Origin of the sequence: Aneurinibacillus uraniidurans, from assembly GCF_028471905.1 — a bacterium.
In the GTDB taxonomy this organism is placed as follows: Bacteria; Bacillota; Bacilli; order Aneurinibacillales; family Aneurinibacillaceae; genus Aneurinibacillus; species Aneurinibacillus uraniidurans.
In genome coordinates, this window is sequence record NZ_CP116902.1 from 2,029,025 (window position 1) to 2,144,367 (window position 115,343).

A 115,343-nucleotide genomic window follows, 5' to 3' on the forward strand; every position below is an offset into this window, starting at 1 on the left:
AATTACCTTCCTCATAATGGAACTATACACTCGTATCATGAACTGAATATGAACTGGCTCTGAAAAACTCACGGACGTTTCCTTGTGATATTCTCCTTTCGTGATGTGAGTGAGTATGTGCCCTCCTATGTACAAAAAAATACCGCCAAATGGCGGTATTTCTGTGATCACTGTGGCAGTTTTACTTCGAATGTTGTACCCATCCCTAGTTTACCTGATACTTGAATATCTCCTTGATGCATATCAACGATTTGTTTAACAATCGATAAACCAAGACCATTTCCTTTAACAGAAGAATTGCGTGCTTTGTCTACTTTATGAAAAGGCTTAAAAATATCCTCCTGTTCTTCCTCCGGAATGCCAATCCCGTTATCTGTGATAGATACTGTGTTCTGATTGTTTTTCATCATCGTTTTAATGAGAATCTTACCGTGGACAGGCGTGAACTTTATACTATTGCTCAGTAAATTAACCCATACCTGACTGAGCTTATCTTCATCGGCCTGAACGAGTAAAGACTCCAATTGAAGATCCATTTCAATTTCTTTTTCACTCCATTGTGGCTCAAGCGCAATGACGACTTTCCGAAGCTGCTCATCGAGTCGATACGTGTTGATATTTAGCGGCTGACTGTCCTGTTGAAGATGAGATAACTGCAGTAAATTTTGACTTAACCTAGATAACCTCTCACTCTCCTCTTCAATAATGGTCAAATAGTGAATCCGACTCTCCTCACTTATCTGCTTATGCTTCAATGCCTTAGTAAATCCAGAAATAGAGGTTAAAGGCGATCCGATCTCATGTGAGACGTTGGCCACAAAATCTCGCCGCATTCGATCCAGCTTACCGAGTTCTTTCGCCATCTGGTTAAAGCTAGCACTTAAAACACCGATTTCATCCTTGCGTTTAGTAGGAAGCTCGATATCAAATTGTCCTTTCGCCATGTTTCGGGTAGCTTCCGTCAAACGGAGGATGGGATTTACAATATAACGTGCAGCAATAAGAATAAGAAAACTTCCAAAAAACAAAATAATAACGTACATCAGATGAATGGAATTCATCGTTTCGTCCCCCGCGCTATTCTGCTTCACGGTTACACCTAATACGTATGGCTGCCCATTCGCTTGAAAAGGAATGCCTATGACAGGTAGAGGAACAGAATACGCATGAGGCGAGGAGTCTGAACCGTCTGCCTGGTTGATAACAGTAGCCTTATCCCTTGCGATCACACGTTCAATATCATGAGGCTGAATCTGAAACGTCCACTCTTTTTCGTTAAGAAGAGATTTCCCCTCCTTGTTATAAAGTTGAATAAGGGTAAGAGAAAGTCCGGATAGGTTTTGCATAAACGGGATTACATCCGCAGAAGGTGTCGATTGATACGTTTTTATCATTTGATTGCCGTTCGAGATAAGAACTTCTTGAATCAAATCTTGTGTTCGGTCTTGATATACCCAGGAAGCAAAGAGAAAGGCCACAGTCAGACTTAACATTACGATCGAGACGAATATGAGCACAACGCGAGTATATAGCGACTTAATCTTAGTACACCTCCAACCGATACCCCAAACCACGAATGGTGACAATCCGAAACTCAGATTCAAATTCGGCAAATCGTTCCCTTAACCGTTTGATATGAACATCCACCGTTCGCTCGTCACCTTCATAATCGATCCCCCAGATCTGTTCAATGAGAGTATCCCGTGTAAACAACTGACTCGCGTAGCTCCCCAGTTTGTACAGCAGCTCAAATTCCTTCATGGGAATCGTTATAGCCTTACCATCTGTATATTCCACCTGATAACTCTCACGATTTAGCAACAAGCTTCCGAGTTTTATTTTATTAGAAATAGAAATACGATATCTTCTTAACAGGGCTTTCACGCGGAGAACAAGCTCTACCGGATCAAATGGCTTTACTAAATAATCATCTGTCCCAAGCTTAAACCCATGAATTCGATCCTGTGCTTCTCCTTTTGCAGTGGTCATCAAAATAGGCATATCCCCAAACTCTCGAAGTTTTGTACATAAAACCCAACCATCCATTTGCGGCATCATAATGTCCAAAATCACCAAATCAATGGAATTATTTTCCGCATAGTCCAATGCCTCTACCCCGTTTGATTTTTCAACAATATCAAACCCCTCATCTTTTAAGTACAATGAAACCAACTCACGAATGTGAGGTTCGTCATCCACGACTAATATCCTTACCAAATGTAATCCTCTCCTTTTATCTCTACCATAAAAAAGAACAATAGCATTTAATTTCAAGAAATCCCTTATAAAATCCTGTAGGAAAGCTGAAAGAACAGACCTGCATGTGAAAAATGTCAGTCTGTTCTTTCCTTTAGTCTCGTCAAAACATGTCACCTATTGAACAATCTTCCAATCCGGCACCTCTAGGGATACTCTAAACCAGGTTCATGAACTGAATTATAGAAAAATTTAGAAGTTAACTTCCATATCTTCGTACACTCCAGCGGTGCATTTCCTGTCTCAAATTGTTCAGTCACCATGCGTATGGGAAAGTTATGCATCTTTTTAAAGACAAGGCTCTGTTAAAGAATATTGTTGATATTTGATGACTTACCGAAATCTTGGTATAATAATTATGAGAACAAGTATTCGGTGGAGGGTGTCAAAGTGAGCAAAGCGTTCAGTAACTTTTTAAAGTATATCGACAAATTACCACATACCCAAAAAGAGCAGGTATATCAATGGGTAAAACGTTATGTTGACCCTGCATCCTCCGTTGGTGGTCGGTTAATTAATGAAATGCGAGAAACCCGTTTTAAAGATGGTTTTGAATGTCCTCATTGTGCTTCTGAACACGTTGTCCGATTCGGCAAAGTCAAAGGTCGTCAACGCTACCGTTGCAAATTTTACCGATACCACTAATACAGTTCTCTATCGCACCAGAAAAGGTGACGAATGGATTACATTTGTGGACTGTATGTTCAAAGGCTATTCCCTGCGAAAATCGGCTGAAATCGTAGGGGTTACTTGGGTTACGCTTTTTTTACTGGAGACATAAATTGTTATCCGCCTTAAAACAAATGGATTTTGACCATTTTGAAGGTATCGTTAAAGTTGACGAGACCTATTTCTTATACTCTCAAAAGGGGCAACGTGGCATTACAGAACGGAAGCCTCGAAAGCGTGGAGGAAAATCCAAACACAGAGGAATCAGCCACGAACAAGTATGTGTCCTTGTTGCCAGAGACCGTACAAAAGCAACTGTGTCCAAAGTTTCTTGTATGGGGCGTATTGTGAAACCCAAAGTTGAAAAAATCATTGGCTCTAAACTTTCCTCCAACAATGTGCTTGTAACTGATGCTTGGAGAGCCTACAAAACCTATGCGAAAGAAAAAGGATTAGAGCATTACCGAATCAAGTCAGATGATGGAAAGCACGTTATTAAAGGCTTATATCACATTCAAAATGTCAATAGCTTTCATTCTCGGCTGAAGAAATGGATTGACCGTTTTAAAGGTGTCGCTACAAAATATCTCGACAATTACCTTGCTTGGTTCTTGTTTATTGATAGTCGCAGTAACGAAAGCACTAAGCAACATATTAAAGAGCTTTTACTAACATCATTTTTATTTGAAATGACAGATACTTATGATAGTTTAAGGTTGTCAAAGTTCAGTGCTTAAAAATAGTGAGGTGAAATAATGTTTAACCCAATTACCGATTATGATTTCAGGATTATTTCAAATGATAAATCCTCTCACATAACCTTTACTCTTGTTGAATATATGCATCAGCGATTACCAAGTTTGTCTTGTACAATTGAGGTCTTAGATAATAAATTTACAGGTTGGAATACAGATGTATGGTTCTCTCTTTCTGATTTACATTCATTTATTGATGCTTTAGAACAGTTAGAAAAAACGAGACAGGGTAAGGCTTGTTTAAGTGCAATGACTTATGAAGATTTCAATATTACTTTTGAAAGTTACAATAAAAAAGGGGATATTGTTTCCTTATATTCCCTATCAAACTCTAAATTTAATAGTGAAATATCCATAATGAACACCTTAAATGGTGGCTTTCAAATTGACTCAGAATATTTTTCAAAATTGTTGAGTGATTTCAAGAAATTCACCTCAGTTTCCGAACTAAAGTCTGATATTGATTTCTATTAAGATTTACTTTTTAAGGATAAGGAAAGCCTTTATTGAAGGCTTTCCATTATTATATCTAAAAATCAACATTTACCTTTAACAGAGCCAAAAACAAAAAGAGCCGCAGTATTAGCGACTCTTCACAAAAAATAATCATTAATTAAGATCAAACCGGACATCAGAAACTTTCCACGTGTTTTTATCTTTCGTTAAGGTTATATAACTAGTCGTCATAACACTCTCATTAGCATAGTACGGGAAATGTTGAGTGATATAAATATTTTTCTTATCTTTGGAATAAGATATTTTAGCTTTTTTATCATTTGCCCAGTGAGCAACGTAATAGAAGTCAGCACCAGCTTCGTACATATCAAGAATATCTTGTATAGCTTCTGATGTATAATACGGAGCCATTATTTTCTTAAAAGAGGTCGGATTGGAAGGATCAGCTTTATCTTGCGCCTTCTCGATCTTTTTTAAATAGTCAATGACTTGCTTCGATGTCATTGTAGTGTCTTTCTTTTGTGTAGTTGATTTAGCTTCTACAGGCAATGTGTTGAACGAAGGTGTGATGGAAATGGTTAACGCAAGCATAGAAACGGAAACAAACTTTTTAAACATATCTCTTCCCCTCCCGTTCTTTACTTTCTCGATATAAAGATGCGCGACTCACCTTTGTAATCTCACATATTTCTTTTATCGTATATTTGCCTGTCTTGTAAAGCTCTATTGCTTGTCCTTCTAATTCTTATACGTAATCGGGAGACTGACGGAAACATGTGTCCCCTTCCTCTCCGTGCTCGTAACATGGATTTTCCCGGAATGGGCGTGAATAATCCAGTTTGCGATAGAAAGTCCCAGTCCCGATCCCTCTGAATGACGAGTTCTGGATTTATCACTACGATAGTATCGGTCAAAAATATAGGGGAGATCTTTCCTTGGGATTCCGATCCCATTATCGATTATATGGATGATCGCTCGAGAATTCTTCACACTACTCTTGACGGATATCGAGCCATTTTCCTTGGTGTATTTTATAGCATTATCTAACAAGATAACAAACAGTTGTTTTAGTCTTTCCCTATCACCTATCATTCTTATAGGGGAAATGTCAGCTGTTATTTGTATATTTTTTAGAATGGCTAAAACTTCAAAGTCCTTCACCACTTGATTAAGAATTTCATCTACCTGTACAGGTTTCTCAATAATCTGTAATTGATTGGAGTCGGAACGTGCTAACGTTAGTAAATCGTTAGTCATTTTTGACATATAGTCAATTTCTCGGATAACCTGATGAATGGTCTCGCTTTCTTGAATAATACTGGCATCTGGATGACGAAATAAGTGCTCAAGGTTCAGTTTTACAACGGAAAGAGGCGTACGCAATTCATGTGAGGCATCTGCAACAAATCGCTGCTGCTTCTCCCAGGAAACACCAATTGGAATTAATGCTTTATTGGCAAGATAGATTCCGGCTATAAGCGCAATAAACACACTCAAGAAGGAGCCAAAGCCAATCACCATGAGTAACCGGTTTAACATTTCGTTTTCGCGTTTTAGGTTATATACAATTTGTATATTCTTTACAGGGGAATAAATTTTCTTCTCTGCTACAGACATTGTTAAAACGCGATAGGACCCTTCTTCGATGGAAGTAGTTTGAAGTCCTGTCGTATTTAATAATTGAGAAAAACGTGCTGGATTAATTTTGGATAATGAATCCTGCGGAAGAACCTGATATAGCTTACTGTTATTTTCCCAAAGCAAATAGACAAGTCGATAATTTTCCTCACGCTCCGGGCTTAATTCGTCCTTTATTTTCCCCTTTTCCTGGAGCAAGTGATTTTTCTTTTCGATTATAGTTTGGTCAACTTGATGATATAAACTATAATGTGTATAAACATAGATGATAACCCCAAAGGTGTTTTGGAGAATAAAAAACACAAGTGCATTTAACATGACAAGCCGGCGTTTGGTCTTTTTAAACATTCTTCTGATCTACTCCTTTAGCATATATCCCACACCCCGGACTGTCCGAATTAGACGGTCATACTCAAAAGGAGCTAATTTTTTTCGTAAATAGTGGATGTAAAGATCAACGATAGCATTTGTTGTTTCGGATTCCATGCCCCATACTCTCTGAAAAATTTGGTCTCTAGTTAAAATTTGCTCTTTGTTTTGAATGAAATAAAAAAGTAATTCATATTCCTTAATGGTAAGTTTTAAGGCCGTATCGTTTATAAATCCTTCATGCTGATTGGTATCTACAAGAATAGGGCCGTATGTTAATTTCCCTTCCATTCCTATTTTGCCAGCTCGCCGCAGCAATGACTGAACTCTTGCTAAAAACTCTTCCGTAGCAAATGGTTTCACAATGTAATCATCTGCTCCAGAATTTAGCCCCTGTACTTTATCTTCAATCCGATCCTTGGCAGTTAGAAATAACGTAGGTGTTTGATAGCCTTCCCTTCGTAATTTTTTAATGAGTGAGAAACCATCCATTATTGGCATCATAACATCAAGAACGAGCAGATCGTACTCGGATAAAGAGGCTCTTAAATAGCCTTCCTCCCCATTTTCAGCCTGATCAACCTCATATTGTTCTTCCTCTAGAATTTTCGAAATGATTCTTCTTAATGGCAAGTCGTCTTCTACAACCAAAACACGCATTCTTCCCTACAACTCCCTACATCATTTTTTAATTCTTCATAGAGTGCTTATTGAGGTAATGATACAGGTTCCCAACAAACAATCCGATAAACAAGTACGTAAGTCCACCGAAAAGTCCGTAAATAATAGTTCCCGAGAGCGCCACGAGACATCCGAAAATAACTTGTTTTTTATATGTTGCTGGAGAAGTTGGCGGATCTGTAAGCATAAAAAAGCCGAAAAATAAAGCCGCGTTGATAAATGGTGGGCGAAGTGCATCTGGTGCATCCCCTATATGCAGTTGACCCATAAGAAACAATAAGACAAAAAGAGTAGCAAAAAATGAAAAAACTTGAGGATATTTATTCACTTTCCCGGTTACCAAGTATCCCCCAATCAAAAGCAAAATAATCGTCCATACAGGAAGGTCTCCAAAAGCTCCCCACCAGCTTTGTCCTGTATGAAAAATAAAGATAGATACGAGCAAACCAAGGGCCGCCGGATTAAAAATCGGCTTTTTCTTATACACCAGAAGATGCTTGGATACGATAGCAATCATGGCAGTTCCTGCGACAATAGGCCATGGTGTAGTAACGCTTAAGATTAATGAAATGATGAGCCCAGTAATAATAGTTCCGTCCTTGCTGCTTTTTCTGTTTGTAAACGTGCAGTACAGATAGTCTACAGCTAATGCTACACCGACAGCGATAAGTCCATTCAATATGCCTGTCGTATTTTTTGACCCGATAGAAGCGATAATTAGATAAGAGACCATGGCAATGGTCACATAGCTCTTTGGTGTAGTAGTCCATTTCTTCCCTGCCATTTAAATCCCTCCGACTTTACTAATTTGTAATTCAGGTGTAATAAGAAATCCCTTTAGATTGAGCTCTTTCAGGAGACTTCTCCCCTTTTTTACACCTAACAGAAAGGAAACAGTTGAAAAAGCATCTGCCATCATCGCAAATGGTGCGATCACACTACAGCTAGTCCACTCATTAGGGGATTGTTTGGTTTTCGGGTTCACTAAATGATGCGAACCTAGTCTGTTCGGATTCCTTCTTTCGTAGCTTCCGGATGTACAGATTGCTTCATCAGAAATTTTAATACTCCCTATGATTGTGTCTTTTTGCTGCGGATGCTGGATGCCGATGTTCCATGGATCGCCGTTTTGATCCACTCCGCCTGCAAATAGATCACCACCAGCATTGACCACGAATCCATCAAATTCCTTCAATTCTTTTGCAGCCAAATCGATGGCAAACCCTTTAGCTACAGCTCCTAAATCGATTACTAAAGGTTTTCGTAAGGTTAATGTATGTGTTTGTGGATTTAAAACGATATCTTGATAACTAACCGAAGCGGAAGAAGGGCTTTCTATAATCTTTCCTGTTACATAATGACGATTAAATCCACCCTCTTCCATTATTTTTCCTACAGTAGGATCGAATAGTCCCTCTGTCAGTTTGGCTATTTCAATAGCAAAGAAAAGAGGTTCAAAGAGAAACGGACTGATTTCAACGGGTGTACCTACTTTTTGGCATGCCTGCATTAATTCGCTTGAAGAAGTAAAACGGCTGCATGCCTGCTCTACCTTTTGAAAAGCATGAAAAGCACGATTGATTTTTGCTTCTGTTTCTTCCCTTGATTTCCGCGTAACTACCTGTATATCTACAACTGTATCCATATACAATTTTGTTTTCTTCATTTTGTTAACCTGCCACATTTTTTGCTTGATAAAGTGCGTCTTGTACAGCATCTTCAAAAGCTTTTGTACTATAAGTAGCTCCTGAAACATTCGTCACCTTGGCACTTTGATTTTGTACTACTTCATTGGGCAGTTCGACAATATCACTTTCTGAATAATGCATCTCAAAATTACTAATTTCTACATTTATAACTTTATCGTTCTTTATTGTTACGGCCACATCAATCGATCCGCGTCTGTTCGTTCCTGTTCCGATATATGTGCCATTTTTATATAAACTCTTTGGTGTTCTATTGATGACTTTATTGTTATTGGATTTATGGTATTTTTGTACGTTATTTGCTATATGTTGCATGGGTTGATCAATGGCTGCCTGGGTATCTGTACTAACATAATCAGCAGCGTAAATGGCTGCGATCGCCGTTGAACAAAGGATTACCCATTTTTTGTCCATTTTCTTCATTTGAAATTCCTCCTACCTTACTTTCTATTTACTGGAGCAGTATAGCTAGTCAATATTAGAATTTTTTTAGAATCAGTACTACATACAGTCGCTTTTCAACGTGGTTGAAACAGCATTGAATGAACTAGGTTGCAAGCTCTTTATGGATGATATGTAACTATTATTTCTTGACCAAAATAAAAAAAGTAGTTATGTTCATGTTACTGTAGAACATAACTACCCGGGGGCATGTCTCACAAAAAAGTGACATAATTTTTATTATGTTAATTAGAAAACCAATATAAAATATAATTATTTCCTCCATACTAAAAGAAGGCGGCTTACCTAGCCGCCTCTAATCCATTAGTCTTTATCACGTGGTTGTAGCACTATATTTAATATGCCATCATTCTGCACAATTCCCACTTGGTATGTACGGCTTTCTTCATCCGTCACCATATTTCCATCCATGCCCTCTATCTTCTTTTCGATTTCGGACTTAGGCTCCTGTCGCGCTAGATTCATGACCTGGTCTCCCTTATTTTCGTTCATGTCTTTCCCTCCTTACATTTTTCACATAAACCCGTAAGCATTCACATACACACGGGTAGCATAAATACTATGACTTTTATAGTATCCCCGCGATTATAATGTTTAATAAAAAAATCTCTGTCGACTCCGATTATTCGAAACCCACACTTTTGATAAAGAGCTAACTGTCCGATGCTTGAGTTTCCTGTTCCAATTTCGACTGTTTCTGGTCTAGTCGGGAGCAAGACATACACTCCTATGATTCGATCATCGACTTTAGAAACAAAGCACTGACCTCGCTGGATATAGTTTTTAATGATTTCCTCCGAAGGATCAGCTTGAAGCATTAGTTGCATAGGAAGTTTATCTTTTAGATGTAGCTGTTGTCTGAGGTACACATAAAAGCGAACGTTCATTAAATTGTGTTCCATATGCTGTACGGTCAATTACTTTACATAACTGTGTCATCTCTTGCTGAAGACCGTTCCTGTCTTCAGGCGTTAGCGTGTCGTTTGCTGCTTGTATTGTAAGCCCTCTCATTCGTTGTAGATTATCATGGATTGTCCCTAGTGCTCCTTCTACTGTTTGGATGAGAGAAATCCCATCCTGAACGTTGCGCTGCGCTTGTGTAAGTCCCTGGATTTGTGCATGCATCTTTTTTGAAATAGATAAACCTGCTGCATCATCTGCAGCTCCATTGATATGAAGTTCAGAAGAAAGGTTTTTCATGGCCTTTTTTCATGTCGGAGTTATATAAATGTGTTTTCTTCCGCCCTTACTTTTGTAACTATATTTAATTTTTACAACAATTGTATTATATTTATTTTACTATCTGAAATATAATCGTTGCAGTGAATATAAGAGATGAGGGGGGCATATATGATTGGAATCCGCGCATTATTATTAAACACACTTATTATTATTGCCTCTATTCTTTTATATCAAGTAAGTTGGTCTGATAAGAGGAAGTCGGAAGTACACAATACGTTATTCATTTCGTTACTGGCTGCAATAGCTGTTGTTTTATGTATGACGTTCCCTTTTCGTTTTTTTGAAGGATATATTTATGATTTACGATTTATTCCAATTTTTTTAAGTCTGTTTTACGGTGGATATAGAAGCTTGTTTTTTGTTAGTATCGTCTATATGGGTTACCGGTATTATTTAGGAGGAGTCGGGTTTTACGCTTCGGTCACTGTATACGGTATATTCATTCCGCTATTAATTTTCTTAAAAGCGTTTTATGCGGTATATTTCAGAAGAGGAAAAATTATTTTTGGAGTTCTCTTTTCTTTAAGCTATTCTGTTACTTTTTCTGCATTTGCAATATGGGATCAAATACATAAAGTCAATACAGTTACAAATACCCTTCTTGAATTTACTTCCATCTATATTGTTATCAACATGCTGACAATGTGGATATCCATTTATTTAATAGAAGAAATGATTCAAAATAAAAGAATAAGACAAGAAATCCAACGAGCAGAAAAAATGTATATCGTCGGTGAACTTGCGGCTGCTATGGCGCATGAGATCCGCAATCCTATTACGGTTATACAAGGGTTCACCCAGCTATTTATCAAAAATCAGATTCCAGAAAATAAAAGGGCAGAGTATTTGCAGCTCGTGGTTGAAGAATTAGGCAGAGTAGAATTGATTATCACGGAATATTTGTCGCTTGCTAAGCCAGAAAAAGAGGCAAAAACACAAATCGAAATGGGAGAACTTGTTCGTGAAGTCATTATGATTATTGAACCTTTTGGGTTATTGAAAAACGTAGAAATACAGAGTGCAGTCCCATCCCCTCTCTATTTGTCTGCTGATCCGGTCAAAATAAAGCAATGTTTGATTAATATCATGAAAAATGGAATTGAAGCGATAGAGGGGAATGGGGTATTACGGATTCATGTAGAGAAGAAAAACAACGATCTTGTGATTGAAATTCATGATACAGGGATAGGGATGACACCCGAAGAAACCAGTCAACTGGGCATGCCATTTTATTCAACAAAAAAGAAAGGGACTGGACTGGGTACCATGATTTCTTATCGAATTGTCGAGGGATTAAACGGAAGAATAAACGTAACAAGTGAAAAAGGAAAAGGAACGTGTTTTTCTATTATCCTTCCCGCAAGTCATGAAGACGAGCTACTATGCTAGGTAGCTCGTCTTCATTTTTACGATGAACGAATGTCGAATACTCCAAAGAGCGACCTTGTAAACTATGATGTACTTCTACAGTAAACCAGTTAATCTATTACCCATTTTTAACGGATTTTAAGACATATGATAGTCGCCCATCCAGACAATTGCGCATATCCTATCCTGAAAATTTATGTTGGGAGGTTTGTTCATGTCTGATGGATTTGTTGCCCGATCATTAGATGAAATTCGTTTCTGGTCCCGTATTATGAAAGAACACTCGTTCTTTATTACACTCGGTCTGCGTTGTGAGGATACTCAGCTAATAAATGAAGCACAACAATTTTTTCGTATCTTTGAACAAATTGAAAACCAGTCACATGCGCTTACGTTAAATACCGATCCCCTACAGATGGCACAATTCAATGCCGAGGTTTATAATGCCGTCTCCCATATTTGGGCTTATAAGAGAAAACTTCTCGGTCTTATTTTGCATTGCAAGTTGGCGGGAGCTAATTTATTTCCATTACTCATTGATCATATAAGCAGGGAAGCAAACTACTTTAGAAACAGACTGTTACAGTTGAACCAAGGGCAATTGGAACCTTTGCCAGATGCCATCATTGATGAAAACGTATTTTTCTTGCGTATTATGGCTGATCATGCGAAATTTATTGGCCATCTCTTGGACCCGTCAGAACGAAAACTTGTTGAGCAAGCACAAGATTTCAGTCGTGATTTTGATCAATTATTATTTCAAGCAGTAGATTTGGATTCGATGCGTCCACAATCACAAACCCATCCTCTGCTTAGCCAATTTCTTGACCAAAATAGAGTTTCTGTAAAATCTCTTCGCGATTTTAAAAAGACAGCCCGTGATTTAATTGAAGCTTGTCGTATTAAGAGTATTATCCATCCGCTGTTGGCCGACCATGTATTCCGTGAAGCAGAGAGATTCTTGGAGATTATCGATATGTTTGAAATGGCTCTAGCAGGAAAGCCTTCTGCCAGTAAATGATTAACCATTTTCATTTCCTTTGGGCTACTACCTAATCCAAAAGTAGACTTTTGCATAGAGTATGATATACGTCTACTGTAAGGAGTGAATTCATACTATGGCTATAAATAACAACAGTGCGACTCATGGATTTGTCCCCGGCCACAATCACGGCTCTGTCACCTATACCTCTATAGATCGTGACCATGTCCATCAATGTTTAGATGTAACTCATCCAGCGATTCCTACCCCGGATGGCTCACACATTCATTACACGGAAGGCTATGTACTGTTTGAAAGTGGACATATTCACTATTACAAAGCTCATTCCAGCCCTGCCATTCCTGTTGGAGATGGAAGACACGTTCATTATTATGACTTTTATACATCCGTGAACGCTGGACATCGACATCGTATTGCAGGCGTTGATATGCCAGCCCCAGGAAGCGCTTGACAAATGGAGTCGGGAAAACGAATACACCGTTTTCCCGACTCCATTTTAGAATGAAAAGTACTCTTCCTCTGTATCTACATCATGAAATTCCCTTGCATCCTCATACTCAATTGTTATTCCTTCAAAAGCTGCACCTTTTCGTAACAACTGACGCGCTCCCTTATCTCCCTGCATTTTCAAAAGAACCGGAAAAAGCTGATTAGAAAACAAAATAGGCGGCCTGAGTATCTCTTGATAGCTTGCAGCCACATAGTCACATTGCTTATTTTCTCGCAAACTCTTTTTATAATGAAAAATAAGTTCATTTATCATCTCGCAGGAGACAAATGGCTGATCCGCAAGCAGAATCATCACGGCCTTCGCCTCTCCCCTTTGTGCTTCCTGTAAGCCACACCGGAGAGAATACGCCTGCCCTTGAGAGGCTGTCGCACACGGAATCGAACACCACTTTTCACATAAGGGGGAGACTAAAAGCGAAGGATCTATCCAATCAAGCGAATCCTCTTCTTTTGTTACCACTAGTATACGATCAAGCTGCGACATAAGCGCTGTATGAAGGGCCAAACTCCCAAGGGGCATGCTCCCTAAAGGAAGCAAAAGCTTATCAAAACCCATGCGACTGCTTTTACCTGCCGCAAGATAAATGCCAAAAATCCCTCCGTTATTCATGGAGAAACCGCCTTTTTCATGCCCTGTTGTCTTAGCACACTGATTACATCAGCAAGAATACTGATCGCAATTTCCTCCGGTCCCTCGGCACCAATGGGTAGCCCCACCGGAGAATGAATCCAGTGCGGTAGATCTGCCCCATCGAGCAAACGTGCTGTCCGCTTACGCGGGCCTAGAATTCCTAGATAACACACTTCTTTTTTCATTAGCCATCGAAGGAGTTCCTTATCCCGGCCAAAATGGTGGGTCATAATAATTACGGAGTCAAAAGGAGTTAACACAAGTTTCTCCATAATTTCAGTTGGAAAGCCAAGCAAAAGCATATCAGCAGTAGGAAAATGGGCGCTACTACATAAAGCAGGCCGCCAATCGGATACGATGACTGAAAATCCTGTATCAGCTGCAAAAGAAGCAAGTGGTTTCGCATCCATACCTGCTCCAAAAATAATGAACCGCGATTTCGGCCAAAAACGATGAATGTAGGAATAAGATGATAATTCAGGAATATACTCCATCCCGCTTTTTTGCTGATGCTTCAATTGAACAGGAATTTCTCCCTGCCATTCCCCAAATGTTTGCTCATGATCGGTTATGAATACATAATCCGAAACAGATAAATCAGGGGTTAATTTTTTCACTACTATTACCGGCATTCCGCTATCAAGATACCGCTTCAATGTACCAAGATGTTCGCGTAGATTATGGTCGATTGGCTCCAGAAGCACACGAATCACTCCATTACACCCGGCTCCCTGCCCCCAGGATAAATCATCCTCCGCCCGCATATCAAAAACAAGGCTGCATGGGGTTCCTTCGTCAAAGATTTCATCCATTCGAGCCGCCAGATCTACTTCCAAACATCCTGCACTAAGCACGCCTATATGGGCACCGCTTTCTTGAAATAACATGGAAGTTCCTTCTTTTCGGTATGCCGAACCTTCTACATGGATAATCGTTGCGAGTGCACTTCTTTCGCTTGAATGTTTTATCGCTTCCAGAATACGATGAATATCATCCATTACGGTTATACCTCCCTTCCTGCATGAGCAGTTGGTTCAGACAACGATCGAAAACTCCCCACATTCCAAAGTTACTCTACGGAAAAAATCCTGGTTTAATCGGACGTTTAAGGCACATGATAATTACGTAAACGGCCGCAATTATGTTAAGGATGCGTTTTTTGGGGGAAGGGGGTTTTAAGCCAATGTCAAAACGTCTGCTCTGTTATGTACAGCAAACAAGTATCATTTGGAAAATGGCCCTTGCTTCCACGATCTCATGGGAATTAGCCAAACTGGCAGGCTCCAAACATCCTTACTTGGCACCGCTGACGGTCATTCTATGTTTACAACCGACATTGGACAAATCTGTTCAATTTACGTATCAGCGAATTCTCGGTACGATTGTTGGTGTGTTATTAACCATTTTTATCGCCCCGTATCTAGGGGAAGCTACAGGCTGGAGTATCGGGCTTTTGATTCTCGTTACCACAGGAATCGCCAAATGGGTTCACGTACAAGAGCAAGTCATTAAACAAATCTTGCTAAGCGTGCTACTGGTCTTCTTTTTTCAAAATCAGTCTCCTGCGTATGCATTCGATCGAATTAAAGATACGTTGATTGGCGCGATTGTCGTAGTTTTAATCAATTTACTTATTTTTCCGCCCGATTTAACAAAAAAAGCGCTGCACTCCATGCAGAAGTTTGCGAACGATTTAGCTGAACGGTTTTCTAGGGTAGCAAAATGGGTCGAACACGGATGTGTTGTAGAGGGAGGAAATCATTTACAAAGTGATGCGCAAAAATTGCTTGATGAATTGACACAAACAATCACGAATTTGAAGCAAGCCTCCGAAGATTTGCGCTATCAGCTTTTTGCGCGAAAAAGCCGAATCCTCTTTGATCAGCAGAACAATCAATTGGTTCATCTTTGCCAAGGTTACGTTCATCTAACAGGGATGATCCGAACCCTCATGGAATGGTCGAACGATGGAAACATGACTCGCGAAAATCAAACCGTTTGGGCAAGTTATCTACATGATATCGCTGCATACATTAAAGATTGGGAGGAAAAGATGAACACCGGCTTCTCCAGTTTGGGAAATCCACCGCTTCCATCCGCACTTCCAATGGAGCTAGAACATTACCGACATCATCTTGCCCTGTACAACGACATGATGCAAATCATTGAAGATTTTAAATAAATATCGCCCCTTACGAAGTTCTTGTGTTCGAAGGATGTTGGGCCGCCAAAACCGATTTTACAGCTTCCTGTATTTCCTCATATCCCGTACATCTGCAAATATTTGAGCCAAGCCATTCTTGTATAACTTGATCATCTGCATCAGGATGAATCCTCACTAAGGCATAGCAATTCATAATAAATCCAGGGGTGCAATATCCACATTGAAAGGCCCATTTCTCTAAAAAAGCCTTTTGCATCGGTGTATCCTTCAGACCTTCGATGGTTATGATTTCATGTCCTGTCGCTTCAACAGCAAGCATGATGCAGGATTTAATGGGCCAACCATCTACAAGTACGGTGCAGGCACCACAATCTCCATTTTCGCAACCAGGTTTAGCTCCCGTTAGCCCAAGCTGTTCGCGCAGAATATGCAGCAGCGTATCTGCTACTCTTATGGTTACACTTCTCACTTCACCATTTACATGAATATCGAGTACGAATCTTTGACTTCTCTCCACTCCCTTCTTCACTCCTCTCCCAATTTCTCCAACGTGTCGGTCAGTGTATTTGTAAGAACAAACTTTCGATATTCAGCCGAACCTTCAACATTATTTAATAAAGGGGCAGGTACATGGCTGATGGCGCGATTTACCCTTACTTCAAGCGGAACACTTCTGTCATTCAAGTCCTCCTCCATCTCGGGAGAGCGAAAGGGAAACGAACATACCCCGCTAAATGCCGTTCTAATCCGGCCCATTCTTTTTATCGCAGCAATCGTGGTAAGGGGATACTCTACCTTCTGAATTTTTGTCTTTCTCATCACAACATAAGGTAAACCGATATAGCTTTGATCCGTTATGATTTGAACAAGGAATTCCCCTTTTTCTACCTGTAAGGTTTTATTGAAAACATGATGAATCGAAACGTACTTGATTCCTTTCGGGCCTGCAATCACCACCTGGCTATTTGCTAATAAAAAAGGCAGCACAGCTTCTCGATAAATAATCCTTCCGCTTATATTTCCTCCTACTGTAATTTTATTCCGCGCCGTATGATCCGCGGCCCCGCCGGCCGCCCTGCTGAGCAAAGGAAATACATTAGCCTCCGCAAGGTGTGTCAACGTAATGACCGCGCCAATAACAAGCGTATTGTTTTGGAACTGCAAAACATTACATTCAGGGATTGCTTTTATATCAATCACTGCTTTCATCGATATATCATTCCTACGTGCCCATGTAATAATCTCGGTTCCCCCGGCATAATAGATCGGTTCTTTCCCCTGCAGATGTAACTGCTGAAATACATTCACCGCCTCGATAATGGAAGTGGGCTTATAATATTCAAAATCAAATGCGATCACGCTGATCCCCCTTTTTTGTCTTCCATATGAGCTCAGGTGTCAGCGGCAGCTGATTAAGCGCGACTCCAGCTGCTGCAGATAAGCTATTTGCCAGCGCCGCCGGTATCCCAATGACCCCCATCTCTCCAAGTCCGCGCAACCCATAAGGTCCCTCACTAGTTGGAGTTTCGACAAAATCAACGAGATACTCCGGATTCTCCCCTAAACGCATAATTTTATAGGTGCGTAATTGCTGATTTTGAATGATCCCTGTATTACTAAACGAAAAAGCCTCTCTACTAGCAAAACTTAATCCTAAGCACATTCCACCTGTAACCTGTCCGTAAGCCAAATTTTTATTTATTACCTTTCCAGCATCAATAACGGACGCTGCTCTTATAATCTTGTACGTGTACTCTTTTGTATCGAACTCTACTTCGATTGCTTGCACACCTACTGTCCAGTCCGGGCCTGGATTTCCTTTTCCTGTATTCGGGTCTAGTTCCGTTAAATGTTTCATAATATAATTACCTCGCCCGATCACCTGTCCTCCAATGGAATTTCCATTCGGATACACATAACCGTAAGCAATCTCGTTAATCTCGATGCCGATGCTAGGGTTCGCTTTTAAAAATATCCTTCCTGCCCCCACTTCCAGATCTTCCGGCGAACACCGTAAGACGATAGAAGCGGTTCTATACAGTTGTTGAATGGCATCGTCAGCCGCTGCTAGAACAGCTCGACCCGCCATAAAAAGGCTTCTGCTTGCAGCCGTTTTCCAATGTTCAGGATTTGCTTCCGTATTGACCTCCATCATGACATGAATGTAATTCACATCCATTTTCATTCGCTCAGCTACGATTTGTGCGAGTGCTGTTTTTGTCCCCTGGCCAATCTCAACTACCCCGCAGCTCAGATTGATGCTACCGTCTATATTAAAAGTCAGAACCGCTCCCGATCCGGCATCCGTAGGCGTATTAGAAGTTTTCCAAAAGCACCCGATCCCTTTTGCTCTATATTTGTTCTTTCCGATTTCGATTCTTTGACCTTCATCCCAATTGATTAAGCGATATAATTTCTCTATACACTTTGGTAAGTCTCCTATTTTACTAGCGTTAAGGGGAACTTGAGTCGGTGAGGTATCTCCCGGAGCTATCGCATTTTTCAATCGTAAGGCCAAAGGGTCCATCGTAAGCTTATTTGCTAACAAATCCATGGTTCTTTCTATAACGAAGGTAAACTCTGAATGTCCAAATCCTCTAAAGGCGGTTGCATATGGATGATTGGTGTACATACATAAAGAATCACACCACACATTTTCAATACTATAAGGGCCGGTACAACCTACAGCTGCTGCTTTGCTAATGATAGCTGCCCTGTCTGAATAAGCGCCGCTGTCAAATAAATACGTAATTTCTGCGGCTGTGATTTTTCCGTTTTTTGTACACCCGAGCTTGACGCTGGCATCGAGCCCGATATGAACAGGAGAAGTGACAAAATCCTCTTCTCTCGTGTTCACTAGCTTGACCATTCGACCACCTACAGCACGCGAAGCTAAATACGCGATCAACTCCAATTGTACAGCTACCTTCCCTCCGAATGCCCCGCCAACTAAAGGAGTATGTACGATAATTTTTCCTGGACTAATATTGAAGTAACGGCTGATTGATCTTTTGATGATAAAAGGGGATTGAGAAGCGGAATAAATGATCGTGCGTCCATCCGGTAAAATTTCTGCCCGGGCACATCGGGTTTCCATTGCGGCATGATCGGATTGGGGGAATGAAAAAGTAGCTTCTACCATTACTTCACTCTCTAGCCAGCCTTTTTCCATATTTCCTTTTCGTATTTTCGTCCGGTTTGCTATATTCGTATTGGCCTCTGGATACACATCTCCAAAATGCCGATATTGACCCAGGTTTTCATGGACTAAAGGGGCGGTGCTTTTTATGGCTTCACTGGGGGAGTTTACAACTGGCAGACGTTCATACTCTACTTTGATCATTTCGGCGGCTCTCTTCGCTTGAAACTCATGATCAGCAACGACAACGGCAACGGGTTCACCATAATATCTAACTTTATCTACTGCAATTGGAGGCCGATCTTCCAAAGGCGCCCCTGTAAGGTAAGGAAACTGCTTCCCTGTTACGATCGCTCGAACACCAGGTACTTTCCATGCTTCCGAGGTATCAATCGATTTAATTTTTGCATGGGCATAGATGCTTGTCGTCATCTTTGCATGCAAAACTCCAACTTCTATATAATCATTTGTATATGTAGCCGCTCCTGTCACTTTTTCTAAGGCTTCTTTTCTTGGGACGCTTTTTCCTATGATATCTAAATGATTCATATTCTCCTCCCATGTACCTTAGAATTTCCCCTTGAAGTACCAATGTAAGGTCACTGTTCTCCGCAAGTTGTCTGTCATATTATATTTAAGTATTTTGTACTTTATTAATTTTCTATCTGTATATAAGCAAAAGCCTACTTATGATTTTGTTTACTACAATCATAAGTAGGCTTCCTAAAAATGATTTATCCTGCTACTTTTTCAGAGAACTGACTATTGTAAAGATCTGCATAGAAGCCATTTGCCTCTAACAGTTCTGAATGTGTTCCTTGCTCGATCACTTTTCCTTGGTCCATCACAAGAATCAAATCAGCATCCTTAATCGTTGAGAGGCGATGGGCAATGACAAAACTAGTTCGTCCTTCCATCAAGCGGTTCATCGCCTGCTGGATATACGTCTCTGTCCGCGTATCCACACTTGACGTTGCTTCATCCAGGATCATGATCGGTGGATCTGCAAGGACCGCCCGCGCGATTGTAAGAAGCTGCTTTTGCCCTTGTGAGATATTCGACGCTTCTTCATTTAGAACTGTCTCATACCCTTCTGGCAGCATCCGAATAAAATGATCGGCATGAGCCGTGCGGGCAGCTGCGTATATCTCTTCGCCCGTTGCGCCGTTTTTCCCATAAGCTATATTATCTTTAATCGTTCCTTTAAAGAGCCACGTATCCTGTAGTACCATCCCAAAGTTCTTGCGCAGATCACTTCGGGACATATTCCGTGTATCCAAACCATCAATCTTAATCTTTCCGCCATTCAGTTCATAAAATCGCATCAAAAGATTAATCATCGTCGTTTTTCCAGCACCAGTTGGTCCAACGATCGCAACCGTCTGTCCAGGTAAGACCTCAATGTTCATGTCTTTTATTAATAAGTCATCGCCATATCCGAAGTCCACATGTTCAAACGTTACCGCACCTTGTGCCCGCGTTAAACTTGTAGTCGTGATTACTTCTGTTTCTTCCTCTTCGTCAAGCAGCTCAAAGACACGCTCAGCTGCTGCTACTGTTGACTGAATAATATTTGCGATATTAGCCGTTTGTGTGATTGGCTGTGTAAACTGCTTGGAGTATGTGATAAATGCCTGGATATCACCGATTGAAATCGCACGTTGCGTGACTAAAATCCCGCCGACAACACAGATCAAAACATAGCCGATATTCCCGATAAAGAACATCATCGGCATGATAATCCCGGATATGAACTGCGCTTTCCTTCCCGCTTTATACAATTCCTCATTTATTCTATCAAACTGGGCAACGGCCTTCTTCTCGTGTCCAAATGCTTTCACAACTTGATGACCCGTATACATTTCTTCAATATGTCCATTTAACTGACCAAGTGTACGCTGCTGATCGGCAAAATGTTTTTGCGATCTTTTCAAGATGGGCCGAATGACAAAGATTGAAGCTAGTAAGCTACTAATCGAGATGAGTGTCAACATCGGACTGATCGAAAGCATCATGATGACAATCCCAATAATGGTAACGATCGATGTAATAAACTGCGTCATACTTTGTTGAAGTGTGCTGCCGATGGTATCAATGTCATTTGTGACACGGCTGAGTGTTTCACCGTTCGGACGTCCCTCAAAATATTTGAGTGGAAGCTTCGCAAGCTTTGCGTTGACATCTTCTCGAAGACTGTAAACCGTTTTTTGAGCAACACTAGACATAAGATATTGTTGCACGTAATTAAAAAGACTGCTGAAGACATACAGTCCACCCAGCTGTAGAAGAATCCAACCAATTTTATCAAAATGAATGGCCGCTCCTGGTATGCCTCGCAGCTTCCCGTATGCACCTTCAAACAATTCTGTAATCGCTGTCCCCATGATTTGGGGACCAACAACCATAAAGACAGTACTCAAGATCGCGGCGAAAAAAACGGCGATTAATTGATTACGACGTGGTTCTAAATACGTCAAAAGACGTCTCAGTGTTCCTTTAAAATCTTTTGCCTTTTGCCCCATCATCATCATGTTGCCGGCACCTGGGCCATATCCCATCTGCCTACCGCCTTGAGGTTTTTGGGGATTTCTCATGCAATTTCCTCCTCTGAGAGCTGTGAAAGGGCGATTTCACGATATACGTCATTTGTCTTAAGCAGCTCTTCGTGTGTACCCATGCCTGCCATGCGTCCATGGTCTAACACGATGATTCGGTCGGCGTCGATGACCGTACTAACGCGCTGTGCAACAAGTAACACCGTCGCATATTTTGTCTCCTCTTTCAGTGCTGCACGAAGTTTGGCATCTGTCTTGAAATCAAGGGCAGAAAAGCTATCATCGAAAATATAAAGATCCGGTTTGCGAATCAGGGCTCGCGCAATCGATAGTCGCTGTTTCTGTCCTCCTGATAAGTTCGAGCCTCCCTGTTCGATTGCTGCGTGATAACCATCTTTCATTCTACGAATAAAATCTTCCGCTTGCGCAATACGAGCTGCATGTTCAATTTCATCCTGTGCTGCATCTGGTTTTCCAAAGCGAATGTTATCCGCAATCGTACCTGTAAACAGCATCGCCTTTTGTGGCACGAAGCCAATTTTCGAGCGGACTTCTTCATGTGATGCTTCTCGAATATCAACACCATTGACGCGAATGGTTCCACTCGAAACGTCATAAAAGCGTGGAATCAAATTGACAAGCGTTGATTTCCCTGAACCCGTTCCCCCAATGATCGCCGTAACCTCACCAGGTTTTGCCGTAAAACTAATATCCGATAATGCAGGCTGTTCTGCTCCTGGGTAACGAAACGTCACATGTTCAAATTCAAGCGAGCCTTTTTCACGATCTGCCTTTGCTGTGCCCATATCCTGGAATGTCGGTTCCTTATCAAGCACTTCGTTAATCCGTTTGGCCGACACGGCAGCACGTGGAATCATAATGAACATCATCGATGCCATAACAAGTGCAAACATGATTTGCATGACATACTGGATAAACGCCATCAAATCCCCAATCTGCATGTCCCCATTATCAATGCGAATTCCGCCAAACCAGATGATCCCGACAATCGTCAAGTTCATGACGAGCATCATCGTAGGCATCATGAATGCCATTACTTTATTTACTTTAATCGAGACGTCTGTCAACTCTTTATTCGCTTGTGTAAGACGTACTTTCTCTTCTGGTTCACGATTAAAGGCACGAATAACGCGAATCCCGGTTAAATTCTCTCGTAATACAAGGTTCAAACGGTCCAGTCGTTTTTGCACCGTTTGAAAAAGCGGCACCCCTTTATTCAAAATAAGTAGTACTGCACCAATTAACACAGGCATTGTGACAACAATGATCAGTGATAATTTGGCGTCCTTCGACACTGCCATAATAATTCCACCGATTAACATAATAGGTGCACTGATAACCATGCGCAGCATCATTATAACGACTTGCTGAACTTGCGCGATGTCATTCGTCGTCCTTGTGATCAATGATGCGGTTCCCATTTCGTCAAATTCTTGCAATGAAAAGTTTTCAACATGATTGAAGACTTTGCGACGAATATCACGCCCTAATCCCATGGCCGCTTTCGACGAACAGTAGCTTGCGATAACCGAGGCAAAAGCTCCTAGTGCTGAAACTAGCAGCATCCATCCGCCAATTTTCCAGATGTAAGAAGTATCTCCTGCTATAACTCCCTTATTTACAATATCCGCCATTAATGTAGGCAAAAAAAGATCTGCCATTGATTGAACAAGGACAAGACCGAAAACAGCTAAAACGATCCATTTATAAACAGATAAGTTTTTCAGTATTTTTATCATTTTGTCTCCCCTCCTTGCTCTACTATTTTTGCTTCTAAATAATTGGTAATTTGCAGATGCGTTTCTAGCAGCTCTTCATACTGCTTATCCGTCATTAATTCACTTACAAATTGAAATAGTTGATGAATACCACCTTCTTGAAGATGAATCGTTTTTAAAAGTGCTTCTCCCTTTTCGGTAATCGCGAGCTGCATCTCCCGCCGGTTACCTTCCACTTGCTGACGATGGAGCAAACCTGCTCGAACGAGTCCATCAACCGCCTGGCTCAGCGTGCTTTTCGGAAGAAACGTCTTTTCGCCCACTTTCTTTTGCGTCATTTCCTTATGGAGTGTAATGGTCATCAAAACCGTATATTGCGGAATGGATAAGCCATTTTCTACCGCTGTCTTTTGCACCAATCGCATGATATTCTTTTGCACATGCCAAAATGAACGCAATAATTGTGTGGAACGCATTACTTTTTGCTCTTCATTCTCCATCCAAACTCCACCATTCTTTCGTCTCGAAACTGTTCGGTAATGAACAGTTTGTTTTTGATCGGTTAAATTTACATCTTTTTTTTCGAATCGTCAAGCCAAAGTAAAAAAGCAGCCGGGTCATGGCTGCTTAACATGTTTTATACACTTGTTTCTTTCGCTGTCTCCTTTAGTTGTGCTAATTGTTTTTGTACCTCTTCTTGAACGGAAGGGTCAATTGCATAAGAAGAACTTGGCGAAATGTTTGATAGCCGGGTGTTAGCTTCTATTTCAGATTCCATCATAACAATTCGTTCTTCAGCACGAGCAAAGCCTCTGGCTATGTTGTCTGTATTCAAGGAAACGACTGCATTGTCTAGTTGTTTAAGCGATTGAGCTACATTAGCCCGGGAAAGCAACAGAAGTCTTTTGTGCTGTAATTCATTATATTGTTCTTTTAGCTGATTGATTTTTTCCTCCAGGAGGCTTGTTTGTCCTTTTATCATTTCATACTGCTCTTTATATAGACTTCTCTTTTTCTCCTGAAGCAGTTTTTCCTGAAGCGCCAGTGCTGCAATGTTGTCTTCTCCTTTTGTTACAGCAAGTTTTGCCTGACGCTCTCTTTTAGCCAGTACTTCCTCTGTGTCTATAATCAATGCCAGCTGTCTTTTCTCAAGGAAGATTTGCTTCGCAAGAGCGTGCTGGCCTTTTGCGATTTCCTCCTCCATTTCCCTCATATATTGATTCAGCATACTAATTGGATCTTCGACTTGATCAAGTACTTTATTTATCTCAGCCATTGTAATACTTTTAATTCGTTTTAAGATTCCCATCTTATTGTTCCTCCTTAGGTTTGTTTTGATTTTTCTCCCATTCATCCAGAAAGTCTGTCTGTGCATGGTTAGCAGAATAAGTATGGTAGAAAACAGGTTCTCCCATCGCTGAATGCTTGAGGGGACGTTTTTTCCACAGCCATTTGCACAAGATCGCCGCAACAGCTACCCAAAGAGCAAGCCCTGCCGCAAATCTAATGAACTGAAACGCTCCCATAGGATGAGGGCCATACATAAAGCGAGCTTCATCTCGGCCATAGCCTGAATGAAAGTGATGCATGGCATGCATCCCATGTCCTCCTAAAAATCTCATACTCCATTGGATCGCAAGTAGTGTGACAATCACTGCTACAATCCATAGGAAAACTTTCTTTCCTTTTGCTTTCATTGTTTCATCCTCCTCTTGCTTGTCCTTCCGATGAATTTGATTATAGGAAAGAAAAAAGAAAAAACGGTGAAAATCAATCGAGTAGAAAAAAGAAAAGCGCAGCACGTAACGGCTGCGCTTCAACATATAGAAAAACCAGTGTTTTTTGTATGTTGACTATCCATTTGCGTATCTAAGAGGAATTCTAACTGTAAATCTACTTCCTTTCCCGGGTGTACTGGAAACCTGAATCGTCCCATGATGAGCTTTCACAATCCATTTGGCAATGGATAGACCAAGACCTGTGCCGCCCAGCTGTCGGGATCTATTTTTATCGACCCTGTAAAACCGATCAAAGATACGGCCCTGTTCCTCTAGTGGAATGCCGCTGCCTGTATCCTGTACAACGATCTGCAGCGCCGGCTGTTTTTCATGTGTATCAGCAGAGAGGGTCACTTTCACTTCCCCTCCATTTGGTGTATATTTAATCGCATTATCCAGCAGGATATAAAGCAGCTGCTTAATTCGTTCCTGATCGCCATAAACCAGCAGTTCAGAAGGGGCGGTCAATTGCAGGTTCATTTCTTTAGAATGAGCAAGGGTCTGAGTAGACGCCACCAGCTGTTCAGCAGGAAGGACCAAGTCGAAGCGTTCATATTGCAAATCAGCAGCACCTGAATCGGAGCGCGCCAGTGTTAATAAATCGCTAACCAGTTTGGTCATTCGTTTAATTTCACCCTGCATATTGCCCAATACCTTTCGAGAAAAATCCGACAGATGCTCCTCTTCCATTTTAAAAACATCAAGCGACGAGTTCAGAATACTGAGCGGTGTTCTGAGTTCGTGGGAAACATCCGCCACAAGTTCCCGCTGCCGTTCAAAGGATTTGCGAATCGGAATCATGGCTCGTCTAGACATAAAATAACTAAGCAAGAAGGCAATCCCTAAAAATAAAATCCCTAGCGTCACTAGAATGATAAGCAGCCGGTGGCTTAACTCATAGTAAAAAGAAACATCTTTCCCGGTATAAAAAACTCCTACTAGCTGGTCGCCTTGATAAATCGCCCGCCCGGTCATCATCAAATCAATCGGATGTCTTTCCTCTTGAGGTGGTGGCCCCAAGTGAGCTTCATGAGGCCCCTGATGTCTTTTCGGATGAATCAGCATCGTTTCATAACGGATTTCGTTTGATTGAGGAATCCATCCTTGCAGGGCATGAAAAATGTCCGGTTGGAGCCGCTCGATGACAGCCTTCCCAAAAATCATCTGTCCTTTTGGATCCACGATCTCATAAAAGAATTGGTTTCCACTTTCCTGGAGCGCATTGATATTATCCAACTCTTCCGGACTAAGTTTGCCGTCCTGTAACGCATTCGTAAGTACGCTCGCCTGCTGGTCAGCAAGCAGCTGCAATTGCTGCTCCTGCTCGTGAGAAATTGTCGTGTTCACCAAAAAATAAACAATCGTAATAAATAGTGTAAGAAAAACCATAAGTAAGGCGCTGTATTGAAAGGTTAGTCGATTTTGCGTATGAACGAATAAATCCTTTTTCCAGTCTCGAATACGTGATCGTATATTATATATCAAGTTTATATCCCACCCCGCGAATGCTTTGAATCATGTCCTTTTGACCATGTGCATGTAATTTCTTGCGAAGCAGTTTAACCGTAGCGTCAATGGTTTTTATACCTGCATCAGAGTCATATCCCCATATTCTGTCGTAAATGATCTCACGCGACAGCACTTGTCCTTTATTACGAACTAGTAAATCTAATAGCTGAAATTCCCGGGGCGTTAATAGAATTTCTTCCTCGCCGTACGAGACCGTACGATTGGTAAGATTGACAGTAATATTTTGTATCTGAACGATTTGTTCCTGAATCGGAGCGTAGTTGCGCCGGTTTAGTGCGCGTATTCTCGCAAGCAGCTCGTCCACTTCAAACGGTTTCACTAAATAGTCATCTGCTCCCGCATCCAATCCAATGATCCGATCCTGGAGCGCGTCTTTTGCCGTTAACATCATGATGGCGCCTGAATATCCTTCTTCCCGTAGACGGCTGCACACCCGAACCCCTTCTTCGCCTGGAAGCATCCAGTCCAAAATAAGTAGATCATAATGAGAACCTGCAGCATAATCGTATGCATCATCTCCCTGCGTCACCCATTCTACTTGATAACCCCCTTTTTGTTTCAAAAGATGAGTAATCAGTTCACCTAAAAGCAGATCATCTTCCGCCAATAAAATATTCAAACCAAACACTCCTTAATATAAAACTGCGAACTGTGCCAACTTTATTGTTTTGCTATCTTTCGATTGTAAATGATTTTAGTGAAAAATGAGTTAAAAAACAAAAAGCCCATCCGTGGTTTTGGGTAATACAATCACGAATAGGCTGTTTAGGCAGTTTTGTATTCCTAACTAACGTATCACCATCCCGCCTTCTATCGGGCATCATTTCCTAAGTATTTTAACTTGTAATGACTTAACGCAAGTAAAGGCCAAATATAGCGATAACTGTGGTAATGAAAGTACGCGCCTCCCGGTAGCCCCGCTCCCGTCGGATAAGTCGTTGTCCAATCGTATTTATTCCCCGATCCAATCAAATACTGTATCCCTCGTTCAATCGCAGAAGTGGGTTCCTCTGAAACAGCAAGTAGAGCATCGACTGCCCATGCAGTTTGAGAGGGCGTACTAAACCCTAGTGGAACATATTTTTTAACAATATCACTCTTACAAGATTCGCCCCATCCTCCATCAGAATTTTGAGCCTTTATCAGCCACCGAACAGCTTTTTGAATCACAGGATGGTTGGGCGATATCCCTACAGCCTTCATTCCGGTAATCGCAGCCCACGTACCATAAATATAGGAGATTCCCCAGCGACCATACCATGATCCATTCCCTTCTTGCTGTTTCATTAGCCACTGAACCCCTCGACTGATGGTAGGATAACGAATATGTAGTCCTACATCATGTCCAAGAAACTGTAGCGTTCTCCCAGTTAAATCAGCGGACGAAGGATCCGTACCAATTGAATCGAACCCGCTGATGGAAATCCATTTTGCTAGTTCTTTATCTACGTTCTTTTCAAATGCCGGCCATCCCCCATCGTCATTTTGCATGGACAGCACCCAGTTTACTCCACGATCCCAAGCCTGACGATAGCTTGGGTCCGCCTTGGCTAACGTACGGATCGCTCTTAGCGCTGCAGTGGTATCATCCACATCAGGATTTATCGTGTTGATATCCGAAAATCCCCATCCGCCTGGTGCAGCATGTGGGTTATGAATCATCCAATCTCCGTATTTTTTATGTTGTCGTGAAAGCAGGTACTGGCCAGCCTGTTGTATCGTCCTACTTGAGCTAGGTACCCCGGCTTCTTGTAGAGCATAACTAAGTAATGCCGTGTCCCAAATGGTTGACGTAAAAATCTGCGTATGAATCTGTTCGGTTGGTTTACAAGCTAATGCTTTTAACCCGTTAATAGCATGTAAGATAACAGGATGTTTATCCGAATATCCCATTGCCAAAAAGGCGAAGATCATAAGAAAGGTTGAGCTGAAATAGCTGTATAAAGTTCCATCTGGTTCAATTCTCTCCAACATAAACTGTTCAGCACGACGTATAGCCACATTATGAATCTGATTAGGAAGATAAAGAAGATTGGTAACTCCAGATTCTATCAGCTCTAAAATTGAGCGATACTGTTTGGACGGTTGGTGTATACGTTGTGGCACGTTTATGTCTGATAGATCAGGCGTTCGTTGTGTTTTGATAAAAAATTTTCGGTCAGCCACAATTAGAATCGGTGCAACATGAACTCGGGCATACCCGACCAAATCAAAGAAATTAACAGGAAACGTCAAAGGAAGCAGCATAATTTCAGGTGGAAGTAGAGCATACTGCGACCATGAATATTGTCCTGTTAAGGCGAGCATCACTCTTGTAAGCAGATTTACCTCTGTAATGCCTCCCCTTGACAAGATAAAATGTCTGGCTGCCTGCATATTCTTGTCACTTTTCTTATGATAACCGGAAAAGAGCAGTGCATAGTAAGCCTCAACTGTAGCTGACAGATTTCCGCCCTCTTCATCATGAAATAACTTCCAGGCACCATTTTGCTCCTGTTTATCGACCAATCTTGCTGCTAATCTTCTTATTAAATCTTCATCATGAATGTTCAATGTTCGTAATAAGATGATCAGATAAGCATCTGTCATGACGCTGCCTTCTACACAATAGCGCCAGGACCCGTCACGTACCTGTTGATTTTTTACTATGGTGATCATGCGATTGATTTCTGTTTCCACTTGATTCAAACCACTCACTCCTTTTCTCGCGATGGTCAGTCTACATAATACGGAGCAAGGAAATAGATTGATTTTTTCGGGACGTTTATTCTCAGTTTTTATTGTATGAGAAGAATAAAAAAAGAAGGCCTATATTCTTGCCGTCAGTTTTACGACCAGAATATAGGATTTTTAGGTATTTAATCTATGTTTACAGTAAATATTGTTTTGGTGTAACATGTTTTTGGGAGCTGAAGCAGTGATTTTTTGTAAAGGTCGGGGTATTGAGAGGAAAGAGTTAGCCTATGAATAAGTCTTTATCGGGCAAGTTGCATCGCGAGCGCTCGATCTTTACCAAGGTTCCGGAAATTACGGCCTTCTTCTGGATCACCAAGGTGCTGACCACTGGAATGGGCGAGGTGTTCTCTGATTATCTCGTCAACCATATCAACCCGATACTTGCGGTAGCTCTCGGGGGGATTGGGCTAGTAGTCTCGTTGATTCTGCAGTTCTCAGTCCGCCGATATGTAGCATGGATCTACTGGTTAGTCGTTATTATGGTAAGTATATTTGGGACGATGGCGGCCGATGTTGTGCACGTTGTCCTAGGCATTCCATACCTTGTATCAACTACGTTCTTTGTGGTGGCGCTGGCCATCATTTTCGTTGTCTGGTATACGATCGAGAAAACCTTATCTATACACAGTATCTATACTTTTCGTTCGGAGGCTTTTTACTGGTGCACCGTACTGGCAACGTTCGCACTCGGAACAGCTGCAGGAGATATGACTGCCGCAACCATGCACTTGGGCTACTTCGGCTCCGGGGTGCTGTTTGCCGTCTTGCTTGCGATCCCTGCTCTAGGATATTTGTTTGGTCTAAATAAAATTGTCGCGTTCTGGTTCGCCTACATTATGACGCGTCCGGTAGGTGCCTCATTTTCCGACTGGATATCAGTGCCTCATAGTCGTGGCGGTATTGGCCTGGGTGAAGGCCCGGTCAGCCTCTGCCTAACGATCATCATCGTTGTCCTTGTCGGGTACCTGACTATTACCCACAAAGATGTTAAGGATGAACCCGCCCCGTCACAAACGTTGTAGTAACCTTTTTATTGCTTGTCTAAGGCATAGACTGTCGTCTATGCCTTTTTTGCTGAACAATAAACACTTATAGTACGAACATATCCTCCCACAGATACATTAATAATTCGTAATAATGGCTTAATCACGTAAAATTTAAGTAAATAGCAGTAAAGGCCCGGTACTTTAATGCTATAATCTAAAGCACATACACTACATACTTTACTTGCTTTTCTGGAGGAATCGTTCTATGAAATTGACTAGCATTAAAATGCGTACAATGGTTTCGATATTGCCCCTTACCATTGTTACACTACTTATCATCGTAGTTATCTCCTATTCTTATTCGCGATCACTTATCGAACAAGAAATCAATCAAAAAATGGAAAATCAAATGGCAAGTGTCAGTAACGAATTACAAATCAGAATTACTGCTCATAGTACGGTAACAAGAGGACTTGCTCGTGCTATTGAAGCAGCCCCTACCTCATTAACCCCTCCCCAATATACTGCACTATTAAAAAATAGCTTATCACTCAGTTCTGATACTTTCGGTACAGGCGTTTTCTTTGAACCGAATAAATACCGTCCAAATCTGAAGTATTTCTCCTATTATGCATATCGGACTGGTGACAAGGTAACCGTTACAGATGAATATAGCGATCCAAAATACGACTATCCAAGTCAAGATTGGTATAGTAGGGGCAAAAATTCTCCTCAAGCCATTGTGTACTCACCTCCATATTTCGATACCTCTACGAATGTGACAATGGTAACGGCGACTGCCCCATTTTATGATCAAAATAAAAATTTCCTTGGTGCAGCAACAGGTGATATCGATATTACAGAACTACAAAAAATAATACGTAACACAAAAGTTGGGAATACAGGCTGGGCATTCTTAGTCGATAATACAGGAACGTATCTAACAAATCCCGACGAAAAAAAAGTAATGAAAACAAAACTTGCACAAGATCCAAACAAATCATTAGCTTCGCTTTCCACGCAAATGGCTAATGAAAAAAATGGACATTCTGTTTTTGAAGATAGGAACGGGAAAAATCAGATTTTTTTCACTCGGATCCCACAAACAGATTGGGTACTTGCGCTGGTGATGCCTGAGCATGAATTATTCTCACCACTGCAATCATTGACCAAAACCCTTGCTGCGGTGAGTGTAATTGCGATTCTGATCATCATTGCTGTAATTCTGTTATATAGTCGCTACATTACGTCTAACATTACACGCATTAATCATCTATCAAAAGTAATGTCTACTGGAGATTTTACGCAAACGGTCGAAACCGATTCTGTTGATGAATTTGGACAAATGGCAGATAACTTCAATGACATGACAACAAAGGTTCGTGATATGATGCTCCAGGTAGCAAATAATTCACACCATGTTGCCTCAACTTCCGAGCAATTAACAGCTAGTGCTGAGCAAACGAGCAAAGCAACCGAACAAATTTCCGAAGCCATTCAACAGGTTGCTGCTGGTGCGGATACACAATCTGGTATTGTTACCACTACTCATACCATCGTAACGCGTGTATCCGATGACATACAGCAAATTACAGATCGTGTCCATGAAGTTAGCAAAGCATCTCAACACGCTGCACAGACATCGATCAGTGGTAGTCAAATCGTCGAAACTGCTCGTGCACATATGAATCTGATAAACGAAAAAGTTCAGCATTCTGACGATGTTATCCATGCACTCGGTCAAAAATCGGAAGAAATCGGAAAGATTGTATCGCTTATCACTTCAATTGCTGGACAAACAAATTTACTAGCGCTAAATGCCGCCATCGAAGCCGCCCGCGCTGGGGAACACGGACGTGGATTTGCCGTTGTTGCCGACGAAGTTCGTAAACTAGCTGAACAATCCGCCCATGCGGCTGAGGACATTGGGGATTTAATTACCCACATTCAATCCGAGACAGAGAAAGCTGTGCAAGCCATGCAAGAAGGAAGTTCAGCTGTTAGTGAAGGAATAGGTATGGTCGACAATGCTTCTACAGCCTTTGAAGAAATTCGTACCGCTGTACAAGATGTATCGAGTCAAATTGAAAGGGTAACGGAAGTTGTTGCTCACATTCAAACGGACACACGACAAATGATCCAATCCATGGATGAGCTAACTGACATTTCCGAAGCGGCTGCTGAAAATACGCAGCATGTTGCCGCCGCTGTTGAAGAACAAACTGCTTCTATGGAAGAAGTGGCATCTGCCTCTATTATGCTCTCTAAAATGGCTGAAGAGCTACATGAGGTGATCAATCGTTTTAAGATATAATGGCGAAAAGCCTCCCACTATCTGGGAGGCTTTTCACTATCTCTTTCGTTCGTCAACTTTTTATTCATCACGATGCCCATATGAATGGTAATGATGTGGATAGTAAGGATATGGTGGGTAGTATGGATATGGTGGATATGGCGGGTATGGCGGGTAGTACGGATACGGGTAATAATAAGGTGGATAGTAAGGATAAGGTCGAGGACGTGGGTAATAGTAATACGGACGCTCCTCTATTTGCTGTTCCACATTAACAGGTACATATTCCTGCATTTTTATTTCCTCCTATTATCTTGTATAGAGATCATCATCTACATTACCTGATATATGCCTATAGATAAAAAGTGGTGCTTGTGCACCAGGAATTATACAAACGTGAACCTCCATGTATATAAAACAAAAAGCCTGCCAGATATTTAAAAAACATCGGATTGGCAGGCTTAGACGTTCCTATACTATTTTTTTGTGTTACTAAGCTTTTTCAAAAGAGACGGGCAGGGTGTGCAAACCTCGAAATCCAATTAGGCCTCTCCATTGTGGGGTCTTTGTGTCCAGTTGCAGCGTAGGCATCCTCCGCAGCAACGTACGAATGGCAATATCCGCTTCTAAACGTGCCAACGGAGCACCTAAACAAAAATGAATACCGGTTCCAAATGCAAGATGATGATTCGGTGTTCGAGTGATATCGAGTTGGTCCGGATTAGAAAATACCTCTGGATCTCGATTCGCCGCTCCTAGTATAATATACACTTGCTGCCCTTTTCGAATGATCTTTCCACCGATTTCAACGTCTTCTGTTGCAAAGCGAACCGTCATCTGTGTCGGGCTCTCATATCGTAAAATTTCCTCAATAGCCGTTGAAATAAGCACAGGATTTTCTCTTAATTTTTCACATTGCTGAGGATGCTGTAGCAAGGAAAGCATTCCATTCCCAATTAGATTCATCGTAGTCTCATGTCCAGCAATCAACAACAAGATACACATGGCGACCAGCTCGTCTTCATTCAATCGGTCGCCTTGTTCTTCAGCTTGAATGAGCTGACTCATTAAATCATTTTGGGGATGCCGTCGACACTGCTCGATTAGACTGTGGAAGTACCCTATGAGCTTTCTAGCCACCTCTCCACCTTGATCGAGCGACTCTTCTGTTCTGCTCAAATCAATGGTACGAATCAAAACATTCGCCCACTCTCTAAACTGTTCCCGCTCGTCAATCGGTATGCCTAGCATTTTCGTAATGACAATAACGGGGAGCGGAAACGCAAACTCCGAGATGAGCTCCATTTTTCCTGTAGGCTGTATCTCATCAAGAAGCTCATTCACCGTTTCTTCGATATACGGATATAACTCCTGGATCATATGAGGAGTAAACGCTTTGCTTACGAGCATCCGCAGTCGTGTATGATCAGGGGGATTTTGGAAGAGCATCATATTTTTTTGAATGTGAGCAAGCGGTCCATACGCTTCAGAAGTTTCCGGAATTCGCATCCGCTTTTCAAAGCGACAATCTTTGAGAATGGAGAATGCCTCTTTATAACTTGTGACAAACCAGTCCTCCTGATCAATCGAGGAGACCCAGTGCACCGGAGCTGTAGCTCGAAGTGCATCGTAAAACGGATATGGATTTGTCCGAAACTCTGGTGATAATGGATTGAACCTGCTTACCTGTACGATATTTTCTGCCATTATGACAACCTTCCTCTCTTCAAACAAATGGTTATCCGATGATCCCTATTTCTTTTCCAACCTTCTTAAAACTAGCAAGCGCTTTCTCGATTTCGAAAACGGTGTGTGTGGCCATGACCGTTACCCGAATTCGACTTGATCCTTCCGCAACAGTAGGTGGTCGGATCGCTGGAGCGAATATCCCCTCTTCTTCTAACAGGCGAGAAAAACGAACTGCTTGTTTCGCATCGCCAATAATAACGGCAATAATCGGTGTGTTTCCTTCAATGAGCGTAAAGCCACATTGCTGAAGACCGGATCGTATATAAGTCGCATTCTCTCGCAATGTCTGCCGCCGTTCAGGCTCCAACTGAATGAGTTCAATCCCCTTCATTGCAGCTGCCACTACACTAGGTGAAAGAGATGTTTGAAAAATAAACGAACGCGCATAATTACGCAAATAGTTCGTGACCGATGCAGCAGCGGCTACGTACCCGCCTTCCGCTCCAATGGCTTTACTTAATGTCCCCATTGTCAGCTGAACTTTATCGCTTAATCCAAAGTGTTCCGCTGTGCCTGCCCCTGTTGCTCCGAGTACCCCGGTGGCATGTGCATCATCTACCATCACCCATGCTCCGTATCGCTCGGCTAGCTCCACAATCTCTGGAAGGGGCGCAATCGTACCGTCCATGCTGAAAATTCCATCTGTTACGATTAGTTTCTTTTTATGCTGAACAGCTTGTTGTAATTTTTCTTCTAAGTCTTGCATATTAGCATGTTGATAAATAAATGTTTGTGCTTTGCTCAAGCGACACCCATCAATAATGCTTGCGTGATTTAATGCATCACTGAAAATCGCATCTCCTTCTCTCATAAGAGCGGAGATGATTCCGAGATTCGCTAAATACCCGCTGCTAAATACGATTGCATCTTCTTTTCTTTTAAAGGAAGCAATCTTTTTTTCAAGCTGTTCGTGTAATGTAAAATTTCCTGTTGTCAGGCGAGAACCACCGCTTCCTGTCCCATACCGTTGAATCGCTTGTGCCGCCGCTTCTTTCATTTTCTGATCTGTGGCAAGTCCAAGATAATTATTCGTAGAGAACACATGAATGTTTTGGTTCTCCTCGACAACTCGAAGTGTACGAAGCAGGCCCTTGGCTTCTGTTTCACCTAGAGCATCCTTTAACGCCGCTTCAAAGGTATCCATAGCCATTTCCTCCTCACCCAATCCAGACCGGTTTTCGTTCTAGATACTCAATATATGACTCGATGTCTGTTCCTTCTTTCACAAAAAATATCCGCCCGCCAGAAAGCTCGCCCTTCCTTTTTAAATGCGAAATCCTACAATACCCCAGTTCACAGCTGCCCACATATCCTGTGACATACTCAGGATCATCGGACCAGCACAGCTCCGCTACTGTATAGGGAGACCGAGCAACTTTTGTTGCTAAAGCAATCGCTTCCGCAATACGGGAAGACGTAAAGGAAGGATGTTGATTCTGCCACAAGCGGTGCTTACTTTTTTCCCAATCCATGCGGGACACTCGTATCCCACGATCACCACGATGATCGATCCGTTCTCCGCTTTGACTGTCAAGCAGGATCGCTCCCCGCCAATTATGCGAAGAGGCAAGCAGGTCTAATCCGTTCTGAATGGCTGTATCGGAAACAAACAACTGCTTCAGTAAAATGGCTGCCTGCCTTCTTCCTTCCTCAGGTGTGTGTACGTCATATGTCGAAACAGGAAGAGGAGACAGACATTCTACTTCTTTCTGATCTACCTTTTCCATGACGATCGAGATAAAATCTGCTGTACCACGGCTATGACTCATTGCTTTATGGAGCAGTTGGCTTACGAGTGTTTCTACCTCTTCTGCTGTACTCAGCCTCTCCCCTCCTGAAATATGAAGCCCCCCACATTCATGGGCTCCTCCCTGTGCTGCACGCATGCGCAAACTATAAAGAGAAGGGTTTTCCATCGTAACTTTTCCTCCTGTTTACTTAATAAGTAGATATAAATTTTAAAATTAGGAAAATTTTCATCAAAACCGTTTTTGTTAACTTATATTTTTGTTCAGTTAACATTTATATAGATATTTAACCATGATTCCTAATTTAGCGTCAACGAAAAAAGCCAAATTCCTTGGTGTAGTAGGAATTTGGCTTCTTCAATAATTCTATACTCAACTATTAAGCGTCTCGAGAATAGAGTAAAGCTCCTCTAAATGTTTGATTTCATAATCAGGAATGACTTCATTTCGTTCCTTGTTGTGGCGGTTTATCCACACTGAATTTATGCCGGCACGAGACGCACCCAAAATATCTGTCATTAAGTTATCTCCGACCATAATTACTTCATCTTTTTGTAGGGACATCAGTGTTAAAGCATGTTCGAAAATAGAAGGGTCAGGCTTCCCTCTGCCGAATGCACCAGAGATTACAATATGATCAAAATATGGAACAATCTCTGGAGTAATCTCCAACTTTGTATTTTGTAAATCAGGTGAACCGTTCGTTAAAAGCAAGAGTTGATACTTTCCTTTTAGTTCATTTAATACGTTGAACGTTTCTTCATATACAAATGGATTCTTTCTGCGCTCAACAGGGAATTGTTCTGCTAATTCATATCCAAATTCAGGATCATCGATTCCGGCTGCTTTTAATCCTCTTGTCCATGCTTCCTTGCGATATGTCGGGACAACCGCTTTTAACTTTTTAAAATTTTCATCATCATCTAAAAAATTACCCCACAATCCTTCAAATGGGTTAATACCGATCATTTGTGTAAAGGGATACGTTTCATAGGAAGAATAAAGTTCTCTTGCTTCTTTTCGTACCGCTTCCTCAAGCGTTTCAGGATCAATATCATATTTTTGCTTTGCCGCATTGCAGGTGGCTACAAAAGCCTCTTTTACACTCTTTTGATCCCATAGTAGCGTATCATCGAGGTCAAAAATAATTGCTTTAATCATATTAAGTAAGCCTCTCATTTCTTCATGATAGTTATTATTTTATTAATTCAACATAAGGTTACATTGATTTTGACCTTCTTTCAAGTCATGAGATGATAATTTAGCTATAGAGAAAGCCTCTTCCGTCAGAGGAGAGGCCCGGTTATTATATAAAACTTCTGCTTCTGTATGATGAGTGTATTCCTTCAATCGCGTTAGTTCGATGGAACAGTCATCTTATTATGTTTCAAAGTAGTGTAGATGACGCAAGCGATAAGAATTGAAATCAGAACTAGAGAAGATCCCATCGTCCCTAGATCTAGCCCCCCCTTTTGCATGTGACTTTGTAAGCAGGTCTCCGAATGTCGCTCCAAAAGGGCGAGTTAGGACAAAGGCGATCCAGAATAAGAAGATACGAGAAATTTTGGTATAAAAAGCAGCTAAAACTATGAGCGCCAGTAAGTCCCCGATTAGCATGGCTCCTCCCGCAAATCCAAGGCCTGAACTATCAGCTAAGAAATCACCTAAAGCTGTACCCAACGTATTAGAGAAGAGGATGGCAACCCAATAAAGTACTTCAACTTTACGTGTATTAATATAATTGACATTCAATGACCGCTCACTAACGTACCAATAAGCGAATATCACCAACAAGATGCTGACTAATATCAATGACCCCTTTGCATATCCTAAGCCCAGACTGCGGTCCATAAAGTCAGACATTGTTGTGCCAGCGGTACTCGTTGTCAGAATAACCGTCCAATAAAGGGAGGGGTGATACTTTTTCGACATAAGTTGCGATACGAGACTAATCAAAAACAGCCCAAATAAAATAATGGAACTGATGGCGTACCCCACTTTCATAGTCTGTGCCAATAAGTCACCAGCTGTTAGTTAGTGTAGAGAATAAATATGATCAAATTATGATCGTTACATGAGAGATGGATGAGAATTCACTGAGAAGTAGTAGCCGATGTAAGATGGACAGTAAATACGCTCCCCTTCCCTTCGACACTTTGCACTTCAATCGTCCCATTATGCTGCTCCACTAATTGACTTGCAATCGCTAGTCCTAAACCAGTCCCACCTGTTTTCCGCGAGCGCGCTTTATCTACACGATAAAATCGATTAAATATTTTCGGTATATCTTCCTCAGGTATTCCTATACCACTGTCTTGAACACGTACTTCAACAATATCCCCATTCTGTTTGGTGAATATTTTTACATTTCCCCCTGTATTGGTATATTTCTGCGCGTTTTCAAGTAAGATCACAAGTACTTGTCTAAGTTGATCTGGATCTCCCATTGCAAAAATACTCTCGTCTACCTGACATGTTAGGGAAATGCCATTGTTATCCTGCCACGTTTCCTCCACAGCGTCTTGTATCACGGTTGCCACATTCACTTTTGTTTTTTTGGTCTGTACATGATCAGAACGTGCTAATTCTAACAGTTGGGAAATGAGCCGCTGCATTCTAAGCCCTTCTTCATCCATTGATTTAATGGATTTCGCAAAGATTTCAGGGTTATTCTTCCCCCATCGTTTTAACAGTTTAAGATTGCCTCGCAAAGCAGTGAGCGGAGTCCGTAATTCATGGGAAGCATCTGCGATAAACCCCTTCTCACGTTCAAACTGCCTTTCTAGTTCTTGCAGCATTGTATTAAAGGTACTAGACAAATTCGTTAATTCTTCCGGACCCCCTGGCACTGGAATCCGTTTACTCAGATCAGGGAAGTGCTTCATGTTATCAACGGCATCCGTAATGGCAAGCAGCGGACGCATGTTGCGGCGTGTCAAATGATAGATCAAAAAAGAGCCGATAAGCGTGCCGACGGCTGTCGTTAATCCTAGTACTTTTACGATCAAGATAAGTAAATTTTCGATATTGCTAAGCTGGACCGCAATATGCATTTGGCCCTTTTGTCCGTTTTTCTGACTCCAACTTTTCTTATCTACAAAGAACAAGCCATCCTGATCATCCCACAGCAATCCTTTAAACCATTCATGCTCAGTTTTTTGAATTTCATTGGTAAAGTCCTTCTCCCACCCTCGAGAACGCGCTACTGTTTTTCCTGCCGAGTCATTGATTTCAATAAAATAATTAGCATGATCTGGATAAAGCAATTCATCTAAAGTTTCCTGCCAGTTTAGCTGATTCTCCTGGGAAGCTACCTGCAGCTTATACTGAATGGCATCCATTTCCTGTTTCGTATTTTTAAAGAGAAAATAACTGACCGTTCCCGTCATCATGATGCCAATCAGGAGGACAACAGCAAGCAAACTCATGATATACCACACCGTAAACCGAAACATCAGTGTGTTTTTATAACGGGCGAAGTACATAGCCAACTCCCCGAACCGTTTGAATCAACTTTGGTGTGAAATCCCGGTCCAATTTATTACGAAGATAGCGGATATAAACATCTACAATGTTTGTCTCCCCCGCAAAATCGAAGCCCCAAACGTTAGATAATAGTCGTTCTCTCGTTAATACTGTACCTGCATGTTTCAATAAGAAAAGCAACAGCTCGAATTCCCGTTGCGTTAATTCAATTTGAATTCCAGCACGAGATACCAATCGTTTTTTTTCGTCTAAAAGCAAGTCTTCTATCTGTACTATTCCATCGTTGGTGGAAGCTCGTCCCTTCTTATTCCGTCTTATGTTCGCTCGTATGCGAGCCAGCAGCTCTTCAATTTCAAATGGTTTTGTAATGTAATCATCCGCGCCTGTATCCAGGCCTGCAATTTTATCTCCTACATAATCCCGGGCTGTTACGAGAATAATCGGAACCTCACTAAGTTTGCGAATGCGGCGGCACACTTCCAACCCATCGAGTTTTGGTAACATCCAGTCTAATAAGATCAAATCCCATTCTTTCTGCTGCGATAACTCTAAGCCCTGCTGACCATCGGAAGCCACCTCGACATAATACCCTTCAAATTGTAATTCTAACTGAATAAATTGTGCGACATTCTCTTCGTCTTCTACTAACAAAATGGATAATTGATCCATATGATCTTCCCCCTTCCTTTTTTGCATCGGACTGCGGGTAAGCACGAAAACGATCGTCTGAAAACAGACGACCGTTTTTCATTTTTATTTATTTGCTCCGTTTAAGATACTAAGCGAATTGGTAAGTGCAGATTTGCACTGGCTGGCATCAGGATTTGTTGAACGAACGGCTGCTAGTACATTGTCAATCGTTCCATCAATTTTGATCCATGTTGTGCTATCGATTTTCCTAAGCTTAGGCTCCGATATGTCCCATTGATGTTCCAAATCGTCAGCGCCTTTTTTCGCCGAAGTAAAGTCATTTGTGTTTACAGATTTCAGCATATCATTTTCGATTTTAACAAACCCTGTTAATTGTCCAGCTAATTTATTTTGTGGAGAATCGATTTGCGATTTTCCGCCTACTGTAGTTTGTGAAGAATTAGTTTGCGATGTTACTTTATTTGCTCCGTTTAAGGTACTAAGCGAATTGGTAAGCGTAGCTTTGCACTGGCTAGCATCAGGGTTTGCTGAACGAACGGCTGCTAATACATCGTCAATCGTTCCATCGATTTGGGTCCATGTTGTGCTATCGATTTTTCTAAGCTTAGGTTCTGATATGTCCCATTGATGTTCCAAATTGTCAGCACCTTTTTTCGCCGAAGTAAAGTCATTTGCGTTTACAGATTTCAGCATATCATTTTCGATTTTAACAAAATCCGTTAACTGTCCAGCTAATGTAGCTTGTGGAGAATCAGTTTGCGATGCGATATTATTGCTGCACCAAACATAACCGCCTATACCGGTAGCTAAGAAAATACACAGTACCACAATAGTTTGTGTCAAAACATTTTTCTTACTTTCATGTGCTTGGTTTATTGCCACTGCTTCATTTTTTGCCGTTGTATCAATTTTTGTAACAGCAAGAAAAATGATGATCGCTAAAATACCTATAAGAAAAATTACACTCGTAACGGTTGTCCCCAAACCTAACCCGCCATTAATTTTTGGTTGAGATAGGTAATCTCCTAATGATGCTCCGAGTGGACGAGTCAGAATATACGCAATCCAAAACGCTAATACTCCATCCAGTTTCAAGAACTTCCATGCCAAAAATACGCAAGCTATTATACTAACGACTGTTATTCCTGTGTTGAGATAACCAAGACCAAGTTGTTCAGAATATAAATCGCCGACTGCTGTTCCAAGCGCAAATGTGAAAAGAATGGTAAGCCAATAGAAAACTTCTCTTTTTCTTGTATAAATCGAGTGGATCGAAAGTGTTTTTTCGCTACGATACCAAAAAAGAAACGTTAATCCTAGCAGCACAGAGAAAACTACTGTACTACGCTCAAGAGGTACTCCCATACTGTCTGTTAAATTATCAGTGACCAGCGTTCCAAATACGCTTATAAGAACAACCGTTAGCCAATAAATGCCTGGAATATATTTCGTTGCTCTGAATTGAAGAAACAATACGATGAAAAACGCGATTCCCATAATGATCGTAGTGAAAGTTAAACCAAATCCAAGGCTGAAGTTTAGGAAATCAGCAAATGTTTCACCGACAGTTGTGCATAAAACCTTAATGATCCAAAAGAAAATCGTAACTTCTGGTACTTTGCTAAGTAAAATTTTCAATTTGGTCTGGTTGTCTTCCATATATTTCTTCCTTTCTTTAGCAGCGGTTTCCCACAAATTAATCTTTTGTTTTACCTGATTGTATTAAAACCAAAAGTAAATTTTATTGGACTACAAATTAAATTATATCTGATACTATCCCCCTAAAAAATGAGAATACGATGAGAATTAAATGAGATTTATGTAACGTAAATCTGAAAGACACACGTTGTCGATTCTACAAAAAAAGGCTGCCTCAATGCTGTATTACAGCTTTTGAGGCAGCCTCTCCTTATCAGTTATCCCTTCCGATGTTTTTCATCTTCGTTTCTTCTTTCTGCCTCCATGTTGAATAGCCAAAAGAACACATTCTGGAATAATACTCCCAATACCCGATCAGCCCAACCGCTACTAGGGCTGTTTGTGGTGAAAACATAGGAAAATCAAACAGTCCAGTGAGAAGCGTGACAGGAATTAAAAACAAAAAAACATCTAAAAATTCTTTGTGCGTACGACTCGCTGTCAACGTTAATAAAAGTCGGTACAATAGGACAACAACCAGCAGCAAAAATGCCATGCCTCCCACCGTACCAAAATTCACAAAAAAGTAGAGAAAAATATTATGAGGGTGAGCAACATACTGACCGATCAACTCTTTATACATGTCCTGGAATCCGTTTGGTGTAACGCCAAAAACCGGATGCTCTCTCCATATGTTCAAACTTGTTTCCCAGATCAATTTTCGATCACTCATGGATTCTCCCAGGCTTCCACTCCGCGGCAGCCATTCCATAAATAGCGGAGTACATGTCAAAAATCCGATCAGCCCCAAAAAGCGCAGCTTCAAACGAAGGCGGAAGAAAAAGAAGAGATATAACATCACCATCGCGGCAAATCCGGTACGTGACCCTGTTTCAATAATCGCTGTAGATAAAACAACCAAACAACCAATAAATAGCAGGTTAATTTTTCGTTTTTTCTGATGGATTTTATAGAGCCATACGACTAATAACAGAGCTACAGCATACAGCAGCAAAAACGAAGCAAAGTTAGGATTATACGTACTTCCGAATAGACGATCCAACTGATCATAGCCAAATAATCTTGTACCCGTTACTAAGCCCACTATTCCATCCGTTGAACATCCAATGTGAAACAATACTTGTATCCATCCTAATAAAGCAATATATAGCCCTCCGCCGATGTTAATCCAGAGCCAGTTTCGAAAAAGTTGGATGGTTCCGTGCTGTTTTACATACAGATAAAAACCGAGATACCCCAAAATAAAAAGTACGGACATTAGGTACGTCAAGTTATGAAGCTGAATGGAAGCTATCACAGTGGAAATGAACAAACTTAAGAAAAAGACAACGGTGACGGTAACATCAAGTGGTTTTCGCCCGCGGATTACCCGATATAATTGGAACAAGCCAATCAGCATGAGCCATGTAATACCAATAGGTGGTAATACATACAGCAAAATCATCCCAGCCTCAAGCTTTCCTATTTTTTTATAATGGTCCCTCTTATCCGTAAACATTCTTTATATCCTTTCCCCTTTTGAGTATCTCTCTTATACGCTTTTTAGCTGCTTTTAATTTTTTTATAAAGATTTATTAACCTATTACCTATACAATGTATTAGTAACCTTTACGTAGTTATAAACATGAAATCTGGAGGTATAGATTTTACAATGAAAAAACAACTTAAAAAAGCAGTCGTCTGCCTTGGAATCTCTTCACTTTTACCCGCAGCAGCTTTCTCTGTATGGGCCGATACCATGCCAGCGACAAAAATCCCAGCACAACAACCAGCTCCAAAGGCTGTGATCGTCGCACCTGTTCACCCGGCAACCCCAGCAGTTGTAGTTGCTAAACCTAAACTTAACACACAACAGCAAAAAGCCCAAGTTTTAAAACTTGCACAATCGCTCAAAGGAACACGCTACCTGCAGGGGGGATCTACGCCTAAAGGGTTTGATTCTTCTGGTTATGTTAACTATTTATTCACAAAAAACGGAATAAACATCCCTCGTTCTACTAATTCGCTATTTCGAACAGGGAAACCTGTCGCAAAAAACGCCTTGATCGCAGGCGATCTCGTCTTCTTTAATACAAATGTCGGCAAAGGTGCAACCGATGTCGGCATCTACCTTGGCAACAATACGTTCCTCTCCGTTACAACCAAAAGAGGTGTAGCCGCTTCGAACTTAAAAGATAAATACTGGGCATCCAAATTTGTCGGTGCAAAACGCATCTTATAAAAATAACCGGGCATATGCCCGGTTATTTTTAGTTCCTCACATCTTCAAAGCTGAATTTCAACCATTGTCCCGCAGCCAATTTCACTATTGATTTTAATTTCTCCATCGTGTGCCCAAATAATATCACGGGCAATGGCCATGCCAAGTCCGGAACCTTTATGTAATTCTCCTGTGTTAGTCCCACGATAATAACGGTCAAAAATTCTCTCCAGTTCTTCTTTCTGTATCCCCTTTCCATTATCCTTTATTGTAATGTATGTCCGTTCTTTTTTTTCGATACAGACGACAATTTGGGTGCTGCTGTCGTTATGGACGATCGCATTATAGATCAGATTATTTATCGCCCTCCGAATAAAAATCTCATCAGCATCTATTTTGATCCGTTCCTGACTACACTGAAATTCAATATATCGATTTGAATATTTGGCATCATTCAAAATATCAATGACAATACTTCGTAAAAGAGCTACCATATTAATTGCTTTTTTATGTAACGTTAATTCTTTATTTTTCAATCTTGTCGTTATGCTCAAATCTTCAACGACTTCCTTTATATAAAGGGATTTATTTTCAATAATTTCTGCGTATTCTCTCATTTCTTCTAATGAAAACTGATAGTCCGGGTCTTTCATCATTTCAGCATAACCTTGAATGGAAGCTAACGGTGTTTTGATATCATGGGATATGTTTCCGATCCATTCTTCTTTCATTTTATCTAGCTTTTTTCGTTCATTTTCATTTACTTTTAGCTGATTGGATAAATAATTCACATTATGAAAAACATCTTTATACATGCCTTTCGGTTCATAAATGACATCATAGTCTTTGTTTGCTAATCTTCTGATTCCATCTATGAGCATGCTTAATGGCTGCGTCAGTCTTTTGCTGAATAAATAGCCAATCAATAAAGCAATGAGGCCATCTATTATAATAAAGACCGTACTGCCTACTTTAAACATGTGGAGTATATCCCGATAGTCATATGACAAGACATATTTACCGATATAAGGATTTTTGATTCCAATAAAATAACTGTATTTTTTATGATTGATTTCCTTCCCACTCACAAAAACAGTCGTTTCCGCATCAATTTCTTTATACTTATACATTTGTACAATTTCTAATGGTGTATATTTCTTTTTTGCCCCTGCTGGTAGCCTGTAGCTGTATACTTCCTGGCCATTCTCATCTAAGATTTGAATCCATGCGTTGTTTTTTTGCAGCGCATTTTGTCCTTTTTCATTTATTGTCACACGATCAGCAGAAGCTATCACATAATCATCTAAGCTCCTTGTAAATGCTTCAGCGGATGTTTTATTTGCTTGAAAAATCGGCTCTTTACCTGTAGCCTGGGCTATGAGCAAGGCTAGTATCAGCAGAAAATTTATAAAAACAACGAGTATCACTACTAAAACAATGGATAATATATATCGCCCCGTTAACCGCCATTTCATCAATTATTTATCCTCTACCACAAGCTTATAGCCTAAGCCTTTTACTGTAATCAAATATTGCGGATTGGAAGGTTGTTCTTCAATCTTCTCCCGTAACCTCCGAATGTGTACCATAATCGTATTATCGAAACCGATAAATTCTTCGCCCCATACATGATCACAGAGACTTTCTTTACTAATAATTTGATTGGGGTTTTTAAGAAGATGCGCCATTAAGCCAAGTTCTTTTGGCTTTAACTCAATGGTTTTTCCGTTCTTTTTCAATTCTGCTCGTTGTTCATATAATTCAAAAGGGCCTGCTTTTAAGGGATGATTTTTGTCATCAACTTGCATATAGTCAGCCCTGCGCAATTGTGCCTTTACACGATACGCGACTTCCTTTGGACTAAATGGTTTGGTGATATAATCGTCACCGCCAATCGCAAGGCCTAAAATTTTATCAATCTCTTCGCCTTTTGCAGATAGGAATAAAATAGGCACCTTCGAAATACTTCTTATTTGTTTACAAACATCATATCCTTCTCCATCCGGCAGCATAATGTCGAGCAAAACAAGATCTGGCTGTTTTTGTTGAAATTGCGCAAACCCATCTTTTGCAGTTGTCGAAGTATAAATGGTATCGATTCCTTCTTTTGTTAATACCGTTTTTAGAATTCGTAAAATATCTTCTTCATCATCGATCAGTAAAACCTTTTTATTTTGTAATGACATATATGGCCAGCCTCCTAACCGTTTCTCTTTGTTAGTATACCTCTTCCATATGTCATAAAGCGCCATACTTTCTCTAAAGGTCCCATCTTAAAGAATACAAACCATACATTACTGTAGATGATTTGCAAAGCAAAGACTAGACAGGAAATGAGGACAACATGGTTAGGTGATACAACTTCAAGACCCATGAATGAGATGATGGCTAATCCGATAAAGCTCTGGGCTACATAATTCGTAAACGCCATCTGGCCTACACGTGACACGGGCTTACAGAAGTTTTGGATCTTCTTATTCTCCAGTATGGAAAACAATGTAGTTACGTAAAATAAAACCATCGGAATGGTGCTTATAGAAATGATTTGGCTGAGGTTCTCTGCGCTCTTTTCAGATGCTGTCCAAATCCAGAAAGAAAAAACAACAACGGCAGGAAATGTTCCAATTTGAATCCATCTAATCTGTTTTTTAAAATCGTTTATCTGCCTGATCCAATCAGCCTTAGCAGCCAGAAAGCCTGCTAAAAGCATCAGGAAGATTAACGTGGAATCACTAATAATAAAATTAATTACTCCTGAGAAACTCCCCATCGAAGGAGATGCGAGCTTTGCTATAAGTGCAACCACGTAAATCCCGGTAATCACTCCAAGCCACTTACTAATTGTATAAATGGTTGCGTGATAAAAAGGGAGAAGCAACAAACCAATCACTGCATAAGCAGGCAAGATCGTCCCCCAGAAAAATAAAACATGGATGATTCCCAACAAGAGAAGAGCCAGTAGGCGTCTTGTGAAGCGCCACCTTGGCTTATCGCCCCAGTTCTCCGCACGTGAGGCGAAGATATAAAAGCCCACGCCAAACAAAAAGGAGAAAATCGAAAAGAACTTTTTTTCCACGAAAATGGAGATCAGTGTTCGAATGATTCCATTCACTCCACTATAGTCCGGCATGGGTCCACCTTCCACCAAAACTTTGTATCCTGCTACATTGATAAACAATATACCGAATAGCGCAAGGCCACGAATAATATCTAATGAGACAATTCTTTCTTTCTGTGATATGGATGGGTTCACTCTATGCCCCCCTTTCTATACATCAATTCATTTTAATTTTTCTTTTGCTTTTCCAGGAATGTCTTCTTTTTTCACTTCTTGATACGAGGTTACTTTCTGTTCTTCTTTCACAAACAGATTGATATACGCCTCTTTGCGAAGCGGTTTCGTGCTTGTAAAGATAAGCATCTTTTCTTTCCCCTCTTGATCAAAGGCAGGCAACGTGTATTCATACGTGACAAATTTTTCTCCGCTCGTTAATTTGTCTTCTATTTTCTTTCCATTCCCCGTAATCTGCACATAATAATTGTCTGTACCGAAGCGGTTTACATTCACATTTTGCATAAAAATTAACGATCCAACGATCAAAGCAGCGATTGCCGCTAAAGATATCATCCATTTTTTCATCGTTCTTCCCCTTCATTCCATTTTATTTTGTCTTTGTCACGATCTTGTAGTACGCATTGACAGTTAAGAAGTAATACACGATATACATACATGTGTATACGCCCATACATATACTGATGGGAATAACCAGGCTAGTTTGTAAAAGTCTTGATAAAGCCGTTAACGCCACCATACAATGAGCGATTCCTACAAGCAAAGGCAAGGCAAAAATGAATAACACTTGTTTGGCAATGCTGTTTCGTAACTCCTTCTTATTCACGCCAATTTTGTGCAAAATTTCATAGCGTCCCTTGTCTGCATTCGCCTCGGTTACTTGTTTAAAGTAAATAATGCTTCCTGTTGCCGCAAGGAATACGAGCCCTAAAAAACCGCCCATGAAAATCAGTAAGCCTGTTGTTTCTAAGCCAGCCGCGTAATCTGCATAGAAGCTTGAGAAACGTGCTTGCTCCGGCATAATGGCTTGAATGTCTTTTGTTAATGACTTTGCATCCTCTTCTTTGGTAATCTTGTACATCTCCATATTCACAGGAGTGATTTCGTTTTTTAATTTTACAAACAGTTCATCACTAACTACGAGCATCGCACCCGCTGTATACAGATTGAGTACCGTATAGGTTTTCAAATGCGTAAATAAAATGTTCTCCTTATGACCGTTTACCTGTAAAGAAATCGTAGAACCGACATAGTTAGGTGACATTCCCTTCATGTATTGGGGGTCTAACATCGCTGCTTCGTTTGCTTTTAACGAAAGGACATCGTTCCTTTCTTGTGCTTTTGCCAGCTTGTTAAAATCACGGTTGGCAATCACGGTATACGCCATCTCATCGCTGGAGAACTTACTATTTAAGCTGGATACGTCTGCATCGATTTGTAGTGTAGAAATTGCTTCATGATAAACAATGTCATGAGTGTTATGCTTTGAAATCAAATCTTTAGCTTGATTGGCTATATGTTTGTCTATGGCAATAAACATCATGCTGTTTGGGTCAGCGATTTCTACATTGTTTCTAGTGTTGTAATAGATACTGTACGCGGTTCCAACAGCTATTAATGTTGTCGCACTCAGTACAGCGATGACGGTTAGCGTACGGGCATTTCCTTTGATACGGTATAGCAGTTGGGATATGCCGATTACGTTAATGCCATTCCAGTACTGCTTCTTGTTGTTTCTTACCATCTTTAATACATAAACCGTTACGGTAGTAAACAAGAAATACGTACCGAGTATAACGGAACTTAAGATAACAAGCGGCGCGATCATAAACCCCAGCTTTCTCCATGCAGCTGAGTCCAACAAGTTTTGTAGGGCAAGCCAATAACCAATGCCGATCAATACAACCGATAATAAAGCCATGATAAAAGATGCCTTTGGTTCCCGCTCCCCTTCTTTATCCGCCTGGAATAGTTCAATCAATTTAAAACGGTAAATTAAGCGATATCCCTGAAACGATGTAATCAGCGTAATAACCGTGAACACAACAATGGTGTTCATGATCGCTTCGGGTGAAATGGTGAAAGCAGCAATGGCATCATAGCCCATAACCATCATTAAAACTTCTACAAAAAACTTGGATAATACAGAACCGAGCAGAATGCCGACCACGAGAGCTAACGTTCCCATTATGAAGTTCTCATAAAAAAGCATGCGACCAATTTGCTTCTTACGTACACCGAGCAACGAGTAAAGGCCAACTTCTTTTTTGCGTTTCCGTGTAAAGAACGAGTTAGAATACCAAATAAAAATCGTTACGAAGATAACCAGAACGACAGCCGCGCTGCTAAATACCGAACTGATTTTTGGCGACGCGTTAGAAGTCGCTTGAATCGTTTGATCATACTTTAATGACACAAATGTAAAGTAAATCACAATGCTGAATATCATCGAAGCAAAATAAAGAAAGTAATTCGTCATGTTTTTCTGTATGTTTTTTCTGGCAATACTAAACAATGTCATGCTCTTCACCTCCAAGCAAGGCAAGCGTATTTAATATCTTTTGGAAAAACTCTTTGCGTGATTGCTGGCCTTTATGAAGTTCCGTAAAGAGTCCGCCGTCTTTAATGAATAATACTCGCTTACAGAAGCTTGCCGCATATGCGTCGTGAGTGACCATCATAATGGTTGCTGTATTCTTTTCGTTTAATGTGCGTAAGCTTTCAAGCAAACTTGTAGCAGACTTTGAATCGAGTGCACCTGTCGGCTCGTCCGCCAGGATTAGGCTTGGGTTGGCAACGATCGCACGGGATGCGGCTGTTCGCTGCTTTTGTCCCCCGGATATATGGTACGGATATTTATCTAAGATCTCCCGAATTCCAAATGTATCCGCAATTTCATTGACGCGTTTTTCGATTTCGTTCGGCGGCACTTTTGATAAGGCAAGCGGAAGCAAAATGTTTTCTTTCACGGTTAACGTATCAAGTAAGTTATAATCTTGGAAAATAAAGCCGAGCTTATTGCGGCGAAAGTCTGATAGTTGTTCTTCCTTCATTTTGACAATATCCTGACCATCGATGATGATGTCACCTGATGACGGTGTATCAATTGTCGATAAAATATTCAACAGTGTTGATTTACCAGCACCAGATGGCCCCATTATCCCAACAAATTCACCTTCTTGAATTTCTAAGTTAATATCCTCCAGCGCTTTATACAGATTTCCTTTAGTCCCAAATACTTTTTGTACATGTATCGCTTGTAAAATTGTTTTCATCTGGATGTCTCCTATAAAAGTTATTGATGTTTATCCTCGTCTGTAAAAGTTATTATAGTTCGCAAACCTTACACCATTTTAATGTGAACCTTACATAAACCTTAAAAAGGGGCTGCCACCTAAACGTCTACATAGACGAATAGGCAACAGCCCCTTTGCATGTTCGTTCATTTTTGATCATGAATCAGTTTTTTGTACTGTTACTTGTTTCAACCTTTCCTTTTTCTGTAACGATTGGATCTAGCAGATCCCCGCTATCTTCGACTCCCTCCTTCGTGTAATACTCATAGCTAATTCCCCCTTCCTGATCGATCACTTCAGGGATATAATACCAGTTTCCCATCCCAAAGTTTTGGGCAGCTACCCGCTTATCATGTTCATCATATTCTAAAACTGTTGGATCAGCCGGAAGCCAGCCGTACCCTGGCAAATAAAATTCAACCCACATATGGGCATAGTCTTCCTCTGTTAAATCTACATTTTTTTCATTCTTATCAAGGGCATATCCGGCCACTGTACGTGCTGGAATATTTTCTGCCCGTAATAAAGCTACCATGAGCCGAGAAAAATCTTCACACACACCGGAACGTCTTTGCAGTGCTTGAACCGCAGTACCCCATGCGTTTTTTTCCGTATAGTCCATATACGTATTCGTAAAATCAAAAATTTTCTTTGCTTTTACGTATGGATTGGTTTCTCCTTTTACAATCTCTTTTGCCTTTTTTACGATTAATGGGTGATTGCTTTCGATTTGAGGGCTTGGCACTACGTATCGTTTTACTTCTGGGGGATATGCGACTGTGCTCGCTACTTGTTTTGGGGAGATATTATACGTAACAAGAGAGGACTTTACTTTCGCCACAGCTGTATACGTTTTATCACTTGTTATGTTTTCATTCTCGATATTTTCAGAGATCGTATAAAAGAAATTTTTCTCGCTATCTGAACTGATCCCTACCTGCTTGGTTGCACCTGCATAATAATAAGGATTCGCATATGGGTGTTCTGCCCCATTTATGAGACTTCCCTTGATTGTATAGCTGCTTAGATTCGCCAGCTGTGATTTAGGAACGGTAATCGTAGCTTGAACCACAATATCGCGTGAATTTGTATAACTGACTCCCTGACTCGCCCAGACTGTACCAGGACTTAGTATGAGACACCAAGCAAGTACTGCGACAGATAAACTTCGTAACAACCGATTTAGCATACACATTCCTCCTCGTGAACATTTTACTGTTCATTTTCTTATCTTTTTCCATAGTAATATGGTATGCTGCCGAGTGCAATGAAAAGTCACGGAACAATTCCAAGGGAAAAACACCCGGTAAATAATCACCATAATTCCTTAATTTATGATTTTATTTTAATAAGTTCCAATTTTCAGTTATAATATCAAAAAAATATACTAGGAGAGCCATCGTGAAAAATATATTCAAAAAGATCAGACATCTTCACAAAGCACGATATCTTGTATTAGCAAGGAAATATCGTGAAGCAGGCGAGGCAAATAAATCCCTTAGCTATTACCACAAATTCGGTGTTACAGAGTTAAAGGATGACGATCTCATACATGTAGCAGAAATGCTTCATATTACAGGCAAAACTGAAAAAGCAATTCAACTGGTAAGCCAAATTATCGAACGTGCCCAATCAGATGCTGCTTACGAACGTAGGGCCCATTATTTTTTTGAAAATAATGAGTCAGATAAAGCACTACTTGATCTTGATGAAGCAATCCGGATCAATCCCCACTCCCCTATTTACTGGTATACGCGTGCTTTAGCTTACAGTAACCTTGGGAACTACCAAAAGGCAATTGAAGATATGGAAGAGTGTATTAAACGAGAAAGCCCCGAAGAATCGATTTCTACTCATTATGCAAAAGGTATTATCCATATGGACATAGGTGAGTATTCTGAAGCTGCCAAAGCTTTTATGATAACTGTGAAAGACATGAAGTATGCTGTACCAATTTATTTCTATAGATTATCTGAAGCGTTAAAAAGGCAAGAGAATCTCGGGGAAGCCATTCATTACCTAAGTAAGGGGAAAGAATTATTGGCTTCTTTCGAGTCGAAACTTGATCACGGCATTAAACTTTATTGTGAACGAGGCAATTTTTCTAGGCAGGCTAGTAACTCGTTTCGCGAGACTTGTCAAAACCAATATAATTTCACCTTACCTCTTGCGAAATTATATTATGCATATGGAAAGTATGATAAAGCACTAGAGCAGCTCAACGAAGGGCTCCTGGATTTTCCTCAATCGATGGAGCTTCTTGTTCGCAAAATCGTGACGTTGCAAAAAATGAAGCAGCGGACAAAAGCGCAGGAAGTAATCAATCATGCACTTCACATAGACGCCAATTCATCGTACCCTTTTCATGAATTTTCGAGTATGGCCGCACAGCTACATGATGAAGGAGAAACGGAGTATGCAATCCAACTTCTTACAAACGTAATTGAGCGTGCCGACTATGACTACGCGTATGAGCGACGAGCACATATTTTACGAGAAAGCGACGAAGATGAGAGGGCGCTGGCTGATCTAAATGAAGCAATCCGCTTAAATCCGGAGCCTAATCTGTATTGGTATACACGTTCTTTAGTTCATAGTTACTTTGGCGATAAACAGAAGGCTGTTGAAGATATGAATGAGTCAATCAAACGCCGAAGTCGAGAAGATGCCTTTTCCGCTTATTATGAAAAGGGAAGTATCTATATGGACATGGGTGCGTACTCGGAAGCGGTGCTTGCATTGAAAACTTCGGTGGAAGATCCGAATTATGCCTTTCCTGTTTATTACTATCGATTAAGTGAATCATTACAACAATTAGGTGAGATTGAGGAAGCGATTTATTACTTGCTAAAAGGAAAAGAGTTACTCACTTTCTTTGAATCCCGACATGATCAAGGCCTTTCACTTTATTACAAACGTGCTAATTACTCTGTACATGCTAGTAAACGAATGCGTCAAATCGCACAAGAAGCCTATCTGTTTACGCTGCCTCTTGCTATTTTGTATTACGAGAACAGCGATTACACCCAAGCTTTACTACAGCTTGAGGAAGGGCTTGAACACTTCCCTACATCCGTAGAGTTGCTTATTTACAAAACGATGGTTCTTCGGGAAATGAACAAACAGGCAGAAGCGAAGGAAGTGATAAAACAAGCACTCCACATCGACGAACAGTCTCCCTATCCGTTCCGTGAATTTTCAATTATTGCGGCGCGGCTACATAGCGAAGGGAAAGTGGATCAATCCCTGCAAATTCTTACAGACATAATTGAGTACACCGACTATGACTATGCGTATGAGCGACGGGCACATATTTTGCGAGAAAGTGGCGAAGACGAGCGGGCGCTGGCTGATCTGAATGAGGCTATTCGTTTGAATCCAAAGCCATATATGTATTGGTATGCGCGCGCAATCATTTATAAGGATTTCGGTGATTTCGAACAAGCAGTGGCAGATTTCAACGAGGTAATTAAGCGGGAGACTGAGGAAACCGTCATTTCTACGTACTATGAGTTAGCTCGTACATATGTACAAATGGAAGATTACCCGGAAGCCATTCGTATTTTCAAAATGACGGTAGAGGACCCATCACGTGAGATTCCGATTTATTACTATTGGTTGTCTTACTCATTAGAACAAATAGGAGAAGTGGAAGAAGCGATCCATTACTTGCAGAAAGGGAAAGAAAGCATTTCATTCTTTGAGTCTCAGCCCGATCACGGTATTTCACTTTATCAAGAACGTGCCGGTTATTCGATGCCGGCCATTGATGCGGTGCGATCTTCTTTGCAAACGCATTGTTATTACACATTACCTTTGGCCAGACTTTATCTTACACAAGAAAACTATACGCAAGCACAGGAGCAACTTGACGAAGGGCTCTCTATATTTCCTCAATCACTCAGTCTTTTATTCTGCAAAAGTGAAATACTACAAAACATGGGACGATGGAAAGAAGCTGAGACGCTTCTCCTTCAAGCTGTACACGATCATGAAGAGGAAGCACCTTGTTATGAGCTAGCCCGCCTGTATTGGGCACAAGATGAAGACGAACAGGCCTTGCAAGTTTTACTTACCTTGCACGAAAAGCATCCTCCCTCTCCCACTTCGCTTTATCTGCTTGCCGATGCTTATTATCGACTCGAAAGATATGAAGAAGCGTATGAGATAAACAAAAAACTTATTGAAATGGAAGATGATGACGTCCTTAATTTTGTTCAACAGGGGAATATTTTAGTAGGTATCGAAGATTTCGCACAGGCTAATGCCGCTTATTCACTTGCGATCAAACTGCACGATCGTGAAGATATACGCATGAAGCGAAGTTATGCTCGTTATCAAATACAGCAGCATGAAAATGCTCTTGAAGATCTTTATCAAGCAGCCGAATTAAATCCAGAGCTAAAAGAAGTTGAATATTACCATACAGCAATGGGACGCGTATTTTACGGTATGGAATTGTGGGAGCTTGCGCTGACTGAGTTTACGGAAGGGCTACGCATAAATCCAGAGGCTGCCTGGATTTATGAACAATGTGCGAACTGTCATATTCAACTTGATAAACCGAAATTAGCAATTCGAGATTGTACCCGAGGACTTGCGATTGATCCTCTCTCTGGCTCGCTCTATTGGCTACGTGGCTATCTTCATTATCAAAGCGGGAATTATGAAGAAGCGTTACTAGATACCCTCGAATATCGGACATTGCATCCAGAGCTCGATCACGCCCATTATAATCTAGGCGTTCTATACAGACGGTTAAGGCGAATCGATGAAGCACTCGAAGTTTTTACGCAATGTCTTACGATTAACCCACAGCATGGGAGTAGTTATTTGGAACGTGCCCATATTTATTATGATCATCAGCTGGAGTTTGCGCTTGCGATTGATGATATCGTACTATGGTCTCTCTATGAAGATAAAGAATGGAGTTTAGACGAACGGATTGAGCAAATCAGTGAGCTAGATGGTTTTGATGATGAGATCATTTTAAAGGCGATCAATCAATTGCAGCAGTTATATAATCCATCCCCGCATCTGCTTCAATAAGAAAAAAGCTGTCCCAAAAGAACTAGAACATGGCGGACGGGACAGCTTTTGTTGTAGAATCGACAACGTTTGGTGGTGAGGGAGAAGGAGCCGTTCGCTTCAGTACGCTTGCAGAGAAGTAGTAGCTGTCCGCTCCGGGAGCCCGACGAACTCGCCCGCAAAGAACAGCCTGCGATGCTCGTTCACTGAAGGATTGCGGGCAAAAGCCCGTTCGTCGTTCTCCCTCCGCTGAGTAGGTGCGTACAGGCGCTTGTGTTCCTCCCTTCTCCCACTCCCCGCACAACGTTTCGGTTTACAAAAAGACTCTCGTCGCTAGAATTGATTTGCTCGATAGACACTGACTTTTTGAAAGACGGTTTTCTTTATTTTTACCTGCATAGCAAAGCTCAGTATCTTGATTATTCTTGATGATGTTTAACCAAAGTGTGTTAGGAGCGGGATCGGGCGGGGCTGCGGAACGCCTGTACGTGCCTGCTTAGTGGAAGGGGGCAGACGAACGGGCTTTTGCCCACAATGCTTCACTGTAATCCATCGTGGGCATCTTTTGTGGGCGAGTTCGTCTGGCGCCTGAAGCGGACAGTTACAGCTTCTCCGTAAGCGTACCAAGTGACGAGGACCCGCCCGATCCCGCTCCTCCACCACACTTTGGATAAAAACCACCCTCAAGAAAAGAAAGAGGCTGCCTCAGTCGCTGTGTTACAGCATTTGAAACAACCTCTTTCTTATTGAATGTTATGATAGAGACTTTAATCCTGTAACACCAATTATGATCGCAACGAGACTAACAATCCGCGCAATATTCTTTGATTCTCCAAAGAAAATCATATTCACCAAAACCGCACCAGCTGTTCCCATCCCAATCCATACGGAGTACGCTACACTTACTTGCAAATAATTGAAAGATGCATATAAACATGCAAAGGCTGCTCCAAGCCCACCAATATAGATCGCTCCGTTGCGTACTGTTTTATTTTGACTATACAGCTTAAGACCAATGACACCGACCATTTCACTTACTGCCGCCAAACATACAAATAACCAACCCATGATTAAAACGTTCCTTCCATATTTTTATCGATTACTTTATTATCCGCGAGCTTTAACCCGATGATCCCCGCAATCAGCAGTGTCATAAACAGAACTTTTTCTACACTAAAATTTCCGTCAAACAAGAAAACATCCATAAGCGCCGTCCCTATTGTGCCTACGCCTGCAAAAATGGCATACACCGTTCCGGTTGGAATCGTGTCACACGCTTTCGGAAGCGTATAGAAATCAAAGAGAATAAACACGATAACCAATCCCCACTGCCACCAGGTTTCAGCCGTATTAAAACCAAACACCCAAATTAATTCAAACAGACAAGTTAAGATCACATATATCCAAGATTTATTCATTACTACCACCTCTAATGACTGATTATCATTCATTTTATTGCGTGGAATAATGAATATTCCACTTTTCTATTCCTGAACCTCTCGAACATGCAGGGCATGCTTCAAAAATTCCAAAACCTCTGCTTTTTGAACGAGCACCTTATCTTCTTGCTTGAAGTCATATAAATAAATTTGTTCAGCTGCCGATTCAATAAGACCAATTACCAACTTTGCCGTACGTTCCACATCAATCGAATCGCGGATGATGCCAGAAGTTTTAGCTTGTTGCAAAAAGTTGCGTACCCATGAACAGAAAGGCTCATAGATCGTTTCCCATTCTTTTATATATTCTGTTGCGGCAAGACCGGCATAAATAAGAGACAACACTTCTCGATAATCGCGCGTGACGATGAAAATCGCATCAATCATCTGTTCTAATTTAGTAAGGAAAGACGCTTCTTCTTGCACATGCTCTTTGACCGCAGCAATCGTCTTCTCGATCATTACTTCTGCTATGGCTGGCATAACAGCTAGCTTTGACGGAAAGTATAAGTAGAACGTACCTTGTGCAATTCCAGCTAATGTCACAATATCCGAAATTTTCGTTTTCTCAATTCCTTTATCTCGAAAAGCCTCTATCGCGGCATGAATAATTTTTTCTCGTTTGTTCATTATCAAACTCCTTACTTATATGACTGACTCTCATTCATTTTACAACTTATTTGCTATTTTGTCAAAACAGGTGCCCCACTTATTATGTAGGGCACCTGTTTATCGTCGTTTATTTATTCGTGAATGAAAACTCTTTTGGCTCACTTTGTTGGAAAAATTCCCGTATACGTGTGTAGTCACCCAGCAAATTCGGGTCATTGTGTCTTGCATGTTTCACAATGCGCAGCTGGACTGGAAGCTGGCTATTTAAGCTTAACTTTGTAAATACGAGAGCGTTATTTTGCCATCGTACTGCATGATCGCCATCTCCATGTGTGACTAGACAAGGACACGAGAACAACTCTTTATCCAATATCGCATCATTTTCAAACCAAGCATCCACTTGATTGTACGGAATGTTGTAAGCTTCCGCAATTTCGTACCCGATCCGATCGATTCCTTCTTTTTTTGTGATGTATGATCGATGAGCGGATAAGTCAAGTACGGGATTAATGAGCATAGTTGACATAATAGGAATATCGTTACCTGCCAGAATGTTCAAGCATGTTATGCCTCCCATACTTATTCCTAACATATGAACATATGGATTGATGTTACACTGTTCCACTAAAACATGATGTAAGCCTTGCATATTTTTTATCGCTTCGGGGTTTCCCCAATGCTTTTGATTGGCATGGTTACAAATTCCAATCGTATACCCTTGTTCGACTAAGTGCTGCAACAGCCCTCGTTTTTCCTCATTTTCATGAAAATCGCTCGAATTCTCCGACACATAGCTTGTACTACCACCTGCGATGATGATCCCATATCCATTGGGGACTTCCGGTCTCATAATCACACTATGATTTCCGTTTATCTTGCTAAATATTTGCATGTCTTTACCACCTCTTCATTACAGCAGAAGGTATATCCTCCTTTTTCTATCTTGTTTTACTAGACTTAATTTTAAAGAATATACCTTTTATTTGAGTTTGTAAACACAAGCACTGCCTCTTCTTTATTACTTTAACAATCAAAAGGTCGTGCGCAGCAAACGATTGATTTCTAATAATACAATGTTTACACTCAGCCATACGCCCCCAAAAACATACCCTGCTATGATATCGCTCGGATACTTTAATGCGAAATACAAATGGCTGACCCCGACAAGAATCTCAATCAGAAAGAAGCTGGTTCCAATCATCATCCTTACGATTGGATTTTCAAGATGGCGAATCAATAAGAACGCCGCAAATCCGTAAACAACCGTCACCATCAACGTATGTTCACTTGGAAAATTGTACGAAAGATGTTCCACATGCGATAAAGCGAGTGATAGATGATGAAAAATATGCTGTAGCCCTTCTTCAAAAAGTTTTGCACCGAAAAAAGTGAAGCAGAGAAAAAAAGCTTCCAGGCCTCGGTTTTTTTTCACAACGATAATCCATCCAAGCGAAAGAACAGCGACTGAAATCAGAGCCGGCCACGATGCTGCATAAGCAAACAACCGCATCCAACCTGCCCAATCTGAGGTAAACACTAACGGAACAAGCGCGCTTACAACCTCGTCGAACTGCTTAAACTCGTTCGCCAGAAAGTCTTCAATAAGACTGATCATGACAATGAAGAGAATGACCCCGATTGCGGCGACTGTCGTAACAAGAAACCGGACACGTCCTAGAGAATGAAACGTATGTACGATCCTTGTAAGTATCGTTGTCGTGATCGCTTTTAGCTGCGCTTTGTTATTTTTGTACAATAAGTAAAGAACAATCGCCACCGCAATGACAATCCCCGCAATAATGAGATACTTTTTTATCGCAGGGTGGAAATGTTTCCATTGCGATCCCAGGATTTTGCCAAGTGAAATAACAGTCCCTGCCCAAATAAAAGCACCCGTATATGCATAAAGCGCAAATTTCCGAAAAGGTAAGCGATTAATACCCGAGAAGTATCCAGTAAAATGCCGGACACCTGGAATAAAGTAAGCAATTATTAATAGCTTGTTTCCATATCGGCTGAACCATTGGGAAACTTTTTCGAGTCTCTCGGGTCCTAGATGAATATAGTGACCATATTTATGAAAAAACGGAGCACCAAGCGCAAAACCTATCCAGTAAGCGAGTGTCATCCCTAATGCACTTCCACTGAAAGCTACCAGGATGCTCAGTCCCCAATTCATTTTTCCCTGAAAAACAAGAAATCCCACATAACTCATAAGGGGTTCCCCAGGAATCGGAAGGGCGATCAATTCCAGCAAAAGCGACAAAAATAAAACGATATATCCATAATGATTCATCCAAGGTACTATATGTTCCACCAGTTCTCTTCCTTCCCATTAATCCCGTAAAGTCTATCCCGGTACTATTCGTAAATCTCAAGTAAAAGGACGAGATATTTATTAAAAAAGTTCACTGCAATGAAAAAAACAGTAAAAGCCTTCCGATTCTATTAAGAATATCATCGGAAGGCTTCTTTATTATATCTCAATTCCATGATTACTATTATATACTACATTTTAAATTTTCCAGCTAGCGCTAATAACTGTTCAGACAACAATGCCAAATCATCCGCCATCTGCACCAGTCCTTGTGCCACATTCACTTGCTGACCAGCAATCTGGCTCATCTCTTCCGATGCGGCTGCGGATTCTTCTGTAATCGAAGTCGCGTGCTGCAAATCTTTTGTCATCCGCGCATTTTGTTCATTCAATTGGCCGACCGAGTGCATAATATTATGCGAGCGTGTCGAAATATGCTCTACGTCATGCGCAATCTCACTGAATGAATCATTCACATGTTTCATCATTTTCCCGCTATCGTCTACGATGGTATTTCCGACGGTAATAACTTCGATCGCTTTTCCAATTTGTTGACGGGTCTCCCCAACAATATCGGCAATACGTGTCGCGGCAGCATTAGATTGATCCGCTAACTTGCGCACTTCATCGGCTACAACAGAGAAACCGCGACCGTTCTCACCCGCACGCGCTGCTTCAATAGCGGCATTAAGTGCTAACAAGTTCGTCTGCTCGGTAATCTCTCGGATGAGCACAACCATTTCCTCAATTCGCTGTGCATCTTCTCCTAATTGTACAATAACATCTGTTGATTCTTTCATTGTCTGCTGTAACGTATCCATCCGTTCAACAGCCCGTTCACCAAGCAAACGACCATTATGCGCTGAACTTGCCGATTTGCTCGCTGATTCATTCATGACTTTACTATCGTCAACAAGCGAGTGAACATTCTGTGCCACACGGCCCATATACTGTGTGACATTGGAAATGAGTGCCGCAATCTCGTTCGAACCTACTGCAATCTCTTCAATCGCTGTTCCGATATCTTTAAGTCCCGCTTCTGATTCTGCACTGCGTTCATGCAATTCACGCGATGCCATGGTTACGTTGTCTGACGTCCGAGTAATTTCGTGAATCATTGTGCGTAAACTCTCGCGCATATGGTTCACTTGTACACTCAGCTCACCAAGCTCATCTTTGGACAACACAGGTACTTCTTTTGTTAGGTCATTACCAGCAATCGATAGGACACTTTGTCGTAATCCAGCAATGGGACGTGTAACCCGAAATACAAGCACGAGTGTAATAATGATGGCTGCAGCTAATGCTACAAGAGAAATTAACATTGTCCAGTGCAGTGCTTGGCCAGTGATTTCTGTGACAGCTTTCTCAGACACTTCTGATACAAATACCCAATTCGATCCTTTCACTCGCTGGAAAAATACAAAATGCGTACCATTTTCGTCTATGTATTTTGCATTCCCCTTCTCTTGTTTCAGCGCCTGTTCTGTCAAAATCTTTTTCAAATCCGCGTTCTGTTCATCACGTGTTACATTACGTTTCAAGATGTACTCTTTTTTCGGATGCGTAATAACTGTGCCATCGGCCGTGAGCATATAATACATGCTATTCTCACCAAGCGGGGAATTCCCAACAAGCGAAAACATGTCTTTCAACAATACTGTACCACCAATCGACCCAATTACATGCTTATTCTCATCTAGTATCGGCTGTACGATGAGGACAATTTGTGTCGTACCGTCTCCACGTGCCACAAGCGGATCAGAAATAACTGTTTCACCCGCCATGACTTTTGGGAAATATGCTCTGTCCGCGATGCTCACGATCTTGTTATTAAGCGTTGTCCAGGCATTTCCTTTCGCATCTGCCACGAAAAAACCAAGCATCGTTCGCTGCCAGTTATCTTTCTGCCGTGCAATATAAGATCTCTGCGCGTCGATATTGCCCGTCTTAAGTGCAGTAATCAGTTCACTATTCGTACTGTATAAGCGAACATCCGACTTTCTTGCCTCCATCCACGTATCTAATGAGGTCACGACTCGGTTTTCTAACTCTATCGAGATCGTCTGGAAGTTTTTCTCTAGAAGACTGGATGTAATACTGTAGCTTCCCCATGAGGTACCAAGCAACGCTATAATAAATAGCGGAATGATAGCCCCCAATATTTTAGAACGAATAGACTGCATCTCAACCCCCCCCCTTTTATTTTGTCTATTTTTATAATATTACGACATTATACACACTATATCATTTTAGTATATTTTGAGCACATAAAATAAAGGCCTATTTTATAGTCAATATGCTATAAGATAAGCCTAATTCCCCTTATATTTATACAATAGCTGTCGTGTTAAGAAACTCCTCCGCCTGCTCTTTTCCATTCGCAAAAAAGGTGGGCGTCTCTACAAAATAGTCGAAATATCCACGGTACTCATTCGGTTGAATCATCGAAACTTGAATCGATTTATATTTTGAATCGACTAACTTCCCTTCCTTAATAAGTCGATTAATCAACTCAATACTGTTCAATTCCGCATAGATTGCATTTTTGAAAAGCATTTTTAGTTTGAAATCTTCCACATCAAAATAGCTCGTAATAGGCTTTAAAGATTTCTCAATCGTCTCGACTGTAATGAGGATAATATGATCCGCGACCGTAAGTGGACCCAACACTGGGTTATACTGGTATGCCCCGTCATACTCCCCGTTATATTCTCCATATTGTATAAGCTGTAAGCAGCTTTTAATGCCATCAGCCGACATATCTTTTACGATATAATTGTCATCCTCGCCAATTGATAGCTCTGTTTTTTCACGTGCGGCATGATTCGTGTACAGTACCGCTTTGTCTTTAGCAAAATGATAGGCATTCGCAATAATTCCAATATCCGATGACGCAAACCGATTTGCAATCTCTTCAAAAAAAGAATCAGGGCGAATGGATTCATACGTTTTAGCAGGAAACCAGAACGATAACCAATCACTCCAGGTTAATAACGGAAAGCTTGTCATATATCGTTCCAGTGGTGAAATCGTACGAAATACATCCGGCATTCCTGTAAGCGCGTACTGCATGAACTTTACTTCATCCGGTACCCCATCTTCACTCGTCTCTTGAAAATATTTCGTATAAAACTCTGCAAGTGCCTGGAGGTTTTGTTCATCTAAATAGTAATAGGCAGATAAAATCGCCCCGCTCGTTACTGACAAAATATCAGGACGTATCCCATGCTCACGAAATGTCTGCAACGCCCCGGCATTAAATGCATTCATTCCGCCAATCCCCTGTACCGCTACTGCCACCATATTTCCTGTACGATCTGTCATGTTTCTCCCTCCTTATAAAGAACCTTACCTATTACACCATTGTAATACATGGATAGGATATTATTGTCATATACGTGTGCATAATTTGTTAAATTTTCCGCCACTTTATACTTCGCACACGAAAACTTTCAAATAAGGAGTACAGAACAGGGACAAGTAATAACGTAATAATCGTATGAAACAACAGCCCGAAAATAACGACGGTCGCCAGCGGAGCTTCCATTCCGCTTCCCTCCCCGTATGCAAGTGCAAGCGGCAGCATCCCGAGAATGGCTGTTAATTTGGTCATAATAATCGGACGTACGCGATTTCGCACAGCTTCGAGAATCGCCGCTTGCAAATCCAGCTTATCCCGTGTACGAAGCAAGTTAATTCGATCAATGAGTAGAATCGCATTCGACACAACAATCCCAATGAGCATAATAGCACCGACAATTCCAAGCTCATTCAACGAACGCTGCGTTGAAACCATGCCAACAACGATTCCGACAATCGCCATCGGGATCGTAATCATAATAATAAACGGATGGCTTAATCGGTTGAATTGTGCCACCATAATTAAATAGATCAAACCAATTACCACCAGGAAAACAATCAAGCCCGTTGACAAGTTTTCTTCCTGCTGCTTGATATCCCCGACTGCCTCCACTGTATATCCGTTTGGAAGCGATAACTCCTTTATCTTTTTCATAACTTCTTTGCCTGCTGTCCCAATATCAGAGCCAATTAGTTCAGCACTTATAGTAGCCACGCGATCCCCGTCTTTGTGTGTAATAGTTGTCAGTGATTTTCCATACTTCCAGTCAACAAGTGTAGACAGAGGTACTTGTACTCCCTTCGGTGTCGTAATCATGATGGCACGTAATTGTTCAGGATGTGTTAATAAACTCTCCGGGTAGCGGGCGATTACATCGACATCGAGGTCTTCAACGACTACTTTTGTAATCGTTTGTTCATTCATCACGCTGCTGATTTGATTCATGACCATCTGCTGAGTAATGCCAAACTGCTCAAGCACATCCTGCTTTGGCAAAAGAATAACTTTTTCTGTTCCTTCATTTGTGTCATTACGCGGATTTTTTACCCCTGGAATAGTAACGAGTAATTGCTCCAGCTGTTTAGAAAGTTTAGTAATAACCTCCATGTCTCTACCTTTTATTTCAAGCTGAATCGGTGCCTTATTCTGATCTTTGCCGAAGCCGACCTGAACACGTTCCACCCCCGCAATCGCGGTAAGCCTCTGATTAATATCCAATAAAATTTCTTCTTTTGGCCGTTTCTTTTCCTGTTTTCCCTTAAGCATAATGTCAAATCTGACATTATCATCATATGCATTCACATATAAGTTTTGAATTTCAGGAACTGTACGTAGTTTCTCTTCCGCTTCGATTGCTTTCGGTAACGTTTTCTCAAGCGTTGACCCTTTTGGCATCTTCAGCATACCCGCTGCATAGTTTTCATCGATACTCTGGTTGAATAACGAATCCATTTTTACAAATGGAGCAAGCAAAACCGCCCCTGCAAATAAGCTAATTGCCAACAGTACCGTAAGCCATCTCCGGCGCAAAGCTATCAGCAGCATATTCGTAAACCATCGTACAATGCGGGATGGCTCCTTTCCGCTTTCCGCCCCTATATGCTTATCATTCTGTAAAAAACTATTTGAAAAAACAGGAACAAATACGAGAGCAGATATGGTAGAGGCAATAATCGCGGCTGTCACAGTAAAAGCAATCGTACCCATGATCGCCTTCATTTCCTCGCCACCCAAATTAGCAAGAATAAGCGGCAAAAACACAACGACAATGGTTAGTTGTGACGTTAGGACAGGGGTGATCACTTCATTCACACCAAGCTTAATAGCATCCTGTAATGGTATTCCTTTTTCTCTAAAATGATAAATACTCTCGAGTACAACAATCGCAGCGTCCACAATCAATCCCATCGCTAAACTTAAAGAAATCAGGGTCACCAAGTCGATGTTATAACCGGCTACTTTTAAACTGATAAAAGTCAGCATAATCGATAGAGGCAGCGTAGTTGAAATAACAAGCGTTACCCGCCAGTTCTTGAGGAAAAAGAAGAGAATCACAACAGCAAGAATCGCACCGATGCTTACATCACGGCTCAAATTTGTAATGGAATTTTGTACAAAAGAAGCTACTTCTTGCTGAATCACAATTGCATACTGTCCATTGGCTTCTTTATTCAATTCATTGATTACCTGTTTTACTCTTTCCACTGTACGAATTACATCGCTGTTCGATGTTCTCATTACCATCAATTGAATATATTCCTTGCCGTTATAACGGTAAACAGCATCTTTTTTCTGCGCTCGTACATCCTCAATAACCGCTATACTTGATAACGGTACGTTACCTGAAGGCGTCGGAATCAGTACCGTATTCATCTGCTGGATTGTTTTAAAAGAATTGTCAACCTCAACAACAGTAGTAAATCCAGGATTTTTTAGCGTTCCAACCGCCTGTTTGATATTGGCTTGCTGAAGGGCAGCGATCGCTTCTTTCAGTGTTATGTGATAGGCATCTAGTTTTATCGGATCAAATGTAATTTGAATTTTATTTGCAATGTTTGCTTCATCTATTTCGACTTTTTTAACGCCTTCAACGGCTTCGAGCCGATCTTTTATCGCTGTTTTTGAAAGATTATAGAGCACAGAAATATCTTTGCCCGAAACAGCTACTGCCATCAAATATTCACTATCACGATTTCCTTCCTGCTCTACTACTACATCTTTAATTCCAGAAGGGAACGTGCTGCGCAGCCGATTCACTGCATTTTGCACATCTTGCTTAACTTGTTCGCCCTTTCCTCCTAGAGCAATTACCATAATTTTCGTCGATCCCGTACTTGTATTGGATGTATAGGACTTAATATTTTCAATCGTTTCTAATTCTTTTTCAATTGGATTCGTAACTTTGTCTTCCATCTCTTCAGGCGGAAGCGCTGCCCCTGAAACAGAGATCGAGATTTGTGGAAAATTCATTTTTGGGAGCGCCTCACGATTAAAGGAAGCGATAGATACACTACCCGCTAGTAGAATGAATAACGTAAGCATATACATAATCAGTTTTTTCTGTAGGCAAAAATCAATAAATTTCCCCATTTTTACGCTCCTTTTGGCGTTACTTTTTCCCCTTCAACGAGGAAAGAAACACCAGAAGTAATCACAAGATCGCCAGGATTTACCCCTGAAAGAATCTCAATTTTATCCCCGATGATTTGTCCTGCTTCTACCTGTTGTTTTCGTACTACTCCATTGTCCACTAGTAATACATACCGCCCTTTTTCTCCAATCCCCATGCATTGAAGAGGCAGAACGATGCCCGTAGAAAGTTTGCGCGGCAGCTCGACTGTAGCAAGCATGCCTCCGCGCCATACTCCATTCGCATTAGGCACTGTAATTTCTACGTTATATTTGCCTGTTTCTGCATGAGCGAGTGGAGGTACAAACGATACCATTCCCTCACTTCGGGTTCCGTTCTCCTGAACGACCGCTATCTTTTTGCCGGGAGCAAATTGCGAAATCAAAGCAGCTTCCACCTCGACTTTTATTTTCACCTGGGATAAATCAACCAGGGTAATAATGGGACTGCCCGAAGCAGCTATATCTCCCTGATGCGAGGAGACTTCTACAACCATCCCTGAGAAGGGAGCTGTAATTTGGGAATCTTGTATATTTTTATTGGCCTGTGTCAGTCCATTTTTTGCATTGGCGATTTCCGTAGCTGTGCTCGCTAAGCGGTCAGCGTTGTTTTTATCTGCACGAATCGCATTTTGCCGCTGCTTTAGCGTGAGTTGTTTTTGCTCGATAAGCCGTTTTTTCTGTTCCTGTAAAGCAGTTAGCTGTGTCTGCTCGCTTTTTACCGTTAGTTCGCTTTGCTCCAGTTTTGTCTTTATCGTATCGAGATCTACTTTTGATAGTGCTCCGTTCGCAAACAGTGCCTCTGTTCTTTGCAGCTCCGCTTTATACTGCGCTGCATTTTTCGCTTCATTTTCCAGTTTAATTTTTTGCTTCTTTATGGAGCTTTCTGTCTCTGCTATCGAATCATCCGTTTGTTTTACGTTGCTATCATATGCATCCGTTACTTTAGGATCGCCTTGCAAAATTTTAGCTCGCTTCGCCTCAGCTTCTTTAATCTGTGCACTCGATACAGCAAGAGCACTTTGATAATTCGCTGTATCTACTACACCCAAAACCTGCCCTTGTTTCACATACATTCCCTTTTTTACGGGTAGGCTAGTAATTTTCCCGGAAGTTCCGAAGGCAAGTTGTGTTTCTACATTCGCTTCGATGATTCCTGACTTAGTCAGCAAGAGCGGTTGCTGCTGCGCTGTTACTTGTACTACATCTACTATTTTTGCTTTTTTTATTTCTTCCGGTTCCTTGGAAGCAACCGGCTGACTACATCCTGAATGGATCATAATCATAGCGATGGCGGGTATAAGAAGCCACTTCTTCACACTAACTCCTCCTACATTTTTTATTGTTCACCGTTTCAACTACGGAAGTAACTGCCAATAGAAAAGTTTTTTATCAAAAATAATGGAAGCGATTTCATTATGAAATCCTACAACGTTAAAGTCCCCACTGAAGTTGGATAATGTAATAATCGTAAGGTCATCATCGATAAACCGGTCGATACCTGCCCGTAAACCTGGAAGCGAGCCCCCATGAGAAAGATCACGATGGTAAAAAGAACTCTTTTTACTCGACTCATACCAGCCATATCCATACCCTCGTAAACCAAATCGATCTGCATCCACGTACCGGGTGTACATTTTATCCAGGGACGGTTGTGTTAACAGCCTGCCGGATTGTAACGCCTGGTCATACAAGGATAAATCTTCAACTGTTGTAATGAGACTTCCGCAAGCAAATAACAAAGAATCATCAATTGCCCCTACCGGCTGCCCATTCTCATATCCCTGTGCGATCGAAATATCGTTATTTCTGTGCAGATACGAATGCTTCATCCCTGCTTGATCGAGAATATTTTTTTGTACATAGTTTTCATAGTTCATACCAGACGCTTTTTCAATAATCGTGCCTAGCAATACATAGTTTGAATTGGAATAATCCCACTTCTCACCAGGTGTAAACTGTACTGGTCTATTTTTAAAAAGTTCAATCACTTGATCACGTGTACGAGGCTTCGTCCAATCTCCTACGATTTCCGGCTCAAGGTAGTCAGGTATTCCAGATGTTAGCGTTAGCAAATGATGAATTTTTATATTTTTCCCATTCGGATAGTCGGGAATATAGTGAGAAATAGGATCATTTACCGATAAGATCCCTTTCTCTTCTAATTGAAGAATACATACCGCAGTCAGCGACTTCGTAAGCGAGCCGGCAGCGAAGTGTGTTTCTGTTGTATTTGGAAGCTTTTCTTTTTGATTGGCCATATCATATGCTTTTTTGAATACGATCTTATCTTTCTGCCGAACGAGAACAACACCACTAAACGGGTGATCTTTTGTATACTGATCCATGAATTGCTCTAGCTTTTGTTCGGTTGACCCTTGCAGGCTAGAATGGTTTTTACCGCCATACAATAATGTTACAGCAGCTAGCCCCATAACAAAGATAAGAGCTAGCCCGATTCTCATTAACCAGCGTACGAAGCCTGATCGTGTGTGCCTGTGTCGTTCTTTTCGCGACACATGAGGAAGTCCCATCCCCTCACCCTTTCTCCTGAATTATTCCGTAACATCAGCCTTTTCAACGTTTCGTATTGATAAGTAGGCCGTGAATATACCAATGACGGCAAGCGAAATACGTATAGAAGCAATCGAATCCACCACAAAATTATTAATGGAAGAACTTAAAAATAGAACAATTACAACTGCTACTATAATGATTGTTGGAACCGATTTTTTTCGCATCCCGAAATAGAGCGGCAATAAGCTTATACACGCAGACAATAAAGCATTTGTACATGTATGTACGAGATTGGTAACGATGATTTCATTAGTCAGTTTTGTGGGAACAAGATGAAAGAAATAATCGACGACGTAAAAACCGAGTCCAATGAGTACACTAGATAGAAAAATCGTGACAAATGTAAAGCTCCCTACAATGAGTAACTTTGCGATCATTAGTTTTTTTCGCTTAATCGGATACATAAACATAAGTGCAATCGTTTTGGTTTTGTATTCGTCTATGATAAGCTTTGCTAGGAGAACAGCGGCAAAAATCATAAATGTCGCTCTCGTCATTTTCGTAATAGAAGAAAACGCCATGTCGTAATTTACAAATGTAACGGTGCCATCACTTCTATCTGCAAACTGTATGAAGCATAGCAAAAGCAAGATGATTACATCAGCGATTACTACTTTTTTGATGTACTGGTGTAATGTAAACTTTCGAATTTCTAGCTTAATGAGATGAAACAATCAAACCACCGCCGTTTATCAAGTTCAAAAAGTAGTCTTCTAATGAGGAACTTTTTTTCGTAATTCCTTCAATCATGACATCATGTACGAGTAAATCTTTGATCAAATCGTTTACAACGAGCCCTGGCTCATAAATTCTTATTTTGGCATTGTCGATCACTTTAACATTCCTCAGTAAAAGCCTATACTCCAGTACATAAACAGCTTTTTGACAATCATCGGTTAGCAATTCGATGTATTCCGTATTGCTTTCACGGATCGAATCAAGAGAAACTTCTTTAATGAGCTGCCCTTCATGGATTACTCCGATCGTATCAGCGACTTGTTCGATCTCCCCCAAAATATGACTCGACATTACAATTGCGATCCCGTATTCACGGCTCAGCGTGGTAAACAGACTCCGAAATTCGTTAATCCCGACCGGATCAAGCCCGTTAGTCGGTTCATCTAATAGAAGTAACTCTGGCTTGGTTATCATGGCTCTGGCTATTCCGAGCCGCTGTTTCATGCCAAGTGAAAGGTCTTTAACAGCTTTATGGGCACTATTTTGTAAATGGACCATTTGTAATACCGTATCAATGACTTGCTTATCGTAATAGCCCATATATTCACAATGAAGATCCAGGTTTTCTCGTGCTGTAAGCTTGTCATAAAATAACGGGTATTCAATGATACTGCCGATTCTTTTTCTTATTTCATGAGAAGTAGGGGTTAGCTTCTCTCCAAACAGCTCGATTTCTCCACTGGTCGGCTTGATCAAGTTCGTAATCATTTTTAGAATTGTTGTTTTTCCTGCCCCATTTGCCCCTAACAGTCCATAAATTTCCCCTTTTTTGATCGTCATCGTTACATTCGAAACAACTTCCTTTTCATGAAATGCTTTCGTGAGATGCTTCGTCTGAACAACATAGCTCATAAGTAAAGCCCCTTTCCTTACACATTATAGCGATGGAAATTTTCTTTTTTCTTACCTGATTCTTACGAAAATCTTACGCATTTTGCTATCACATAATGGAAGGCAAAAAAATAACCCGCATCAACGGGTATAGTTCATTTTGTTCAACTGAACAGTAAAGGTTGTTTTTTCATACGGCTTACTTACGAGCGAGATGGTTCCGCCTAATCGTTCAACAAGCCTTTTTGTAATCGTAAGACCAAGTCCACTGCCTTGATACAACTTGTTTCGTGAATCTTCAAGTGTATACATTCTTTCGAAAATCCGATCTTTATGCAGCTCATGAATCCCTTTCCCTTTATCCCACACATCAATATATACATGCTGCTCATCATGTCGTAACGTTAAGCCAATGACCCTACCATCATTCCCGTAGCGAATCGCATTGGAAATTAAATTGGCAAGAATTCGCCCTAACGCTTCTTCGTTCCCCATCCCATATATATCTTGCTCAGGAATTTCAAGCGAAACATCAAATCCTTTTGCTGTTAAACTTTCATAAAAATCTAATATATTCTTTTTACAGATCTCACTTATATTAACGCGCGTTACTTGAATATCCTTATCTCCTGATTCCAACCTTGCCAAATCAAAAAATTTATTGATCATGTCGAGTACTTCGATTGCTTTGTCATGTACCGTTACGAGTAACTTTTGCCGTTCTTCTTCGGTTACATTGCTAGAGTGTACCATCACTTCGATACAGCCTAATACAACGGTAAGCGGTGTTTTTAGATCATGTGAAATATTCGAAAGCATTTTTCTAATCGATTGCTCTGTTTTATGATAGGCGGCAATATTCTTTTGATTGTTTTCTAGCAAGCGGTTGATTTCAACTAGCAGCAATTGAAGTTCTTTATCATCCGTCATAAGGAGAAGCTTTTCACCGGTATGATTTGTCACAATACTACTCAGCTTTTCTTGCATCCTAGCGAGGTTTCTTTTTTGCGCTTTACGAGATTGAAATTGGATGTAATTGATCGTGAGTAAAAGAATAATGATGATTGATAGTAAAACTACCATTTTAAAATTCCCCTAGCTTATATCCAATTCCCCATAACGTTTTAATATAGTGGGGCTCAGAAGGATCATCTTCGATTTTCTCACGCAGCCTTCTCATATGAACATTAATGACATTCTCATCTCCAAAGTAGTCATCATTCCAGATCGCACTATAGATTTGTGCTCTCGTAAAAACACGGTTTGGATTCGTAACAAACAGCCTAAGAATATGAAACTCTTTAGAAGTAAGCCTCAACTCTTCCCCATTTTTATGGACCGAGAAATTATACAAATCAATGGTAAGCTCATTAATTTGGAGAATCCCCGGTTCTTCTTTTTGATCTGTCCGGGAATATAAGGTTGCTCGTCTTATAATTGCTTTTACTCTTGCTAGCAATTCAATCATCGAAAATGGCTTCGCAATATAATCATCCGCTCCAAAGCCAAGCCCTAACGCCTTATCTACATCCCCATCCTTTGCGGACATAATTAAGATCGGCACTAAACTTTTCTCACGGGTCACTTTCAAAAAATCCATGCCGTTCAGCTTCGGCAGCATTAAATCAAGTAAAATTAAATCGAATGATTCCCTTGCAAAAAGTCGAATGGCTTCTTCTCCGTCAAAAGCAGGTACAACATAAAAACCTTCTTTTACAAATTGATTCGTAACCATCTCGCTTATAGACCGATCATCTTCTACAAGCAGTATTTTATGCTGCATCAATCATTCCCCTTATTCGATATGCAGCGCTTCATAGTAACGAACTAATTCAATTACCATTGCGCCCATTCGCTCAATCTCTGGCACAACAATACGTGTAATGCCTTCTTCTTCTAACGCCTCTGCCGTCAGTTTCCCCACGGCCACCGCAAGTGATAACTGTTCAAATACATGCTTGATCTGACCGACACGACCAGCTTGGCGGGCATATTCAAATAGAAAGCGCACCTGGACAGCAGATGTGAAGCATATCGCATCGATTTGTCCAGCATTCAATTCCTGGCATACTTGTTCGACCGATTCAGCTGGTGGTGCAATATGACGGTACGGAAGAAGATACGTGACTAATGCGCCTCTCTCTGCAAAAAAACGTGCCAGTGCCGGAGCTGTTTCCCCATGCAGTTGGACGACGACCCGCTGACCTGTAAAATCAAACGATTCTAATGCCCGAACCAACCCTTTTGTCGTACCATCATCATCAACCGCGACAGGTTTGATGTCGAGCTTTTTTAAAGCGGCATATGTTTTATACCCGCGAGCCGCCACGTTTGCTTGTTGGAGCAAATGCATAAACGGTGCATGAAGATCACATTCTTCCGCAAGTCGAACGAGGGCATCAAGCCCCATACCTGTCGTAAAAATCGCCCAGTCTACGCCTTCTGCTATAAGATTTTTCAGTTCATTTTTGCTCTCTTCTTCTGCTAAAAACACCGTGCCCTGCAGGGAACGAACAAGTGGAATGCCTCCTTGCTTCTCAATAAGTGCTCCCCATTCTTCTGTCTTGCGCGAAGCGCCTGTTGCAATCTTTTTTCCTGCCAATACTTTTTCCATCTGACTACTCCTCTCTGCTGATCAACTATGTATAATGGCTCGTTCTTATCATAAGCTTAGACTTTTAGTGTATTATTTTTGGCAATTTTAAGCAATAGAACCATCTGTATTTTATGCCTGTCAAAGCTTATGAATGGGCACGTTTCTGCCTGGTACGCTCATAAGATGTGATTGTATACGGATATAAAAGGGAGGAGAAATATGATTCAAATTTTAGATTCATCAGTAACGAACAAAACAAGAAAACAGGAATGGCTGCTTGACTATGACCAGTTACGTATCATTGAGTGTCTGGCAAGAAGTCCGGATGTATATACGTATCCATCTCTTGACCAGTTAAAATTCGAAGGCAAGCTGCGGAGCCATATTGTCTCATCCGCCAAAAAGCTGTACCGGAGCGGCACGGAGTTTGCCGTATTTAAAGATTCCAGGTGTAATCCTCGCTACTGGACACTCACTGACAAGGGCGGATTTCGCTTGAACGAAGATGTGAAGCCATCTGAGGGGATACGAGACATTTTCATCAATGGCCATATGTATGCATTTGAATGCGCAACCGCCGTTGTAATTGTTTATTACAAAGGGGTTCTCGAATCAATCGGCAGCGAGAATTTTAATCGGCTGTTCCCCTCTATTCTCTTGTTTGATGGTGTTTATGACGAGAAACTAGGAATAACCTGGGGCAAACACGTGGAGTATCTACCGGGAGATATCCAGTATTTCAAAAACCCTGAATATAATCCGAAAACCCCTGAATGGCAGGGGGAAAACGTTGTGCTGCTGGAAAATCATCTTTACTTCGCCTACGGAATTGGCATCACAACTAAAAAACAAGTAATCGCGCATTTAAATAAAGAACGCATACCAGGCGCAACAACATCTGCCTATCTTATCGATGAAGCAGCTCGCCCTGACTTTTCGTATTTGTCGCAGTATGATCAAAGTGAGAGTAATCCACTCGCAGGGCGCACGGCTTCTGAACGTTCTTTTACAATTGCACACATTGGCACAACGCTCTTTGTCTGCAGATAAGGCCCTACACTTGGCAGAGAAATCTTGTCGTGTAAAACCTATATAAAAAAACTAAACCGTCTGAAACAAGGCGGTTTAGTTTTTTGAATTATATCCCTATATGTATTGAAGTCAGTATCATTACTTACCTGTGGTATATGTCTTAACTGTCGGAGGTGTATAAGCCTTAAATTTCTCAAGTAAACGTTCTGGATTAGAATCAACCAGAGCCATTGAACGATACTTATCCTGGAGAAATTGCTGCTCATTCATATGATCGAAAAAGGAAATAATCAGATCGTAGTAGTGATTAATGTTTAAAATGCCACAAGGTTTTTGATGTAACCCTAATTGCGCCCACGTAAACACTTCGAAAAATTCTTCTAACGTTCCCGGTCCCCCAGGTAGGGCAATAAATCCATCCGCTAAGTCTACCATTTTATGTTTTCGCTCGTGCATCGAATTTACAACAATGAGTTCTGTTAAATTACGATGTGAAATTTCTCGCTCCTCTAGTAATGTTGGGATCACCCCAATAACCTGTCCCCCTGATTCTAAGACTGTATCTGCAAGTGTACCCATAATGCCTACACTTGCCCCGCCATATACAAGTGTGATACCTTGTTTTGCTAATTCTTTACCGAGTAGAATCGCTCCTTCTTTATACGCATCCGAAGCTCCGTTACTTGAACCGCAAAAAACAGCTAATCGTTTCATAGTTATAGATGTCCCCTCGCTATAAACTTTATAGACCTGCCTTTACAAGTATAAAGAAAATTATGTTACAGTAAAAGAGAAAAGGTAGGAGGAATACATAATGGATGTTAATGAATTTCAAAAATGGGTGAAAGAATATTACGAAATAAGAGGATGGTCAGAGCTTGATATCTTTATTCGTATTGGATTTCTAGCTGAAGAAACCGGAGAAGTAGCCCGAGCAATTCGAGCATTAGAGATTGGACGAGATCGACCTGATGAACACACAGGCTCGCCCTCTGAGCTAAAACAGGAGCTTGTTGAAGAACTAGGAGATGTTTTAGGCAATATTATTGTAATTGCCAATAAATACGATATACATCTCGAAGACATTTTTAAATCACATCAAATGAAATTGAATAAGCGTTATGCTTCGATAGAGTCTTCCCAGTAAAATACAGAAAACATATGCTAAAGATAATCGGCTTAATTTTCTATTGAACAAGGGGGCGTACTATCAAAGTTATTTTCAGGGGGTAGCGTTATATGGAGCGGGAAAGCAAATGTATAAGATTTTATGAATTTGGAATTCCTAAAAATGTATTAAAGGTTGAAAATAAGAAAATTGAAAAACCTGAGCGTGGAGAAGTTCTTGTACGTATGAACGTTCGCCCTATCAACCCATCCGACCTGATCCCTATTACTGGAGCTTACTCTCATCGTATTACACTTCCGGCCATCCCTGGATATGAAGGAGTCGGTATTGTGGAAGAAGTTGGTCCGTTTGTTTCTCCACAACTTATTGGTAAACGTGTTTTGCCTTTACGTGGGGAAGGTACTTGGCAAGAATATGTTAAGGCACCAGCGGACTTAGTGATTCCTATTCCTAACTGCATTGATGATTACATAGCCGCTCAATTATATATAAACCCAATAACAGCGTGGCTTACTTGTACAGAAGTTTTACATTTAAGACCGGACGATGTTTTATTAGTCAATGCTTGTGGCTCTTCGATTGGTCGCTTATTTGCTCAACTATCTAAGGTTATCGGTTTTACGTTAATTGCCGTAACTAGGAATAACACTTATACAGAAGAACTGCTCCAACTTGGTGCTTCGTATGTAATAAACACAATGGAAACACCATTACATAAAACAGTTATGGAATTGACGAATGGACTTGGTGCAAATGCTGCTATTGATTCTGTCGGAGGGTCATCTGGAACAGAATTAGCATTTTGTATTCGTCCGAGTGGCACTTTTTTAACCATTGGTCTCTTATCGGGAACACCAGTAAATTGGGCAGATGTTACAAATAAAGCGAAAGTACATGTTAAGATGTTTCATCTGAGACATTGGAATCAACAGGTTTCTGTACAAACTTGGCAAAAAACATTTAACCATTTGATGTCTTTAATAATTGATGGGAGATTGAAACTCATGATGCCTGTGTCGTATTATGACCTACAGGATGTACATGACGCAGTTTGTTTTGCTGAGGTTTCAAGGAGGAATCAAGGAAAAATTTTTTTAACAAATTAGAAACTACTACTTTCTTATTCCGCTAAACCGAGGGATGGAAGTTGATATTATAGCAAATAAAAGCCGGTTTCCCTACACTAAGAAAGGAATTTCAATCGGAGGGTGAAGCAGATGAAATTGCGTGGGATAATCGATCGTTTTGAATCCGAATACGCAGTGATCGAAGTTGGAGAAAATACAATGGATATGAAACGCGCCCTACTTCCAGTTGAAGCCAAGCCCGGGGATACGATCATTATTGATGGAGAGACAATCGCTATTGATAAACAAGATACCCAGAAGCGAAAAGAACGAATTGAACAATTAACGAATGACTTGTGGGAGGACTAACATCCTTCCATATCGAAAAAGGTTGTCAAAAAAAAGAGTGCCTCCTTATGACTGCTAGCTGCAGAATAAAGACACTCTTTTTTAAAACAATTCGACAGTACCACTAACACCTATTCATTTTAATACACATCACGTTGGTAACGCCCTTGCTCCTGCATATCATTTAGATACGCTTCGGCCGCTTCACGGTTCATCGCACCTTCTTTTTCAATAATGCTAACAAGCGTTTCATGGACATCTTTCGCCATATATTGCTTATCTCCACAAACGTAGAAGTATGCTCCGTTTTCTAGCCATGCAAACAACTCTTTGCTGTTTTCAAGCATTTTATGCTGTACATATACTTTTTGCGCCGTATCACGCGAGAACGCAGCATCTACTCTTGTCAGCGCTCCATCTTTTTGATAGTTTTCTAACTCGTTTTGATAAAGGAAATCCGACGCTGCATGCTGGTCTCCAAAAAATAGCCATGATTTACCTGGTGCTTTATTCACGGCACGTTCCTGGATAAAGGAACGGAATGGTGCAATGCCTGTCCCTGGACCAACCATAATAATATCTTTATCTTGAGACTCTGGCAGATTAAAGTGTTTATTTTGTTGAATAAATACCGGGAGCGTATCTCCTTCTTGAAGACGTTCCGCACATAAAACAGAACAAACCCCTTTTCGTTCGCGTCCATGAGTCGTGTAACGTACGGCACCGATGGTTAAATGTACTTCCTCAGGATTAGCAGTAATGCTGCTTGCAATGGAATATAGACGTGGTGGCATTTTTCTTAATAAAGAGACGATCTCTTGGGCAGAAGCTTTCCATGGACCAAAATCGCGTAACAAATCAAGCAAGTCCCGCCCGTTCATATATTCTTTCAGTTGATCTATATTTTCATTCGATACAAGCTTTTGTAACTCTTCGTTTTCTGTTAATTCTGCTGCCTGCTGCATAATTTTTTTCGTTAATAACGTAATTTCAAAGTGTGTTGTTAGCGCTTCTTTTAATGGGAGTGTATCACCTTGCTTATTAATTATAACATCGATTTTTGTATCCCATTTCATTTCCTCAAGCAGAGAAGCCACTAGTTCCGGATCATTTTCCGGGATCATACCAAGGCAATCACCTGGGACATAGGAAAGGTCAGATCCTTTTAACGATAACTCGATATGTCTTGTTTCTTTACTAGAGCCAGCTCCATTTAAATTTACATTTTTGATAACTTTTGCTTGAAATGGATTCGTCCTAGAAAATGTTGTTGGCGCATTTTTGACTACAGTAGGTTGCATAATATCTTCACCTCAAAAAGTTATATAAACCTAGGGTAACACAGGAAGAGAAAATCAGATATGTTTTTTTCACGATCTTCCCTTATTGTGGTGCAAGAGATGGCACTTTAGTAAACATAATATTTTTACCGTCACTTGTAGAAAGGATCGTTCCTAGTTCATCCGTTCGGTAAATCTTAATGCCATTTGCTTGTAATCGCTTGATAATTTCAGCTGTCGGATGTCCATATTTATTTCCCTTCCCAGCCGAAATGACCGCATACTCTGGTTGAACAGCCGATAAAAATGCCTGGCTAGTAGAAGTATTGGCTCCGTGGTGCCCGACCTTCAGAACATTGGAGCGGATATTTTGACCAGCAGCAATCATATCTTTTTCTGATTTAACCGGTGCATCTCCGGTAAACAAAAAGGAATTTTCCCCATACGTGACTTTTACTACGGCACTCCATGCATTCAGATCGTCGCCGTATGATTTAACAGGAGCGACAAATACAGCATCCGCTCCACTTAGACCAAGGGACACTCCTGCCTTCGCTTCTTTCAACTTCAATCCTTTTCGTTTGACTGCTTTCACAAAATCCTCGTATGTAATAGTCGTATGCGTAACTTTTGGTGTATAAACAGCTTGTACCTTCATGTTATCGATCACCGTATCCAATCCACCTATGTGATCGGCATCAGGATGAGTGCCAATGACGGCATCAAGCGTATCGATATGTAACGCTTGAAGATAACGAACCACTTGCTTCCCTTTGTCGTTATTTCCTCCGTCGATCAAAACATTTTCGCCTTTATTTGTTCGGATGAGGATACTATCTCCCTGACCTACATCAAAATAGTAAACACTCAAGTTCCCGGTAGTTGAAACTTCTGGCGACTTTTGCTTCGCTCCCTCACATCCTACTAGCCCCAAAATAAGTAGCAAAGTTAAACTAAGCTTTATGAGTCTATTTTTCATCTGCTATTCTTCCCCTATGTTGTTTTATGTATCAGATTGCTTCTTCCCCATAATCTTACCTCATTTTCCTGGAAAAAGTGAAAAAACCAGGCTACATGTTATCGTAACCTGGCTTTCCCCTGTTAGCTTGCTATTCTTTTCTCAGAAGCAGCTTCTTTCTCATCCTGTAGAAAACGTCTTGTTTCCATGACAATGACCCCACTTAGTCCAACCAATCCGATTAAGTTCGGAATCGCCATCAATCCATTCGCAATATCAGCGAATGTCCATACCAGTCCCAGTTTTAAATTCGCGCCCACCGCAATCATAACCACAAAAACATAGCGGTAGTAACGAACGGCTTTTGGACCGAACAAATACTGAATGCACTTCTCTCCATAATACGACCAGCCTAACATCGTAGAATACGCAAACAACACAATCGCAATGCCAAGAATCATACCGCCTGCACTGCCGAATACAGATTGAAACGCAAGTGTTGTTGCTTCTACTCCTGTTTTACCCGAATCCCAGGCACCGGTGGTAATTAATACGAGAGATGTAATCGTACATATAACAAACGTATCAAGAAACGTTCCGGTCATCGATACAAGTGCTTGCTTGGCTGGCACATTCGTTCTTGCGGCGGCGGCTGCAATTGGTGCACTTCCGAGTCCGGCCTCGTTCGCAAATACGCCACGCGCCACCCCAATTTGAATCGCTGCGGCTACACCTGACCCAACAAATCCACCGACAGCTGCTGTACCATTAAAAGCCCCGGAGAAAATAAGCGAAAATGCCGTTGGAATTTGATCGATATGATAAAAAATAATAATCAGCCCGGCAATTACATAAAAAAGCGCTTTTACCGGAACGAAATAGCCAGTTACTCTCCCGATTTTCTTAACCCCGCCCAGAATAACGAGCGCTGTAAATATAGACATTAAGATGCCACTTGCAAGTGGAGGAATCGAAAAGTTAACGCGCATCGCCTCTGCAACCGAGTTACTTTGTACCATGTTCCCAATTCCGAAAGAAGCAGTAGCACCAAAAATTGCGAATAAAACAGCCAGCCATTTTTTCTTGAGGCCGTACTCCAAATAATACATCGGACCGCCAGAGTATTCCCCATTTTCCCCTTTAACTCGATATTTCACCGCAAGAATGGCCTCGGAATATTTCGTCGCCATCCCAAACAAAGCCGTCATCCACATCCAAAATACCGCACCAGGACCACCAATTGATACGGCGGTAGCAACCCCGGCGATGTTCCCCGTCCCAATCGTTGCAGCCATGGCGGTCATCAACGCCTGAAAGTGACTAATGTCCCCAGCCGAGGCTCCGTCCTGTGATTTCCCAAACGCCAGCTTATGGGCATCCCACAGCTTGAAGAACTGTAGTCCGCGCAAGCGCACAGTAAGCAGGATTCCTGTTCCTACCAGGAGTACCAGTGTAGGCAATCCCCAGACATAATGATTAATGAGTTCTAATACTTGACTTACCTTCTCCATCTCCATTCCCCTTTACAGAAAAAATAAAAAACCATTTCATTCATATGAAATGGTCTCTGGAGATACAAGGGATAGAAAAATAAACCGATTCGGCATCGGTTTTTCCTGTCGCTTGTCTCTGTCCTTTTACCTGAGAGATTATCTGCTGTGCAGATTTGCTCCTTCGGTGCTCTGTATCCTCCATGCCACTGGCAGGAGGGAGTCTCTCCAGAGATTCGTCCCCATGCAGTTCTACTTGTTATCCAAGACCTGAGAGTTTCAAAGCTGTCCGACCAGCTTCTTGCCCCATCGGTAGATCGGTTGATCTTCTCCTGTATGGTTCATCCGAATGCTATATGATTAACAAATAATAGTATAGACATTGATAAACAAATAAATCAAGATGTATTTTATATTCTTGCTCGATTTTATTAAAAATGATAAAATAATTACATAATTTCATGCATGGACCTTGGAGGAGCCTGTCAAACACGGGATTGTTCTATTCTTTTTTAGAGCCTGTGTTTCACAGGCTCTTTTTATGTTTTTTGGTCTACTTTCACAAACTACAACAGAAAGGTGGAAAAAGAATGCTTGTTCTAACATTAGCACTTATTTTAATCGCTTCTAAAATTGCTGGAGATGTGAGCGTACGGCTTGGTCAGCCGTCTGTGTTAGGAAAGTTAGTCATTGGAATTGTATTAGGGCCCGCTATGCTAGGCTGGATCCACGATACGGAAATACTGCATGAGATAAGCCAGATCGGGGTAATCTTATTGATGTTTATCGCTGGATTGGAAACCGATGTAGATGAATTCAAGCGATCTGGCAAAGCATCGACGTATGTCGGAATGGCAGGAATTCTGCTGCCGCTTGGGGCCGGTTATCTTGCAGGGCTATTTATGAACTATTCTTCTTTACAAGCGCTGTTTCTTGGATTATTATTATCTGCTACTAGTGTAAGCATCTCCGTTCAGGCACTGAAGGAAATGGGAAGTTTGAACACCAAAGAAGGGGTAACAATTCTCGGCGCAGCTGTAATTGATGATATTGTCGTAATTATTGCACTGGCTTTCCTGATGAGCATGGCAGGTGGCGAAGTCAGTCTAAGTATGGTTATTGGCAAAAAGGTCGCATTCTTTGCTATTGCGATTCTCGTAGGATGGAAGATCGTGCCGTGGGTGCTGAAGAAGTTTGCTCCGCTGCGCGTAACAGAATCAGTTGTGTCAGCAGGATTAATCATTTGCTTTACGTTTGCGTATATGGCGGAGTATGCAGGTATTGCAGCCATTATCGGGGCTTATATTGCCGGGGTTGCCATTAGTGTAACAGACTATAAGCATGAAGTTTTTGAGAAAGTGGAGACAATTAGTTATTCGATTTTTGTACCGGTGTTTTTCACATCGATTGGCATTGCAGTAGAATTTAGTGGCCTTGGAGACCAGATTGGTCTGATCGTAGGGTTAAGTGTACTGGCAATCGTGACGAAGCTATTCGGTGGAGCGCTTGGAGCTAAGTTGGCTGGTTTTCAATGGCGAAGTTCAATGGGGATCGGATCGGCGATGGTATCGCGTGGTGAGGTAGCATTAATTATTGCAGGGATTGGACTGGAAGCGAACCTGTTGAGTACGGAGTTGTTTTCGATTCTTGTAGTCGTTGTATTGGTTACAACAATTGTGACTCCTCCAATGATGAAGTTGTTTTTCATGAATAAAATGGGGCAGGAACAGAAGTCTTTTGACTAGTTCTACACCAATAACAAAGGACGGCATATAGCCGTCCTTTGATTCGTTAATTTTCCCCTTATCGTACATCAAGTTTTATATAAAACTTAAGCCTACTCCAATAAGATAAGGAACAAGCCAGATCCCCCAGACTGATAAGCTAAAGGTATGAAACCGGGTGACACGTTCTTTGTTTTTTGTAAAGTAAACAACCGTAGCCCACAAAGCGTGAATTAGCATAAGGACAAGGGCCGTTATTCCGGTCACTGCATGCAAGTTCAAAGAGTGAGCCGTGCTTAACTTTTCCATAAACGTTGTGCCAAGTGTATCGAATAATAACCCACCCCAGAAAAACAGAAGATGTTTTCCTTTTAACTGTCCGGCTCTCCGTTCACTCCACACACCAATTGTATACAAAACTAATGCTACATTAATAAAAACAACCGCAAATGTTAACATGTTTTCCTCTCCTGTTCATCTCTTTGTTGATAAAGGATATCTGATTGAGATCATTATAAGCTCTCAATATGAATAGAAGATGAACAGCATATTGTGATACGGGTATTTTTTTTGTTTGGGTTGTGGTTGGGAGATTGTGTGGTTTTGTTTTTGTACGCAGTATTTTAAAACTTTACCTGCTCTTCAAGATGTGTTTTTTGTTCATTTATAGTTTTTTACTAATCTAACCGTTAGCGTACTAACATTTTTCATAAAATAATCTTTTTATTTTAATTATTATCTATATATAATATAGTTGACTGATCATTCGCTCATAATTGTGTATTTATTGATTTAAGGAGGTACTTATGCAAAAGTCCCGTATCATTTTCTTTGAGAGAGAATTCCCAAGTGCAAACATGATTCTTATTCAGGATCAGCTCCCGATCCTTATTGATACCGGTTTTGGGAGTGATGCGAAAGATACAGAGCAATTAATTAAGGAAGCGGGCACTTCACCAGAGGAATTACACCTTATTGTGAACACGCATTATCATAGTGATCATGTAGGAGGCAATTTTCATCTTCAAAAAAATTATGGTGTTATGATTGCTGCTCATAAATGGGAAGCCGATTTAATTAATTCTTGTGACCCTGAAGCTTGTAGTGCAGAGTGGTTAGATCAGCCTGTAGAACCTTATCGAGTCGATATAAATCTCTCAGATAACGATGAGATCATTACAGGAAGTCGAACCTTGAAGGTCCTGCACACACCGGGACATACGTTAGGCCATATATCTTTATATGAACCTGATGAAGGGATATTAATTTGTGGAGATCTCTTTTACAAAAATGATATCGGATGGATCAATATCTTTCGAGAAGGCGTTGCATCCGTCCAACGATCGATAGAAAGTTTAGACCGGTTATCAGTGCTCCCGATTCAACAGGCTTATCCAGGACATGGTCCTCAAATAGAGAATCCTCTGGCTGCGATTGATGCCGCAAGGGAACGGTTTGAAAAGTGGCTTAGAACGCCAGAAAAAATTTCATGGCATGCCTGTAAAAGAATTTTTGCATACGCATTAATCATTAAAAACGGTTTGGCAAAAGAAGAAATCAATAACTACCTATTAAAATGTGGTTGGTTCCAAGATTTTGCCCGCTACTCTTTCCAGCTTCAGCCTGAAGAATTTGTTCATATCCTGCTCGATGAAATGGTTCGTTCCGGAGCAGCAAGCTGGCACAATAATCATTTAATCGCAACCACCCCATACCAAGTACCACCAAAGGAATGGATGAATAAAAATATAAAGCCGAAAGATTGGAGAACCTAAGATTATCTCACTTAACTAAAAGAGGAAAATAAATTCACTTCCCCTTCTACTTACGAAAAACGAGCGGCTTATCACCTGCTGAGGTATCAGCAGGTGATAAGCCGCTCGTTAAAAGCGTAGGAAAAATCGTTTTTATTCTTTTTCCTCCATTAAATCTTCCCGTACTTTTGTTAAAATTTCACCTAACCAGTTAGTTCCTAGCCATTTCGTCCGATCCAATATTCTTGGATCATCTTCACTTAATCCCACACCCCAAATTCGATCAACCGGACTTGCCTCTACAATGGTTGTTCCTGCCGTAGCCAATAATTTTTTCTTTAGCTCTACGTTTTGCGAAAACTTTGCGTAACTTCCATCATAGACAATTTGCTTGCAAGCTTGTTCCCACTTTTTTTGATCAAAATTCTTTACTTTACGACCGAGCTTCTTTTGTTCGTTAGGCGATTTCGTTTGTAATATTTTTTGAGCAATGGTTTCATCATTAAATAATTTTGCTTTTTGATACATCATATACTGCTCAGCACAATTAAACACAATATTATTCACACAAAATGTGCCTGGATACCATTGAGAAAAAGGTGATTTAGATCGCCAAAAAAATGTGAACTTCTCCATATAACTCATATCTCTCCTCTACAAATTATTTTTGCACTTCTACCCGCAGCCCATTTGGAAAAATAAGCACATACGAGCCAAAATCAAGCGCCTGCTTACAGCAACGGCTCATCAGCTTCTTGCGATTTTTCTTTTCAAGCCCGGTGAATGTCCCACAAACCGAGCAGTGCGTTTCATAGCCTTCCTGCATCGCCAATGCGTATAACGGAGCACCAATCCGCCTGCATTCTTCTTTAAAAGCAGCGTCTTCATCCCGGAATGGTTTGCCTTCGATAAACAAATGATAATGAGCCAGCTCATGTTTCAATGTAGCAATCACGTGCCGAGCACCAAACTGGTTGTACTGCCACATGCTCTGAATAATGCGCAGCGGTTTATGGGCTCGCGGATCAAACATGAAATAACCGGCCGCATTTTTCAGTGACTTATCCCACTCAATCGGAATTTTGCATGGACGTCCGTAGTAGGTAAGACTAAGCTGATTGCCGATCTGGGCCAGTTCTTTGTGATCGCTTGTATCAATCGTCTGTCTTGTGACAAGTCGTTTGAGACGATTGATATGTTCAAGAGCTTCCTCATACGAAAGCTGAACTAATAAAGAATCAGGCTTCTCCCCTGCTTCTAACACAAGAGAGTATAAGTATTTCATCATTAGGGCAGTAGGTTTTATATCATTCATACCTATTATTGTAAGAGAGCGATCTCATTCTCGCAACACATTCAACGCCTATGGTATAATCGAAACGCACAAAGAATCTAACTGAACTGAAATGGAGATGTCCATGTTACCATTTGAAGAAAAGCTCGCAGTTATTGAATCATTCCCTGAATTGCAGCGGAAAAACGTCTCGCTTGGACGAGTAAATTTTCACTATGATGAAAGCATATTTGACAAAAAAATCGTCGTGTATCATCTGCATCCGAACGGAAATGGCTTTGTTTACACCGGACAGCTGCCGGGCTATGAATCAGATGATCGAGGTTTAACAAATATTCGCGACTATTCCGCAGCGGATCTTCGCTCTTTAATCAAGTCGTCCATTGATTCCTTATCATCTCACCATACATCGGCTGTTACAGAAGATGGACAGGAAGAACGTTGGGCAGGGCCGGATCAACATATACTTGTACTTATGTATGAAAACGAGCTATGGAATGTATATACCGGATTGAATCTGGAAGCTTCTTTTGAGTCGTATGACGAAGCAGAACAATATCTACGTGAAGAAGGCTTTCATCGCCTGTAGATAATAAAAGATCCACCTGTTAGGAAAATGGTGTAGGCTGTATCAGCCCCATTTCTAGGCAGGTGGATTTTTGTTGTCATCATTATACGGTTTTCTGCACGAGCTGTAGCAACTTATCGGACGTATGCGAAATTGTATCAAAAGTTGCTTTCATTTCTTCCGATGTTGCCGCATTTTCTCGCGCATGAGCAGCAATTCGCTGAATGGATTCATTTATGTACGTGATGGAAGCAATAATATTCTCCAGCTGGTTTGCGATGTCGTCCGTTGAAGATCGACTTTGTTCTGACATTGTTTGAATTTCTTTCGCCACTACTGAGAAGCCTCGTCCTTGCTCTCCGGCCCGCGCCGCTTCAATGGACGCATTAAGCCCAAGAATTTTAGATTGTGTTTAAATTTTCTGAATAAACGAAAGCACATTATTTATTTCTTGAATGTCACTCTTTACGGATAACGAGCGATTCGATAATTCTTCTACATGAACGGCTACATCATGAGAAGCATGTGCAATATGATCGGTTGTTGAGGTCAAATCGGTAATCGCGATCACTAAGTCGCTCGAAGCTAAACGGATCGTATCCAGTTTTTCGTTGGAAACGACCGCACTAAAAATCGCAATGAGTTCCCCATTATCAAATATAGGAATAGCGGTAGATATGTAGGAAAACCCGTATTTTTCTACCCCTCGTTCTTCGCGTAATGGATGGGTAACTTTTGTACGCCATACTTTTTCCACAACTGTTCCTTTTATATTTTCGATACGTGTTCCGAGTGGGAGTTTAAAATCTAACTTTTCTCCTGGCAAATACCCGATTAGTTTTTCATGGTCATACAGCAAAAGGCACGTATCTTCCGGGTAACCGGCCTGATAAATTTTCATAACATCTATGATGCTTTGGAGTAGTGGGTTCACATTCGTCACCTTTCTATCTTTTTAAAAGTATTTAGATCATTATGCTATGATTTAATTGGTAAAGTGTAGTAATAAATTAAAAAACTAGGTATGTGGGTCTATTTACATATTGTAGTTCAAGGAAAAGTTTGTATAATATTCGAAGTAAACTTATAGTTTGATAAAAATAAACTTTCTTGACCGCAAGTTTACTCCAGGTGAACAAAGTGAAGGAGAATACCATGCAGATCGGGAAAAAAATAAAAAATTTACGCTTAAAAAAAGGACTAACGCAGGAAGAGCTAGGAGAACGGACTGATTTAAGTAAAGGATACATCTCCCAACTCGAACGGGATTTAAGCTCCCCCTCTCTCGAAACGTTTTTTCATATTCTTGAAGTGCTCGGCTGTACTCCGAATTCGTTCTTTAATGAAGAAGAACGGGAACAAAAAGTCGTGTATAGCGAAGAAGAACAAACCGGTTTCACGGATGAGGAGCGCGGCTATCATATTCAATGGCTCGTGCCAGAGTCTAATGAAAAAGAAATGGAGCCGATTCATCTGCTGCTTCAGGAAAAAGGAGAATTTAAAAAGTTTGAACCATCACTTTCCGAGACGTTCGCGTATGTACTGCGCGGGCGCATTGCCGTTCGGCTTGGTAAGCACGTATATCATGCCAAGGCCGGGGAAGCGATCTATTTCCATGCATCCGATGAACATCAGATTGTAAACGATGACACGGGCCCATCCGAACTCCTTCTCGTTGCGACCGAATCATATTTGTAAGCACAACTCTACTAATTTGAACAAGGAGTCATAGCTATGAACACAACGAACACGATTATTCGCTTTGAACATGTTACAAAGCAATATGATGAAGATGCGCCTGTGCTTGATAATGTCAGCTTTGAAATTGAGCGCGGGAAATTCTACACCCTCCTCGGCCCATCCGGCTGTGGAAAAACGACGATTCTCCGCCTTATTGCCGGCTTTACTGAGCCATCTCATGGAAACATTTATTTTAACGGCACAGTGATCAATCACGTTCCAGCGAATGAACGTCAAGTAAATACAGTATTCCAGGATTATGCCCTTTTCCCCCACCTCAACGTCTTTGAAAATGTAGCGTTTGGCCTGCGCATTAAAAAAATGAAAGAAGCTGCGATTCAGGCGAAAGTAAAAGAAGCCCTTCGCTTCGTTAACCTGGACGGTTATGAAAAACGGGAAATTAGTGAAATGTCCGGCGGGCAGCGACAACGGGTTGCAATTGCTCGGGCGATCGTGAATGAGCCGGAAGTCATCTTGCTTGATGAGCCGCTGTCCGCACTTGATCTGAAGCTTCGAACAGAGATGCAGTATGAGCTGCGTGAGCTGCAGCAGCGTCTGGGCATTACATTTATTTTTGTTACGCACGATCAGGAAGAGGCGCTGGCGATGTCCGATGAGATTTTTGTGCTCAATGAAGGTAAAATCCAGCAAAGCGGCACCCCGACAGACATTTATGATGAGCCGATCAACCGCTTTGTCGCAGATTTTATCGGAGAATCGAATATCGTGTCGGGGAAAATGATTGATGATTTCCGCGTGGAATTCGCCGGGAAGCAGTTTGAGTGTGTCGATCAGGGCTTCAACCGAGATGAACCGATTGAAATCGTGATTCGACCGGAAGACCTGGAAGTAACAACACGTGAAAATGGAAAACTTCAGGTACGAGTTGACTCCCAGCTATTCCGGGGCGTCCATTATGAGATTTGCTGCTATGATGAAGGCGGAAATGAATGGCTCGTCCACTCTACCCGCCAGGCAGTTGTCGGCGAAACGGTAGGTCTCTATTTCGATCCAGAAGCGATCCATGTTATGCGCTTCGGCGAAACAGAAGAAGAATTCGATAAGCGGCTCGAATCGTACGATGAGGTTCACCATGCAAAATAGAATTCGTAACGTATATCTCGCTCCTTATTTGCTCTGGATTGTGCTGTTTGTGATTGCCCCTCTTTTACTTGTCCTCTACTATTCGTTTTTTGACATTGAGGGGCACTTTACGCTAGCGAATTATGAGAAGTTTTTTACGCCCGTTTATTTAAAAATGACGCTGAGCTCATTCTGGTATGCCTTTCTTATTACGGCATTCTCGCTGTTGATTGCGTATCCGACCGCATATTTCTTGACCAAGACAAAGCATAAGCAATTATGGCTGCTGCTCATTATTTTACCAACATGGATCAACCTGCTGCTGAAAGCTTATGCGTTTCTGGGGATTTTCGGTACATACGGAACAGCAAACGCCCTGTTAGAAGTGCTCGGTATCGGCAAAAAACAAATCTTATTTACCGATTTTAGTTTTTTGTTTGTATCGGTCTATATTTTTATTCCGTTTATGATTTTACCGATTTTCAATGCGCTTGAGAAATTGAATCCATCGTTTATCGATGCAGCCCGCGACCTGGGAGCATCTTCATGGACGACATTTCGCCGTGTGATTTTCCCGCTGACACTTGATGGCGTAAAATCAGGCTGCCAAGCGGTATTTATTCCAGCTCTGTCATTGTTTATGATCACCCGTCTCGTTGCCGGTAACCGGGTCATTACGCTTGGGACTGCGATCGAACAGCACTTCCTCGTAACACAAGATTGGGGAATGGGCGCAACCATTGCCGTCTTCCTCATCCTTGCCATGGTGATCATTATGATCGTAACAGGAAAGCGGAAGTGAGGGTGGGTCGATGATGAAGCTAAAACGAAATCTATCAAATGTATATTTATGTGTTGTATTTGTCATTTTGTATGCACCGATCTTTTATTTGACATATTACTCGTTCAACAGCGGCGGGTCCATGCATGAATTTGAAGGCTTTACACTGAAATGGTACGAGGAAGTGTTTCATGATACGCGTTTGCTCATTATTGTGCTAAATACGCTTGTGATCGCCCTTCTATCCGCAGCGCTCTCGACAATACTTGGCGTAGCCGGGGCATTGGCTATTCACCATGTTAGACGGCATCAAGCAAAGAACATGCTGCTTTCGTTGAACAATGTATTGATTGTAAGCCCGGATATTATTATTGGTGCGTCTTTTCTCATCCTATTTACCATTGCGGGTATTAAGCTTGGCTTTACATCGGTATTATTGTCGCATATCGCCTTTAGTGTACCAATTGTGGTCATTATGGTGCTGCCGAAGCTGCAGGATATGAGCCCAACGCTGATCGATGCGGCTCGTGATTTAGGAGCAAGTCAGTGGGATGTACTGACGAAAGTGGTCCTGCCGGTTATTACACCCGGAATTTTCGCAGGATTTTTTATGGCATTGACGTATTCCCTTGATGATTTTGCGGTTACATTCTTTGTGACAGGGAACGGATTCTCAACGTTATCCGTTGAAATCTATTCACGCGCTCGCCAAGGTATCGCCCTTAACATTAACGCACTGTCCACGCTTATTTTCCTGTTTACGATTGTACTGGTCATCGGCTATTACTTCATTAATAAGCGCAGCAACGGTCGAGCGAAAGGAGCTGGATTACGTCCATGAAGCAGCTAACACGTATGTTTATCCTTTTGTTTGCCGTCGCGTTTGCCTTGATGTTTGTAACATCCCGCCTTAATTCAACACAGGGCTATACTGGTGCTAATACGCTGACGGTGTATAACTGGGGTGATTATATCGATCCAGAACTCATAACAGAATTTGAAAAAGAAACCGGAATTAAAGTCATCTATCAAACCTTTGATTCAAATGAAGCCATGATCACGAAAATCGCGCAAGGTGGAACAACATTCGATGTCGCTGTTCCGTCTGAATATACGATCAGCAAGATGAAGGAAGAGAATCTCCTTCTGCCGATTGATCATGCTAAAATTCCGAACTTGAAAAACATTAACCCGCGCTTTCTTAATTTATCGTTCGATCCAAATAATACATACTCCGTCCCCTACTTCTGGGGAACGGTTGGGATTGTATACAACCCTGAAATGCTCGGGGGTAAAAAGATTACGAAGTGGAATGACTTGTGGAGCCCGGATTTACGCAATCAGATTTTACTCGTAGACGGTGCGCGTGAAGTGATGGGCATGGGGCTGAACAGTCTGCACTACTCGTTAAATGATACGAATGAAGCGCATCTTCAGGAAGCAAAGCAAAAGCTGACGACTCTAATGCCGAACGTAAAAGCTATTGTCGGGGATGAAATTAAAATGCTGCTTGCCAATGAAGAAGCTGCTGTCGGTGTGGTCTGGTCGGGAGATGCAAGTGAAATTATGGGCCAGAACGAAAAGCTTGATTATGTTGTACCGGAGGAAGGCTCAAACTTATGGTTTGATAACATGGTCATTCCGAAAACAGCTAAAAACATCGAAGGTGCTCATAAATTTATTAACTTCATGCTCGATCCGAAGCATGCCGCACAAAATGCTGAATATGTAGGCTACTCGACACCGAATGAAAAAGCGTTGGCCTTCTTACCAAAAGATATCGCAGAAGATGAACGATTTTACCCAAGTCCAGACGTAACAGGAAAACTTGAAGTATATGAAAACCTTGGCAAGCGTATGCTCGCCCATTATAATGAACTGTTCCTGGAGTTCAAAATGCATACAAAATAAGTAAAAGCCTGACGAATCTATCAGATTTCGTCAGGCTTTTTTGGTCATATACTCTTTATCGAATATCGTTTTTATCTAAATATTTCAAGAGAAAATGGACAAGATACGCTACGATCCCGAATGAAAGCACAAGATAAATCGCTACCTTTAACAAGTTGCCAGATCACTCCTATAATAAAAAATCATGTTTGTTCCGCTTATTCTTTTCCAACATTTTAATATGGGCTTGTTTATCTCGCAAGCCTTTTGACAGAATGCTTGCAACGTTTAAACATGATTTCTTAGGCATGATCCCCGGATTTATGATTTTTTTACAGCTTTGCATTCATGATCTTCTACGATAATCTCGATCTGCTTCACGTCGCCTTCTTCAATCAACAGGTCAGCAATACGGTCTTCAATCTCCTGCTGGATGACCCGACGCAATGGACGAGCGCCAAAGGCAGGGTGATAGCCGCGATCTGCCAGCATCTCTTTCACCTCTGCTGTAACTGTGACAGCAATCCCCTGTTCGTACAATTCACTCAGGCTATCAGCAAGCATTACGTCGACAATTTGTACGAGATCTTGTTTTGCCAACTGATTAAACGAGATCACGGCATCAAAACGATTCAGGAATTCTGGTTTAAAGTAAGCTGTAAGCGAATCAGTAACGGTTGCAGGCTCCACCTTGCTTTCAGCCTCAAATCCGACTGTGATTTTCCGCTCCGCTACTCCTGCGTTGCTCGTCGCAATTACGACCGTATCTTTAAAGTTCACTGTGCGGCCCTGGCTGTCTGTCAGACGTCCGTCTTCGAGAATTTGCAGGAACATGTTCAACACATCCGGATGCGCTTTTTCAATCTCATCCAGCAGAATAATGCTGTATGGATTGCGGCGTACGCGTTCAGTCAGCTGGCCCGCTTCTTCATGGCCGACATAGCCTGGTGGTGAGCCGATCAGTTTAGAGACAGAATGTTTCTCCATGTATTCACTCATATCAAGGCGAATCATTGATTCTTTCGTGCCAAATAGCTCCTCGGCAAGCACACGGGTCAGCTCGGTTTTACCGACACCAGTCGGACCGACAAACAGGAACGAAGCAATTGGTCGATTTTTCGGCTTCAGTCCGGTGCGGCTGCGACGGATCGCTTTTGTTACCTGCTTAACGGCATCTGGCTGACCAATTACTCGTGCTGCAAGCTGTGCTTCCAGGTTCTGCATTTTTGTCTGTTCTGCGCTTTGCAATTTTCTAACCGGGATCCCCGTTTTTCGTTCAATAATGTCTTGAATATCTTCTACGGTTACATCCGTGCGTGCCACCTCGCCTTTATGACGATCAAGCTGTTCGAGAATGTGCATTTCTTCATCGCGAAGTTTGGCAGCACGTTCATATTCCTCTTTCACAGTAGCCGCTTGTTTCTCCTCGACAATCTCACGTAACCGTGCATGCTGCGCTTCTGTGTCATGCCCGGCTGTGCGCAAGTTCACTTTGGAACCTGCTTCATCAAGCAGGTCAATCGCTTTATCTGGCAGGAAACGATCCTGGATGTAACGATGTGACAGCTCAACGCAGGCACGAATCACTTCATCCGAATACGCCACTTCATGATACGCTTCGTATTTCGGACGCAGACCTTGCAGAATTTTGATCGCTTCTGGGACAGTTGGTTCTTTGACCATGACCGGCTGGAAGCGACGTTCGAGGGCAGCGTCTTTTTCAATCTGACGGTATTCTTTCAGTGTCGTTGCTCCGATTACTTGCAGCTCGCCCCTTGCAAGCGCTGGTTTCAGAATGTTGCCTGCATCCATTGAGCCTTCTGCTGAACCAGCACCGACGAGTAGATGAATTTCGTCAATGAACAAAATGACATTTTTACGTGCCTGTAGTTCGGTAATAATTTGCTTCATTTTTTCCTCGAATTGTCCTCGGATGCCCGTGCCTGCGACAAGTGAAGCGACATCGAGTGTATACACAACTTTATTGCGAAGTTTGGTTGGAACGTCTCCGTCAGAAATTCTGACAGCTAATCCTTCAGCGATCGCGGTCTTTCCGACGCCTGGTTCACCGAGTAAGACCGGATTGTTTTTCGTGCGACGGTTTAAAATTTCAATAATGCGCTCAATCTCATGATCGCGGCCAATTACCGGATCAATCAACCCGGCTTTTGCTGCTTCGCTCAAATTGCGTCCTGCGCTATCAAGAATGCCACCTTGCTGCGGTACAGCCATTGGTGAATGTTCAGCTCCCATCCCTTCGTTGGCAGGCGGCATTGAGAATCCTTTAAAAAGTGCATCCATGCCCGAGAAATTCGGGAATGACCCAGCTCCTGCTGGCATGCCCATTTTATTTGCAAATGTTGTATAGCAGTCACGGCAGAGATGCACCTTCTGCGTGTGATTTTGACGCTGCATCGTAACAAATACATGCGCCTGTTTTTGATTGCAGTTTTGACAAAGCATATGTCTGCCTCCTTTATTGTATCTGTTTTATCTGACATTGACTTTCTTTGACCTTATAGTTTGATTATATACTGACCTTTCCTGACTTTCAAGAGGTGCTGCAAAAATTGTTTATAATGAAAAACGGAGTTAGCTCCATCGTAGATACGATGTATAAGCCAACTCCGCTGCAAGTTTAAAAACGTTTTACGATCTGGAACAGAATTGTCGTAACAATAAGTGCCCCAACGGCTACAATCACAAACGTCATATATGTCCCTTCTTCCTGATAATGCTGTATTCTGCTCTTATCTTACCATATAAACATTTTATATGTTAGATTCACAGTGTAAACCGTGCCAATCCTGACAAACATATGGTTTTTCTTGCAATCAATCATATATTATCTTACTATTCTATATAATAATGAGAGAATTGGTGAGGAGGAAAGCACTTTTGAATAGGTTCAGCAAGCGATCGGTTCATTATGGTTGGATCATTCTTATCCTAATGACGCTTACCATCCTGGCAAGCATGGGGCTCGGACGCTTTTCTTTTGGTATTATGATTCCATTTATTCGCAATGATATGCAATTGTCTTACGCTTTAGTTGGCTATTTAACCACTGCACTTTTCTCTGGCTATCTTGTTGGCTCACTACTGGCGGGATCGTTTATTCATCGTTATCAGCATCGCCGGACGATTGTTTGCGGATTGTTCATCTTTTCCTCTGTACTATTTATTTTTTCACGTATAACCAGCTTTGCCGCGATGATTGTACTTGTGTTTCTACTCGGCTTCCTCATTGGTATCCTGAACATTTCAGCGCTTGGTCTTTTATTTAACTGGTTTGCAGACCGTAAAAAAGGGATGGCCCTTGGCATTGCTAATGCCGGTGGCGGTGGCGGCATGGTATTTAGCGGGATGTTTGTCCCGTATATGGTAAGCTACTCGCAGGCAGACAACGGGTGGCGGAACGCAACCTTGTTGTTTTTCGGCTTTTCGGCTGCCATCTGGCTCTTCTGTATGTTGTTTTTACGGAATAATCCTACTGAAGTGAAGCTGAGCAAAATCGGGGCAACAGATCCTTGCATACATACGGAGTCAAGTACGCCAGAACATAGCGGCGAACAGGAGGAGACTACCTTCCGCGCTTTGTTTCGCAATCCTGTATTTATGATGCTTGGGGGCAGCTATTTTTTATGGGGATTTAGCTATTTGATCTTTACTACTTTTCTAGTGGATTATTTAATGGAAGGGCTGAATTATTCCAAAATAGAAGCAGGCGGATTATTCTCCCTTGCTGGCATCTCTAGCATTGTAAGCGGATTCATTTGTGGTGCCTTATCCGATCGATTCGGGCGAGTGCGAGTTCTGACCTGGATATACAGTGTACAAAGTACGCTACTTCTACTTCTCCTACTCCCCCATCCAGTTACAATAACAGGATCTATATTTTTGTATGCGCTTACGTTATGGGGTGTTCCGACCTTAATGATGGCAAGTGTAGGCGACTTTCTCCCACCACGGGCTGTCCCGACCGGAATGGGGTTTCTGACTTTGTTTTTCAGCATCGGGCAGGCACTTTCTCCGCTTTGCACTGGCTGGGTCGTATCTGTTACCCATTCCTATACGACCTCCTTCTTCATCTCAGCTATTTGCTGCGCAGTCGGTGCATTATTGTTGATGGGGTTGGCGCGAAAACAGTACCTTGTAGCCAAAAATGATGCTCTATCTGTTTCTAAATCACTTTAAAACTCATGCAAAAAGGGGAAGCTAATTTGAAACGAATAGTTCCAATCATGTTATCGAGTGTTTTTTTACTAACAACTGGGTGTACTCCAGTTAATAAAACGAATGACAAAGAGATAAAAAGCGAAACTAAAGACAGTCAAAAGAAAAGCGATAAAAACAGTTCAGTAAATACCTCTGTCGATCGAAAACATGATTTTACCTATCTTGAACAATTACCAAAAGATAAACTAGAGACGTACAACCAATTTCTAGAGGATGGTAATCTCGATCATTTAACAGATTTCACACCAGAACAGATTGTCTTACTCTATATGAACTTAGTATTGAAACATGAAACTGATAAAATATATGCGCTAACTTACAATAATGGTCAACTTCCTTCTCTTGATAGATTCAAAGATGAATACGACCATTACTTATCTGAATATTTAAACGAAGATTATTTAGCATATCGATTTTATGACTCCATTTCAGTAGATGAGGAAACAAGAAAAAAGGACAGCCTTGTGGTCCAAATTAAAATTACGTATGGGACTACAACACGGGTTGTAAATTACGGATTAAAAAGGGAACAAAATGTTTGGAAACTGGACTTATACCATTTAGTAAAAGACTCAAAGAAAAGGGCAAAAAAATGTGAAGAAGCAGGAAGCTGATTGGTCGCTCCCTGCTTTTTCCCACTTGTATTCATCTGTTTCTAAGTTGTTTTCAATTATGAATGGTTTACAATTCGAACCGTAACAAGCTTACTTCCTACTTTTACTTGTTCCCCTGTCACTAGCTCATTACATACACGTAACGAATTCATAAGCAGGTTTTCCTGCAAGAGACTCTCGTAGCGTACCACGACTTGCTTCATTTCCTCATCCATGCTCATCTCGATATCAATCCGTAAGTTAACCGGTAACTGTAATTTCTTGCGGTATTCTTGAATCGCACGAAGTAATTCACGAACCAGTCCTTCCTGAACAAGTTCTTCTGTTAGCATCGTATCAAGAATAACGGTATATGGTCCGCTTGATGCGACAGCAAATCCTTTGTGTGGAACTTTTTCAATCTGTACATCTTCTGCGGTGATTGTAAGTGTCGTACCAGCAGGCGTTTGAAAATTAGCTTCTCCCCTATCCACAAACGATTTAGCTTGTGTATTCGTTAGACTTTGCAGCCACTGATTCACCTGATTGGTCTCCGCTCCAAACTTCGGACCTGCTTTTTTGAAATCCAATTTTAGCTTATACGACACGAAGTTCTCATCGTTTTGGATAACATGAAATGCTTTTACGTTTAATTCTTCTTTTATAATGTCACCATAAGCATCCCACTGAATGTCCTGGTTGTGCGTTACGATTAGTGACAGACTCGCTAATGGCTGCTTAACTTTTAAGGAAGCGGTATTTCGGATACTGCGCCCGACTTCCACAACCTGCAATACCGCATTCATCTCTTCTTCAAGCTTCGCATTAATTTTTGCTTCATTATAATCCGGATAGTCAGTTAGATGAACACTTCCGCCTTCGAGATTGGTATACATATCTTCAGCTATGAAAGGTGTAAAAGGCGCTAACAACTGACTTGTTTTTACGAGTACCTCATGCAACGTTGCATACGCCGCCGCTTTTTCCTCGCTCATCCCTTGCGACCAGAAACGGTCCCGTGAACGACGAACATACCAGTTACTCAGCTCCTCTACGAATGTGGCGATTTCCCGTGCTGCACTCGTAAATTGATAATCCTCCAGGCTTTCTCTAACTCGTTTGATCGTGCTGTGTAAACGGGACAAAATCCATTCATCCAGTTTAGTCCGAGCTTGCTTATATTTCTTATCTGGTTGATACTCGTCTAGGTTTGCATATAACACATAAAACCCGTATACATTTACAATCGTATCAATGACTTTGGACTTTGCTTCCTGTACGACGCGTTCAGAAAACCGTTTCGGATTCCACGGTGCGCTATCTGCTAGCAGCGCCCACCGTAATGCGTCTGCGCCAAACTTCCGGATTAAGTCAGCTGGTTCCAAGGCATTTCCTTTACTCTTGGACATTTTCTGGCCGTTCTCATCTAATATGTGACCAAGTGATAGCACACGCTTATACGGCGCTTTTCCGGTAAAGAGTGTAGATACAGCCAGCAGGCTATAAAACCAGCCGCGTGTCTGGTCAATCCCTTCGATCACAACATCAGCCGGAAATTGTTTCTCGAATTGCGCTTTGTTTGCAAATGGATAGTGATACTGTGCAAACGGCATTGATCCACTATCAAACCACACGTCAATCACTTCCGGGGTACGCGTCATCGCAGCACCGCACTTCGTACAGCACAGTTTGATTTCATCGACGTATGGCTTGTGCAATTCAATGGACTCTGTAACCGGATGAGTCGCATGATCTTGCAGCTCCTGTATGCTTTTCGGGGCGTATTGATGATCACACGCCTGGCATTGCCACACATTGAGCGGTGTTCCCCAGTATCTGTTTCGACTAATGTTCCAGTCGACCATGTTTTCCAGGAAGTTTCCGAATCGCCCGTGCTTAATATGATCGGGATACCATGTTACGCCTTCGTTATTCTGGATGAATTGCTCTTTTACAGCGGTTGTTTGAATGAACCAGCTCTCATTTGCATAGTACAGCAATGGTGCATCACAGCGCCAGCAATGTGGGTAGCTGTGCTCGTGTTTTTCTTTATGGTACAGCAGACCTTTATCTGCTAAATAACGAATGATATCGACATCACAGTCTTTTACAAACCGGCCCTGGAATAAAGGGACTTCGCTCGTGTATCTTCCCTTTCCATCCACTACATTTACGAAAGAAAAGCCATTCTCGCGAATCACTTTGTAGTCATCTTCTCCGTACGCTGGCGCAATATGAACGATGCCAGTACCGCTTTGTTCTGTGACATAATCAGCCGTTACTACTTGATGTCCTTTTTCCACATTAACAAAGTCAAATGGCGGTACATAAGCAAGACCTGCTAGTTCCTTTCCTTTGTGCTCGGATAATACCGTATATTCCTGCTGTAAAACTTGTTCAGCTCGTGCCTTCGCAACAATATAAATGCAGTCTCCTTCTTTGACTCGTACGTACTCCAGATCAGGATGAACAGCTAGCGCTACATTTGCCGGAAGTGTCCATGGTGTTGTCGTCCAGCCTAAAAAATACTCATTCTTGCGGTCTTTCACTCTAAATTTAGCAGTAGCCGTTAAATCTTTGACGTTCTTATAGCCTTGTGCCACTTCATGCGAGCTAAGAGACGTTTGGCAGCTTGGGCAATACGGAGATACTCGGTGCCCTTTATATAATAAGCCTCGCTCATGCAAGGTTCCAAGAATGTTCCAAACGCTTTCGATATACGCATTATCCAGCGTGATATATGGGTTATCCATATCTACCCAGTATCCGATTTGCTCGGTAAAATCACGCCATTGCTTCTCGTACGTGAATACACTCTCCTTGCATTTCTCAATAAACGCTTCGACTCCATAGTTCTCGATTTCATGCTTACCCGAGATGCCGAGCTGCTTTTCTACACCAAGCTCAACCGGTAATCCATGCGTATCCCAGCCAGCTTTGCGGATGACTTGATGACCTGTCATCGTTTTGTAGCGCGCCACTACATCTTTAATGGTTCGCCCTAATGCATGCCCGACATGAGGAAGCCCGTTTGCTGTTGGCGGCCCTTCATAAAATACGAAGGATGGTTTCCCTTCCCGATTTTGAATCGATTGTTGAAAGGTGTTTTGTTCTTTCCATTGCTCATGAATCCGCTGTTCTCGCCCTGTGGCTGACTCTTTTACATTGACCTCTTTCATGTGATACCACTCCTTTTTGGGATTACAAAGCACACAAAAAACCCGCCCCTATGACTAGGGACGGGTTCACCCGCGGTACCACCCTGGCTTCTATCGATGACAAACCGTTCATCAATAGCACTCAGCAACGTACAATCATACGCGTTCTTTTTAACGGTAGAATCCCGTTCAAGCTTACTCGTATTCAGCTTGACTTCTCGGAGAGGATATTCGGCTGTGAACTGAACACCGGCTTTCAGCAACGACCGGCTCTCTGGGGAACAGACTCACAACGTACTTGTTCTCGTCATCGAATTTGTGTGCTTTTGTTACAGAACATTCTATTCAGTATCGAGCGACTTGTCAAATCCCAAATAAAAAACAATCACAAAATTGATCCAACTATAATTCACAAGTATAATCATTATGTATAAAGTAAGTTAATAATCATAAAAAATCCTGAAAATACCTTTCTAATTTGGTCATATCACGTGTTGAATCAAAATGGAGGCTTACTTATGGACTTAAAGTTATCTGGAAAAAAAGCACTTATTACAGGAGGAAGCCGTGGAATTGGTAAAGCTATTGCCCGTCAGCTGGCTCTGGAAGGTGTAGATTGTACGATTTGTTCTAGAAACGAATCCTCGCTAAAGATCACTGCAGAGGAATTAGCTCAGGAAACAAAAAGAAATATCTATCCGATCGTGGCAGATACTTCGAATCCTGACTCTATCCTAAACTTAGTTGAAAAATCAGCAGCAGCGATGGGTAGTATTGATATTCTGATCAACAGCGGCGCCCGTGTTGGTGGCGGAGAGCCCGAAGATTTTAACCACATTAAAGATGAACTTATTTTGAAAGATTTTGAAGAAAAGTATATGGGCTATTTTCGTTGTATGCGAGCAGTTGCTCCTTATATGATAGAAAATAATTGGGGGCGTATCATCAATATAAGTGGTCTGGCTGCTAGAATAGGCGGCAATTATTTTAGTTCCGGTCCGCGTAATGCATCTGTTGTCCATTTAACAAAATCCGCATCATTAGAATTAGGAAAGCATGGCATTAACGTCAATGCTATTTACCCAGGGATTGTCGATACGGAAACGAATAGGGAACGATTCACTAATGAGGAGGCTTTACGCAGGGCAGCAGAAATGAGTCCGCTCAACCGCTTGATTACAGCGGAGGAAATTGCTTATGTCGTTACCTTCCTAGCTTCACCTTTGTCGGCAGCGATTACTGGTGATGTCATTTCGGTAACCGGTGGTATAGGGAATACCGTTTATTATTAAAAACCTAGGACAAGTTAAATACGAAAGCTATGCTTGAGTTGGAAAATAACCGCAATTGGATTAGTCCCTATTCTTTCATAAGATAGGGACTATTTTGCTTCTTTTCCCAGCTTCACATGGTAGAAAGAACTTTTTATCCGAACTACTCAGTTTTTCAAAAACCATATAATTGTACGTCTATGATTTTATTGTCGACACAACGATAACAACTGCAAAATAAAGTAAAATACTACCTAAGCATCGATCAAACCAATAATTGTATCGATCGTAAAACTCTCTAAACTTTCGATAGGAAATGATAACAGATAAAAGCACAAACCATGATCCAACAGCTACGATAATTTCCGACCCATACACCCAACGAACCCAGTTTCCCGTATCGGCTGAAATAAATTGCGAAAAAACGCTCAGAAAAAATAGCGCCGCTTTTGGATTCAAAACATTACAGAAAAATCCTTCACGAAATCCTTGCATAAATGTTTTATTGTCGTTTACTTTTTGATGATTTGCTTGGTCGTGTCCATGCTGCGGCACAGACCGGATCGCTTGCCATCCAAGCCATGCTAAATAAAGCGAACCGACAAGTTTTATCGCGGTAAATAGACTTGGAACTTTTTCCATGATATACGTAAAACCTAAAACCGTATACGTAATATGAATAACCAAAGCAAAAGCAACGCCAAGTGCAGTAGCAATCCCTATACGACAGCCAAATCCCAGGCTATTTTTCATGACGATAAAAAAGTCAGGGCCTGGTGATAAAGCAGCTAGAATTCCAATGATAAACACCTCAACAAACAACACAACCGCCTCCTACTTTACTCTCTATTCAACATCTGGTTCGTGACAATGTACAAAAGATCAGGGTTGCCCTTCCAAATCCGCTCTATATGTTCTATCCCCCACTTCTCTGCCATCACTTTCATCATAATATCGTGCCGAATGTATTCTTTCGCAAGCAATACTAACATCGGGTCCTCCGTATGTAAGGCAACCGGCATCATTTCTTTAGAAAACCCGGCTATCATCACTTCTTCATTATCACAAACAGCAACCGTTAATCTCTGTCCCATACGCTGCTCCTCGATCGCAGCTGTTGAAGGATGATGATAAAATGTCGTACCAAAATGACTGGCAGATTCACAATTAAACAAAAGCGAATATAGCTGTACGCCCGAATCTACTGCTTTTTTCGCAAATGGTTGAATTTCATCTACTTCAGACTCCCATAAGGAAAGCCAAACTTCATGCCGAGCTTTTGAAAGTAAGGCGTTTATTTTATCGATGACAGGGCCTCTTTCTTTAATATGACGAATGACGTGCGCATCAGGAGGATGTTCAAGCGTCTGTAAGTTTTCCTCCAGGTAACTGAATGTTCGATCTTTTTCATCTCGTAAACGTCCAAGGAATTCTTTGGGTGGTACAGGCGTGTATGTTACCGGATCAGAACGCAGCTCGTTAATCGCACCATGAGAAATAAGCTTATTAATAGTTTGGTAAATCATGGATCTAGGAACCCCACTTTGTTTGCTTAATTCATAACCAGTGCTAGGTGATTGCCTCAGAAGTGCCAAGTATGCTTGACTTTCATATTTTGAAAATCCAATTTTCATTAAGTAGTCAATCAGTCTATCCATCATACCCTCCATTATAGTAGTTATATATATGACTACTATAATGGGATGTGGAGATTATTTCAAGTCTGATTCAAGATACGCGATATTGACAATTTATTTTTTCCACACTATAATTTCCAAAAAACCGACTAGTCGGTACAGTAGGAAGGATGAGTGAATTGACCGCATTTAAACGAGAAGAACTTTTAGAAGCCGCCTCCCGGGTTATTGCCTTAAAAGGATTAGATAAATTGACGCTTGATGCTGTCGCTGCAGAAGCAGGTGTAAGCAAAGGGGGATTGATGTACCACTTCCCGAATAAACAAGCGCTTATTACCGCTATGAATCATCAAGTGATCACCCGTTTTCAGCAAGAAATCGAGCGGGAGCAAGACAAGGCCCCAGCAGGCAGAGGAGCGTTTATTCGTGCCTATGCTTCGGCTACTCTCACCGATCTTTCGGATTGTAATTATTTAGATACGAACACCGGCATTTTAGCTGCGATGGCTACGAATCATGAATTGTTATCCGCATGGAGAGACGTGTATGAAGAATGGGGACGCGCACTACGCCAAGAAGATGTAAAGCCCGAGCTGGCTCTCATTGTGCGTCTTGTATGTGACGGACTTTGGTTTTCCAAAATGTTTGCGCTCGATCCATTAACACCAGAAGAGCAACAAAGTGTGATGCAGTACCTCTTTGAAAAAATAGAGAAAGGCGAATAATGCAGATGGTCTATTTTTTGTTAGGAATCGCGATTATTTCTGAAGTTTTCGGATCAACTATGTTAAAGATGTCACATGGCTTTACTCGCTTTTTCCCTGTTGTAGGAGTTATTGCCGGATATGCTCTCGCCTTTTATTTCCTTTCCATCACGCTGCAGGGTCTTCCTTTAGGTTTTGTGTATGCGGTTTGGAGTGGTGTCGGGACGATTTTGACTGTACTTGTAGGAATCCGGTTCTTTCAAGAAAAAATAAGCAAGCAGGGGTTTATCGGAATCGGGGTCTTAGTGCTTGGTCTCGTCTTATTAAACCTAGCAAAATAATGCAGAGGAGAACGATCATGCGAGGAATCTTATATTTAGCACTTGCTATCGTATGCGAAGCTTTCGGATCAACCATGCTCAAATTATCACAGGGCTTTTCCTTACTAGGACCGAGTATAGGCGTACTCATTGGTCTGGTCGCCTCATTCTTGTTCTTAAGCTTATCGCTCAAAAGCATTGCTTTATCATCCGCCTATGCGACCTGGTCCGGTGTCGGAACCGCGTTAACGGCTATCATCGGGGTCATCCTATTTCACGAGAATGTAAGTGTATTAAAAATTGTGGCCCTCTGTTTGATTATCATCGGGATTATTATGATTAACAAATCCAAAGTCGAAGTAGAGTCCCAACCTCTACAAGACCCATCGTAACGTAAATGGAGCCATCTCTACTCGTCGTACTATGACGGATAGGGATAGCTCCTATTATGATGCTACGATTCGTTTCGTTTTGCTTTATCTATAGTTGTCGGCAAAAGTACAGTAAACGTACTCCCGACACCCACCGTACTTTGCAGGTGAATGGTCCCGCCATGTGCCTGTACAATCCACTCTGCAATCGCAAGCCCGAGCCCGGTGCCGCCCATCTGCCGCGAACGTCCTTTATCTACCCGATAAAAACGGTCAAAAATACGAGCTTGCTGCTCAGGGGGAATGCCAATGCCTGTATCCTGTACCGCAAGTCGGATATGCTCTTCTTTCCCTTTCCGTTCCATACCAACTTCCAGCGTAATACGTCCGCCGTTCGGTGTATACTTGCCCGCATTCTCAAGCAGAATGTAGAGCAACTGCTTAATGCGCTCCGCATCTGCATACACCGGCAATGTTTCCGGGACATGCAGCGTAAAGGTTTGATTACGCCGAGCCAGTACAGGCTGGAACGTACGAGCAAGCTGATTAGACATGTCAACTAAATCAAAAGACTGTCGATTCACTTCCAGAACGCCCGAATCAGCTCGGGCGAGTGTAAGCAGATCACCGACAAGGCTAGTCATCATTCGTACCTCATCCTTTGCATCATGCAAAATCTGCCGGGAAAACTCAGACATTCGCGCATCTTCCTCCGATTCGACTACTTCAATCGAGGAATGAAGCACACTAAGCGGCGTGCGCAGCTCATGAGAGGCGTCGGCCACGAACTCACGCTGCCGAGCAAAGGAACGCATAATAGGGCGCATGGCCCGGTTTGCCATGTAATAAGCAAGCAACGACGATAAGGCAAGGAAAACGACAGCTGCCGCGACTTGAGTCACGATAATACGCTCAAGTGCGTCATGCTGCTGCGTAATATCAATGCCTGCATAAATCACCTGGAGATTCGGCTTTTTCCCATCAAACATTTGCCCGGCAAGCATCAGACGCACAGGTTTGTGATTTTGGACATAAAATATTTCCGTTCGCGTTTCTCCAGGCCGCGGCTTCCATCCTTTTACGCGCTCGAGAATGGCCGCATGCAGCTCTGGAAATGACTCATGCTCATCTATTACTTGGCCGTTCCGATCCACAATGTAATAAAAAGCTTCATCATGCTGATTATGCTCGGTTTCCTTTTCAGCTTGCTCATGTCGTGGCGGACGCTTTATGTCATCCCGATGATCTTCCCACTCATGTGCGATTACATTCTGTACCATCGTTTTGCTATCTTGATATACGCCTAGCGATAGCAAAAAATAGCTGCTGATGATAAACAGAAGTAAAAATAGCATCATACATATGCTAAACAATAGCGTCAAACGGTTGCGGATTTTCGTAAACATGTTATACCTCGAGCCGATAGCCAATGCCGCGTACGTTCTGAATCAACTTGTGACTACCGGATGTGTCAATTTTTTTGCGCAGCAGGCGAACAAATGCATCGAGCGTATTGCTGCTAATATCCGCGTCATATCCCCATATGCGCTCCAGAATCACATCACGCGGTACAACCTGTCCCCGGTTGCGCAGCAAAAGTTCCATCAATTGAAATTCACGTGGCGTAAGCTGAATGACCGTGTCGTTTTGTCGCAGCGTATGCTCCGTGCAGTGAAGCACGAGTCCCCCCGCCTCAATTGTATCAGCTACCAGTGGTGTGCGCGTACGACGGGCCAGCGCCCGAACGCGGGCAAGAAGCTCCGCAAATTCAAACGGCTTTACCAAATAGTCGTCTGCCCCGGCATCAAGTCCGCACACCCGATCATCAAGTTCATCCCGTGCGGTTAACAGTAAAATCCCACCTGTATAGCCAGCCGCCCGCAGGCGGCGGCAGATGCTGACACCATCCTCACCCGGCATCATCCAGTCGAGAATAACCGCATCGTATGCGGAAGCTTGGACACTCTCCACTACATCGTGACCAGAATCGAACCAATCGACCGTATGCGCTTCTTTTTTTAACATATGTGTAATCAGTTTGCCTAACTTCTGATCATCTTCGGCAACAAGTACGTACATTCTTACCCTTCTTTCATTCCATGCGGTTTCTTTCTATTGTCCACCACGGGACGAGAAAAAGAAAGGGGGCGGATCGAAACTACCAGGCGAATGATGAAAAGTGCAATCGCAATCACACTTGTACATACATACAGCAATCGAATGGATGCCAGCTGCGTATCTGTTCCTAGTACAAGCCCATGGTACAAGGCCAGCAGATACGCCGGGTACGCCATCATGTGAAGCAAGCGCCAAATTTTGCGGTTAACATACTTCCGCCAATCTGAGCTGGCCATGATGATGAGCATTACATAAAACCCGATGATTCCAGCTGATGTCGCAATGGATTTATGCGCAGACGAGAATGGGATAAAAATATCGGCCCAGCTGTATCCAATATAGTTATCAAATCGCAGCACAAGTCCGTGTACAAGCCCAAACAACAATCCAAGCCACCCGGCTGTCGTGTGGGTAGCCATAAGAAAAGGTCGGATGCGCGGTGGTGTAACAGGCAGGCTTTGAACAAGCCCGACACTGACAGCGAGAAACAGTAGAATATAAGCAGTCAGCCCCGCCCCCCGTACTGTATGCCAGACAGAGAAAAAAGCTTGAATCGAATCTAGTAAAGTTGTCATTCTTTCACTTCCTCCCATTCGGTGCAATAATCAGCCAGATTCCCTCCGAATATGATCGTTTCGCTTTGCGTTACAAAGATATAACCAAGCTCTGGTTTGTTCTCCCGCATCCAACGCTCTCCTTCTTTTGATCCGCGAATCAGCAAGGTTTTGGCATATACATCTGCGGTTACCGTATCAGGTGCGAGAACTGTAACTTGTACAAGATCAGATGTGGCAGGCATGCACCTGCGCGGGTCAATAATATGGTGCGCGCGTGTGCCATCAGTCAGCTGCCAGCTGCGTTTTATGGAACTGCTTGTCGCAATCCCTGCATCTCGATGAAACCACAACACCGCTACATCCTCATCCACATGGAACGGATTTGCGATGCTGATGCCCCATGGCTCCCCCTCATTTGTGCCCCATACCGCAATATCACCACCAGCATCAATCAGACCGGATGAAATGCCGGATGCCAGTAATCTGCGTTGTACTTCATCCGCACTCCATCCTTTAGCGATGCCGCCAAGATCAACCTGTACCCCTGCCCGTAGAAAAGCGGTCTGCTCGGACGCATCAAGCACAAGCGGCGATTTATGTAGGCAAGCAGGCTGCTGCGATTGCGGGAACGAGAATGATTGCGAATAAGTAGAAAGTGTTTCAAAGCTCTTATCGTATCCAAGTGCGCACAAAACATCTCCTAGATAAGGATTAAATAGTCCGTCGGTTTCCCAGTGGTACGTATGTGCAAGGCTGAGAAGCCCATACAGTAAGGGCGACACACGATGCGGCTGACCCGCAGCCTGATTTAACGCTGTAAGCTCACTGGTCGACTGAAAGCGACTGAGTTTCTTTTCAAGTGTATAGATAAGCTGTTCTGTTTTCTCATGGGAAGCCAGATCAAGTCCAACCGTACCAAAAGTCGTGTTCATCGCCCGAAATGTGTACATATTCAGCCCTCCTACTTAAGAAGCACGGGAACGAGCTGCTGGTTTTTTCGCTGTTTCCTGTTCAGCATACGATGAACGTTGTGCAGTTGAGCGGTGTTTCGTGGACTTTTGTACAACTGTTTTTTCCTCATGGTCCCCATCGTCATACGCTTTATCGTCGTCCTCGTTATGCTGTTCATATTTTCGTTTATGATGCTTCTCTTCTTTATTCGCTTGGCTATCTGTCTTTACGGTCTCAGGTTGGACTAGTTTGGAAACAGGCTGCTGTGCAGCTGGTGTGATCGGCTGCATCTGAACTTCAGCAGATTGCGTGGCTGCTTTCGTCGCATCTGCTTGTTTGGAAAGGCCAACAAAGCCGGTAAATGCTACCACGCTGGAGAGACTGATTACCCATTTCGTCAACGTATGTTTTGCCATATTTTTGTTTTCCCCTCCGTTTGTTTTTCACTAGTAGCTATCATAACGTGCTTTCCTGAAAACAAAATGAAAAAAGAGGCGATCTAAATTCGCCCCTTACGTTTTATCACGCATTACTTTGGTATAAAAAAACTTCGGTATACAATCACGGCCATGCCTGCATACGCCATCCACGACTCCTCATACGGAGATGAAGTTGTTTGCTGTCCTTGCGTCATCTTTTCCCCTCCGATCTTACTGGCTTCGACCGCTCCGGTAACCATTCTGCCAGATCTTCTGGCAACCCACCATTCGCCGTAAACATGACATGACCACCTGTATTAACCCGGAATGTTTTATCGAGGCTTGCGGCCATGTCCATAATCGGGCGACTTTGCTCAGGCGGCACAAGACGGTCATTGCTGCTGGTGATGACCAACAGATTCGCGCGAATCGATGCAAGATGAACCGGTTTTCCCCCTATGACCAATCCGCCGTTGATCAACTTATTGTCGCGCCCGAAATCCTGTATTGTTTGCAGGAGAGCAGCTCCAGCAAATGGAATATGATCTTTCGTCCATTGATTAAAACGGCGCCAGCGTGCCACATAAGCATCATCATATCCACGAGCTAAGAGCGACAAGTATGGACTAACATATACCGGCGAGGTCACCACGCGCATGGATGCTTCCATCATCCGAGCCGGCAAAATACCATACAGCTCAAGAAATTCTTTGATCGGAGCGTCCTCTTCCTTAAGTGCAGCTACCCAGTTGTCTAGCACAGGTACAATGCTAAAGTCTAGCGGCGTCACGGATAAAATCAGATTGCGAATTGGCTCTTCGGCAATCGCGGTGTAGATAGCAGCCAATGTACCACCAAGACAATACCCAATCACTGTCATTTCTTCTGCCCCGGAGTGACGCAGTGCGCGACGTACCCCTTTTTGAATATAGCCGATAATATAATCGGTAAGTGTAATGTCTTTGTCTTCATAGCCTGGAATACCAAAGTCCAGCAAGTACACATCAAAGCCGTTTTGTACATACGATTCAATCATGCTTGAGCCCGGAGCTAGATCAAGAATATACGGCTGGTTCACAAGTGAATATACAAGAAACAGTGGAACAGCATACTTGCGCTTTACAGCTGGATAATGCCACAAAGTTGCTTTGTTTTTCTTCCAGATCGCTGCGCGCGGTGTTCCGCCAATCTCTGGCACAGGAGTATGCCAGATACTAACGAAATTAGACCAACGGCGCAGCTCTTGCTCCTGACTCATCATTTATTTACTCCCAAAAAACGCATCCGCTTGGCCGCAGTTGGCTTTGCGTCGAATGTGCCCATTTCCATTATTTTAGCAAGCATAGATGTGGCAGTCGGTGAAGCTGTTTTCTCTGTTTTCTCAGTCGATATCGGCTGCTGTCTTTGACGTGTCCGACGCGAGGTGGTTCGGCGTGAGGTCATTCGAGCATGTGGTTTGGCTGTGGACGTACGCAGGGCCAATTGATCTTCGATAGCGTCCAGCTTCTCCTCCAACTGGATAACAAGGTTCGCGATTCGAGCCACATCATCTTTTGTCGGAATATTTAACAGCGCCGTAATGGTTTCGATCGATTCGCGCAGCGGCTTCATCATTTGAATAAAAGATTCGGTATAGTCGCGTCCCTGCTGAACCGCAGCTGGGCTGTTCAGTTGACTGTGAATCAGATGGTTGACCATTTGTTCCCAGATAACTCCAGTTTTCTTTAAATCGTTATATAGACGATTTATGTTCTTCCAATATTCATTTTCCATGATGGTTTATCCTTTCTATATGGTTTATACAAGAGCAGACATGCCGCCATCTACGACTAGTACATGCCCAGTCACATAATCGGAGGCAGAAGATGCTAGGAAAATAACAGATCCACCCAAGTCATTTTCCCCACCGAACCGCCTAGCTGGAATGTGTACGAGTAATTTCTCACTAATGTTCTCTTGCAGCTTTTGTGTAATTTTCGTTGGGAAAAAGCCGGGAGCGATCGCATTGATCTGAATATTATAGGAAGCAAGCTTAACAGCCAGATCTTTCGTCAATGTCATAACCGCTCCCTTACTTGTGTTGTAGGCAATCGTATCCATTAATGCTGGATGCGTACCGCCAAACCCGGATACGGATGCGATGTTGATGATCTTGCCACCACCATTCTGCATCATGATAGGAGCGACCGCCTGCGCAAATAAAAAGACGGCCCGAACATTCACGTTCATCACCTTATCCCACTTATCAACAGGCATGGCAAGCATCGGGGCAGCCCAGGAGATGCCGCTGTTGTTAACCAAAATATCGATTCGACCAAAATGTTCTACAGCTTTATCAACGACTTGTCGGATCATCGCTGGGTCAGATGCATCGCAGGCAAGTGCTAGTGCCTGTGTGCCTCGCGCAGTCAGCCGGTCCACCACCGCCTGGCAAGCTTCCAGATTGCGCGAGCAGATCACAATATTAGCACCTGCTTCTGCCAACGCCTGCACCATCTGCTCTCCTAGGCCCCTACCACCACCTGTCACAAGGGCCGTTTTCCCAGTTAAATTGAATAACTCTTTCACTATGGTACACGTCCTTTATCTATCATTTTTTACGAGACTTCGATACAGTATAGATAAACAGCACTTGATACGTGCACGTAATCCTGTCCCAAATGTGTCAAGGTACGTGGAAATTACATCTACTGCCCTCATCGTGGTACAATATAAAAAACGAAGTAGGACATACATACAAAGGAGATTTCAGATGCGATACGTCACAGCTCTACTTATCATAATCTGCTTGTTTGTCAGACCGCTCCCTGCGTTTGCCCTGACAGAGCTACAAACATCAGATCCAGCCAATGGCAGTCTAGTTCAACAAGACCGGCAAGACATTCGGCTCACTTTTACATCCCCGATTAAAGAAGGAAGTTATTTCAAAATCCAAGATGAGGCCGGCAATCAAATCAACGTGCAGAACCTGAAAATAAACGGAACCGAAATGACCGGACATACAGCAACTCCGCTGCCGAATGGGCTAATTATCATAACGTGGGCCGTTATCGACAAAGCCAATAATCATAATCAAGGTGGGGTTACCTTTCACGTGAAGACAAGCCACCCTTCTGCGCCAGATGCATTACAACCTCAACAAACATCAAGCTCAATTGCCTACATTCCGCTCGTACTCGGTGGAATTGGCATCTTTTTACTTGCAAGTATACTCTGGCTGGTGAAAAAACGAACAACCTGAATGCGAGATGACATAAGGGGGATAAAATGAGCTACATCTGGGTAGGAATTGCCGGAATAGCCGGGGCTCTTTCCCGTTATCTAGTGGGAATGTGGATACAGGGAAGCGTCGCAAGTTTTCCACTGGCGACGCTTCTCATTAATCTTACAGGTTCGTTTCTGCTTGCCTTCTTTTATACATGGACAGCCCGACGCTTCCCTGTACATCCGCATGTACGAACGGCTATCGGAACCGGATTTATCGGGTCATTTACAACGTTTTCGACGTTTAGCTACGAAACGCTTCATCTAATGCATAGCGGGCAGATGGCTGCTGCGCTTAGTTATGTGATTGCCAGTCTAATCGGTGGCTACGGGACAGCTGTACTCGGCATTCGACTTGCTGCACGCTCACAAGAAACAAGGCCACACGAGAGGCAGGGATAGGTATGGAAATCGTCTGGATCGCAGTGGGCAGTTTTATCGGAGCCATTAGCCGCTTTGCGCTTACTTCTTTCATCAGCCGGGTTGTGTCCTCTCCGCTGCCATACGGAACAGTAGTCGTGAATTTGCTTGGCTCATTTCTGCTTGGACTTTTGTACGGTATGGAAGCAAGCCTGCCTCTGCTTCTATTTGCGGGTGTCGGATTTCTTGGATCGTTTACGACATTTTCGACGTTTCAATTCGACATTACAGAACTTCGTAGCAGGCAACGAAACAAGATAGCATTCTATTACATAGCACTTAGCATTCTGGGCGGCATTATACTAGCCGCGCTCGGATTCGAGCTTGGTCGCCGATTTATCTGAAACAGCAAAAAGCTCCTCGTGCCATTCCAGCAACGGGGAGCTTTTTTTGGTATGTTACGATCGTACATAATACATAAAGACTGTAAAGAGTGGCATCAGAACTGTCGTAATAAGAGCTGGACAAGACAGAACAAGTCCGAACGTAGCGAACTTCTTATTCTGTAACGTGTAGCGAGCCCGAAGCCCAAGTATGAAGCCGAACAAAGCCAACAGAACCGACAGCATCAGCCACAACATTGCCATCTGAGCTGCAACGACCCCATTTCCATCCGCACGGATAATCATACTAGAAAAAAATAAAAGCAAAAGAATAAAGCTACCCGTGCCAAATATAAAGGAAAGCAAGGCTTGGATCGGTTTATTAACCGGCTGCTCCTGTGCGCTGTCATGTGTTTGTGTCATACGAACAACCCTTTCCGTATTTTACATACACGTAAGGATGTATGCTTACGTATAACTGTAGACGAAAACAGTGTAAGATTCAAGACAACAGCTTCAATCCTCTGCGTCAAATGTGAAGGAATTCTGACATTTATGTGATGCGAATAAAGGTCTGTAAAAATTCCTTAGAATGACTAAGAAAACGTATCGCTTCCTTCTTCGCAGCTTCCAGGTCGTGATCACGATAATTTCCGCATTGGACTTCATTGCATGCCGGAACTTCCTTCGCTTCCACTACATCTCGAAGTGTTGTCGTCAACAGTTCATATACTTCTTCTACCGTATATGCTCCCTGCAAAATGACATAAAATCCTGTTCGGCATCCCATCGGTGAAACATCTATTACATGATCCGAGTAGGTACGGATATTTTCCGCTAGTAGATGTTCAAGCGAATGAATAGTAGCCGTTGCTAGAAACTCTACATTTGGCTGAGTAAACCGGATGTCGAACTTGCTAACCACGAATTCTGAACGAACCTCTCCTTCCTGTACGAAGTGTTTTTGATCTGCTACGCGAATGTACGGGGCTTCTACCTGTGTGTGGTCAAGCTGAAATGACTCTACTTTATATGTTTTCATCGTATAACCCTTTCCTTATTTATTTGTATGGCTAGGCAAAATGCAAGCTGTGCAGAAGCTGAGAGCGATAGGCAACAAATGCTGCCTCATCCCGCTGTCTCGGTCTTGGAAGATCAATCGCAATCACTTCCTTGATTTGCCCGGGACGTGCTGACATCACGACGACCCGATCACTAACATAAATCGCCTCATCAATATCATGGGTGACAAATAACATGGTTGTATTTCGTTCTTTCCAAATCCGCAAAATCTCATCCTGCATATTCATCCGGGTAAAAGCGTCGAGTGCACCAAGCGGCTCATCAAGCAGCAACACTTTCGGATGATTCACCAATGCCCGTGCCAATGCGGCCCGCTGTGCCATCCCACCCGATAACTGGTGTGGATATGAATTGACGAAATTCTCAAGTCCAACAAGCTGTAAAAATTCGTCGACATCAGCTCTTTTCTCATGCAAAATCCCCCGCGCCTCAAGTCCGGTTGCTACATTACTCCACACGTTTTTCCATGGAAACAACGTTGGGTCCTGAAACATAAATCCCCGGGAGTGATGTGGTCCGTCAATTTCTTCCCCATCAACAAGTAAACTTCCTCTATCGGGATGTTCAAGTCCAGCAATCAACCGCAACAGTGTCGATTTGCCGCACCCGCTTGGACCGATTAAACTAACAAATTCACCTTCCCTTATGTCAAGACTAACCTGACTTAGCGCAACGAAAGTTTCTCCCGTAGCATTATAAAACGTTTTGGTAATCCCCTGAATAGAGATCGCTCCACCTTGATGTACAGTTGCTACCATTTCATCAGCCCTTTCTGCCAGATTAGAACGCGATCTTTCACCTTAAAGAGAATGGTAATAATCACCGAGAACAACAGAGCCATAATGAGCAAGGCAGCATACAACTTGTAATACTCCCCCCACCCCTGCGCCCACTGAATGTACCAGCCAAGCCCTGCTTTTACACCGAGCATTTCCGCTACAATTAACGTGACGAATGATGTACCCAATCCCATAAACAGGCCCGTAAATACGTGAGGAAGTGCAGCCGGAAGCGCAACTTTCCAGATCAAGTACCGCTCATTCGCGCCTAATGTTCGAGCTACCTCAAAAAACGATCTATTTATACCGGAGATCCCCGACCATGTCATAACGGTAACAGGAAACCACGTGGCAAGAGCAAGTAAAAAGATGCTGGCCGTAAAACTACTTGGAAATACAACGAGCACAATGGGAATCCAGGCCGTAGACGGAATCGGGCCGATTAAGCGGAAGAATGGATTAATCCAGTACTCAAATCGCTGATACCATCCCATTAGAATTCCAGTTGCCACACCAGCCAGTGCCCCAATGCCGAATCCGACCACAAGTAAGCGAGCTGAGTAAGCGGCACTAATGCCTATAACGGCCCCATCTGTTACAAACGCATCCAGTATCTTGACCGGAGACGGAAAGTAAGGAAGCGGAAGAATATTGAACTTTAGGGTAAGCACTTCCCATACTAGAAATATGACAATAAATAATGCTGAGATTGGCGCCTGATGCAATAAGATTTTTTGGATGTTTGATGATTGAATCGATAGAACAAACCAGCCGCTATACACAAGTAACACGGCTGTAAGCAGGACTGTATAGGCACCTGTTGACCCTACCATTTGCTTATTTGGTAGACCGATATGAACAAGCAATGTCCCAACCAAAAACAGAACTGGCAACAGGGATTGCACTAACATAGCGGCACTTTGCTTATAAATTCGTTTGACTGGCAGCGTGATGCTTTCTACTTTTGACATAGCTCCCTTCCCCCTGGTTATGATTTTCTTGCTAGAAGATACGAGTTTAGCAATGTGATGCTTATACCGAGTATCGATAATCCAGTCGCAAGTAACGAGCCGGTGACATGCGAATTCTCCCCTCTCTTTTTGGATGATAGTATAGATTAATTGCCTTTATAATCCGGGATTACTTCCGCAAAAATTTTCGTGAACAGTTCATTCTCATCTGTAGATGCTTCGAGAATCCCTTGTGATTTTTGTTCATGAATGAAAAACTTCACACTTTCTTCTGCCCGCTTCACACTTGGTTTCCATGTGTAATCTTTTAATAACTTGGCGTTTAACTCTACGTCTGCTCCGACATATTTTTTATCTACTTCAAGCTGGGCGGTTTCTTGTGGATGCTCGCCAACCCACTCCGCTCCTCTTAAGATAGCCCGCGTGAAGGCTGCTGCTTTTTTCGGATCTTGCTCCACAAGCTTGGCGCTTACCACCGAATAGCAGCAATAACCAGAGTGATAGGGTTCATCATGGGCAATGTTTAACAGGCGATTGTACTGGTTTCCATCAAGCGCCTTTTGTCCATGTGGGTCCCAGACGATAAAAGCATCGATCTCTTTCTTGTCAGCAGCACTTGCCAGCTGCGGCGGTGGGTATGCTTTCCATGATACATCCTTCTTCGGATCAATCCCGTGCTTCTGCAGCTCAATGGACATCGTGATCATCGGACCGCCACCAATCGTATCGACGCCGATGGTTTTGCCCTTCAGATCTTTAATCGAGGCAATCCCGGAACTTTTTGGCGTAACGGCCTGGATACAACCTGCGTGTACACCAGCTGTCAGCTTCACGCCAAGCCCTTGCTCAATCGGTTTAAACCAGGCGA

General features: G+C 42.0%; 112 protein-coding genes, 2 pseudogenes, 1 riboswitch and 1 other annotated feature (1 of these 116 cut by a window edge). Of the genes and pseudogenes, 31 read left to right on the top strand and 83 right to left on the bottom strand.

The features are described from left to right. Positions 1-167: 167 nt before the first annotated feature. Both PO771_RS10175 and PO771_RS10180 read right to left on the bottom strand, forming a co-directional pair. Positions 168-1,430 (bottom strand): sensor histidine kinase, encoded by a 1,263-nt coding sequence (locus tag PO771_RS10175; protein WP_272559566.1) that lies wholly within the window; start codon positions 1,428-1,430, stop codon positions 168-170. A gap of 112 nt (positions 1,431-1,542) precedes the next feature. Then, positions 1,543-2,217: a response regulator transcription factor gene (locus tag PO771_RS10180; protein WP_272559567.1), complete on the bottom strand. Its 675-nt coding sequence runs from the start codon at positions 2,215-2,217 to the stop codon at positions 1,543-1,545. Positions 2,218-2,646: 429 nt separating this feature from the next. Here PO771_RS10180 and PO771_RS10185 point away from each other — a divergent pair. Both PO771_RS10185 and PO771_RS10190 read left to right on the top strand, forming a co-directional pair. Beyond that, a pseudogene (locus tag PO771_RS10185) lies at positions 2,647-3,662 on the top strand (IS1595 family transposase). Positions 3,663-3,680: 18 nt separating this feature from the next. Then, on the top strand, positions 3,681-4,154 hold the full coding sequence (locus PO771_RS10190) for a WapI family immunity protein (RefSeq protein WP_272559568.1): 474 nt from the start codon (positions 3,681-3,683) through the stop codon (positions 4,152-4,154). A gap of 135 nt (positions 4,155-4,289) precedes the next feature. Here the strand turns inward: PO771_RS10190 and PO771_RS10195 are convergent, their stop codons facing one another. From PO771_RS10195 to PO771_RS10240, 10 genes and pseudogenes are all read right to left on the bottom strand, one after another. Next, positions 4,290-4,754 carry a hypothetical protein gene (locus PO771_RS10195; RefSeq protein WP_272559569.1) on the bottom strand — a complete coding sequence of 155 codons (465 nt, stop codon included), beginning with the start codon at positions 4,752-4,754 and terminating at the stop codon, positions 4,290-4,292. Further along, positions 4,747-4,866 (bottom strand): annotated as a pseudogene (locus tag PO771_RS10200) (helix-turn-helix domain-containing protein); the annotation flags it as partial. The pseudogene PO771_RS10200 and the gene PO771_RS10195, both read right to left, overlap by 8 nt. 8 nt (positions 4,867-4,874) lie before the next feature. Beyond that, on the bottom strand, positions 4,875-6,122 hold the full coding sequence (locus PO771_RS10205) for a sensor histidine kinase (protein ID WP_272559570.1): 1,248 nt from the start codon (positions 6,120-6,122) through the stop codon (positions 4,875-4,877). A gap of 9 nt (positions 6,123-6,131) precedes the next feature. Beyond that, complete coding sequence (locus PO771_RS10210; RefSeq protein ID WP_272559571.1) at positions 6,132-6,803, bottom strand: response regulator transcription factor; 672 nt, start codon at positions 6,801-6,803, stop codon at positions 6,132-6,134. A 28-nt stretch (positions 6,804-6,831) separates the two neighbouring features. Continuing rightward, complete coding sequence (locus PO771_RS10215) at positions 6,832-7,608, bottom strand: RnfABCDGE type electron transport complex subunit D (RefSeq protein WP_272559572.1); 777 nt, start codon at positions 7,606-7,608, stop codon at positions 6,832-6,834. Beyond that, positions 7,609-8,490: an FAD:protein FMN transferase gene (locus PO771_RS10220; RefSeq protein ID WP_272559573.1), complete on the bottom strand. Its 882-nt coding sequence runs from the start codon at positions 8,488-8,490 to the stop codon at positions 7,609-7,611. 4 nt (positions 8,491-8,494) lie between these two features. After that, the gene (locus tag PO771_RS10225) at positions 8,495-8,953 is read right to left on the bottom strand and encodes an FMN-binding protein (protein ID WP_272559574.1); all 459 of its coding nucleotides are present in this window, start codon (positions 8,951-8,953) and stop codon (positions 8,495-8,497) included. Positions 8,954-9,295: 342 nt separating this feature from the next. Beyond that, positions 9,296-9,484 carry a hypothetical protein gene (locus PO771_RS10230; protein WP_272559575.1) on the bottom strand — a complete coding sequence of 63 codons (189 nt, stop codon included), beginning with the start codon at positions 9,482-9,484 and terminating at the stop codon, positions 9,296-9,298. Between the two features lie 41 nt (positions 9,485-9,525). Next, positions 9,526-9,879, bottom strand: a complete 354-nt coding sequence (locus tag PO771_RS10235; protein ID WP_272559576.1) for a hypothetical protein — start codon at positions 9,877-9,879, stop codon at positions 9,526-9,528. Next, positions 9,827-10,192 carry a flagellin N-terminal helical domain-containing protein gene (locus PO771_RS10240; RefSeq protein ID WP_336297939.1) on the bottom strand — a complete coding sequence of 122 codons (366 nt, stop codon included), beginning with the start codon at positions 10,190-10,192 and terminating at the stop codon, positions 9,827-9,829. The genes PO771_RS10235 and PO771_RS10240 overlap by 53 nt, the downstream gene beginning before the upstream one ends. A 150-nt stretch (positions 10,193-10,342) precedes the next feature. Between PO771_RS10240 and PO771_RS10245 the strand changes: the two genes are divergently transcribed. From PO771_RS10245 to PO771_RS10255, 3 genes are all read left to right on the top strand, one after another. Next, entirely contained in the window at positions 10,343-11,623 is a 1,281-nt protein-coding gene (locus PO771_RS10245; protein WP_272559577.1) for an ATP-binding protein, read from the top strand. Between the two features lie 193 nt (positions 11,624-11,816). Further along, entirely contained in the window at positions 11,817-12,623 is an 807-nt protein-coding gene (locus PO771_RS10250; protein ID WP_272559578.1) for a DUF2935 domain-containing protein, read from the top strand. 97 nt (positions 12,624-12,720) lie between these two features. Then, positions 12,721-13,056 (top strand): YmaF family protein, encoded by a 336-nt coding sequence (locus PO771_RS10255; RefSeq protein WP_272559579.1) that lies wholly within the window; start codon positions 12,721-12,723, stop codon positions 13,054-13,056. 45 nt (positions 13,057-13,101) lie between these two features. On the opposite strand, the gene PO771_RS10260 is transcribed toward PO771_RS10255, so the two are convergent. Then, complete coding sequence (locus tag PO771_RS10260) at positions 13,102-13,725, bottom strand: NTP transferase domain-containing protein (RefSeq protein WP_272559580.1); 624 nt, start codon at positions 13,723-13,725, stop codon at positions 13,102-13,104. Next, complete coding sequence (locus tag PO771_RS10265; protein WP_272559581.1) at positions 13,722-14,744, bottom strand: XdhC family protein; 1,023 nt, start codon at positions 14,742-14,744, stop codon at positions 13,722-13,724. The genes PO771_RS10260 and PO771_RS10265 overlap by 4 nt, the downstream gene beginning before the upstream one ends. Positions 14,745-14,929: 185 nt before the next feature. On the opposite strand from PO771_RS10265, the gene PO771_RS10270 reads away from it, so the two are divergent. Beyond that, the gene (locus PO771_RS10270; RefSeq protein ID WP_272559582.1) at positions 14,930-15,928 is read left to right on the top strand and encodes an FUSC family protein; all 999 of its coding nucleotides are present in this window, start codon (positions 14,930-14,932) and stop codon (positions 15,926-15,928) included. Positions 15,929-15,938: 10 nt separating this feature from the next. Here PO771_RS10270 and PO771_RS10275 read toward each other — a convergent pair whose 3' ends face one another. The 11 genes from PO771_RS10275 to shc all read right to left on the bottom strand — a co-directional run bounded on the left by PO771_RS10275 (position 15,939) and on the right by shc (position 29,339). Then, entirely contained in the window at positions 15,939-16,427 is a 489-nt protein-coding gene (locus tag PO771_RS10275) for a (2Fe-2S)-binding protein (RefSeq protein ID WP_272559583.1), read from the bottom strand. 8 nt (positions 16,428-16,435) lie between these two features. Continuing rightward, the gene (locus PO771_RS10280; protein WP_272559584.1) at positions 16,436-17,269 is read right to left on the bottom strand and encodes an FAD binding domain-containing protein; all 834 of its coding nucleotides are present in this window, start codon (positions 17,267-17,269) and stop codon (positions 16,436-16,438) included. After that, positions 17,256-19,598, bottom strand: coding sequence for a xanthine dehydrogenase family protein molybdopterin-binding subunit (locus tag PO771_RS10285; protein WP_272559585.1), 2,343 nt, complete (start codon positions 19,596-19,598; stop codon positions 17,256-17,258). Before PO771_RS10285 ends, PO771_RS10280 begins: the two co-directional genes overlap by 14 nt. Positions 19,599-19,783: 185 nt before the next feature. Beyond that, complete coding sequence (locus PO771_RS10290; RefSeq protein WP_422664939.1) at positions 19,784-21,643, bottom strand: ABC transporter ATP-binding protein; 1,860 nt, start codon at positions 21,641-21,643, stop codon at positions 19,784-19,786. Continuing rightward, the gene (locus PO771_RS10295) at positions 21,640-23,364 is read right to left on the bottom strand and encodes an ABC transporter ATP-binding protein (RefSeq protein ID WP_272559586.1); all 1,725 of its coding nucleotides are present in this window, start codon (positions 23,362-23,364) and stop codon (positions 21,640-21,642) included. Before PO771_RS10295 ends, PO771_RS10290 begins: the two co-directional genes overlap by 4 nt. Next, positions 23,361-23,843, bottom strand: coding sequence for a MarR family winged helix-turn-helix transcriptional regulator (locus PO771_RS10300; RefSeq protein WP_272559587.1), 483 nt, complete (start codon positions 23,841-23,843; stop codon positions 23,361-23,363). Before PO771_RS10300 ends, PO771_RS10295 begins: the two co-directional genes overlap by 4 nt. Before the next feature lie 137 nt (positions 23,844-23,980). Next, positions 23,981-24,652 (bottom strand): PspA/IM30 family protein, encoded by a 672-nt coding sequence (locus tag PO771_RS10305; RefSeq protein WP_272559588.1) that lies wholly within the window; start codon positions 24,650-24,652, stop codon positions 23,981-23,983. A 1-nt stretch (position 24,653) separates the two neighbouring features. Next, positions 24,654-25,040, bottom strand: a complete 387-nt coding sequence (locus PO771_RS10310; protein WP_272559589.1) for a hypothetical protein — start codon at positions 25,038-25,040, stop codon at positions 24,654-24,656. A gap of 156 nt (positions 25,041-25,196) precedes the next feature. Further along, positions 25,197-26,606 (bottom strand): sensor histidine kinase, encoded by a 1,410-nt coding sequence (locus PO771_RS10315; protein ID WP_272559590.1) that lies wholly within the window; start codon positions 26,604-26,606, stop codon positions 25,197-25,199. Beyond that, positions 26,596-27,270 (bottom strand): response regulator transcription factor, encoded by a 675-nt coding sequence (locus tag PO771_RS10320; RefSeq protein WP_272559591.1) that lies wholly within the window; start codon positions 27,268-27,270, stop codon positions 26,596-26,598. The genes PO771_RS10315 and PO771_RS10320 overlap by 11 nt, the downstream gene beginning before the upstream one ends. 191 nt (positions 27,271-27,461) lie before the next feature. Continuing rightward, positions 27,462-29,339 (bottom strand): squalene--hopene cyclase, encoded by a 1,878-nt coding sequence (gene shc, locus PO771_RS10325; RefSeq protein ID WP_272559592.1) that lies wholly within the window; start codon positions 29,337-29,339, stop codon positions 27,462-27,464. 275 nt (positions 29,340-29,614) lie between these two features. On the opposite strand from shc, the gene PO771_RS10330 reads away from it, so the two are divergent. Both PO771_RS10330 and PO771_RS10335 read left to right on the top strand, forming a co-directional pair. After that, a complete protein-coding gene (locus tag PO771_RS10330) occupies positions 29,615-30,409 on the top strand; it encodes a COG4705 family protein (RefSeq protein ID WP_272559593.1) in 795 nt (264 codons plus the stop codon). A gap of 229 nt (positions 30,410-30,638) precedes the next feature. Further along, positions 30,639-32,687: a methyl-accepting chemotaxis protein gene (locus PO771_RS10335; RefSeq protein ID WP_272559594.1), complete on the top strand. Its 2,049-nt coding sequence runs from the start codon at positions 30,639-30,641 to the stop codon at positions 32,685-32,687. Positions 32,688-32,747: 60 nt separating this feature from the next. Here PO771_RS10335 and PO771_RS10340 read toward each other — a convergent pair whose 3' ends face one another. The 10 genes from PO771_RS10340 to PO771_RS10385 all read right to left on the bottom strand — a co-directional run bounded on the left by PO771_RS10340 (position 32,748) and on the right by PO771_RS10385 (position 43,457). Beyond that, complete coding sequence (locus PO771_RS10340) at positions 32,748-32,960, bottom strand: hypothetical protein (RefSeq protein WP_272559595.1); 213 nt, start codon at positions 32,958-32,960, stop codon at positions 32,748-32,750. Positions 32,961-33,158: 198 nt separating this feature from the next. Further along, on the bottom strand, positions 33,159-34,373 hold the full coding sequence (locus PO771_RS10345; protein WP_272559596.1) for a cytochrome P450: 1,215 nt from the start codon (positions 34,371-34,373) through the stop codon (positions 33,159-33,161). A 31-nt stretch (positions 34,374-34,404) separates the two neighbouring features. Further along, positions 34,405-35,559, bottom strand: coding sequence for an 8-amino-7-oxononanoate synthase (gene bioF, locus PO771_RS10350; RefSeq protein WP_272559597.1), 1,155 nt, complete (start codon positions 35,557-35,559; stop codon positions 34,405-34,407). Positions 35,560-35,572: 13 nt separating this feature from the next. After that, complete coding sequence (gene bioW / locus PO771_RS10355) at positions 35,573-36,331, bottom strand: 6-carboxyhexanoate--CoA ligase (RefSeq protein WP_272559598.1); 759 nt, start codon at positions 36,329-36,331, stop codon at positions 35,573-35,575. Positions 36,332-36,535: 204 nt separating this feature from the next. Next, positions 36,536-37,324: an HAD family hydrolase gene (locus PO771_RS10360; protein WP_272559599.1), complete on the bottom strand. Its 789-nt coding sequence runs from the start codon at positions 37,322-37,324 to the stop codon at positions 36,536-36,538. Positions 37,325-37,543: 219 nt separating this feature from the next. Continuing rightward, complete coding sequence (locus tag PO771_RS10365; protein WP_272559600.1) at positions 37,544-38,179, bottom strand: COG4705 family protein; 636 nt, start codon at positions 38,177-38,179, stop codon at positions 37,544-37,546. Positions 38,180-38,256: 77 nt separating this feature from the next. Then, complete coding sequence (locus PO771_RS10370) at positions 38,257-39,648, bottom strand: sensor histidine kinase (protein WP_272559601.1); 1,392 nt, start codon at positions 39,646-39,648, stop codon at positions 38,257-38,259. Then, entirely contained in the window at positions 39,629-40,318 is a 690-nt protein-coding gene (locus PO771_RS10375) for a response regulator transcription factor (protein ID WP_272559602.1), read from the bottom strand. Before PO771_RS10375 ends, PO771_RS10370 begins: the two co-directional genes overlap by 20 nt. 84 nt (positions 40,319-40,402) lie before the next feature. Beyond that, a complete protein-coding gene (locus tag PO771_RS10380; RefSeq protein WP_272559603.1) occupies positions 40,403-41,959 on the bottom strand; it encodes a COG4705 family protein in 1,557 nt (518 codons plus the stop codon). 253 nt (positions 41,960-42,212) lie between these two features. Further along, positions 42,213-43,457, bottom strand: coding sequence for an O-antigen ligase family protein (locus PO771_RS10385; protein WP_272559604.1), 1,245 nt, complete (start codon positions 43,455-43,457; stop codon positions 42,213-42,215). Positions 43,458-43,610: 153 nt separating this feature from the next. Here PO771_RS10385 and PO771_RS10390 point away from each other — a divergent pair, with 153 nt between their 5' ends. Beyond that, positions 43,611-44,180, top strand: a complete 570-nt coding sequence (locus PO771_RS10390) for a C40 family peptidase (RefSeq protein ID WP_272559605.1) — start codon at positions 43,611-43,613, stop codon at positions 44,178-44,180. A 44-nt stretch (positions 44,181-44,224) separates the two neighbouring features. On the opposite strand, the gene PO771_RS10395 is transcribed toward PO771_RS10390, so the two are convergent. The 7 genes from PO771_RS10395 to PO771_RS10425 all read right to left on the bottom strand — a co-directional run bounded on the left by PO771_RS10395 (position 44,225) and on the right by PO771_RS10425 (position 51,717). Next, positions 44,225-45,634: a sensor histidine kinase gene (locus PO771_RS10395; RefSeq protein WP_272559606.1), complete on the bottom strand. Its 1,410-nt coding sequence runs from the start codon at positions 45,632-45,634 to the stop codon at positions 44,225-44,227. A 3-nt stretch (positions 45,635-45,637) separates the two neighbouring features. Next, positions 45,638-46,345 (bottom strand): response regulator transcription factor, encoded by a 708-nt coding sequence (locus tag PO771_RS10400; RefSeq protein ID WP_272559607.1) that lies wholly within the window; start codon positions 46,343-46,345, stop codon positions 45,638-45,640. Between the two features lie 14 nt (positions 46,346-46,359). After that, entirely contained in the window at positions 46,360-47,412 is a 1,053-nt protein-coding gene (locus PO771_RS10405; protein ID WP_272559608.1) for a DUF418 domain-containing protein, read from the bottom strand. 27 nt (positions 47,413-47,439) lie between these two features. Next, on the bottom strand, positions 47,440-47,799 hold the full coding sequence (locus PO771_RS10410; RefSeq protein WP_272559609.1) for a YxeA family protein: 360 nt from the start codon (positions 47,797-47,799) through the stop codon (positions 47,440-47,442). A gap of 22 nt (positions 47,800-47,821) precedes the next feature. Next, on the bottom strand, positions 47,822-49,753 hold the full coding sequence (locus tag PO771_RS10415) for an FtsX-like permease family protein (RefSeq protein WP_272559610.1): 1,932 nt from the start codon (positions 49,751-49,753) through the stop codon (positions 47,822-47,824). Beyond that, positions 49,740-50,507 carry an ABC transporter ATP-binding protein gene (locus PO771_RS10420; RefSeq protein ID WP_272559611.1) on the bottom strand — a complete coding sequence of 256 codons (768 nt, stop codon included), beginning with the start codon at positions 50,505-50,507 and terminating at the stop codon, positions 49,740-49,742. Before PO771_RS10420 ends, PO771_RS10415 begins: the two co-directional genes overlap by 14 nt. Positions 50,508-50,691: 184 nt before the next feature. Beyond that, positions 50,692-51,717: a transglutaminase-like domain-containing protein gene (locus PO771_RS10425; protein ID WP_272559612.1), complete on the bottom strand. Its 1,026-nt coding sequence runs from the start codon at positions 51,715-51,717 to the stop codon at positions 50,692-50,694. Between the two features lie 212 nt (positions 51,718-51,929). Between PO771_RS10425 and PO771_RS10430 the strand changes: the two genes are divergently transcribed. Then, positions 51,930-55,577 (top strand): tetratricopeptide repeat protein, encoded by a 3,648-nt coding sequence (locus PO771_RS10430; protein ID WP_272559613.1) that lies wholly within the window; start codon positions 51,930-51,932, stop codon positions 55,575-55,577. 732 nt (positions 55,578-56,309) lie between these two features. Here the strand turns inward: PO771_RS10430 and PO771_RS10435 are convergent. From PO771_RS10435 to PO771_RS10505, 15 genes are all read right to left on the bottom strand, one after another. Continuing rightward, positions 56,310-56,624, bottom strand: coding sequence for a DMT family transporter (locus tag PO771_RS10435; RefSeq protein ID WP_272559614.1), 315 nt, complete (start codon positions 56,622-56,624; stop codon positions 56,310-56,312). A 2-nt stretch (positions 56,625-56,626) separates the two neighbouring features. After that, positions 56,627-56,974 (bottom strand): DMT family transporter, encoded by a 348-nt coding sequence (locus PO771_RS10440; RefSeq protein ID WP_272559615.1) that lies wholly within the window; start codon positions 56,972-56,974, stop codon positions 56,627-56,629. A 66-nt stretch (positions 56,975-57,040) separates the two neighbouring features. Then, positions 57,041-57,628: a TetR/AcrR family transcriptional regulator gene (locus PO771_RS10445; RefSeq protein ID WP_272563138.1), complete on the bottom strand. Its 588-nt coding sequence runs from the start codon at positions 57,626-57,628 to the stop codon at positions 57,041-57,043. A 106-nt stretch (positions 57,629-57,734) separates the two neighbouring features. Then, positions 57,735-58,499, bottom strand: coding sequence for an alpha/beta hydrolase family protein (locus PO771_RS10450; RefSeq protein WP_272559616.1), 765 nt, complete (start codon positions 58,497-58,499; stop codon positions 57,735-57,737). 138 nt (positions 58,500-58,637) lie between these two features. Next, positions 58,638-59,924: a VTT domain-containing protein gene (locus PO771_RS10455; protein ID WP_272559617.1), complete on the bottom strand. Its 1,287-nt coding sequence runs from the start codon at positions 59,922-59,924 to the stop codon at positions 58,638-58,640. Between the two features lie 191 nt (positions 59,925-60,115). Beyond that, a complete protein-coding gene (locus PO771_RS10460) occupies positions 60,116-62,110 on the bottom strand; it encodes a methyl-accepting chemotaxis protein (RefSeq protein WP_272559618.1) in 1,995 nt (664 codons plus the stop codon). A 145-nt stretch (positions 62,111-62,255) separates the two neighbouring features. Continuing rightward, positions 62,256-63,251, bottom strand: coding sequence for a patatin-like phospholipase family protein (locus PO771_RS10465; RefSeq protein WP_272559619.1), 996 nt, complete (start codon positions 63,249-63,251; stop codon positions 62,256-62,258). Between the two features lie 88 nt (positions 63,252-63,339). Next, entirely contained in the window at positions 63,340-66,378 is a 3,039-nt protein-coding gene (locus PO771_RS10470) for an efflux RND transporter permease subunit (protein ID WP_272559620.1), read from the bottom strand. A gap of 2 nt (positions 66,379-66,380) precedes the next feature. Then, positions 66,381-67,736 carry an efflux RND transporter periplasmic adaptor subunit gene (locus PO771_RS10475; protein ID WP_272559621.1) on the bottom strand — a complete coding sequence of 452 codons (1,356 nt, stop codon included), beginning with the start codon at positions 67,734-67,736 and terminating at the stop codon, positions 66,381-66,383. A gap of 39 nt (positions 67,737-67,775) precedes the next feature. Continuing rightward, positions 67,776-68,951 carry a serine hydrolase domain-containing protein gene (locus PO771_RS10480; RefSeq protein WP_272559622.1) on the bottom strand — a complete coding sequence of 392 codons (1,176 nt, stop codon included), beginning with the start codon at positions 68,949-68,951 and terminating at the stop codon, positions 67,776-67,778. A gap of 21 nt (positions 68,952-68,972) precedes the next feature. Beyond that, on the bottom strand, positions 68,973-69,668 hold the full coding sequence (locus PO771_RS10485) for an ABC transporter permease (RefSeq protein WP_272559623.1): 696 nt from the start codon (positions 69,666-69,668) through the stop codon (positions 68,973-68,975). Next, positions 69,652-70,584, bottom strand: a complete 933-nt coding sequence (locus PO771_RS10490; RefSeq protein ID WP_272559624.1) for an ABC transporter ATP-binding protein — start codon at positions 70,582-70,584, stop codon at positions 69,652-69,654. The genes PO771_RS10485 and PO771_RS10490 overlap by 17 nt, the downstream gene beginning before the upstream one ends. A 120-nt stretch (positions 70,585-70,704) precedes the next feature. Next, positions 70,705-71,646 (bottom strand): sensor histidine kinase, encoded by a 942-nt coding sequence (locus PO771_RS10495; RefSeq protein ID WP_272559625.1) that lies wholly within the window; start codon positions 71,644-71,646, stop codon positions 70,705-70,707. A gap of 1 nt (position 71,647) precedes the next feature. Beyond that, positions 71,648-72,346 (bottom strand): response regulator transcription factor, encoded by a 699-nt coding sequence (locus PO771_RS10500; protein ID WP_272559626.1) that lies wholly within the window; start codon positions 72,344-72,346, stop codon positions 71,648-71,650. 12 nt (positions 72,347-72,358) lie between these two features. Further along, positions 72,359-73,177 (bottom strand): uroporphyrinogen-III synthase, encoded by an 819-nt coding sequence (locus tag PO771_RS10505; RefSeq protein ID WP_272559627.1) that lies wholly within the window; start codon positions 73,175-73,177, stop codon positions 72,359-72,361. Positions 73,178-73,378: 201 nt separating this feature from the next. Here PO771_RS10505 and PO771_RS10510 point away from each other — a divergent pair, with 201 nt between their 5' ends. Next, positions 73,379-74,209 (top strand): protein-glutamine gamma-glutamyltransferase, encoded by an 831-nt coding sequence (locus PO771_RS10510; protein WP_272559628.1) that lies wholly within the window; start codon positions 73,379-73,381, stop codon positions 74,207-74,209. A 120-nt stretch (positions 74,210-74,329) separates the two neighbouring features. On the opposite strand, the gene PO771_RS10515 is transcribed toward PO771_RS10510, so the two are convergent. Next, positions 74,330-74,905, bottom strand: a complete 576-nt coding sequence (locus tag PO771_RS10515; RefSeq protein ID WP_272559629.1) for an LOG family protein — start codon at positions 74,903-74,905, stop codon at positions 74,330-74,332. A 100-nt stretch (positions 74,906-75,005) separates the two neighbouring features. Here PO771_RS10515 and PO771_RS10520 point away from each other — a divergent pair, with 100 nt between their 5' ends. The 3 genes from PO771_RS10520 (at position 75,006) to PO771_RS10530 (ending at position 76,756) form a co-directional block, all read left to right on the top strand. Continuing rightward, positions 75,006-75,338, top strand: coding sequence for a MazG-like family protein (locus PO771_RS10520; protein WP_272559630.1), 333 nt, complete (start codon positions 75,006-75,008; stop codon positions 75,336-75,338). Positions 75,339-75,430: 92 nt separating this feature from the next. Next, on the top strand, positions 75,431-76,426 hold the full coding sequence (locus tag PO771_RS10525; RefSeq protein ID WP_272559631.1) for a zinc-dependent alcohol dehydrogenase family protein: 996 nt from the start codon (positions 75,431-75,433) through the stop codon (positions 76,424-76,426). Positions 76,427-76,537: 111 nt separating this feature from the next. After that, the gene (locus PO771_RS10530) at positions 76,538-76,756 is read left to right on the top strand and encodes a DUF3006 domain-containing protein (RefSeq protein ID WP_272559632.1); all 219 of its coding nucleotides are present in this window, start codon (positions 76,538-76,540) and stop codon (positions 76,754-76,756) included. Between the two features lie 119 nt (positions 76,757-76,875). Here the strand turns inward: PO771_RS10530 and PO771_RS10535 are convergent, their stop codons facing one another. The 3 genes from PO771_RS10535 to PO771_RS10545 all read right to left on the bottom strand — a co-directional run bounded on the left by PO771_RS10535 (position 76,876) and on the right by PO771_RS10545 (position 80,484). Further along, on the bottom strand, positions 76,876-78,036 hold the full coding sequence (locus PO771_RS10535; protein ID WP_272559633.1) for a sulfite reductase subunit alpha: 1,161 nt from the start codon (positions 78,034-78,036) through the stop codon (positions 76,876-76,878). Positions 78,037-78,118: 82 nt separating this feature from the next. After that, positions 78,119-78,994 carry a ComEC/Rec2 family competence protein gene (locus tag PO771_RS10540; RefSeq protein ID WP_272559634.1) on the bottom strand — a complete coding sequence of 292 codons (876 nt, stop codon included), beginning with the start codon at positions 78,992-78,994 and terminating at the stop codon, positions 78,119-78,121. A gap of 122 nt (positions 78,995-79,116) precedes the next feature. Beyond that, entirely contained in the window at positions 79,117-80,484 is a 1,368-nt protein-coding gene (locus PO771_RS10545) for an alanine/glycine:cation symporter family protein (protein WP_272559635.1), read from the bottom strand. A gap of 108 nt (positions 80,485-80,592) precedes the next feature. Further along, positions 80,593-80,705, bottom strand: a riboswitch (glycine riboswitch). Positions 80,706-81,053: 348 nt separating this feature from the next. Here PO771_RS10545 and PO771_RS10550 point away from each other — a divergent pair. Next, on the top strand, positions 81,054-82,208 hold the full coding sequence (locus PO771_RS10550; protein WP_272559636.1) for a cation:proton antiporter: 1,155 nt from the start codon (positions 81,054-81,056) through the stop codon (positions 82,206-82,208). A gap of 75 nt (positions 82,209-82,283) precedes the next feature. Here PO771_RS10550 and PO771_RS10555 read toward each other — a convergent pair whose 3' ends face one another. Beyond that, positions 82,284-82,646: an HsmA family protein gene (locus PO771_RS10555; RefSeq protein ID WP_272559637.1), complete on the bottom strand. Its 363-nt coding sequence runs from the start codon at positions 82,644-82,646 to the stop codon at positions 82,284-82,286. 347 nt (positions 82,647-82,993) lie between these two features. Between PO771_RS10555 and PO771_RS10560 the strand changes: the two genes are divergently transcribed. After that, positions 82,994-83,962 carry an MBL fold metallo-hydrolase gene (locus PO771_RS10560; RefSeq protein WP_272559638.1) on the top strand — a complete coding sequence of 323 codons (969 nt, stop codon included), beginning with the start codon at positions 82,994-82,996 and terminating at the stop codon, positions 83,960-83,962. Between the two features lie 132 nt (positions 83,963-84,094). Here PO771_RS10560 and PO771_RS10565 read toward each other — a convergent pair whose 3' ends face one another. Next, positions 84,095-84,577: a riboflavin biosynthesis intermediates N-glycosidase gene (locus PO771_RS10565; RefSeq protein ID WP_272559639.1), complete on the bottom strand. Its 483-nt coding sequence runs from the start codon at positions 84,575-84,577 to the stop codon at positions 84,095-84,097. A gap of 25 nt (positions 84,578-84,602) precedes the next feature. After that, positions 84,603-85,256 carry a SprT family zinc-dependent metalloprotease gene (locus tag PO771_RS10570; protein ID WP_272559640.1) on the bottom strand — a complete coding sequence of 218 codons (654 nt, stop codon included), beginning with the start codon at positions 85,254-85,256 and terminating at the stop codon, positions 84,603-84,605. A 103-nt stretch (positions 85,257-85,359) separates the two neighbouring features. Here PO771_RS10570 and PO771_RS10575 point away from each other — a divergent pair, with 103 nt between their 5' ends. Next, the gene (locus tag PO771_RS10575) at positions 85,360-85,824 is read left to right on the top strand and encodes a hypothetical protein (RefSeq protein ID WP_272559641.1); all 465 of its coding nucleotides are present in this window, start codon (positions 85,360-85,362) and stop codon (positions 85,822-85,824) included. Between the two features lie 82 nt (positions 85,825-85,906). Here the strand turns inward: PO771_RS10575 and PO771_RS10580 are convergent, their stop codons facing one another. Continuing rightward, a complete protein-coding gene (locus PO771_RS10580; protein ID WP_272563139.1) occupies positions 85,907-86,203 on the bottom strand; it encodes a methyl-accepting chemotaxis protein in 297 nt (98 codons plus the stop codon). A 12-nt stretch (positions 86,204-86,215) separates the two neighbouring features. Further along, the gene (locus tag PO771_RS10585) at positions 86,216-86,737 is read right to left on the bottom strand and encodes a hypothetical protein (RefSeq protein ID WP_272559642.1); all 522 of its coding nucleotides are present in this window, start codon (positions 86,735-86,737) and stop codon (positions 86,216-86,218) included. Between the two features lie 221 nt (positions 86,738-86,958). Between PO771_RS10585 and PO771_RS10590 the strand changes: the two genes are divergently transcribed. From PO771_RS10590 to PO771_RS10610, 5 genes are read left to right on the top strand one after another with little or no spacing between them, the layout of a single operon-like run. Continuing rightward, complete coding sequence (locus PO771_RS10590) at positions 86,959-87,501, top strand: helix-turn-helix domain-containing protein (RefSeq protein WP_272559643.1); 543 nt, start codon at positions 86,959-86,961, stop codon at positions 87,499-87,501. A 36-nt stretch (positions 87,502-87,537) separates the two neighbouring features. Beyond that, positions 87,538-88,647 carry an ABC transporter ATP-binding protein gene (locus tag PO771_RS10595; RefSeq protein ID WP_272559644.1) on the top strand — a complete coding sequence of 370 codons (1,110 nt, stop codon included), beginning with the start codon at positions 87,538-87,540 and terminating at the stop codon, positions 88,645-88,647. Next, positions 88,637-89,428 carry an ABC transporter permease gene (locus PO771_RS10600; protein WP_272559645.1) on the top strand — a complete coding sequence of 264 codons (792 nt, stop codon included), beginning with the start codon at positions 88,637-88,639 and terminating at the stop codon, positions 89,426-89,428. The genes PO771_RS10595 and PO771_RS10600 overlap by 11 nt, the downstream gene beginning before the upstream one ends. Before the next feature lie 13 nt (positions 89,429-89,441). Further along, positions 89,442-90,248 carry an ABC transporter permease gene (locus PO771_RS10605; RefSeq protein WP_272563140.1) on the top strand — a complete coding sequence of 269 codons (807 nt, stop codon included), beginning with the start codon at positions 89,442-89,444 and terminating at the stop codon, positions 90,246-90,248. Next, the gene (locus tag PO771_RS10610) at positions 90,245-91,318 is read left to right on the top strand and encodes an ABC transporter substrate-binding protein (protein ID WP_272559646.1); all 1,074 of its coding nucleotides are present in this window, start codon (positions 90,245-90,247) and stop codon (positions 91,316-91,318) included. The genes PO771_RS10605 and PO771_RS10610 overlap by 4 nt, the downstream gene beginning before the upstream one ends. Positions 91,319-91,618: 300 nt before the next feature. Here the strand turns inward: PO771_RS10610 and PO771_RS10615 are convergent, their stop codons facing one another. Next, positions 91,619-93,760 carry an ATP-dependent Clp protease ATP-binding subunit gene (locus tag PO771_RS10615; protein ID WP_272559647.1) on the bottom strand — a complete coding sequence of 714 codons (2,142 nt, stop codon included), beginning with the start codon at positions 93,758-93,760 and terminating at the stop codon, positions 91,619-91,621. A 435-nt stretch (positions 93,761-94,195) separates the two neighbouring features. Here PO771_RS10615 and PO771_RS10620 point away from each other — a divergent pair, with 435 nt between their 5' ends. Beyond that, positions 94,196-95,494, top strand: a complete 1,299-nt coding sequence (locus PO771_RS10620) for an MFS transporter (protein ID WP_272559648.1) — start codon at positions 94,196-94,198, stop codon at positions 95,492-95,494. A gap of 26 nt (positions 95,495-95,520) precedes the next feature. Beyond that, entirely contained in the window at positions 95,521-96,150 is a 630-nt protein-coding gene (locus PO771_RS10625) for a hypothetical protein (RefSeq protein WP_272559649.1), read from the top strand. A 56-nt stretch (positions 96,151-96,206) separates the two neighbouring features. Here PO771_RS10625 and ileS read toward each other — a convergent pair whose 3' ends face one another. Further along, positions 96,207-99,308: an isoleucine--tRNA ligase gene (ileS, locus tag PO771_RS10630; protein WP_272559650.1), complete on the bottom strand. Its 3,102-nt coding sequence runs from the start codon at positions 99,306-99,308 to the stop codon at positions 96,207-96,209. Positions 99,309-99,361: 53 nt separating this feature from the next. Continuing rightward, positions 99,362-99,607, bottom strand: a binding site (T-box leader). 198 nt (positions 99,608-99,805) lie between these two features. On the opposite strand from ileS, the gene PO771_RS10635 reads away from it, so the two are divergent. After that, a complete protein-coding gene (locus PO771_RS10635; protein WP_272559651.1) occupies positions 99,806-100,579 on the top strand; it encodes an SDR family NAD(P)-dependent oxidoreductase in 774 nt (257 codons plus the stop codon). 177 nt (positions 100,580-100,756) lie between these two features. Here the strand turns inward: PO771_RS10635 and PO771_RS10640 are convergent, their stop codons facing one another. Both PO771_RS10640 and PO771_RS10645 read right to left on the bottom strand, forming a co-directional pair. Continuing rightward, entirely contained in the window at positions 100,757-101,383 is a 627-nt protein-coding gene (locus tag PO771_RS10640) for a LysE family translocator (protein ID WP_272559652.1), read from the bottom strand. 14 nt (positions 101,384-101,397) lie between these two features. Beyond that, a complete protein-coding gene (locus PO771_RS10645) occupies positions 101,398-102,228 on the bottom strand; it encodes a TrmB family transcriptional regulator (RefSeq protein ID WP_336297940.1) in 831 nt (276 codons plus the stop codon). A 146-nt stretch (positions 102,229-102,374) separates the two neighbouring features. On the opposite strand from PO771_RS10645, the gene PO771_RS10650 reads away from it, so the two are divergent. The 3 genes from PO771_RS10650 to PO771_RS10660 are packed head-to-tail and all read left to right on the top strand — an operon-like array spanning position 102,375 to position 103,611. Next, positions 102,375-102,920, top strand: a complete 546-nt coding sequence (locus tag PO771_RS10650; protein WP_272559653.1) for a TetR/AcrR family transcriptional regulator — start codon at positions 102,375-102,377, stop codon at positions 102,918-102,920. Then, complete coding sequence (locus tag PO771_RS10655) at positions 102,920-103,240, top strand: DMT family transporter (protein WP_272559654.1); 321 nt, start codon at positions 102,920-102,922, stop codon at positions 103,238-103,240. The genes PO771_RS10650 and PO771_RS10655 overlap by 1 nt, the downstream gene beginning before the upstream one ends. Positions 103,241-103,257: 17 nt before the next feature. Then, a complete protein-coding gene (locus PO771_RS10660; protein WP_272559655.1) occupies positions 103,258-103,611 on the top strand; it encodes a DMT family transporter in 354 nt (117 codons plus the stop codon). 62 nt (positions 103,612-103,673) lie between these two features. On the opposite strand, the gene PO771_RS10665 is transcribed toward PO771_RS10660, so the two are convergent. The 8 genes from PO771_RS10665 to PO771_RS10700 all read right to left on the bottom strand — a co-directional run bounded on the left by PO771_RS10665 (position 103,674) and on the right by PO771_RS10700 (position 110,203). Next, positions 103,674-104,996, bottom strand: a complete 1,323-nt coding sequence (locus tag PO771_RS10665) for a sensor histidine kinase (RefSeq protein WP_272559656.1) — start codon at positions 104,994-104,996, stop codon at positions 103,674-103,676. 1 nt (position 104,997) lies between these two features. Next, positions 104,998-105,669, bottom strand: a complete 672-nt coding sequence (locus PO771_RS10670; RefSeq protein ID WP_272559657.1) for a response regulator transcription factor — start codon at positions 105,667-105,669, stop codon at positions 104,998-105,000. A gap of 2 nt (positions 105,670-105,671) precedes the next feature. Then, the gene (locus PO771_RS10675) at positions 105,672-106,283 is read right to left on the bottom strand and encodes a ferric reductase-like transmembrane domain-containing protein (RefSeq protein ID WP_272559658.1); all 612 of its coding nucleotides are present in this window, start codon (positions 106,281-106,283) and stop codon (positions 105,672-105,674) included. Continuing rightward, entirely contained in the window at positions 106,280-107,215 is a 936-nt protein-coding gene (locus PO771_RS10680; RefSeq protein ID WP_272559659.1) for an FAD:protein FMN transferase, read from the bottom strand. The genes PO771_RS10675 and PO771_RS10680 overlap by 4 nt, the downstream gene beginning before the upstream one ends. A gap of 15 nt (positions 107,216-107,230) precedes the next feature. After that, positions 107,231-107,632, bottom strand: a complete 402-nt coding sequence (locus PO771_RS10685; RefSeq protein WP_272559660.1) for a hypothetical protein — start codon at positions 107,630-107,632, stop codon at positions 107,231-107,233. A 214-nt stretch (positions 107,633-107,846) separates the two neighbouring features. After that, positions 107,847-108,896, bottom strand: coding sequence for an alpha/beta fold hydrolase (locus PO771_RS10690; protein WP_272559661.1), 1,050 nt, complete (start codon positions 108,894-108,896; stop codon positions 107,847-107,849). Further along, positions 108,893-109,408: a hypothetical protein gene (locus PO771_RS10695; protein WP_272559662.1), complete on the bottom strand. Its 516-nt coding sequence runs from the start codon at positions 109,406-109,408 to the stop codon at positions 108,893-108,895. Before PO771_RS10695 ends, PO771_RS10690 begins: the two co-directional genes overlap by 4 nt. A gap of 24 nt (positions 109,409-109,432) precedes the next feature. Next, on the bottom strand, positions 109,433-110,203 hold the full coding sequence (locus PO771_RS10700; RefSeq protein WP_272559663.1) for an SDR family oxidoreductase: 771 nt from the start codon (positions 110,201-110,203) through the stop codon (positions 109,433-109,435). A gap of 184 nt (positions 110,204-110,387) precedes the next feature. Here PO771_RS10700 and PO771_RS10705 point away from each other — a divergent pair, with 184 nt between their 5' ends. The 3 genes from PO771_RS10705 to PO771_RS10715 are packed head-to-tail and all read left to right on the top strand — an operon-like array spanning position 110,388 to position 111,663. Further along, positions 110,388-110,876 (top strand): copper resistance CopC family protein, encoded by a 489-nt coding sequence (locus tag PO771_RS10705; protein WP_272559664.1) that lies wholly within the window; start codon positions 110,388-110,390, stop codon positions 110,874-110,876. Positions 110,877-110,902: 26 nt separating this feature from the next. Then, positions 110,903-111,301 (top strand): fluoride efflux transporter CrcB, encoded by a 399-nt coding sequence (crcB, locus tag PO771_RS10710; RefSeq protein WP_272559665.1) that lies wholly within the window; start codon positions 110,903-110,905, stop codon positions 111,299-111,301. 2 nt (positions 111,302-111,303) lie between these two features. Continuing rightward, positions 111,304-111,663, top strand: a complete 360-nt coding sequence (locus PO771_RS10715) for a fluoride efflux transporter FluC (RefSeq protein WP_272559666.1) — start codon at positions 111,304-111,306, stop codon at positions 111,661-111,663. A gap of 54 nt (positions 111,664-111,717) precedes the next feature. Here the strand turns inward: PO771_RS10715 and PO771_RS10720 are convergent, their stop codons facing one another. The 5 genes from PO771_RS10720 to PO771_RS10740 form a co-directional block, all read right to left on the bottom strand. Next, positions 111,718-112,065, bottom strand: a complete 348-nt coding sequence (locus PO771_RS10720; protein ID WP_272559667.1) for a hypothetical protein — start codon at positions 112,063-112,065, stop codon at positions 111,718-111,720. Positions 112,066-112,195: 130 nt separating this feature from the next. Further along, positions 112,196-112,684: an S-ribosylhomocysteine lyase gene (locus PO771_RS10725; protein ID WP_272559668.1), complete on the bottom strand. Its 489-nt coding sequence runs from the start codon at positions 112,682-112,684 to the stop codon at positions 112,196-112,198. A gap of 31 nt (positions 112,685-112,715) precedes the next feature. Next, positions 112,716-113,483 (bottom strand): ABC transporter ATP-binding protein, encoded by a 768-nt coding sequence (locus PO771_RS10730; protein ID WP_272559669.1) that lies wholly within the window; start codon positions 113,481-113,483, stop codon positions 112,716-112,718. Beyond that, the gene (locus tag PO771_RS10735) at positions 113,477-114,475 is read right to left on the bottom strand and encodes an ABC transporter permease (RefSeq protein WP_272559670.1); all 999 of its coding nucleotides are present in this window, start codon (positions 114,473-114,475) and stop codon (positions 113,477-113,479) included. Before PO771_RS10735 ends, PO771_RS10730 begins: the two co-directional genes overlap by 7 nt. A gap of 146 nt (positions 114,476-114,621) precedes the next feature. Continuing rightward, a protein-coding gene (locus PO771_RS10740; protein ID WP_272559671.1) for an ABC transporter substrate-binding protein crosses the window boundary here: on the bottom strand, positions 114,622-115,343 show its 3' portion. The gene runs 286 nt beyond the window's last position; 722 of the gene's 1,008 nt are visible here — the last part of the coding sequence; the start codon falls outside the window, past its right edge — the gene reads right to left on this strand; it ends in the stop codon at positions 114,622-114,624.

Coding starts and splice junctions, on each gene's coding strand:
- PO771_RS10605 (WP_272563140.1), top strand. CDS start 89,442: ATGAAGCTAAAACGAAATCTATCAAATGTATATTTATGTGTTGTATTT.
- PO771_RS10555 (WP_272559637.1), bottom strand. CDS start 82,646: ATGTTAACATTTGCGGTTGTTTTTATTAATGTAGCATTAGTTTTGTAT.
- PO771_RS10690 (WP_272559661.1), bottom strand. CDS start 108,896: ATGATGAGTCAGGAGCAAGAGCTGCGCCGTTGGTCTAATTTCGTTAGT.
- PO771_RS10395 (WP_272559606.1), bottom strand. CDS start 45,634: ATGAAATGGCGGTTAACGGGGCGATATATATTATCCATTGTTTTAGTA.
- bioF (WP_272559597.1), bottom strand. CDS start 35,559: ATGGATACCTTTGAAGCGGCGTTAAAGGATGCTCTAGGTGAAACAGAA.
- PO771_RS10670 (WP_272559657.1), bottom strand. CDS start 105,669: ATGTACGTACTTGTTGCCGAAGATGATCAGAAGTTAGGCAAACTGATT.
- PO771_RS10495 (WP_272559625.1), bottom strand. CDS start 71,646: ATGGTAGTTTTACTATCAATCATCATTATTCTTTTACTCACGATCAAT.
- PO771_RS10300 (WP_272559587.1), bottom strand. CDS start 23,843: ATGGAGAATGAAGAGCAAAAAGTAATGCGTTCCACACAATTATTGCGT.
- PO771_RS10705 (WP_272559664.1), top strand. CDS start 110,388: ATGCGATACGTCACAGCTCTACTTATCATAATCTGCTTGTTTGTCAGA.
- PO771_RS10255 (WP_272559579.1), top strand. CDS start 12,721: ATGGCTATAAATAACAACAGTGCGACTCATGGATTTGTCCCCGGCCAC.
- PO771_RS10220 (WP_272559573.1), bottom strand. CDS start 8,490: ATGAAGAAAACAAAATTGTATATGGATACAGTTGTAGATATACAGGTA.
- PO771_RS10340 (WP_272559595.1), bottom strand. CDS start 32,960: ATGCAGGAATATGTACCTGTTAATGTGGAACAGCAAATAGAGGAGCGT.
- PO771_RS10235 (WP_272559576.1), bottom strand. CDS start 9,879: ATGAACGTTCGCTTTTATGTGTACCTCAGACAACAGCTACATCTAAAA.
- PO771_RS10460 (WP_272559618.1), bottom strand. CDS start 62,110: ATGCAGTCTATTCGTTCTAAAATATTGGGGGCTATCATTCCGCTATTT.
- PO771_RS10500 (WP_272559626.1), bottom strand. CDS start 72,346: ATGCAGCATAAAATACTGCTTGTAGAAGATGATCGGTCTATAAGCGAG.
- PO771_RS10425 (WP_272559612.1), bottom strand. CDS start 51,717: ATGCTAAATCGGTTGTTACGAAGTTTATCTGTCGCAGTACTTGCTTGG.
- PO771_RS10400 (WP_272559607.1), bottom strand. CDS start 46,345: ATGTCATTACAAAATAAAAAGGTTTTACTGATCGATGATGAAGAAGAT.
- PO771_RS10250 (WP_272559578.1), top strand. CDS start 11,817: ATGTCTGATGGATTTGTTGCCCGATCATTAGATGAAATTCGTTTCTGG.
- PO771_RS10420 (WP_272559611.1), bottom strand. CDS start 50,507: ATGAAAACAATTTTACAAGCGATACATGTACAAAAAGTATTTGGGACT.
- PO771_RS10210 (WP_272559571.1), bottom strand. CDS start 6,803: ATGCGTGTTTTGGTTGTAGAAGACGACTTGCCATTAAGAAGAATCATT.
- PO771_RS10230 (WP_272559575.1), bottom strand. CDS start 9,484: ATGAACGAAAATAAGGGAGACCAGGTCATGAATCTAGCGCGACAGGAG.
- PO771_RS10440 (WP_272559615.1), bottom strand. CDS start 56,974: ATGAATAAATCTTGGATATATGTGATCTTAACTTGTCTGTTTGAATTA.
- PO771_RS10515 (WP_272559629.1), bottom strand. CDS start 74,905: ATGAAACGATTAGCTGTTTTTTGCGGTTCAAGTAACGGAGCTTCGGAT.
- PO771_RS10330 (WP_272559593.1), top strand. CDS start 29,615: ATGAATAAGTCTTTATCGGGCAAGTTGCATCGCGAGCGCTCGATCTTT.
- PO771_RS10410 (WP_272559609.1), bottom strand. CDS start 47,799: ATGAAAAAATGGATGATATCTTTAGCGGCAATCGCTGCTTTGATCGTT.
- PO771_RS10505 (WP_272559627.1), bottom strand. CDS start 73,177: ATGGAAAAAGTATTGGCAGGAAAAAAGATTGCAACAGGCGCTTCGCGC.
- PO771_RS10310 (WP_272559589.1), bottom strand. CDS start 25,040: ATGAAAGCAAAAGGAAAGAAAGTTTTCCTATGGATTGTAGCAGTGATT.
- PO771_RS10415 (WP_272559610.1), bottom strand. CDS start 49,753: ATGACATTGTTTAGTATTGCCAGAAAAAACATACAGAAAAACATGACG.
- PO771_RS10370 (WP_272559601.1), bottom strand. CDS start 39,648: ATGTACTTCGCCCGTTATAAAAACACACTGATGTTTCGGTTTACGGTG.
- PO771_RS10735 (WP_272559670.1), bottom strand. CDS start 114,475: ATGTCAAAAGTAGAAAGCATCACGCTGCCAGTCAAACGAATTTATAAG.
- PO771_RS10615 (WP_272559647.1), bottom strand. CDS start 93,760: ATGCTTTGTCAAAACTGCAATCAAAAACAGGCGCATGTATTTGTTACG.
- PO771_RS10225 (WP_272559574.1), bottom strand. CDS start 8,953: ATGAAGAAAATGGACAAAAAATGGGTAATCCTTTGTTCAACGGCGATC.
- PO771_RS10685 (WP_272559660.1), bottom strand. CDS start 107,632: ATGGCAAAACATACGTTGACGAAATGGGTAATCAGTCTCTCCAGCGTG.
- PO771_RS10260 (WP_272559580.1), bottom strand. CDS start 13,725: ATGAATAACGGAGGGATTTTTGGCATTTATCTTGCGGCAGGTAAAAGC.
- PO771_RS10295 (WP_272559586.1), bottom strand. CDS start 23,364: ATGATAAAAATACTGAAAAACTTATCTGTTTATAAATGGATCGTTTTA.
- PO771_RS10540 (WP_272559634.1), bottom strand. CDS start 78,994: ATGAAAAATAGACTCATAAAGCTTAGTTTAACTTTGCTACTTATTTTG.
- PO771_RS10205 (WP_272559570.1), bottom strand. CDS start 6,122: ATGTTTAAAAAGACCAAACGCCGGCTTGTCATGTTAAATGCACTTGTG.
- PO771_RS10215 (WP_272559572.1), bottom strand. CDS start 7,608: ATGGCAGGGAAGAAATGGACTACTACACCAAAGAGCTATGTGACCATT.
- PO771_RS10570 (WP_272559640.1), bottom strand. CDS start 85,256: ATGAATGATATAAAACCTACTGCCCTAATGATGAAATACTTATACTCT.
- PO771_RS10665 (WP_272559656.1), bottom strand. CDS start 104,996: ATGTTTACGAAAATCCGCAACCGTTTGACGCTATTGTTTAGCATATGT.
- PO771_RS10380 (WP_272559603.1), bottom strand. CDS start 41,959: ATGGAAGACAACCAGACCAAATTGAAAATTTTACTTAGCAAAGTACCA.
- PO771_RS10720 (WP_272559667.1), bottom strand. CDS start 112,065: ATGACACAAACACATGACAGCGCACAGGAGCAGCCGGTTAATAAACCG.
- PO771_RS10550 (WP_272559636.1), top strand. CDS start 81,054: ATGCTTGTTCTAACATTAGCACTTATTTTAATCGCTTCTAAAATTGCT.
- PO771_RS10290 (WP_422664939.1), bottom strand. CDS start 21,643: ATGAGAAATCCCCAAAAACCTCAAGGCGGTAGGCAGATGGGATATGGC.
- PO771_RS10305 (WP_272559588.1), bottom strand. CDS start 24,652: ATGGGAATCTTAAAACGAATTAAAAGTATTACAATGGCTGAGATAAAT.
- PO771_RS10465 (WP_272559619.1), bottom strand. CDS start 63,251: ATGACAGATCGTACAGGAAATATGGTGGCAGTAGCGGTACAGGGGATT.
- PO771_RS10490 (WP_272559624.1), bottom strand. CDS start 70,584: ATGAGCTATGTTGTTCAGACGAAGCATCTCACGAAAGCATTTCATGAA.
- PO771_RS10660 (WP_272559655.1), top strand. CDS start 103,258: ATGCGAGGAATCTTATATTTAGCACTTGCTATCGTATGCGAAGCTTTC.
- PO771_RS10510 (WP_272559628.1), top strand. CDS start 73,379: ATGATTCAAATTTTAGATTCATCAGTAACGAACAAAACAAGAAAACAG.
- PO771_RS10525 (WP_272559631.1), top strand. CDS start 75,431: ATGGAGCGGGAAAGCAAATGTATAAGATTTTATGAATTTGGAATTCCT.
- PO771_RS10635 (WP_272559651.1), top strand. CDS start 99,806: ATGGACTTAAAGTTATCTGGAAAAAAAGCACTTATTACAGGAGGAAGC.
- PO771_RS10600 (WP_272559645.1), top strand. CDS start 88,637: ATGCAAAATAGAATTCGTAACGTATATCTCGCTCCTTATTTGCTCTGG.
- PO771_RS10730 (WP_272559669.1), bottom strand. CDS start 113,483: ATGGTAGCAACTGTACATCAAGGTGGAGCGATCTCTATTCAGGGGATT.
- PO771_RS10645 (WP_336297940.1), bottom strand. CDS start 102,228: ATGGAGGGTATGATGGATAGACTGATTGACTACTTAATGAAAATTGGA.
- PO771_RS10675 (WP_272559658.1), bottom strand. CDS start 106,283: ATGACAACTTTACTAGATTCGATTCAAGCTTTTTTCTCTGTCTGGCAT.
- PO771_RS10680 (WP_272559659.1), bottom strand. CDS start 107,215: ATGTACACATTTCGGGCGATGAACACGACTTTTGGTACGGTTGGACTT.
- PO771_RS10480 (WP_272559622.1), bottom strand. CDS start 68,951: ATGGGACTTCCTCATGTGTCGCGAAAAGAACGACACAGGCACACACGA.
- PO771_RS10520 (WP_272559630.1), top strand. CDS start 75,006: ATGGATGTTAATGAATTTCAAAAATGGGTGAAAGAATATTACGAAATA.
- PO771_RS10535 (WP_272559633.1), bottom strand. CDS start 78,036: ATGCAACCTACTGTAGTCAAAAATGCGCCAACAACATTTTCTAGGACG.
- PO771_RS10195 (WP_272559569.1), bottom strand. CDS start 4,754: ATGTTTAAAAAGTTTGTTTCCGTTTCTATGCTTGCGTTAACCATTTCC.
- PO771_RS10450 (WP_272559616.1), bottom strand. CDS start 58,499: ATGCAAATATTTAGCAAGATAAACGGAAATCATAGTGTGATTATGAGA.
- crcB (WP_272559665.1), top strand. CDS start 110,903: ATGAGCTACATCTGGGTAGGAATTGCCGGAATAGCCGGGGCTCTTTCC.
- PO771_RS10435 (WP_272559614.1), bottom strand. CDS start 56,624: ATGGGTTGGTTATTTGTATGTTTGGCGGCAGTAAGTGAAATGGTCGGT.
- ileS (WP_272559650.1), bottom strand. CDS start 99,308: ATGAAAGAGGTCAATGTAAAAGAGTCAGCCACAGGGCGAGAACAGCGG.
- PO771_RS10655 (WP_272559654.1), top strand. CDS start 102,920: ATGCAGATGGTCTATTTTTTGTTAGGAATCGCGATTATTTCTGAAGTT.
- PO771_RS10345 (WP_272559596.1), bottom strand. CDS start 34,373: ATGGCAGAAAATATCGTACAGGTAAGCAGGTTCAATCCATTATCACCA.
- PO771_RS10595 (WP_272559644.1), top strand. CDS start 87,538: ATGAACACAACGAACACGATTATTCGCTTTGAACATGTTACAAAGCAA.
- PO771_RS10530 (WP_272559632.1), top strand. CDS start 76,538: ATGAAATTGCGTGGGATAATCGATCGTTTTGAATCCGAATACGCAGTG.
- PO771_RS10470 (WP_272559620.1), bottom strand. CDS start 66,378: ATGGGGAAATTTATTGATTTTTGCCTACAGAAAAAACTGATTATGTAT.
- PO771_RS10590 (WP_272559643.1), top strand. CDS start 86,959: ATGCAGATCGGGAAAAAAATAAAAAATTTACGCTTAAAAAAAGGACTA.
- PO771_RS10385 (WP_272559604.1), bottom strand. CDS start 43,457: ATGTTTACGGATAAGAGGGACCATTATAAAAAAATAGGAAAGCTTGAG.
- PO771_RS10190 (WP_272559568.1), top strand. CDS start 3,681: ATGTTTAACCCAATTACCGATTATGATTTCAGGATTATTTCAAATGAT.
- PO771_RS10695 (WP_272559662.1), bottom strand. CDS start 109,408: ATGGAAAATGAATATTGGAAGAACATAAATCGTCTATATAACGATTTA.
- PO771_RS10335 (WP_272559594.1), top strand. CDS start 30,639: ATGAAATTGACTAGCATTAAAATGCGTACAATGGTTTCGATATTGCCC.
- PO771_RS10560 (WP_272559638.1), top strand. CDS start 82,994: ATGCAAAAGTCCCGTATCATTTTCTTTGAGAGAGAATTCCCAAGTGCA.
- PO771_RS10565 (WP_272559639.1), bottom strand. CDS start 84,577: ATGGAGAAGTTCACATTTTTTTGGCGATCTAAATCACCTTTTTCTCAA.
- PO771_RS10575 (WP_272559641.1), top strand. CDS start 85,360: ATGTTACCATTTGAAGAAAAGCTCGCAGTTATTGAATCATTCCCTGAA.
- PO771_RS10390 (WP_272559605.1), top strand. CDS start 43,611: ATGAAAAAACAACTTAAAAAAGCAGTCGTCTGCCTTGGAATCTCTTCA.
- PO771_RS10285 (WP_272559585.1), bottom strand. CDS start 19,598: ATGAATCATTTAGATATCATAGGAAAAAGCGTCCCAAGAAAAGAAGCC.
- PO771_RS10610 (WP_272559646.1), top strand. CDS start 90,245: ATGAAGCAGCTAACACGTATGTTTATCCTTTTGTTTGCCGTCGCGTTT.
- PO771_RS10375 (WP_272559602.1), bottom strand. CDS start 40,318: ATGGATCAATTATCCATTTTGTTAGTAGAAGACGAAGAGAATGTCGCA.
- PO771_RS10715 (WP_272559666.1), top strand. CDS start 111,304: ATGGAAATCGTCTGGATCGCAGTGGGCAGTTTTATCGGAGCCATTAGC.
- PO771_RS10265 (WP_272559581.1), bottom strand. CDS start 14,744: ATGGATGATATTCATCGTATTCTGGAAGCGATAAAACATTCAAGCGAA.
- bioW (WP_272559598.1), bottom strand. CDS start 36,331: ATGGAAAACCCTTCTCTTTATAGTTTGCGCATGCGTGCAGCACAGGGA.
- PO771_RS10545 (WP_272559635.1), bottom strand. CDS start 80,484: ATGGAGAAGGTAAGTCAAGTATTAGAACTCATTAATCATTATGTCTGG.
- PO771_RS10245 (WP_272559577.1), top strand. CDS start 10,343: ATGATTGGAATCCGCGCATTATTATTAAACACACTTATTATTATTGCC.
- PO771_RS10240 (WP_336297939.1), bottom strand. CDS start 10,192: ATGAAAAACCTTTCTTCTGAACTTCATATCAATGGAGCTGCAGATGAT.
- PO771_RS10725 (WP_272559668.1), bottom strand. CDS start 112,684: ATGAAAACATATAAAGTAGAGTCATTTCAGCTTGACCACACACAGGTA.
- PO771_RS10270 (WP_272559582.1), top strand. CDS start 14,930: ATGTCAAAACGTCTGCTCTGTTATGTACAGCAAACAAGTATCATTTGG.
- PO771_RS10360 (WP_272559599.1), bottom strand. CDS start 37,324: ATGATTAAAGCAATTATTTTTGACCTCGATGATACGCTACTATGGGAT.